Annotated in this window: 104 protein-coding genes and 1 tRNA gene; 49 read left to right on the top strand and 56 right to left on the bottom strand. The window is 45.2% G+C overall.

The window, feature by feature from the left end; genetic code table 11:
- Positions 1 to 188: 188 nt before the first annotated feature.
- Positions 189 to 626, bottom strand: coding sequence for a hypothetical protein (locus JGK14_RS03345; RefSeq protein WP_293200901.1), 438 nt, complete (start codon positions 624 to 626; stop codon positions 189 to 191).
- 69 nt (positions 627 to 695) lie between these two features.
- Here JGK14_RS03345 and JGK14_RS33960 point away from each other — a divergent pair, with 69 nt between their 5' ends.
- Positions 696 to 818, top strand: a complete 123-nt coding sequence (locus tag JGK14_RS33960) for a hypothetical protein (RefSeq protein WP_293196790.1) — start codon at positions 696 to 698, stop codon at positions 816 to 818.
- Between the two features lie 135 nt (positions 819 to 953).
- Positions 954 to 1,511, top strand: coding sequence for an adenylate kinase (locus tag JGK14_RS03340; protein ID WP_293189120.1), 558 nt, complete (start codon positions 954 to 956; stop codon positions 1,509 to 1,511).
- A gap of 30 nt (positions 1,512 to 1,541) precedes the next feature.
- On the opposite strand, the gene JGK14_RS03335 is transcribed toward JGK14_RS03340, so the two are convergent.
- From JGK14_RS03335 to JGK14_RS03320, 4 genes are all read right to left on the bottom strand, one after another.
- Positions 1,542 to 1,679 carry a DUF6887 family protein gene (locus JGK14_RS03335; protein ID WP_293206812.1) on the bottom strand — a complete coding sequence of 46 codons (138 nt, stop codon included), beginning with the start codon at positions 1,677 to 1,679 and terminating at the stop codon, positions 1,542 to 1,544.
- A 20-nt stretch (positions 1,680 to 1,699) separates the two neighbouring features.
- Positions 1,700 to 1,834: a hypothetical protein gene (locus JGK14_RS03330; protein ID WP_293189124.1), complete on the bottom strand. Its 135-nt coding sequence runs from the start codon at positions 1,832 to 1,834 to the stop codon at positions 1,700 to 1,702.
- A gap of 82 nt (positions 1,835 to 1,916) precedes the next feature.
- Complete coding sequence (locus JGK14_RS03325; protein ID WP_293189126.1) at positions 1,917 to 2,051, bottom strand: helix-turn-helix domain-containing protein; 135 nt, start codon at positions 2,049 to 2,051, stop codon at positions 1,917 to 1,919.
- Between the two features lie 36 nt (positions 2,052 to 2,087).
- Positions 2,088 to 2,348 (bottom strand): helix-turn-helix domain-containing protein, encoded by a 261-nt coding sequence (locus tag JGK14_RS03320; protein WP_293325797.1) that lies wholly within the window; start codon positions 2,346 to 2,348, stop codon positions 2,088 to 2,090.
- Between the two features lie 155 nt (positions 2,349 to 2,503).
- Between JGK14_RS03320 and JGK14_RS03315 the strand changes: the two genes are divergently transcribed.
- The 11 genes from JGK14_RS03315 (at position 2,504) to JGK14_RS03265 (ending at position 5,874) form a co-directional block, all read left to right on the top strand.
- A complete protein-coding gene (locus tag JGK14_RS03315) occupies positions 2,504 to 2,701 on the top strand; it encodes a hypothetical protein (RefSeq protein WP_293325794.1) in 198 nt (65 codons plus the stop codon).
- Between the two features lie 103 nt (positions 2,702 to 2,804).
- Positions 2,805 to 3,047 carry a hypothetical protein gene (locus JGK14_RS03310; RefSeq protein WP_293206815.1) on the top strand — a complete coding sequence of 81 codons (243 nt, stop codon included), beginning with the start codon at positions 2,805 to 2,807 and terminating at the stop codon, positions 3,045 to 3,047.
- The gene (locus tag JGK14_RS03305) at positions 3,044 to 3,295 is read left to right on the top strand and encodes a type II toxin-antitoxin system RelE family toxin (protein ID WP_293206817.1); all 252 of its coding nucleotides are present in this window, start codon (positions 3,044 to 3,046) and stop codon (positions 3,293 to 3,295) included. Before JGK14_RS03310 ends, JGK14_RS03305 begins: the two co-directional genes overlap by 4 nt.
- Positions 3,296 to 3,366: 71 nt before the next feature.
- Entirely contained in the window at positions 3,367 to 3,639 is a 273-nt protein-coding gene (locus JGK14_RS03300; protein WP_293325790.1) for a hypothetical protein, read from the top strand.
- A 31-nt stretch (positions 3,640 to 3,670) separates the two neighbouring features.
- The gene (locus JGK14_RS03295) at positions 3,671 to 3,925 is read left to right on the top strand and encodes a hypothetical protein (protein WP_293325785.1); all 255 of its coding nucleotides are present in this window, start codon (positions 3,671 to 3,673) and stop codon (positions 3,923 to 3,925) included.
- Between the two features lie 120 nt (positions 3,926 to 4,045).
- The gene (locus JGK14_RS03290; protein ID WP_293325782.1) at positions 4,046 to 4,270 is read left to right on the top strand and encodes a DUF433 domain-containing protein; all 225 of its coding nucleotides are present in this window, start codon (positions 4,046 to 4,048) and stop codon (positions 4,268 to 4,270) included.
- Between the two features lie 27 nt (positions 4,271 to 4,297).
- Positions 4,298 to 4,633, top strand: a complete 336-nt coding sequence (locus tag JGK14_RS03285; RefSeq protein ID WP_293189136.1) for a DUF5615 family PIN-like protein — start codon at positions 4,298 to 4,300, stop codon at positions 4,631 to 4,633.
- 111 nt (positions 4,634 to 4,744) lie between these two features.
- Positions 4,745 to 4,975 carry a hypothetical protein gene (locus JGK14_RS03280; protein WP_325314764.1) on the top strand — a complete coding sequence of 77 codons (231 nt, stop codon included), beginning with the start codon at positions 4,745 to 4,747 and terminating at the stop codon, positions 4,973 to 4,975.
- A complete protein-coding gene (locus JGK14_RS03275; protein WP_293189140.1) occupies positions 4,950 to 5,246 on the top strand; it encodes a type II toxin-antitoxin system RelE family toxin in 297 nt (98 codons plus the stop codon). Before JGK14_RS03280 ends, JGK14_RS03275 begins: the two co-directional genes overlap by 26 nt.
- A 117-nt stretch (positions 5,247 to 5,363) precedes the next feature.
- Positions 5,364 to 5,570, top strand: a complete 207-nt coding sequence (locus JGK14_RS03270) for a hypothetical protein (RefSeq protein WP_293176690.1) — start codon at positions 5,364 to 5,366, stop codon at positions 5,568 to 5,570.
- A gap of 79 nt (positions 5,571 to 5,649) precedes the next feature.
- A complete protein-coding gene (locus JGK14_RS03265) occupies positions 5,650 to 5,874 on the top strand; it encodes a hypothetical protein (RefSeq protein ID WP_325314763.1) in 225 nt (74 codons plus the stop codon).
- 105 nt (positions 5,875 to 5,979) lie between these two features.
- Here the strand turns inward: JGK14_RS03265 and JGK14_RS03260 are convergent, their stop codons facing one another.
- Positions 5,980 to 7,419 carry a WD40 repeat domain-containing protein gene (locus JGK14_RS03260; RefSeq protein WP_325314762.1) on the bottom strand — a complete coding sequence of 480 codons (1,440 nt, stop codon included), beginning with the start codon at positions 7,417 to 7,419 and terminating at the stop codon, positions 5,980 to 5,982.
- The gene (locus JGK14_RS03255) at positions 7,416 to 8,594 is read right to left on the bottom strand and encodes a hypothetical protein (RefSeq protein WP_325314761.1); all 1,179 of its coding nucleotides are present in this window, start codon (positions 8,592 to 8,594) and stop codon (positions 7,416 to 7,418) included. The genes JGK14_RS03260 and JGK14_RS03255 overlap by 4 nt, the downstream gene beginning before the upstream one ends.
- 208 nt (positions 8,595 to 8,802) lie before the next feature.
- Here JGK14_RS03255 and JGK14_RS03250 point away from each other — a divergent pair, with 208 nt between their 5' ends.
- Positions 8,803 to 10,164, top strand: coding sequence for an ATP-binding protein (locus JGK14_RS03250; RefSeq protein ID WP_325314760.1), 1,362 nt, complete (start codon positions 8,803 to 8,805; stop codon positions 10,162 to 10,164).
- 191 nt (positions 10,165 to 10,355) lie between these two features.
- Here the strand turns inward: JGK14_RS03250 and JGK14_RS03245 are convergent, their stop codons facing one another.
- The 6 genes from JGK14_RS03245 to JGK14_RS03220 form a co-directional block, all read right to left on the bottom strand.
- A complete protein-coding gene (locus tag JGK14_RS03245; protein ID WP_293176680.1) occupies positions 10,356 to 11,015 on the bottom strand; it encodes a Uma2 family endonuclease in 660 nt (219 codons plus the stop codon).
- Positions 11,016 to 11,083: 68 nt separating this feature from the next.
- Entirely contained in the window at positions 11,084 to 11,659 is a 576-nt protein-coding gene (locus JGK14_RS03240; RefSeq protein ID WP_293176678.1) for a Uma2 family endonuclease, read from the bottom strand.
- Between the two features lie 150 nt (positions 11,660 to 11,809).
- Positions 11,810 to 12,067: a BrnA antitoxin family protein gene (locus JGK14_RS03235; RefSeq protein WP_293196779.1), complete on the bottom strand. Its 258-nt coding sequence runs from the start codon at positions 12,065 to 12,067 to the stop codon at positions 11,810 to 11,812.
- 75 nt (positions 12,068 to 12,142) lie between these two features.
- On the bottom strand, positions 12,143 to 12,358 hold the full coding sequence (locus JGK14_RS03230) for a type II toxin-antitoxin system HicB family antitoxin (RefSeq protein WP_293206829.1): 216 nt from the start codon (positions 12,356 to 12,358) through the stop codon (positions 12,143 to 12,145).
- Positions 12,359 to 12,452: 94 nt separating this feature from the next.
- Positions 12,453 to 13,823, bottom strand: coding sequence for a DNA cytosine methyltransferase (locus JGK14_RS03225; RefSeq protein ID WP_325314759.1), 1,371 nt, complete (start codon positions 13,821 to 13,823; stop codon positions 12,453 to 12,455).
- Positions 13,824 to 13,892: 69 nt separating this feature from the next.
- Positions 13,893 to 17,888 carry a magnesium chelatase subunit H gene (locus tag JGK14_RS03220; protein ID WP_325314758.1) on the bottom strand — a complete coding sequence of 1,332 codons (3,996 nt, stop codon included), beginning with the start codon at positions 17,886 to 17,888 and terminating at the stop codon, positions 13,893 to 13,895.
- Positions 17,889 to 18,528: 640 nt separating this feature from the next.
- Here JGK14_RS03220 and JGK14_RS03215 point away from each other — a divergent pair.
- Positions 18,529 to 19,515 (top strand): calcium-binding protein, encoded by a 987-nt coding sequence (locus JGK14_RS03215; RefSeq protein WP_293218042.1) that lies wholly within the window; start codon positions 18,529 to 18,531, stop codon positions 19,513 to 19,515.
- 221 nt (positions 19,516 to 19,736) lie between these two features.
- Positions 19,737 to 20,780 carry a calcium-binding protein gene (locus JGK14_RS03210; RefSeq protein WP_293206851.1) on the top strand — a complete coding sequence of 348 codons (1,044 nt, stop codon included), beginning with the start codon at positions 19,737 to 19,739 and terminating at the stop codon, positions 20,778 to 20,780.
- Between the two features lie 81 nt (positions 20,781 to 20,861).
- Here JGK14_RS03210 and JGK14_RS03205 read toward each other — a convergent pair whose 3' ends face one another.
- Positions 20,862 to 21,521: a Uma2 family endonuclease gene (locus tag JGK14_RS03205; protein WP_293176658.1), complete on the bottom strand. Its 660-nt coding sequence runs from the start codon at positions 21,519 to 21,521 to the stop codon at positions 20,862 to 20,864.
- A 79-nt stretch (positions 21,522 to 21,600) separates the two neighbouring features.
- Positions 21,601 to 22,077 (bottom strand): ankyrin repeat domain-containing protein, encoded by a 477-nt coding sequence (locus tag JGK14_RS03200; protein WP_293206856.1) that lies wholly within the window; start codon positions 22,075 to 22,077, stop codon positions 21,601 to 21,603.
- Between the two features lie 36 nt (positions 22,078 to 22,113).
- Between JGK14_RS03200 and JGK14_RS03195 the strand changes: the two genes are divergently transcribed.
- Complete coding sequence (locus tag JGK14_RS03195; protein WP_325314757.1) at positions 22,114 to 23,379, top strand: lipid-A-disaccharide synthase; 1,266 nt, start codon at positions 22,114 to 22,116, stop codon at positions 23,377 to 23,379.
- Between the two features lie 240 nt (positions 23,380 to 23,619).
- Here JGK14_RS03195 and JGK14_RS03190 read toward each other — a convergent pair whose 3' ends face one another.
- From JGK14_RS03190 to JGK14_RS03180, 3 genes are all read right to left on the bottom strand, one after another.
- Entirely contained in the window at positions 23,620 to 23,754 is a 135-nt protein-coding gene (locus JGK14_RS03190; protein WP_293242042.1) for a YqaE/Pmp3 family membrane protein, read from the bottom strand.
- A gap of 252 nt (positions 23,755 to 24,006) precedes the next feature.
- Complete coding sequence (locus JGK14_RS03185) at positions 24,007 to 24,177, bottom strand: YqaE/Pmp3 family membrane protein (RefSeq protein WP_293205156.1); 171 nt, start codon at positions 24,175 to 24,177, stop codon at positions 24,007 to 24,009.
- A 39-nt stretch (positions 24,178 to 24,216) separates the two neighbouring features.
- Entirely contained in the window at positions 24,217 to 25,161 is a 945-nt protein-coding gene (locus JGK14_RS03180; protein ID WP_293176650.1) for a fused MFS/spermidine synthase, read from the bottom strand.
- A 710-nt stretch (positions 25,162 to 25,871) separates the two neighbouring features.
- Here JGK14_RS03180 and JGK14_RS03175 point away from each other — a divergent pair.
- The 4 genes from JGK14_RS03175 (at position 25,872) to JGK14_RS03160 (ending at position 32,595) form a co-directional block, all read left to right on the top strand.
- Positions 25,872 to 26,891 carry an ABC transporter substrate-binding protein gene (locus JGK14_RS03175; protein ID WP_293189179.1) on the top strand — a complete coding sequence of 340 codons (1,020 nt, stop codon included), beginning with the start codon at positions 25,872 to 25,874 and terminating at the stop codon, positions 26,889 to 26,891.
- A 120-nt stretch (positions 26,892 to 27,011) separates the two neighbouring features.
- The gene (locus JGK14_RS03170; protein ID WP_293205155.1) at positions 27,012 to 29,117 is read left to right on the top strand and encodes an ATP-binding protein; all 2,106 of its coding nucleotides are present in this window, start codon (positions 27,012 to 27,014) and stop codon (positions 29,115 to 29,117) included.
- Between the two features lie 575 nt (positions 29,118 to 29,692).
- Positions 29,693 to 32,278 carry a primosomal protein N' gene (gene priA / locus JGK14_RS03165; protein ID WP_325314756.1) on the top strand — a complete coding sequence of 862 codons (2,586 nt, stop codon included), beginning with the start codon at positions 29,693 to 29,695 and terminating at the stop codon, positions 32,276 to 32,278.
- Between the two features lie 185 nt (positions 32,279 to 32,463).
- On the top strand, positions 32,464 to 32,595 hold the full coding sequence (locus JGK14_RS03160) for a hypothetical protein (RefSeq protein ID WP_293176642.1): 132 nt from the start codon (positions 32,464 to 32,466) through the stop codon (positions 32,593 to 32,595).
- 173 nt (positions 32,596 to 32,768) lie between these two features.
- On the opposite strand, the gene JGK14_RS03155 is transcribed toward JGK14_RS03160, so the two are convergent.
- On the bottom strand, positions 32,769 to 33,263 hold the full coding sequence (locus JGK14_RS03155; RefSeq protein WP_293176640.1) for a hypothetical protein: 495 nt from the start codon (positions 33,261 to 33,263) through the stop codon (positions 32,769 to 32,771).
- Positions 33,264 to 33,462: 199 nt separating this feature from the next.
- On the opposite strand from JGK14_RS03155, the gene JGK14_RS03150 reads away from it, so the two are divergent.
- Positions 33,463 to 33,681 carry a hypothetical protein gene (locus tag JGK14_RS03150; protein ID WP_293176638.1) on the top strand — a complete coding sequence of 73 codons (219 nt, stop codon included), beginning with the start codon at positions 33,463 to 33,465 and terminating at the stop codon, positions 33,679 to 33,681.
- Between the two features lie 209 nt (positions 33,682 to 33,890).
- The gene (locus tag JGK14_RS03145; RefSeq protein ID WP_293274564.1) at positions 33,891 to 34,895 is read left to right on the top strand and encodes an MvdC/MvdD family ATP grasp protein; all 1,005 of its coding nucleotides are present in this window, start codon (positions 33,891 to 33,893) and stop codon (positions 34,893 to 34,895) included.
- A gap of 567 nt (positions 34,896 to 35,462) precedes the next feature.
- Here JGK14_RS03145 and gltD read toward each other — a convergent pair.
- The 4 genes from gltD to JGK14_RS03125 form a co-directional block, all read right to left on the bottom strand.
- Positions 35,463 to 36,947, bottom strand: a complete 1,485-nt coding sequence (gene gltD, locus JGK14_RS03140; RefSeq protein ID WP_293218022.1) for a glutamate synthase small subunit — start codon at positions 36,945 to 36,947, stop codon at positions 35,463 to 35,465.
- Between the two features lie 570 nt (positions 36,948 to 37,517).
- On the bottom strand, positions 37,518 to 37,919 hold the full coding sequence (locus JGK14_RS03135; protein ID WP_293197753.1) for a YidH family protein: 402 nt from the start codon (positions 37,917 to 37,919) through the stop codon (positions 37,518 to 37,520).
- Between the two features lie 178 nt (positions 37,920 to 38,097).
- Positions 38,098 to 38,520 carry a YidH family protein gene (locus tag JGK14_RS03130; RefSeq protein ID WP_293176630.1) on the bottom strand — a complete coding sequence of 141 codons (423 nt, stop codon included), beginning with the start codon at positions 38,518 to 38,520 and terminating at the stop codon, positions 38,098 to 38,100.
- A gap of 493 nt (positions 38,521 to 39,013) precedes the next feature.
- Entirely contained in the window at positions 39,014 to 40,219 is a 1,206-nt protein-coding gene (locus tag JGK14_RS03125) for an EAL domain-containing response regulator (protein ID WP_293176628.1), read from the bottom strand.
- A 424-nt stretch (positions 40,220 to 40,643) separates the two neighbouring features.
- Between JGK14_RS03125 and JGK14_RS03120 the strand changes: the two genes are divergently transcribed.
- Complete coding sequence (locus tag JGK14_RS03120; protein ID WP_325314755.1) at positions 40,644 to 41,165, top strand: heme-binding protein; 522 nt, start codon at positions 40,644 to 40,646, stop codon at positions 41,163 to 41,165.
- Between the two features lie 146 nt (positions 41,166 to 41,311).
- On the opposite strand, the gene JGK14_RS03115 is transcribed toward JGK14_RS03120, so the two are convergent.
- Complete coding sequence (locus tag JGK14_RS03115; protein WP_293197760.1) at positions 41,312 to 41,728, bottom strand: secondary thiamine-phosphate synthase enzyme YjbQ; 417 nt, start codon at positions 41,726 to 41,728, stop codon at positions 41,312 to 41,314.
- Between the two features lie 173 nt (positions 41,729 to 41,901).
- Positions 41,902 to 43,011, bottom strand: a complete 1,110-nt coding sequence (locus JGK14_RS03110; protein ID WP_293225153.1) for a glycosyl transferase — start codon at positions 43,009 to 43,011, stop codon at positions 41,902 to 41,904.
- A gap of 5 nt (positions 43,012 to 43,016) precedes the next feature.
- Between JGK14_RS03110 and JGK14_RS03105 the strand changes: the two genes are divergently transcribed.
- Positions 43,017 to 43,175, top strand: a complete 159-nt coding sequence (locus JGK14_RS03105; protein WP_293205150.1) for a hypothetical protein — start codon at positions 43,017 to 43,019, stop codon at positions 43,173 to 43,175.
- A gap of 114 nt (positions 43,176 to 43,289) precedes the next feature.
- On the opposite strand, the gene JGK14_RS03100 is transcribed toward JGK14_RS03105, so the two are convergent.
- The 8 genes from JGK14_RS03100 to JGK14_RS03065 form a co-directional block, all read right to left on the bottom strand.
- On the bottom strand, positions 43,290 to 44,387 hold the full coding sequence (locus tag JGK14_RS03100; protein WP_293176620.1) for a protein-glutamate methylesterase/protein-glutamine glutaminase: 1,098 nt from the start codon (positions 44,385 to 44,387) through the stop codon (positions 43,290 to 43,292).
- Positions 44,388 to 44,393: 6 nt separating this feature from the next.
- The gene (locus tag JGK14_RS03095; protein WP_325314754.1) at positions 44,394 to 45,407 is read right to left on the bottom strand and encodes a hypothetical protein; all 1,014 of its coding nucleotides are present in this window, start codon (positions 45,405 to 45,407) and stop codon (positions 44,394 to 44,396) included.
- Between the two features lie 157 nt (positions 45,408 to 45,564).
- Entirely contained in the window at positions 45,565 to 47,862 is a 2,298-nt protein-coding gene (locus JGK14_RS03090; protein WP_293176616.1) for a methyl-accepting chemotaxis protein, read from the bottom strand.
- A gap of 42 nt (positions 47,863 to 47,904) precedes the next feature.
- Entirely contained in the window at positions 47,905 to 48,045 is a 141-nt protein-coding gene (locus JGK14_RS03085) for a hypothetical protein (protein WP_325314753.1), read from the bottom strand.
- Positions 48,046 to 48,170: 125 nt separating this feature from the next.
- On the bottom strand, positions 48,171 to 48,770 hold the full coding sequence (locus JGK14_RS03080) for a chemotaxis protein CheX (protein ID WP_293145984.1): 600 nt from the start codon (positions 48,768 to 48,770) through the stop codon (positions 48,171 to 48,173).
- An 11-nt stretch (positions 48,771 to 48,781) separates the two neighbouring features.
- Entirely contained in the window at positions 48,782 to 49,144 is a 363-nt protein-coding gene (locus tag JGK14_RS03075) for a response regulator (RefSeq protein ID WP_293176612.1), read from the bottom strand.
- A 574-nt stretch (positions 49,145 to 49,718) separates the two neighbouring features.
- Complete coding sequence (locus JGK14_RS03070) at positions 49,719 to 50,807, bottom strand: adenylate/guanylate cyclase domain-containing protein (protein ID WP_293176610.1); 1,089 nt, start codon at positions 50,805 to 50,807, stop codon at positions 49,719 to 49,721.
- A gap of 572 nt (positions 50,808 to 51,379) precedes the next feature.
- Complete coding sequence (locus tag JGK14_RS03065; RefSeq protein WP_325314752.1) at positions 51,380 to 54,337, bottom strand: response regulator; 2,958 nt, start codon at positions 54,335 to 54,337, stop codon at positions 51,380 to 51,382.
- Positions 54,338 to 55,069: 732 nt separating this feature from the next.
- Here JGK14_RS03065 and JGK14_RS03060 point away from each other — a divergent pair.
- From JGK14_RS03060 to JGK14_RS03050, 3 genes are all read left to right on the top strand, one after another.
- Positions 55,070 to 57,424, top strand: coding sequence for a chemotaxis protein CheW (locus JGK14_RS03060; protein ID WP_325314751.1), 2,355 nt, complete (start codon positions 55,070 to 55,072; stop codon positions 57,422 to 57,424).
- Between the two features lie 15 nt (positions 57,425 to 57,439).
- Positions 57,440 to 57,874 carry a chemotaxis protein CheW gene (locus tag JGK14_RS03055; RefSeq protein WP_293145970.1) on the top strand — a complete coding sequence of 145 codons (435 nt, stop codon included), beginning with the start codon at positions 57,440 to 57,442 and terminating at the stop codon, positions 57,872 to 57,874.
- Positions 57,875 to 58,186: 312 nt separating this feature from the next.
- On the top strand, positions 58,187 to 59,014 hold the full coding sequence (locus tag JGK14_RS03050; RefSeq protein ID WP_293176604.1) for a CheR family methyltransferase: 828 nt from the start codon (positions 58,187 to 58,189) through the stop codon (positions 59,012 to 59,014).
- A 249-nt stretch (positions 59,015 to 59,263) separates the two neighbouring features.
- On the opposite strand, the gene JGK14_RS03045 is transcribed toward JGK14_RS03050, so the two are convergent.
- Positions 59,264 to 60,286: a hypothetical protein gene (locus JGK14_RS03045; RefSeq protein WP_293189199.1), complete on the bottom strand. Its 1,023-nt coding sequence runs from the start codon at positions 60,284 to 60,286 to the stop codon at positions 59,264 to 59,266.
- A 122-nt stretch (positions 60,287 to 60,408) separates the two neighbouring features.
- Here JGK14_RS03045 and JGK14_RS03040 point away from each other — a divergent pair, with 122 nt between their 5' ends.
- Positions 60,409 to 60,975 (top strand): hypothetical protein, encoded by a 567-nt coding sequence (locus JGK14_RS03040; protein ID WP_293176600.1) that lies wholly within the window; start codon positions 60,409 to 60,411, stop codon positions 60,973 to 60,975.
- A 356-nt stretch (positions 60,976 to 61,331) separates the two neighbouring features.
- Here JGK14_RS03040 and JGK14_RS03035 read toward each other — a convergent pair whose 3' ends face one another.
- Positions 61,332 to 61,613, bottom strand: coding sequence for a hypothetical protein (locus JGK14_RS03035; protein WP_325314750.1), 282 nt, complete (start codon positions 61,611 to 61,613; stop codon positions 61,332 to 61,334).
- 89 nt (positions 61,614 to 61,702) lie between these two features.
- On the opposite strand from JGK14_RS03035, the gene JGK14_RS03030 reads away from it, so the two are divergent.
- Entirely contained in the window at positions 61,703 to 64,174 is a 2,472-nt protein-coding gene (locus JGK14_RS03030) for an ATP-dependent Clp protease ATP-binding subunit (protein ID WP_293176598.1), read from the top strand.
- Positions 64,175 to 64,545: 371 nt separating this feature from the next.
- Here the strand turns inward: JGK14_RS03030 and JGK14_RS03025 are convergent, their stop codons facing one another.
- The 13 genes from JGK14_RS03025 to JGK14_RS02965 form a co-directional block, all read right to left on the bottom strand.
- The gene (locus JGK14_RS03025) at positions 64,546 to 64,944 is read right to left on the bottom strand and encodes a helix-turn-helix domain-containing protein (protein ID WP_325314749.1); all 399 of its coding nucleotides are present in this window, start codon (positions 64,942 to 64,944) and stop codon (positions 64,546 to 64,548) included.
- On the bottom strand, positions 64,928 to 65,227 hold the full coding sequence (locus JGK14_RS03020) for a type II toxin-antitoxin system HigB family toxin (protein ID WP_325314748.1): 300 nt from the start codon (positions 65,225 to 65,227) through the stop codon (positions 64,928 to 64,930). The genes JGK14_RS03025 and JGK14_RS03020 overlap by 17 nt, the downstream gene beginning before the upstream one ends.
- Positions 65,228 to 65,530: 303 nt before the next feature.
- On the bottom strand, positions 65,531 to 66,091 hold the full coding sequence (locus JGK14_RS03015; protein WP_325314747.1) for a Uma2 family endonuclease: 561 nt from the start codon (positions 66,089 to 66,091) through the stop codon (positions 65,531 to 65,533).
- A gap of 439 nt (positions 66,092 to 66,530) precedes the next feature.
- Complete coding sequence (locus tag JGK14_RS03010; protein WP_325314746.1) at positions 66,531 to 70,568, bottom strand: hypothetical protein; 4,038 nt, start codon at positions 70,566 to 70,568, stop codon at positions 66,531 to 66,533.
- Complete coding sequence (locus JGK14_RS03005; RefSeq protein WP_293176582.1) at positions 70,535 to 70,741, bottom strand: hypothetical protein; 207 nt, start codon at positions 70,739 to 70,741, stop codon at positions 70,535 to 70,537. The genes JGK14_RS03010 and JGK14_RS03005 overlap by 34 nt, the downstream gene beginning before the upstream one ends.
- A 22-nt stretch (positions 70,742 to 70,763) precedes the next feature.
- Positions 70,764 to 71,303: a peroxiredoxin family protein gene (locus JGK14_RS03000; protein WP_293176754.1), complete on the bottom strand. Its 540-nt coding sequence runs from the start codon at positions 71,301 to 71,303 to the stop codon at positions 70,764 to 70,766.
- A 131-nt stretch (positions 71,304 to 71,434) separates the two neighbouring features.
- Positions 71,435 to 72,034 carry a peroxiredoxin gene (locus JGK14_RS02995; protein WP_293176580.1) on the bottom strand — a complete coding sequence of 200 codons (600 nt, stop codon included), beginning with the start codon at positions 72,032 to 72,034 and terminating at the stop codon, positions 71,435 to 71,437.
- Positions 72,035 to 72,161: 127 nt separating this feature from the next.
- A tRNA-Met gene (locus tag JGK14_RS02990) sits at positions 72,162 to 72,234 on the bottom strand.
- A 138-nt stretch (positions 72,235 to 72,372) separates the two neighbouring features.
- Positions 72,373 to 74,796 (bottom strand): peptidoglycan DD-metalloendopeptidase family protein, encoded by a 2,424-nt coding sequence (locus JGK14_RS02985; RefSeq protein ID WP_325314745.1) that lies wholly within the window; start codon positions 74,794 to 74,796, stop codon positions 72,373 to 72,375.
- A 591-nt stretch (positions 74,797 to 75,387) separates the two neighbouring features.
- Positions 75,388 to 75,849, bottom strand: a complete 462-nt coding sequence (locus tag JGK14_RS02980; protein ID WP_293145927.1) for a tRNA (cytidine(34)-2'-O)-methyltransferase — start codon at positions 75,847 to 75,849, stop codon at positions 75,388 to 75,390.
- Positions 75,850 to 76,090: 241 nt separating this feature from the next.
- Complete coding sequence (gene gshA / locus JGK14_RS02975; protein WP_293176576.1) at positions 76,091 to 77,242, bottom strand: glutamate--cysteine ligase; 1,152 nt, start codon at positions 77,240 to 77,242, stop codon at positions 76,091 to 76,093.
- A gap of 61 nt (positions 77,243 to 77,303) precedes the next feature.
- On the bottom strand, positions 77,304 to 77,621 hold the full coding sequence (locus JGK14_RS02970; RefSeq protein WP_293176574.1) for a hypothetical protein: 318 nt from the start codon (positions 77,619 to 77,621) through the stop codon (positions 77,304 to 77,306).
- 370 nt (positions 77,622 to 77,991) lie between these two features.
- Positions 77,992 to 78,807, bottom strand: coding sequence for a cobyrinic acid a,c-diamide synthase (locus tag JGK14_RS02965; RefSeq protein WP_293176572.1), 816 nt, complete (start codon positions 78,805 to 78,807; stop codon positions 77,992 to 77,994).
- Positions 78,808 to 78,982: 175 nt separating this feature from the next.
- Here JGK14_RS02965 and JGK14_RS02960 point away from each other — a divergent pair, with 175 nt between their 5' ends.
- From JGK14_RS02960 to JGK14_RS02900, 13 genes are all read left to right on the top strand, one after another.
- Complete coding sequence (locus JGK14_RS02960) at positions 78,983 to 79,153, top strand: hypothetical protein (RefSeq protein WP_293202689.1); 171 nt, start codon at positions 78,983 to 78,985, stop codon at positions 79,151 to 79,153.
- Positions 79,125 to 79,439, top strand: a complete 315-nt coding sequence (locus JGK14_RS02955) for a Mo-dependent nitrogenase C-terminal domain-containing protein (protein ID WP_293176570.1) — start codon at positions 79,125 to 79,127, stop codon at positions 79,437 to 79,439. Before JGK14_RS02960 ends, JGK14_RS02955 begins: the two co-directional genes overlap by 29 nt.
- Positions 79,440 to 79,827: 388 nt before the next feature.
- Positions 79,828 to 80,691: an Npun_R2479 family HD domain-containing metalloprotein gene (locus tag JGK14_RS02950; protein WP_293198187.1), complete on the top strand. Its 864-nt coding sequence runs from the start codon at positions 79,828 to 79,830 to the stop codon at positions 80,689 to 80,691.
- A gap of 218 nt (positions 80,692 to 80,909) precedes the next feature.
- Positions 80,910 to 81,827 carry an Rpn family recombination-promoting nuclease/putative transposase gene (locus JGK14_RS02945; protein WP_293198185.1) on the top strand — a complete coding sequence of 306 codons (918 nt, stop codon included), beginning with the start codon at positions 80,910 to 80,912 and terminating at the stop codon, positions 81,825 to 81,827.
- 252 nt (positions 81,828 to 82,079) lie between these two features.
- Positions 82,080 to 84,005, top strand: a complete 1,926-nt coding sequence (locus JGK14_RS02940) for an alpha-amylase family glycosyl hydrolase (RefSeq protein WP_293242021.1) — start codon at positions 82,080 to 82,082, stop codon at positions 84,003 to 84,005.
- A 286-nt stretch (positions 84,006 to 84,291) separates the two neighbouring features.
- Complete coding sequence (locus JGK14_RS02935; protein WP_293205124.1) at positions 84,292 to 85,176, top strand: 3'(2'),5'-bisphosphate nucleotidase CysQ family protein; 885 nt, start codon at positions 84,292 to 84,294, stop codon at positions 85,174 to 85,176.
- A gap of 531 nt (positions 85,177 to 85,707) precedes the next feature.
- Positions 85,708 to 86,388, top strand: a complete 681-nt coding sequence (locus JGK14_RS02930) for a Crp/Fnr family transcriptional regulator (protein WP_293145897.1) — start codon at positions 85,708 to 85,710, stop codon at positions 86,386 to 86,388.
- On the top strand, positions 86,385 to 88,283 hold the full coding sequence (locus JGK14_RS02925) for a M61 family metallopeptidase (protein WP_293224178.1): 1,899 nt from the start codon (positions 86,385 to 86,387) through the stop codon (positions 88,281 to 88,283). The genes JGK14_RS02930 and JGK14_RS02925 overlap by 4 nt, the downstream gene beginning before the upstream one ends.
- 294 nt (positions 88,284 to 88,577) lie before the next feature.
- A complete protein-coding gene (locus JGK14_RS02920) occupies positions 88,578 to 89,054 on the top strand; it encodes a TerB family tellurite resistance protein (protein ID WP_293176558.1) in 477 nt (158 codons plus the stop codon).
- Between the two features lie 599 nt (positions 89,055 to 89,653).
- Positions 89,654 to 90,733: a glycosyltransferase family 4 protein gene (locus JGK14_RS02915; protein WP_293205117.1), complete on the top strand. Its 1,080-nt coding sequence runs from the start codon at positions 89,654 to 89,656 to the stop codon at positions 90,731 to 90,733.
- A gap of 43 nt (positions 90,734 to 90,776) precedes the next feature.
- A complete protein-coding gene (gene map / locus JGK14_RS02910) occupies positions 90,777 to 91,538 on the top strand; it encodes a type I methionyl aminopeptidase (protein WP_293176554.1) in 762 nt (253 codons plus the stop codon).
- Positions 91,539 to 91,903: 365 nt separating this feature from the next.
- Positions 91,904 to 92,824: a S66 peptidase family protein gene (locus tag JGK14_RS02905; RefSeq protein WP_442921421.1), complete on the top strand. Its 921-nt coding sequence runs from the start codon at positions 91,904 to 91,906 to the stop codon at positions 92,822 to 92,824.
- Between the two features lie 329 nt (positions 92,825 to 93,153).
- A complete protein-coding gene (locus JGK14_RS02900; RefSeq protein WP_293198180.1) occupies positions 93,154 to 93,954 on the top strand; it encodes a hypothetical protein in 801 nt (266 codons plus the stop codon).
- A 369-nt stretch (positions 93,955 to 94,323) separates the two neighbouring features.
- Here JGK14_RS02900 and JGK14_RS02895 read toward each other — a convergent pair whose 3' ends face one another.
- Together JGK14_RS02895 and JGK14_RS02890 are read right to left on the bottom strand one after the other, a co-directional pair.
- Entirely contained in the window at positions 94,324 to 94,527 is a 204-nt protein-coding gene (locus JGK14_RS02895) for a hypothetical protein (protein WP_293205115.1), read from the bottom strand.
- Positions 94,528 to 94,797: 270 nt separating this feature from the next.
- A complete protein-coding gene (locus tag JGK14_RS02890) occupies positions 94,798 to 95,106 on the bottom strand; it encodes a hypothetical protein (RefSeq protein WP_293185476.1) in 309 nt (102 codons plus the stop codon).
- Between the two features lie 51 nt (positions 95,107 to 95,157).
- Between JGK14_RS02890 and hemE the strand changes: the two genes are divergently transcribed.
- The 3 genes from hemE to JGK14_RS02875 all read left to right on the top strand — a co-directional run bounded on the left by hemE (position 95,158) and on the right by JGK14_RS02875 (position 99,644).
- Positions 95,158 to 96,222 (top strand): uroporphyrinogen decarboxylase, encoded by a 1,065-nt coding sequence (gene hemE / locus JGK14_RS02885; RefSeq protein WP_293185477.1) that lies wholly within the window; start codon positions 95,158 to 95,160, stop codon positions 96,220 to 96,222.
- A 476-nt stretch (positions 96,223 to 96,698) separates the two neighbouring features.
- Positions 96,699 to 97,661 carry an NAD-dependent epimerase/dehydratase family protein gene (locus tag JGK14_RS02880; protein ID WP_293185478.1) on the top strand — a complete coding sequence of 321 codons (963 nt, stop codon included), beginning with the start codon at positions 96,699 to 96,701 and terminating at the stop codon, positions 97,659 to 97,661.
- Positions 97,662 to 98,051: 390 nt separating this feature from the next.
- Entirely contained in the window at positions 98,052 to 99,644 is a 1,593-nt protein-coding gene (locus tag JGK14_RS02875) for a B12-binding domain-containing radical SAM protein (RefSeq protein ID WP_293189227.1), read from the top strand.
- Positions 99,645 to 99,742: 98 nt separating this feature from the next.
- Here JGK14_RS02875 and JGK14_RS02870 read toward each other — a convergent pair whose 3' ends face one another.
- The 4 genes from JGK14_RS02870 to JGK14_RS02855 all read right to left on the bottom strand — a co-directional run bounded on the left by JGK14_RS02870 (position 99,743) and on the right by JGK14_RS02855 (position 106,830).
- Positions 99,743 to 101,164 carry a DUF7017 domain-containing protein gene (locus tag JGK14_RS02870; RefSeq protein ID WP_293189229.1) on the bottom strand — a complete coding sequence of 474 codons (1,422 nt, stop codon included), beginning with the start codon at positions 101,162 to 101,164 and terminating at the stop codon, positions 99,743 to 99,745.
- A gap of 2 nt (positions 101,165 to 101,166) precedes the next feature.
- On the bottom strand, positions 101,167 to 102,915 hold the full coding sequence (locus tag JGK14_RS02865) for a hypothetical protein (protein ID WP_293189231.1): 1,749 nt from the start codon (positions 102,913 to 102,915) through the stop codon (positions 101,167 to 101,169).
- An 878-nt stretch (positions 102,916 to 103,793) separates the two neighbouring features.
- Positions 103,794 to 105,659 carry an ATP-dependent zinc metalloprotease FtsH4 gene (gene ftsH4, locus JGK14_RS02860; protein WP_325314744.1) on the bottom strand — a complete coding sequence of 622 codons (1,866 nt, stop codon included), beginning with the start codon at positions 105,657 to 105,659 and terminating at the stop codon, positions 103,794 to 103,796.
- A 325-nt stretch (positions 105,660 to 105,984) separates the two neighbouring features.
- Complete coding sequence (locus JGK14_RS02855) at positions 105,985 to 106,830, bottom strand: M48 family metalloprotease (protein WP_325314743.1); 846 nt, start codon at positions 106,828 to 106,830, stop codon at positions 105,985 to 105,987.
- Positions 106,831 to 106,946: 116 nt separating this feature from the next.
- On the opposite strand from JGK14_RS02855, the gene JGK14_RS02850 reads away from it, so the two are divergent.
- The 3 genes from JGK14_RS02850 (at position 106,947) to JGK14_RS02840 (ending at position 109,417) form a co-directional block, all read left to right on the top strand.
- Positions 106,947 to 108,311: a sensor histidine kinase gene (locus JGK14_RS02850; protein ID WP_293185496.1), complete on the top strand. Its 1,365-nt coding sequence runs from the start codon at positions 106,947 to 106,949 to the stop codon at positions 108,309 to 108,311.
- A gap of 171 nt (positions 108,312 to 108,482) precedes the next feature.
- Positions 108,483 to 109,064 (top strand): hypothetical protein, encoded by a 582-nt coding sequence (locus tag JGK14_RS02845; RefSeq protein ID WP_293189237.1) that lies wholly within the window; start codon positions 108,483 to 108,485, stop codon positions 109,062 to 109,064.
- A gap of 152 nt (positions 109,065 to 109,216) precedes the next feature.
- The gene (locus JGK14_RS02840; RefSeq protein ID WP_293185499.1) at positions 109,217 to 109,417 is read left to right on the top strand and encodes a hypothetical protein; all 201 of its coding nucleotides are present in this window, start codon (positions 109,217 to 109,219) and stop codon (positions 109,415 to 109,417) included.
- Positions 109,418 to 109,443: 26 nt separating this feature from the next.
- Here JGK14_RS02840 and JGK14_RS02835 read toward each other — a convergent pair whose 3' ends face one another.
- A complete protein-coding gene (locus JGK14_RS02835; RefSeq protein WP_325314742.1) occupies positions 109,444 to 110,640 on the bottom strand; it encodes a GNAT family N-acetyltransferase in 1,197 nt (398 codons plus the stop codon).
- A 117-nt stretch (positions 110,641 to 110,757) separates the two neighbouring features.
- The coding region (locus tag JGK14_RS02830; protein WP_293185501.1) for a RibD family protein at positions 110,758 to 111,195 on the bottom strand (438 nt) is incomplete at its 5' end.

Here is a 111,195-nt window from a genome sequence, read left to right as displayed (position 1 = left end):
GGATTATGGTAATTTATTTGCTTTCTATTATGCCATCAACTTAGTCAGACAGACAATTGTCTGAGTATTTATACTGATTGCAAAAGTGGGATGCTCCCCAACGTACCTGCTCAAAAATAAAATGCTAAGTCTTTAATTATAAGAGACGATTCCCTACGATCGCACCAGCAACTCCCCAAATCGAATACCTACTCTAGATACCAACCTCCCGGTTCAACCTCCAAATCCAGCATTGTTTTGAAATCAGCCAAATAGTTGAACATTTCCGAGTTCAAATAATTCTCTTCATTTTTGAGTCCGCCCTGCCACACCTTTTTATCGAAGGTTCCGACAACAAAATAGTCATTTCCGATCGCCTGCGGTGCGATTTTCTGCAAGCCTAATATCAATTCTGCCTCCAATTCATCTTGATGCGCCATAATTAACTCGCATTTAGAGCAGTAGCGACAGGTTTTTCCCTGTATGAGTGGGCCCAGGCCCTCAATCCAGATAAACAAAGCAAATTTCCGCAGATGTGTCAGTTTTTCACACTTCGGACATTTGCTCAACCGGATATCGCTATACGGGTTCAGCATGAAGGAATATCGAGGTTTTAATTTGCCAATGTAAGTTTTAGACTTAGCCATCGCAGTAATCCCTGGAAAAATCAATGATTTAATGTTAGCAGCAAGACATTCGATCGGAGATAAGATGCAATCTTTGTTGCTTTTTGTATAGGCCCGATTGTCGATCGCGTTGCTCCTGATAAATACGATTTACTAGGAGGGTGGATTGCATTGCTGGGCGTTTTGGTGATTATGTACGCACCTCGCCGCTAGCAGCCGGAACCCGGGGAATCATACCATTTTCAATTATTGTAGAATGCAGCGGTATCGAAAAGTCGATCGCGCTCTGGACTTGTTCGCAAAGTCGATCGGCTAAAATTAAACTTGAACTCGGGCGCAGGAGTAGCTATGCAAAAAGTAGCAGTATTTGGCAACACCGGAGGCGGTAAATCCACTCTCAGCAAGAGATTATCGGACATCACTGGATTGCCCCTTCACATCTTAGACAAGATTCAATATCGATCGGGCGGCGCTGAGGTTCCAAAGGAAGATTTTAAGCGCGCCCATCAAGAAATTTTGCAGACTGACAGATGGGTTATTGACGGGTTTGGTTGCATAGAAACCCTCTGGCTGCGACTTGATGAGGCGGATACCCTGGTTTTTATCGATCTACCGCTATACGTGCATTTCTGGTGGGTGACTAAAAGACTGATGTCGGGTTACTTTAAACCACCCGCAGGCTGGCCGGAAAACACCCCAATATTAAAGAGTTCGCTTACCAGTTACCGCGTGCTTTGGTTGTGCGACAAATATTTGAACCCAAAATATCGCGAATATATCGATCGGGCACGAAGTACCAAAAATGTTTATCACATCACATCGACTGAGCAGATTTCGCAATTTTTTGAATCAATTGAAAATGAGTTTAACTTTGAAAATGGTGCAGCAGCCTCACAAGCGGACTAAAATTCTATCATCGTCGATCGAACTTGGAAATTATTGGCGAACTTCCTCGATAGTTTGTGCTTTGAAAGTCACTACATAGGCATAGAAAGCTTTGCGATCGTCTCTGTAGGTGAGAATGTATCGCTTTAATTTGCGATCGCTAATTCCAGCATAATTGACGTTATTCATGGCTCAATATTCCCATCTATTTATAATATAGTATCAAGGGCGATCGCTCTGCGAAAATACTCCTCTTTCGTTCGATCGAAGGCAAATCGAGGGCGATCGTATCCTATTTTTCTCACCTCCTCACTCAGGCGGGCCAAAGCGATCGGGCAAGTCATCAAGAGTTAACCCACGCGATCGCAAAAAATTTGCCAAAGCTTTCATTTGGGCAATTGTGAATGTCGGCACGTTATCTCCGGCTTAAGAGCGACTCACAGTCCGTACCGATGTCCCAATTTGCCGAGCAAATTCTTCTTGGGACATTCCTAACTCATCTCTCAGTTTTTTAAGCAGTGATTCGCCAGCTTCTTCTTGAGGTTGTCTTCGCTTTGTCATAATACCGGGTACGATCGCCCTGAAAGCGATGGTTTTCTAATCTTCATTTTCCTTCACAGCGATCGGTCCGAAATCATCGGGAATTTCCAGGGCTGATTCAATTTGTAGCAATCGCATGATGGTTTTCCACTGCCGAGGCGTTGGTTTTGCTTCTGTTTCGCCGGAAATCCACCGCTGATAAGTTCGCAAGGGGATACCGCACTGCACCGCAAATTCCGCCTGAGAAAGCTGCGTCCGCTCAATTCTCAGCGTCTCTATTGGTGAATCACTATCTTGAGGCCTTCTGTCTTTTTTCATAAAGATTTGGCGCGTCATATTGACATACGATATTTGGCGCGTCATAATGGCGTTAAAGTAACTAAGAGAGGACAAACCACTAAAAGCTAGTTAGGGGTTAACTTGTCCTGCCTTTCTAGTGTCTCATTTTGCTCGCAATCTATGACAGAACAACGATGAACTACAAACAACAACTTTACCCGTGGGTGATTTACCGTCACTTGCCCAACCTGCAACGCCTGACTGTGGCGCGTTTTCGCCGCCGAAACGACGGCGAGGAACACTTGCGGATTATCAAAAGATTGCTGCCGCAAGTGGAGTTTGCGATCGCCTTTGAGGTGAATTCGCAGCAGCTAACAAATTGTGCAAGATAATATAAGAGCGATCGCACTTTGGGAATAAAAGGGCGATCGCATTTCCCAGAATTGTAAATTGAGATATAATAGAGAGCAAGCAAAAACTCTTACAACCAAGTCTATGTTTACTTATAGCAAGGTACTGAATCAAGTTAAAAGCCTCACGCTTGCAGACCAACTGCGGTTATTAGAAGACTTGAAAAAAATGATTCAGTTACGAGAAGAAGTTGCAGAAGATGATGAAGTGATTTCAGCAGAAGAAATAGCAGAGAGTGAAGCTGCTTGGCAAGATTATAAAGCTGGTCGCGATCGGGGGATATCCTCCCAAGAACTCAAACGGAAGCTATTTGGAGAAAAACATTGACTGACTACATTCTCCTGAAAGCAGCAGAACGCTATTTATCGCGAATGCAACCGGATGACCAAGTACGAATTGTCAAGGCTTTAGATACTTTAGTAAGTGACGATAGAGGGCTTGACATTAAGCAACTTAAAGGTCGTCCTGAATTAAGGCTGCGAGTGGGTAAATATCGGATACTTTTTGCAGAAGACAGCGAAAACCAAGTATATGTTGTGACTGCGATTAATTCTAGGGGGGATGTTTACAAATAAGGGCGATCGCATTTCCCTAGCTCCTAAATTGCTATAATAACAATCAGCCAAAAAATCTCAACATAAAGCCTATGTCTACTTATAGCGAGGTACTGAGTCAGGCTCAAAGTCTCACTCCTGACGAGCAACAGCAGCTTTTAGAAGTATTGTCAGCATTGATGCGCGATCGCCTAACAACCCATATTCAGGGTAGCAGTGAAAGATTGTCCAGGAAAAATTTAAAGAGATGGCGCGGTTTTTTGCCGTATCGTGTGGATGCTTTGGAATTCCAGTTGCAACTTAGAGCAGAATGGGATGAGCAAGAGAGGAAAGAAAAGGGGCGAGGCAGTCATCAAGAGCTATAATAATAAAAATAAAGAATAGTTGATATTAGCTATGCAGCGAATATTTCAGGCTATATTGAAGGGAAACCTTTTAGAATGGGCTAATGAGGTTCCAAAACAGGGCGATGAGCCTGTCAAAGTTTACGTTACTTTGCAAGAAGAGCGATCGACTTTAAGTGCTGAGCTTCGCCGTCAGAGAATAGTTGAAATATTGGAAAAAATTGCAGCAAGTAATGTCTTTGCTGATATTATCGATCCTGTGGAATGGCAGCGAGAATTGCGTCAAGATCGTCCACTTCCCTGGTAGGGATGAATAATATCGCACTTTTGGGAAAAAATGGCGATCGGCTCGCTGGTGAAAAGAGACAAGTTGCGATCGCCTACTTGATGACTTAAAATAGAAGAGACATAGAGCTGCGTGGTCAAAATGGACAGAATCTCCGTCAACCCTCAAATTCACTTCGGTAAGCCTTGCATAGTGGGTACGCGCATTACTGTACAGAGCGTTCTCGAATTACTAAATGAAGGGCTTTCTTTTGGAGAAATTATCCAAGATTACTATCCAGATTTGGAAATGGATGATATTCGGGCGTGCTTGCGGTATGCGATCGCACTGGTGGCGGCGGTCGATGTGCATTTGACATTAGCTTAAATTATGAAATTTCTGATAGACTAAGATGTGTACGCTGTCACCACAAAGTTTTTGATTGATGCAGGACATGATGTAATTGTGGTCGCTCAAATGGGTCTAGCGCAAGCAAGTGATGAAGAAATACTGAGAGTAGCCCAAACAGAAAATCGCATCCTGGTTACGCGAGACAGAGATTACGGAATTCTTGTTTTTGTGAGGGCGATCGGAACAGGTGTGATTTACCTTCGAGTCTTACCTAAAATGGTGAATGAAGTTCATAAGGAACTAGCAGGAGTTATAGAAAATTACTCTGAAGTAGAACTAAAAGGGTCATTTGTCGTTGTAGAACCTGATGGACATCGGTTCAGAAAACCTCTGAGATAGGGAGTTAATTAGTTTGGTCTTGGAATAAAAGGGCGATCTAACTTTGGTGAATTTCAGACTATCTGGTATAATTAAACAGGTAGCTCTAATAATTTTCAACAGCTATGAACTATGAAAACTCAAGAACTTCGCCAGAACCTTAAGCAATCGATAGATAGCTTATCTCCTGAACGGCTGCTCGTTGTGGCTGATTTTTTAGCTTATTTAGCAGAACGTGAAAGCAATGAAGCTACGGTGGAATTATTGAAAATTCCCGGTTTTATAGAAGCATTTAATAAAGCCCAAAAGGATGTAGCAGCAGGTAAGGTGACGACCGTTGAGCAACTCAAACGAAAATACTGATGAAAATCTGAATTTTTATTCAGTGGTTCTTAGCTTTGATGCTCAGGAGTTTTTTGAAGAAGCATCAGCTTCTTTACAACGCAAGCTAGATCGATGTTTTGAAATGTTGAAAACTGACCCTCGCAGTCATCCAAATATTAAGCAACTCAAAGGCGACTTAGCTGGATACTATCGCTATCGCGTTGGAGATTATCGGGTTGTTTATGACATTGATGAGGAGCAAAAGCGGGTGGTTGTGACTGTTATTGCTCATCGTCGTGAAGTGTATTAGGGCGCAATGCAGGGAAGATAAGGGCGATTTCCTACGGGATAGCTGCGATCGCGCGCAGTCCCCTCGATCCTAAATTGCTATAATGACAATCAGCCCAAAAATCTTAATGCAGAGTCTATGTCTACTTACAGCACGGTACTGAATCAGGTTCTCAAACTTGCACCAGATGAGCAAATGCGACTCATCTCTGAATTGTTTACACATATTCGTCAACGGGTGATTCTATCACCCAAGCGCAGTATTTTAGAATTATCAGGTTTGGGTAAGGAAATTTGGCATGGGATTGATGCTCAAGAATATGTCGATCGGGAACGAAATTCATGAAATGGATAGCTCAGTTACAGAGACAACTGTACTAAAGTTGCTATTATTTATCGATAATCCCACAGACTAGGAGATTAAGATGCAAGTCAAAGATATGACAGTTGAGCAACTGCGGGACTTGATTCGACATACCGTTGAACAGTGTTTAGAAGAATATTTGGGCGATGCTGATGCAGGTTTAGAAGTTAAGGAAGAAGTCAAGCTGAAATTGTTAGAGTCAATGAAGCGCAAGCAAGCAGGAGAAAGCAGCATCGAAGCTGGGGAAGTTTATCGAAAACTTGGCATGAAGGCGATCGCACTTTAGGAAGATAAGGGCGATTCCCTACGGGATAGCTGCGCTTCACTCACTTCTCTCGATACTAAATTGCTATTCTGATGTACTACTTTAATGATGAACTGAAAGTATAGCCTATTTTTGCTGCCACACTGCAATTGTACTATCCTTACTGCCACTAATCAGAGTACGCCCGTCGGGACTGAAAACTACTGAAGTAACTGCTGCGGAATGTACGCGCTCCTTAAAAATATCTTTCTTACTTTGGAAATCCCAAATTTGGATATTACCGCCGTAGTCTCCAGTTGCAAACAAATTCCCATCAGAGCTAAAAACTACTGATGTAATGTCATAATCGAATTCCAAAACATTAGAATTATCGCCTGTTTTTACATTCCAAAACTTGATTGTGTGGTCATCACTTCCACTAAGAAGCGTTTGACCGTCTGGACTAAAAGCTAGTGAATTAACAGGCAGTGAATGTCCTTGAATAAGTATAACTTGTTTGTGAGTTCGTAAATTCCAGAGTCTAACTTCTCCCTTGCTGTCCCCACTAGCAAGAAACCAATTATTCAAATCAACAGCCAGACATTTTACCTGCCCAGCATGGCTTGACAGTGTACCAATTTCTAGCCCTTCTGCTCTAGCATCTAACAACTTAATCCTACTATCAGCACTCCCAATAATAACTGTTTTACTATCGGGGGTAAAGGCTACTGATGTAACTCTATGAGCCAAACCTATTCCTAAGTTTCCTATATCTTTAGGTTCCTTTGTATCCAAGTGCCACACTTTGACTTTATTTTGATCTAGGCTCTCAATCATAGCAGTTGTAAGGAAATGCCCTGTGGGGTCGATCGCGATCGGAGTGGGATACCCTCCTGTCAGCCCCCTTAAATTTGACAAGGAATAGAGTTCTTGTTTGTCCTGCACACTCCAAACAACAATTTTGCGATCGCCATATCGGATAGCAATATTTTTTCCATCTGGAAAAATTGCAATAGAGTGAATTGCACCTTCAAAACGTTGTGGTTCTGGATACAGGCGCTCCCACTTAGTAGCTGCAACCTTATTACCTGCGACGTAAGGCTTAAGTTTGTTATATTTTAAACCCGTTTCTTCTCCTTTGCTCTGCAATGTAAAAGAGTCTGAAGCAACAGCAGAAACCGAATCCTCAGCCTCCCAAAACTTACTATAATCTCCTAAAACCCGCTTGTGAGCTTCTTCCAGATTGTTCGCAGTCGTCACAATATTTGGCACTATTCCTTTTAGAGCGATGCCTTCTATTAAATAAATTTCTCTACCAAAAAGGTCTTTGAGAACGCCGTTACCTGAAATGCCAGTATCTTCTGCTATTGCCTCTATTACTCGGAAAATCAAAGTTATATCTCCGACTTTAGAGTTATGAATTTCTCGGTAGAATGCTGTTCCTTTTTCCGTCAAGTCTCCTTCTGTTACTCTAGCAAGTAAACCAGCTATACCAGACTCACACATGAAATTTGGGGCGACCACTGTTCGGTAGTCAAGAGACTGATTACAACCAACCAAAAAACTCCAAGCTGTAGTATTTTTCATGGCAATTTTAAATCTGATTCGGGAAAGTTGCGAATAAGGTCATTTTGAACAGATAGGAAACAATTAAGAGCGTATTTGAATGCCGTTTCTTCATCCTCTACTTTTTTGAATAATTCTTCTCGTTCCTTGCTTAACTCTTCGGATCTTTTATCTGCTGCTTCTTGCTTTTGCTTGGCTGGTGCTTCCGCATATTCACTAGCAAATTCAACCATCTTTAGGACTACATCCTGCAAGGCTGTATATTTTCTAGGTAGGAATAAGTCCCCTAGGATAGGTAGGATGTCTTGCGCTGCTTTTAGCCCTCCGCCAACAACTTGACCCACTTGCTCCCACCATTTTAGATTTGCCTTAACTTCGATCGGACTGTTAAGTTCTTCTCTCATTTTGTCTATGGCCTCTTTGCAATCAGCTTGAATTAAATCGGGCAGGATGCAAGCTAAAGGAATTTCTACTTGAAAGGGTTGGGGCAATATGTTCAGATTTTTTTCCATACTGCCATCTGGTTTCATAGTAACAAAGTCTTTACCCACTGCACTCACAGGAATTAATCTAATTGGTTTTCCAGCCTTGTTATAATTAAAGACTAAATTTTTAAAATGTGGAATTTCTTTCAGCAAACAATCCCGTATCTGTTCGAGGGTGTATTTCTTTTCTACAATATCCCACTTGCTGATTATAAAATGGATCGGCTTGCCAGTTTTTTGCATGATGCTGAGAATTCTAGGTAGCTCGTTGACTGCCCACTTTTGGCCTAGTTTTTCATTTTGCATCAACGCACAAAGTCTTTGACCATCCAGCAAGCCAAGTAAAGCATCTGCTTTCTTGACTTGCTCATCAAATTTCGGATCATCTTCGTCTGTCTGGTCAGTTAACAAACCACCTGCATAATCTAAATAGGTGAACTTGCAAGCTGGATAGATAGGCAGATCCTTCGTTTGTACGCGACAAGTGAAAGTCCATTCTGATACTTCGCTGCGTCGTGTTCCAAGTGGCCACTTTTCTTCAAAAGCTATTTGTGTATAAATATCGTGTAATTGTTTGCTTTTTTCTACACTTTCAAGCTCCAGAAAAAAGCCTCCTTCCCCTTGGGTACATAACTGATTGTACATACTAGCTAAAAATACCGTTTTGCCTGAGCCACGTGGCCCTAGCATGAGGACTGTATAAGTATTCATACTTGACCAGTTAGAGGAATAATGAAGAATTATTAAGTATTTGTATATATTGTCTCGCAAAAGGTAACTCTTGTATATCGGTAATGTCGGGACTTTCCTCAGACAAGCAGATCGGAAATATCGGAATCTTGTCGGAAATGTCGGAATCTTGTCGGAAATGTCGGAAAGATCGGATATAATATGACAAATCGCAGCACACGACTTACCTATGGAAATCGCAGAAGTCTTAAAACTCGCCGACGAACTAATCTTCGCGAAGACGGGAGAACATATAGACTATCTGCAAAAAGCTATCCTTGAAGGGACATTCCAAGGTCGGACATACCCACAAATTGCTGAAGCCACTCATTCCAGTGAAGGTCATACTAGAGATATCGGTTCGGAATTATGGCAAATACTCTCAAAGGGATTCGGAGAAGAGATTACTAAAAGAAATTTTAGAGCAATTTTTAAAAAAGCAAATTTTAACAATTATCAATCAACTATCGGTAGCGATAATATAACAGTTAATAACGTCAATATTTGCCAAGAAAGGGCGAGAAGTCCAACAGAACCGCAAAACTCCCAACCAACTCCTAAACAACTCCACATAGACTTAGGCGACGCACCCGAAATATTCACCTTTTTCGATCGCACTTCTGAACTCTCCACCCTCGAAAACTGGATAACGCGCGATCGCACACGCCTCATCGCACTCCTCGGAATCAGCGGAATCGGCAAAACAACCCTCTCCCTAAGCCTAATCGACCAAATTAAAACCCAATTCGATTACGTCATCTATCGCAGCCTCCGCTTTTCCCCAACCCTCGATGCAACCCTCACCAACCTGCTGCAAATCTTTTCCCAACCATCCGAAATTCCCCAAAACATCGAAACCAAAATTTCCCAACTCCTCGATTACCTGCGAAAATATCGATGTCTGATTGTCCTCGATGACGTACAGATGCTTTTTAGCAGCGGACAACTAGCAGGACAATATAAAACTGGATATGAAGATTATCAGTTATTTTTTAAACTAATTGCCGAAGTATGTCATCAAAGTTGTTTGATATTGAATAGTTGGGAAAAACCCAGAGAAATTGCTAGATTATCAAAAGATAATCATCCCGTGCGATGTTTTGAATTGGGAAGTTTGGGAGTCGCAGCTAAAGAGATTTTGAACTCCCAAAAGTTATCCGATGAGGAAACATGGGAAACTTTGATTGATATTTATCAAGGCAATCCTCTGTGGTTGGAGTTGACTGCAACCCTGATTCGAGAGTTATTTGGGGGGAGAGTTGCGGAGTTTTTGCAGTGCGAAATGCCGATTTTAGATGAATCGCTGCAATTTCAATTATCTCAACCTTTTGGGCGTTTGACTCCGGCAGAGTTGGCAGTGATGATTCACCTGGCTAATCAACCTGAACCCGTTGGTGTGTCGCAATTTTTCAACAAAATACCATTTTCCCCGTCAGAAATAGTCAATGCAGTGCGATCTCTGGGAAATCGGTTTTTATTGGATGCAATAGAAGATGAAAAGATAACTTTGTTTAGTTTGAATCCCGTGATGAAACAGTATGTGCAAAGATGAAACGGCGGTTGAAACCGCGTCTACACAAACGAAGTCCGCCTCCGCGGACTGAAGAAAATAAGATAATTTCAACTGCCCGGTCTTCTTCAACCCGCGGAGGCGGGTTTTGTCTGTATAGACGCGGTTTCAACCGCCGGGTATTATGCCGTGTTCGTATCCGTGCTCGCGCCGGAGGTGGCACTACCGTTTCCCTAGGGTAGCTGATTCTGTAAGCGCGATCGTACCCACTCTCTAAACTCTCTAATTCTCGCATTCTCTCCCTTTTCTGAGTCTAAATTCATAAACTGTGCGAGTTCTTTGACAGGAAACGAGGCAAATGCCAAACTCGTTTCCGACTCGGCATAACCCGTATCAGTTAAAATGTTAATTATTAGTTTTCCTTTCTTCCAAATCCAAACTTCCGGCACTTTAAGTTCCGCATAAACCGCCATTTTATTAATAGATGAGCTAGTCAAATCCATTTCCACAACTAAGTCTGGCGGCGGGTCATTTTTGAGATCGATAGTTAACTTTCCCCGCATTAAAGCTTCATTTTGGATATAAAAACATTCATCAGCTTCGTTGCCAGCTTTTTTCGGTTCCGAACGCCAAGTAGATGATTTTAATCCGATAATTTCAATCCCAATTTCCTCAGAAAGTGCTACAATTAGCCGCCCGAGAGTCCAGCTATACCTCTCATGTTCTGGTAAAGGTACCATGAGTTCTAAAGTTCCCTGATAGTAAGTCATGCGCGGCGTTGAACGTTCCGCAAATATTTCTAACAAGTGTTCGTAGGTTTCCCAACTGATATCATGTAAAACGAGGTGAGAACCTGCAAGCTCTTCTTTACTGTACGTCAGGGTTTGAACCATTGCCAATACTCCACGAGAACTTTAACTCTATTTTACTCTATTGAACATTGGACAGGTGCGATCGCACTTTACCAAATCGACTCAAGATTCAGCACAAATCCGGGGAGAACATCTTCACCTGATACAGTGACTGGAGATTCTAACACTTCAACTTCTTGATTCGGACGATAAATTTCTACTTGTCGAGACTTGCGATTAATTAACCAACCTAAAACAGCACCATTATCTCGATACTCTTTCATCTTATCCTGAGTTTCTTTCAAACTATCACTGGGAGACATTAACTCGACGACGAAATCAGGACAAATTGGGGGGAATTTCTTTTGTTGTTCGGGAGTCAAAGCATCCCAGCGTTCTAATTTTACCCAAGAAGCGTCAGGCGCTCTATTTGCATTATTAGGAAGTTTAAAACCTGTTGAAGAGTCAAACACTTTACCCAGTTTTTTTTGCTGATTCCAAATCCAAATCTGTGCCGTTAATCCTGCATTGCTGCTTCCAGTTTCTCCTCCTGCTGGTGACATGATAATTAATTCTCCCTTAGCCGTGCGTTCCAATCTAATATTTTCATTCTCCTGACAGAGTTGAAAAAACTGCTCGTCTGTCAGCTTGATAATGGGGTTTAGGTTGAGGGTGAGGGTAGTCATAGCGGTATTTTATCGTGGCTAAACGACCTTTATTAAGGATTGTAGCATTATTGAGTGAGTTGTGAGGGCGATCGTGCTTCGTAAGTAATGCTTTTGCTAAATGGTAAACCACAGGAATTGATACAGCATGATCCAGAGGATAATCCACATTTATTCACTGCTTTTTACGTGATGTTCAACATAAGACCGCAGCACAGCATTCATTAAAGATTGATAACCTTTCCCTTGACTTTTAAACCAATCTAATACATCGCGATCGACTCTTAAAGAAATAGCTTGTTTTGTTAGCGGTTTTACCAGTTTAGCTGTTTCCCAAAAACTCGCATCTAACTCAGAAATATCAGAGGTATCGATCGCAGATTCTGGAATATTTTCTAATTCTTCAAGTCGTTTGGGCGAGATAGTCATATTCAAATGTCAGCATACTGTATATACAAAACGTATCTACTCATAGGATAGCATAAAGGGCGATCGCCTGTGATGCTATTTCAAGTACGCAAACATCGATCGACCTTTCGGTTGTGGAATAGGGCGACCCAGTGCGTTAGCCGTTTCTATCCACTCCTGCATAATAATCTCTAGATTCTGCACTGCTTCTTGATAATTTTCCCCATCAGCAGCACATCCCGGCAATTCAGGTACTTCTGCAATAAATGTCTGGTCTTCCTCACTCCAGTAGATGATGACTTCGTACTTCATTAGGGGATTTTACCTCACTCAAAAAGGTCGATCGGGTTTCTGTTAATTATTTCTCGTTGTTTTGTGCTAATAGCTGCCATATTTTAAGTCACAATTACAAAATAATTTCGAGTAATGCTTTGGCTAAATGGTAAACCACAGGAATTGATACAGCATTACCCAATTGATGTTTTGCTGTAGTTTCATTTTCAGAAATTTTGAACCATTCGGGAAATCCTTGCAATTTTGCGTAATCCTGTGCAGTTAGAGGTTGAAAGTTTTTCTTTTCATAAATTTCCCTAATAAATGTTTCTTTATATGCTACTGGTTCTTGACATTGAATCGAGATTGTTGCCACAAAGTCTCTAGTTCCAGTTGCGGTTAAAGTTGCGATCGCCTCTGCATGAGGTAAGAAAATTTTAGAAATGCCGTTAATCCCTGAAGATATTTTAGAATTCACAAAATCATAGCCTTTCTCATCTACACTCCGCAAAATTTCCTTGTCAACTAAGTTGTCAATTTCTGTTTGTTTCAACTCAGGAATTAGTCTTGCTAACACTTTGAATCCCAAAGGATTACCGTCCTTTTCTCCATAAATATTTTTTCTCCTATTTTTCATAATCGTTTGACAAATTAATTTTTCCCTGATAGTTGTTTCGATTAAATCCCAAGAATGGATGGTAGTATGTCCATCTCTAATATCAGTAAATAAGAAAAAGTCATTTAATTCATCTAGCTTTTGAAATCTGCCTCTGGAACCCGGTATTTTGCCATCAAATAAAACGGTTGGTGAAAATTTTTGCTTCCTAAAATTGCTACGCTGAATCCCCGGTATCACATCATAAAGCTTGATCGCGCGATCGATTGGTTTAGGAAATGTAAATCCCCAGCCTCTTTCTAGATCATTCCTAATGCCAACTATAAACATTCTATCTCTATCTTGCGGTAATCCAAAATCATAGGAATTTAGCACTTCGTATTTGACAATATAACCAGATGATGTTAAATTATTAATTATATATTTCAAGCTTTCTATATTTCTTGGTTCGGTCAAGCCTTTGACATTTTCAAATATAAAAGCTTTGGGACGATTAGCTTTTACTACTCTAAATACATCTGTCCATAACTTGCCTCTTGGGTCGTCCAAACCTTGCATTTTACCTGCAATCGACCAAGGTTGACAAGGAACACCACCGACTAATATATCTATCGGAAAAGGCAATTGATTTAGATTGGTAATATCCCCTAAATATACTTCATCTGAATTGGCATCTTTAATAAAATTATCTCGATAAACTTGAATGGCTTTTTTGTCAATTTCTGAATAGCCTAAGCATTTACAGCCTAATTCTTCGAGAGGAATTCTGAAGCCACCAATCCCAGCAAATAAGTCTACGAACGTTAATTGCGATCGGGCAGTTTTAAGAGAATTTGGATTGAATAGATCGAATAATTCAAGTTGTTGAGCATACATAGTTGGATTCATTTTGTTATGACTGAATTTAGGCATAATATTGTGGATTTGGGCAGGCCCGAAAGCCTGCCCCATACTATCCTATTCTACCCCCTCAATCCGGTCTTCCACCTCCTGATAAAGTTCACGCAACCTGTCCAAATTACTCTCCGAAGTCTCCCAATAACCCCGGCCATTCACCTCCAGCAAAGTGCTGACAATCTTGCGGAAAGAATGAGGATTCAGATTCAGCAAACGCTTCTGCATCTCCTCATCTTGGATAAACGTACCGTTCACATCCTCATACACCCAATTATCCACCGCGCCCGCAGTCGCACTCCATCCAGTCGTATTCACCAGACGCTTAGAAATCTCCCGCACGCCTTCATAACCGTGCGATAACATCCCTTCGTACCACTTCGGATTCAGCAGCTTAGTCCGCGAATCTAAACGCACGGTTTCTGATAGCGTCCGTACCTGCGCGTTCGCTGTGGTGGTATCAGCAACAAAGGATGTTGGTTTCTTGCCATCTGCGCGCAAACTGCCGATCAATTTAGTTGGATCGGAGTCGAAATAGTGCGATACGTCGGTTAGCGAAATCTCGGCAGAATCTAAGTTCTGGAAGGTGACTTCCGCAGTTTTTAAGGATGATTCAAAAATCTGCCTGTCTTGTTCCATTGTTCCTGGGTTGTCGGAAGAAAAGGCGAAGGATTTGCGAGTTAGGTACATTTCCTGCAACTCAGCTTCGCTTTCCCAGGTGCTGTTTTCTACGGCTAAGTTGACGTTAGATGAATAGGAACCAGAAGCATTGGAAAAGACGCGGGTTGCTGCTTGTCGCAGGTTGATTCCCATTTCTTCGGCTTGCTTCAAGGCGTGTTTGCGGACGAAGTTCATTTCTAAGGGTTCGTCGGCTTCCGCTGCCATTTTCACGGCTTTATCTAACAAATTCATTTGGTTGATGAACAAGTCGCGGAAGACGCCGGAACAGTTAATTACTACGTCGATTCGAGGCCGTCCCAACTCTTCTAAAGACAGCAATTCCAGTTTGTTTACCCGGCCTAAAGCGTCGGGTACTGGCTTCACTCCCACCATCCACATTACTTGGGCGAGGGATTCGCCGTAAGTCTTGATGTTGTCGGTTCCCCAGAGCACAACGGCGATGGTTTCGGGATAGTTGCCGTCGTTATCAGTGCGCTGTCTTTCTAATAGCCGATCGACTACAACCTTAGCAGACTTAATCGCCCCAGTCGTGGGGATTGACTGCGGGTCCAAAGCGTGCATATTCTTGCCAGTCGGCAAAACATCCGGGTTGCGAATCGGATCGCCGCCTGGGCCGGGGATAATGTATTCGCCCTCTAGCGCGCGCAACAGTGCGCCTAATTCGTTGTCGGCGCAAACTTGCTGCAAGCAGAATTCGAGATACTCAAACAGCGGTTTAATCAGGTCTACATCGACTTTTTTGTAACCCGCTGCGTGCAAGGATTCAATCCAAGGTGTTTTCTTGCCCATGTTGAAGAAATTCAACTTGGAAACCAGGGAAACTCGACCCTCAGCATCGGTTTGTTCTTTCACTAAAGCGGTGACGGCATCGCGACAGGCTAAGGTGATGTTTTGTAGCAATTCAACATCTGCTAAAATGCCTTTGTCGTTGTTCGTGTAGATGTCGTCAATATTCCGATCGCAACTTAGAGCAATAATCCGCGACAAACTGACTAATCCGTCTTCTTCGCGGTCTAAATTGGCAATGTTGACGAGAGTTGCGATCGCCTCTTCCGCAGTCGGTGGCTTCCCAACAACGTGCAAACCACAAGGTAACAACCGCGATTCAATCTCCATCAACTTGCGGTAAACCAAGCCAACTAAATTGTCCCGATCCTCCGCAGTCATGCCCGCAGCAACGCCTCTTTCCTGTTCCGGAGGTAAGGTGATATCCTTGTCCAAATTGACCAAACGGCATTTTTCGACGATCGCATCCACGATCGGCACACCCCGGCCCGTATCCTTCAAAGTTTGATAGGAAGCAATCAACTCGCTGAGTTCCTGCAAACCTTTGTACAAACCAGCATTTTCTGCCGGAGGAGTCAGATAGCTGATGGTTTCAGCATAACTGCGGCGCTTAGCAATTGTTGCCTCGCTGGGATTGTTGGCGGCGTAATAATAAAGGTTAGGAATCTTGCCGATCAAACTGTCGGGATAACAATCGATAGACATTCCCATCTGCTTACCAGGCATGAATTCTAGGGAACCGTGAGTGCCAAAGTGCAGCACCGCATCCGCACCCCAAATGCGCTCTAAATAAGTGTAGTAAGCAGCAAAACCGTGGTGCGGACTTGCAGAACGAGAGAATAACAACCGCATCGGATCGCCTTCATATCCAAAGGTAGGTTGCACTCCGATAAATACGTTGCCGAAATGTTTGCCGAAAATCAGCAAATTTTGTCCGTCGCTGTTCAAATGCCCAGGAGGCGGGCCCCAATTTTCTTGCAAACGTTCCGAATAAGGAGTGAATTCTTCGTATTCAGCTACGGACATCCGGTAAGCAATATTTAATTCCGGACTTTGGTATTGGGCTGTTGCGTCGTGGATGACTTCTTGCATCAGTTTTTCGGCGGAATCCGGCAGTTCTGGCAAGTCGTAACCGTTACCTTTTAGGGCTTTCAATACTTCGTAAATTGAGCCGAAAACGTCCAAGTAAGCGGCAGTTCCCACGTTGCCTTTGTCGGGCGGAAAACTGAAGACTGTGATCGCAACTTTTTTATCTAATTTTGGTTTGCGCCGCAGCATTGCCCATTTCATGGCGCGCTGGGAAATTGCCTCAATTCGATCTTGTAGCGCGATCGCCTTTCCAGTTGCGCCATCTCTACCCGACAAAATAATTGGTTCGATCGCACCATCCAACTCAGGAATCGCCACTTGCAAAGCAACTTGAATCGGGTGCAAGCCCAAATCGCTATTTTCCCACTCTTCCGTCGTTTGGAAAACCAGCGGCAAAGCCACCATATAAGGGCAGTTGAGCTTTTTCAAAGTCTCGATCGCCTTTGGGTGATCTTGTTTCGCCGGGCCGCCAACCAACGCAAAACCAGTCAGAGAAACTACCGCATCTACGATCGGCAGCGGTGCCACACCTTTGGGCCCAACTTCCAAGAAAAAGCTTTCAACCGGTTTCGAGAAGTCCAAACCGCCTGCAAAAATCGGTAACACCCGCGCCCCCATTGCCTCCAATTCCTGCACAATTGCTACGTAGTGTGCGTCATCTCCAGTAACTAAGTGAGTGCGCTGCAACACTAAACCAATGCAAAGTGCGAGGGGATCTTTGAGATCTGCGGAAATATCTTTGCGGGCATTATACCAGTTCAGATATCCTTTGACATCCTCAAACATGGACGGTGCTAAAGGATGCCAAATCCCCATGTCGGGGTAGACAACAGGTTCTTGAAAAGTTAACTGTTCCTGGCCTTTGAATACATATTTATGTGACAGCATCAGCAAGAAGTTTTCCAAGTTTTCTTGGGAACCGCCCAGCCAATACTGGAAACTCAGCATGAAGTTGCGGGCATCTTGGGCTTTGTCGATCGGCAAATATTTCAGCACTTTCGGCAAAGTTTGCAGCAGTTTCAGCATTCCGTCTTGGAAGGAACTACCGGATTTTTCCTTCCGTTTTTTCATGAATTCGCCGATCGCGCTTTTGCTTTGTCCCAACTGCGCCATCGAGAAACTGCCCATTTTATTGAGTCGCATCACCCCAGGCATCGACGGGAAGACGACGGCGACATCCAAGCTGTCGCGCAGCGGTTCCACAGCCGCTACCACTTTTTCGGCCAAATCTTCGATAAAAATTAGAGAAGCAATAAATACATTGGCATCAGCCACATCCCGCTTGAAGGCCTCGTAATTTTCCGGGCTGCGGAGTTCTTCGATCAGATAGCCGCTGATTTCTATTGCCAGATTCGGATTTTTGTTATTTATCGCTCGAACCGCTGCGGAGAGGGCGCTTTGATACTGCGGTTCTAGTACGACATAGACCACCTTCATGAGCGATCGCCCCTGCAAGTTTTCCGGCACGACGTGGCGAATGGTGGGCTTGACGTGAGTGAACATCCGGTTAGGCTCCTTTAAGATGCTGTTTTCGGCAATCGGGAATTTTTTTGTCCCCTAAGCATTTTTACCAGAAAACGCTTGCCATTAGGCGATTCGATCCTGCTAATTACACAATTCGACAAATTTATTGCAATTTTTAGTTACATTATTTTACAAATTCCTTGAGCAAATGCTCCAAATTATCTTTACAAAAATTTACTTGACATATCTTATAAAATATGTTTAAAGCAAGCTATCATAAAAAAATCCCCAAAAATCAACAAACCTTTGAGAAAAAAAATCCCGAAACAAGCTCGAACTTTTGTATAACAGATCATACTTGCGATAGAGCAGTTAATTGAGGGGGAAAAGGCATAATCTATGAAGATAGAATAAAAAATTCTAGTAATTTGTATGTCACAAAACTCAATATTTGCCTAGGAACTTAAAACCATTTTATAACTTCTGAATTCTATACAGTATATGCCAGGTTTATGAAGTGCAGTAGGGACAAGGCAATGCCGTGTCCCTACCGGAATTTCTCGATCCGAGGCGTACTTCATAAACCTGGAATCTGCTGTAAGTTCCCGATCCGCGATCGAGTCAATGAAAAGCTAATTGGTATTCACAATCAAGCTCATCAAAACCATAGGTATAAAACATGGCTAACTACGCAATTTTCGACGAAAAATACTACCTCGCCCAATATCCTTGGGTCAAACCGGCCATTGATGCCGGAGTAATCGCATCTGGCAAAGAACACTTTGAAAAATTTGGTAGAGCAGGTGGCTTAACTAAAGTATCGCGTTATTTTGACGAAGCTACTTACCTTGCAGGCAACCCAGATCTCGCACCCTTTGTCAAAACTGTCAACCCAAACGCGCCTTTTGCCACCGGCCTCGATCACTTTATTCAGTTCGGTTACGATGAAGGACAGCGCCGCACTAAAGTATCGCCTGAGTACAACGAAGATTTTTATTTGGCAAATAACTCAGAATTGCGATCGTTTATCGGGGCTAATGCACCTTTCAAATCAGGATACCAGCATTTCATTCAATTCGGGGCCAAAGAAGGCCGTTTTGGGACTTCGTTTTTTGAACCGGAATACTTAAGGAAAAATCCCGATATCGTGCCGTTTGTCAACTCTGGAAACTTGAAAACTGGTCGGGAACACTACTTCAATTTCGGGAAAAACGAGCCAAGCCGCGACGCAACTTTTGTTGGCAGCCGTAGCAACGACATTATCACAGGCGTTGGCGTGGGGAATACCGAACTTGTGGGAGTAGAAGTAGGTATCGATCGCAACGGAAACCGGCAGTATGAAAGCTTTGGAACTAATGAATTCGATGTCCTAATTGGCAGCCCGGGAGTTGATACATTCGTCCTCGGAGTTCCTGCATCAGCCGGGAATCCCTCCGCCGCAGCGCTGTATACAGGTAACGGTCAAGCTACGATTCGCAACTTCGACATAGAAAATGATTTGATCCAACTGCAAGGAAATTCTTTAAGCGGTTACAGCCTGACTCCTGTTGGTGGCAATTTGTCAATCCAGCGTTTTGGAGATGTACTCGGCGTGATTGAAGGAGGTGCAAACTTGAATTTGAGTTTCATCCAATCTAATGGTAACGGTACTTTCGCGATCGGTTAGTCATTGGTCATTAATCATTAGTCATTAGTCATTAGTCATTGGTCATTAGTTGATACTGATGATTGATGGCTTTTGAGTTTTCTTGCGATCGCCCTTTTGTGTCTACCAGCAAAAAAAATGCTGCTAGATAATACTTAACTTGACATAATGAGCTAGTAGAGTTAGTAATAGTGGGTTGATTTTAACAAACAAATCTGTAGACTAAAAATCAGGTAAATGGCATGACAAACTATGACATCTTCGACGAACAATACTACCTTTCACAGTATCCGTGGCTGAAACCAGCACTTGATGCAGGAATCATCAAATCTGGCAGAGAACACTTTGAAAAATTTGGTCAAGCTGGTGGCCTCACCGCAGTATCGCGTTACTTTGACGAACAAACCTATCTAGCTCAAAATCCAGATATTGTTCCCTCAATCCGCAACTCAAGCAATCCAAACGCGCCTTTTGCTTCTGGTTTAGACCACTTTATCCAGTTTGGTTACGAAGAAGGTCGCACGCGAGTATCGCCTGACTACGACGAAGCATTTTATGTAGCAAATAATCGAGATTTGTTACCGTTTATTCAAAATGGAACCTTTAAAAATGGTTACCAGCATTTCATTAAATTCGGAATCAAAGATGGTCTGTTTGCGACTTCTTTCTCTGAACCGGATTATTTCACTGGCGATATCAGGTCACTTGTCAATTCAGGAGTGTTTAAAACTGGCAGAGAACACTATCTGAAATTAGGACAATTTGATCCTAATCGTACTGCGACTTTTGTCGGAACTTCTGGTAATGATATTGTTACTGGTTTCGGGGCGGGGAATACCAGACTCATTGGAGTTGAAGTAGGTAGAAGTGTCCCTAATGTTCTCACAAGTGGGATCTTCACGGTTTATGAAAGTAAGGGCGACAATGAATTTGATACTCTGATTGGTGGTACAGGTCAGGATGAATTCCTATTGGGTACGACTACGCCAATGGGTATTAGATCTGCATTGGTCAACATTGAGGTTTTCTACAATGGGCCTGGTTTTGCTACAATTCAGAACTTTACACAAGGTCAGGACAGTATCCGGCTGGGAGGATATTTAGATTGGTACATTCTGTCTCCTATCAACAATAATCTAGATTTACAAATTCAAACAAAATTCTCAGATAGCTCATCTGGTGCGATAGTATTGGACACGATCGCCGTAATTAAAGGTGGCGGCAATTTGAACTTGAATCGATTGCCAGAATCATTAAATAGTTTTTCATACTTTTTATTAGGCTAAAAATCCAGAAGCGATTAATGAGTGGGTGTTGAATTTGATGGGTGGAATCGCCCATTGAAACAAAATGGCGATCGCGCTTTGCTATTCCGGCAACTCGCCAAAGCGATCGCGATATTGAGCCACCAATTCTTCAGCCGTCAAATACCTAGTACCTCGTTCGTCAAACCAGTACAAAACCTCCAACTGTCGTTCCCCATCGCTGTACCGACCTCGACCAATTCCTAAACCCACTTCCGGCATCCAAAAAGGTTCACCAATTTGCTGTTCGTACTCGCCATTTACCAAACGATAAACTTCAAACGGTTGCTGTTGGTCTCGCCGCCAGTAGTAGGGATTGTAAATCACGTAGTATAGCACGCCCAACCGCGCATAAATCTCAATTTTTTTATCGTATTCACCGCCGTAAGTTTGAGAAACAATCTCTAGGGCAAAAATCGGGGGAATATTATTTTCTTCCCACAGGACGTAACTGAGGCGCAAAGTATCGCCTTTGAATCTTTCGACACCCAGACTTAGAAAGCCGTCAGGAACGATTGGAACTAGATGACTTACTCCCGTCGTGTGATAAACTCCCATATCCACCGCAAAAAACCAGTCATTCCGCTCGCGCCAGTGAAATTTGAGCAAGAATAACAGTAAGTTGGGAAGAAAGTTTTGATTTTCGTTATCCACTGGAGTATCATCCGAAGAAGGGAGTTCGGCGCTAGTTGGCAAACGCATTTCTCGATCGAATAGTACCATGATATAAAAATGGCAAATTTATTAATTAATTATATCATCCAGAAACCGGGTTTATTTGATAAACCCGGTTGCTAAGTTGTTAATGGCGATCGCGCGCCAGCTTCAAAACCTCAACCACATCTTGGTGCTTTTCCGAAGATGCCCAGATTAACGCAGTCCAAGTATTATTATCCTTGGCTTTGAGATCGGAACCTCGATCGATCAAAACCTGCACAACATCAGCGCGCCCGCTACCCGCTGCACTCATCAAAGCCGTCAAACCAAAAGCAGTTTTAGCATTCACATCCGCCCCCGCATCCAGCAAAAGCTGTACAATCTCGGTATGTCCGGCAGCAGCGGCACTCATTAACGCCGTCCAACCGTCATTATCGTGAGTCTTAGCATCCGCACCTGCTGCGAGCAATTTTTTGACAATATCAGCATTGCCAACCTCAGCCGCAGCCGTCAAAGCCGTCGCGCCTTCGTCATCTTTGGCGTTGATATCTGCACGTTGTTCGATCGCACATTCCACAGCCGCCACATCACCCATCTTGACGGCATCCATTAAATCTGTCATAAATTCTCCCTTGTATCCTTTTAAATCTTAAATCCTATGACAGTCGATATTTTAATCCTCTCCAACGGGCCCGGAGAATTAGCAACATGGGTGCGTCCCGCCGTGCAAGCATTGCGCCAGCAATTGGCAAACAAGGGCACAGAAGCGCGAATCTCGGTGGTGCTGTCCCCCTGTCCGCACGCCACGGGAAAAGAAGCAGAAATCGCATTGAGCTACCCAGAAGTGGATAGAGTGCAAGCACCGGAGCATTTTTTTCGATTTTTATTATCGGGCAAAACTGCCCAAAATTGGGATTGGTATGAAACGGGAGTTGTTTTGTTTTTAGGCGGCGACCAATTTTTTACGGTTGTTATTGGCAAAAGGCTAAAATATCGCACTGTTACCTATGCGGAATGGGACGCGCGGTGGTATCGCTGGATTGATAGGTTTGCGGCGATGAAACCGGAAGTTTTGGCTAAAGTTCCGCAAAAATATGCTGATAAATTTACAGTTGTGGGAGATTTGATTGCGGAAGTAGGCGATCGCAAATCGGAGACAAAAGACGGCGTACAACCCCGACGGGAAATAGAGTTAATTGGATTGTTACCGGGTTCTAAGGCGGCAAAATTAGCTTTAGGTGTACCGTTGTGTTTGGCGATCGCGCAATCGATCCATCGAGTCCGCCCTGAAACGCGCTTTGTAATTCCGGTTGCTCCGAGCTTAGATGTGCAAACTCTAGCACGTTTTGCCGACGCCGAACACAATCCCTGCTTGCATTTATTTGCCAACGCTAGCGCGGAACTTCATTTAACAGAATCGCCGTTTTTGCAGACAGCAACTGGCTTGAAAATAGAACTTTGGACGCAAACTCCTGCCTACGATTTGCTATCACAATGCAGCCTGTGTTTGACTACTGTGGGGGCGAATACTGCGGAATTGGGTTCGTTAGCTGTACCGATGATTGTGTTGATTCCGACGCAGCAGTTGGATGCGATGAAGGCTTGGGATGGTTTGCCGGGATTGTTGGCAAATTTGCCGTTAGTCGGTTCTGTTTTTGCGACGGGGATTAATTGGCTGATTCTGCAATTGGGGAGGGGAAAGCTTTATGCTTGGCCGAATATCTGGGCGGGCGAGGAGATTGTGCCGGAGTTGATCGGGCGGCTGGAGGCGGATGTTGTGGCGGATCTGGCGATCGACTATTTGAGCCATCCTGATAAATTAGCACGGATTGGCGATCGACTCCGCAGCGTGCGCGGCGAGTCTGGGGCGGCGCGGAAAATCGCTGAATTGGTTTGTGAAGAAGTCGATTTGTGCGATCGTTAATTGTGGTAGGGGCCCTTTCACCAACAATATCTAACGCCAACCAACAATTTACATAAACCCGCCCCCACCCCACAGAAAATATCAACCTGCATTATCTTAGCAATTTTCCTGATTTTCCCAAATATCGTAGGGGTGGGTTAACCAACAATATCGAACACCAACCAACAATGTAAATANATCCCTGCGCTGCTGACAGATATTGTTTGTGAACCCGCCCTTACAGGTCTTTTTGATATCAACCTAGCCCCGATCGTGCTTGGCAATTACCCAAATAGCCTGAACAACGCCGGGAATAAATCCCAAAAATGTCAGAACCAGGTTGATCCAAAAATCACCTCCAATCCCGACAGTCAAAAATACGCCCAGCGGGGGAATAAAAGTCGATTTTTGCGATCGTTAATTGTTGTAGGGGCTCTTTCACCAACAATATCGAACACCAACCAACAACTTACATAAACCCACCCCCACCCCACAGATAATATCAACCTGCATTATCTTAGCAATTTTCCTGATTTTCCCAAATATCGTAGGGGTGGGTTAACCAACAATATCGAACACCAACCAATCCCTGCGCTGCTGACAGATATTGTTTGTGAACCCGCCCTTACAGGTCTTTTTGATATCAACCTAGCCCCGATCGTGCTTGGCAATTACCCAAATAGCGTGAACAACGCCGGGAATAAATCCCAAAAATGTCAGAACCAGGTTGATCCAAAAATCACCTCCAATTCCGACGGTCAAAAATACGCCCAGCGGGGGAATAAAAATTGCAGCGACTATGCGGATTAAACTGCCCATGTGAGTTACTCCAAACGACTTTTCTCTTTCAATTTAACTTCACTGACCGACAGACCCTTTCCCGAAAAATTTAGGCGGTGCTGCGATCGTGTAAACTTCGGTTTCCTCGGCGATTACTTTTCGTAAGTGACCGGGAACTTGCATCAGTCCCAACAGTGTAATCCCGTCTAACATCCGCAACCCACCAATTGTTTTGTCGGCGAGCAATTTGTCGGTAACTTCAGGTTCTGGCCGCGTGTTTATTTCTTGGCTGGAAGCTACCGCAAAACCCCAAGGAGCTCCGTAGGTAGAAATAAAGCTGGTGCAGGATTGAACGTTGGGGAAAACCGATTTCAGGGTGTTGACAATGCGGGCGTGCATTTTCATTTCTGCTGGAGAAACTGGGCCCGCTTGCACTACGAAATACCCGTTAGGTGACAGTATTTTGCGGACTTTCTCAAAATACTCCTTGGTAAACAACTGGAAAGATGGCCCTTCTTCAATGGGATCGGATAAGTCGGAAATCACAATATCCCAATCGTTATCTGTGTTGTCTAAATAGTCCAAAGCGTCGCCGATTACTACTTCGGAACGGGGGTCGTCAAAGGCGTTTTGGTGCATTTCTGGCAGGTGTTCGCGGCAAGCTTCTACTACTTCGCCGTCAATATCTACCATCACTACTTTTTCAACACTTTTCCAGCGCAACACTTCTCTAATTGTAGCTCCTTCGCCACCGCCGAGAACTAGCACTTTTTTGGGCGAACCGTGAGCAATCATGGCTGGGTGCACGAGGGGTTCGTGGTACAGAAACTCGTCGCCTGTACAAGATTGCCATTTGCCGTCCAAAACTAAGCCTTTACCGTAGGTGCCGGTTTGAACTACGTACATTTCCTGGTAGGCAGTTTTTTTGTAAGCGAGCACGCCGATGATGCCGTGAACGTAAATATCCCAAGGGGTAATGTACTCGCTCATCCAAAAGTCTGCACGGACTTCGCTACCTGACATTCAATACTCTCCCAATGTGAACTGCTGTGTCGATTTTCTCGCAAGTATTAATTCCTACCATAAAATGGCGCTGGTGTGTAAGTGCGATCGACACATGGGAGTTATAGCCTTTCCATCTCCCATATGAGGTACTCATGGGCATTGGGCAAACAGGGCATTGGGCAAACAGGGCATTGGGCAAACAGGGCATTGGGCAAACAGGGCATTGGGATACCTCAACTTGCATATCCACAATCTCACCGCGACGCACCTGACAAACTCTCTGCGGTGTAAATAATCATCAGTTTCAGTCTTTCCCAACACTTCTTCGATCGCAAAACTCGATCGCAATGCTATTCATACCATTTATAACAAATCGTGCTACAAAACAATTGTTGGGCTTGCTCTACCCGATGGGTAAGGTGCGTCGCTATCAGATTTGCAATTCAATGCCAGTAATTTATCGCAAGCGACACATCCTACGAATACTTTTATCGCAAAACTTTATAAAACTGGTGTTAATACTTGTACCCACGCAGGTTGGCTACAAAGTTGTTGGTCACAGGTTATTTGTTGCAGGGCAATTATTCACTTTCAAGTCGCTGCTAGAAGTTGGCGATCGGTGTTTATATTGAATATATTGGTCAATATTGGCGATCGCACCACCTGAACTTAAGTGCTGACCAACAAGTATAATTTACTAATCAATAAGCAGGAGCTTACCTAAGTATATGCTGAAAAATCTTCTGATGTTTGACCTCAAGTTTTGGAAAAAAGTGAGCCGGAAACTAAAAAGCTTTATGCTTGGCATTGCGACAGTCACCCTGTGTACAGTGATATTAGCTAGTTGCACTAAAGCAGAAGCCCCTTTGCGAGTCGGTGCCAATGTTTGGCCTGGCTATGAAACTCTGTACTTGGCTCGCAGTTTAGGGTACTATGACAATACTCCTATTCGATTAGTAGATTACCCTTCAGGTACAGAAGAGGTACGAGCCTATCGAAATGGAGAAATTGAAGCAGCGGGCATATCCATCGACCAAGCTTTGGTATTGGCAGCAACCAATCCCGACGTAAAGATTGTAGTTGTAATGGATTTTTCTAACGGTGGGGATGTGATTCTCGGCAAACCAGAGATTCCAAATTTGCAAGGCTTAAAAAACCGACCAGTAGGCGTCGAATCTACTGCACTAGGAGCATTCATAATTACCCGTGCCTTAGAACAAAAAGGTATGTCACCTAAAGATATCAAAATTGTTTCTTTAGGAGTATCGGAACATGAACGAGCTTTTAAAGATGGAAAGGTAGATGCTGTTGTTACCTTTGGATATGCTCGGACAAAGCTGCTAGCAGTAGGCGCAAAACAACTGTTTGATAGTTCGCAAATCCCCGGTGAAATTGTCGATGTTCTGATAGTACGCGACGATGTAATTAACAAGCAGCCCAAGGCTTTGCAGGCTTTAGTTGACGGTCGGTTTCGCGCCCTAGATTACTTGACAAAAAATCCCCAGGATGCTGCTAGTCGCATAGCTCCCCGTACAGGAGTGACTCCAGAACAATTCTTAGAATCTTTAAAAGGGCTGAGCAGTCCAAGCCTCCAAGAAAATCAAAAGTTACTAGGGAAAACAGATCCGTCATTGCTGAATGGCGTCAAGCGATTGTCTCAAGTGATGCTAGAAAACAAGTTGCTGCCAAAAGCTGTAAATCCTGCTCCTTTGTTGGACGACAAATTGGTCAAAAAAGTGAAATATTGATCGATTATAATTCTAGTTAGTCGGGAACAAATATGAGTTTTAAGTGACTATTGATTTGCATATTTTGGGTTGAAATTAGCAACAACAATCTAGGAACTCAAATTTATATCATTTCTAACTATGAAACAATTCCCTTTTTCTCTACGTTTATCAATTCCTTTAATCCTGTTGACTTTCGGCAGTTTGCTGGGTTTATTTTCTTTTGAACGAGAGGTACATCAGTCGTATCGGCGGCAAGAAGAAAAAGGAATTAACGATTTAAAGTTTTCTGCAAATCAAATCTCAGGAATGCTGGAATATTTGTACCGCAGAGGAGATGTTGAGCAAGTGGAAATCGCAATTAGCAAGTTGGGTAGCGAGCGAAATATCCGCTTAGCGTTGCTTTGTGATGAAAATAACCGAGTAATTTTGGCAACCCGTTACGAATTGCGGAATCACCCGATCGCCGAAATCTCGTTACCTAACTATTTGCCAGAAGAATTTTTCAAAGTTCGGGAAAAGATGTCAGGAGAAGTCAAGCTTGCTCAAAATAAAGAGAGTACCTGGGCAATTTATCCGGTTTTGTTGGGGGCCCAGCCGGGAGAAGTTCGCCCTTCGAGAGTCGGCATTCTTTTGGTAGAGTATGATATTTTGTTATTCAAGCAGCAATCTTATGCAGATACTTTGCAGCGATCGGCCGAAACGAGTATTGGGTTAGCTGTATTTTGCATAATTGTCTGGTTGTTTTTCGATCGAACCTTGACAGGGCGGGCTGCGAGGCTGGTAGCAGCGAGCAATAGCTTCAGCCAAGGAAAATTGGACGCGCGCGCGCAACTGGGAGGATCTGATGAACTTGCTCAGATTGCGGCCGCTTTTAACCAAATGGGCGATCGCATTCAGTCTGATACGGAGGTGCTCCAAGACAGTGAGAAACGTTTCAGAAGCTTGGTTTCCAATCTCCCGGGTGCGGTTTATCGATGGGTATTCGATGCCGACTGGACGATCGAGTTTATCAGTGATGCGATCGCAGATATTTCGGGCTACTCCGCCACCGATTTTATTGACAATCGAGTGCGAAGTTTTAACAGTATCATCCATGCTGAAGATGCAGCAATGGTACAGAAGATTATCGATAAAAGAATCTTGAAAAAACGGGATTATATCATCGAGTACCGCATTATTAGAGCGGATAAGACTGTGAGATGGGTGTCAGACAAAGGTCAAGGCATATTTAATGAAAACGGCGATCTTCTCTGGCTTGACGGAGTAATCTTTGACATCACCAAGCGCAAGCACGCTGAGGCAGAAATGCGTCAAATTTTAGAACTTAAGGATAAACTTGCGGCTACTGCTACTGCTCAATCTAAACAACTCAAACAAACTCTGCAAGATTTACAGAAAACCCAGGCTCAACTAATTCAAACAGAAAAAATGTCTTCCCTCGGTCAAATGATCGCTGGTGTAGCCCACGAGATTAATAACCCTGTTAATTTCATTCACGCCAATCTTTCTCACGTTAGTACCTACAGTCACAACCTATTAAGTTTAATCGATTTGTACCAGCAGGAATATCCGAATCCTAAGGCGGAAATTGCAGATTTGATTGAAGATAGCGATCTGGAGTTTGTCGGCGAGGATCTGCCGAAAATATTGTCTTCAATGAAAGTGGGTACTAATCGCATTCGTGAAATTGTACTAAGTTTGCGAAATTTCTCTCGCTTGGATGAATCAGACCTCAAACCAGTGAATATTCATCAAGGACTTGATAGCACGCTTTTGATTTTACAGAGTGCTGTCAAAGCCAAACCCAATTTTAAGGAGATTGAGATTGTCAAAGATTATGGAGATTTGCCACTCATTGAATGTTATGCGGGGCAGCTAAATCAAGTATTTATGAATATTTTGAGTAATTCTATATATGCTTTGCACAATCCCGAAAATCACGATTCCCAAAAACATCAAGCTCACTCTCAAGGTCAGATTATAATTAGTACATTTATTTCAAAAAACAATTTGGTAAAAATCAGTATTAAGGATAATGGGCCGGGAATAGATGACGCAGTGAAAACAAAAATTTTTGACCCTTTCTTTACGACAAAACCAGTGGGTACAGGTACAGGTTTGGGGCTATCAATTAGCTATCAAATTGTGGTGGACAAACACGGCGGGAGGTTGGAGTGCATATCGACAGTGGGAGAAGGGACTGAATTTGCGATCGAGATTCCGATCGCCAAATCCCGCAGTTAATCTAAGCTGTAGCCTTTCTCAGAAAGATGAGGTACTAATGGGCATGGGGCATAGGGCATAGGGCATAGGGCATAGGGCATAGGGCATAAGAGGGTGCATCTGGCGCAAGGCAAATATATCCGTAGGGGCGAAGCATGACCTCCGTCAATATGGGATTATAACTAATAACTTATATGCGGTCATGCTTCTTCAGGCTTCAAAAACCAGATGCACCCGCATAAGACTAGCGGGCATACCTCACTTTTTTGAGAAAGGCTATATTTTTAGTTGACTAATTTACAGATATCGGCTAATGAAACGGCGCCGCGAGCAAAGTGTGTCAATTTGAGCTGCGAATGTATTATCACTCTGCTGTCTGACTATTAGGATCTATATCCCCTCTAACCCCCTTAAAAAAGGGGAGTAGGGGGTGGGACAGGAGTATTCTCAAAGTCCCCCTTCTTAAGGGGGATTTAGGGGGATCTAGACTAAGTTAGAAGCGAGATTTTTCAGGGATTTTAGTCTTAATAAGCTAAACTGAGGGATAATAAAAACTCCCTATGACCGCGGCTCCTCCTAGTTTGATGTGAAACCCTATGTCTACTGTCACTTTTGGTTTATTAACCCCCTCCGCGGCAGAGGCCGGGGCATCCTACGGTAGCAGCCAACCGCCGCAACGCCCCACCACATCGGCACAGTGGATCGAGGTGTTGGTGGACTCTCCTTTCAGGGGCGCGGGGGACTCGCCGGGGGAGGAAAACAAGTTATTTACCTATCGCTTACCTGCGGAATTGAACGTGCAGCCGGGGGATATTTTGAGTGTACCCTTTGGCAGCCAACAGGTAGGGGCGATCGCAATTCGGTTCGTTTCTCAACTGCCGGCAGACTTAGATCCGGGGCGGGTGAAAGATGTCGAAGATGTTGTCAGTACGGGCTTTTTTCCGCCTACTTACTGGCAATTGCTCGAACGAGTATCTGCTTATTATTGTACAACATTAATTCAAGTAATTAGAGCTTCGCTGCCACCCGGTTTGTTAAGCCGTTCAGTGCGCCGGATTAGGTTAATTAAAGATGCTGTTTCTCCAAATGCCGAAACATTTTTGAATCCCGCCGCCAGTCAAATTTTGCAATTGCTGCAAGCTCAAAAAAAGGGCGATTACACTTGGCAATACCTTCAGCGCCAAGTCAAGGGAAGTTATCGGGGATTGAAAGATTTATTGCAACGCGGTTGGGTAGAAAGTTATTTAGAACCGCCCAATCCTCCGAAACCACAACTCAAACCGGCAGTGATATTAATCCCCAGCGCCTTTGTCACGGATTTAACTAAGCGCCAACAAGAAGTATTGGAAGTTTTGCGGCGCGGCGGCGGTGAAATGTGGATGAATGATTTGCTGAGAATTTGCAGCGCGGGTGCTTCGGTTGTCAAAAATTTGGAACAGAAAGGTAGCGTTGTCATCGATCAAAGGGAAGTTCTCAGGGGCGATCGCGGAATTGCTCAATTACCCGATGCACCGAAAAAGTTAACTCGTTTTCAAGCTGACGCTTTAGGGTTTATTAACAGTTTTTCGGGATTCCGTCAAGTGCTGTTGCACGGCGTTACCGGTTCTGGTAAGACTGAAGTGTATTTGCAGGCGATCGCCCCAATCCTCGCCAGTGGCAAATCCGCCCTCGTGCTCGTCCCGGAAATCGGGTTGACACCGCAACTGACAGACAGATTCCGCGCCCGTTTCGGCGAGCAAATTTGCGTGTACCACAGCGGGCTATCCGACGGCGAACGTTACGATACATGGCGTCAGATGCTCACAGGAACGCCACAAATTGTCATCGGCACGCGATCGGCCATTTTCGCACCATTACCGCACCTCGGCTTAATTATCCTCGACGAAGAACACGACAGCAGCTTCAAACAAGACCAACCAGCGCCCTGCTACCACGCCCGCACCGTCGCAAAATGGCGCGCCGAATTAGAAAATTGTCCGTTAATTTTAGGTTCCGCAACGCCAGCTTTAGAGACATTAGTAGGGACGCGCTGCGATGATTACTCCTTGCCAACTATCCATTATTTATCATTACCAACGCGCGTTTATTCCCGTCCGATGCCGCCCGTGGAAGTAGTCGATATGCGCCAAGAATTGCGGCAAGGGAACCGCTCAATTTTCAGCACTTCCCTGCAAAATGCCCTGGAACAATTGCAAGCAAGACAACAACAAGGTATCCTATTTATTCACCGCAGAGGACACAGCACGTTTGTGTCTTGTCGGAGTTGCGGCTATGTGATGGAATGCCCGAATTGCGATGTTTCTCTATCTTATCACCACATCGGCGAAGGCACAGCAGAAATCCTGCGCTGTCACTACTGCAACCACACGGAAAGACACCCTCAAAATTGTCCTGAATGCAGTTCTCCTTACTTCAAAAATTTTGGTAGCGGCACTCAGCGAGTGGAACAGGAATTAACGAGATTGTTTCCAGATTTGCGAACAATTCGGTTTGATAGCGATACGACTAGAAATAAGGGCGATCACCGTCGATTGTTAACTCAATTTGCGAATGGGGAAGCTGATATTTTGTTGGGTACGCAAATGCTGACGAAGGGTTTAGATTTAGCTGGAGTAACGTTGGTGGGAGTTGTGTCTGCTGATGGATTGCTGAATTTATCGGATTATCGCGCTAGCGAACGAGCTTTTCAAACATTAACTCAAGTTGCGGGTCGTGCGGGGAGAGGTGACGATCCGGGGCGGGTAATTATTCAAACTTATACTCCCGAACATCGAGTGGTTCAAGCTGTGAAGCGGCATGAATATACAAGTTTTGTGGAGACGGAATTAGCAGAAAGGGCGGCGCTGAATTATCCACCTTCGGGGCGGTTGATTTTGTTGCGGTTGAGTAGTGTGGATGCGGCAGAAGTTGCGGTGACTGCGGTACAATTGGCGTCTGTTTGTCAGGATTACATTCAGCGATTGTCTGCACCGGGCTGCGAGATGTTGGGGCCTGCACCGGCGGCGATTATGCGGGTAGCGAACCGCTATCGGTGGCAGATTTTGCTGAAGTTGCCTTTGGATGAGTCGCTGGATTTGTCGGATTTGATCGGGTTGCGCGATTCCCTTCGGGATAGCTTCGCTTCACGCGCGCCGCGTTCTGTTAGTCTAACTATTGATGTCGATCCGTTGAATTTTGGTTGATTGGGGATGGAAAAGCGAGAATCCCCAATAAGACGGCGGTTGAAACCGCGTCTACACAAACAATGTCCACCTCCGTGGACTGAAGAAAACAACGTAATTTAAACGGCCGGGTCTTCAACCCGCGGAGGCGGGTTTTGTCTGTATAGACGCGGTTTCAACCGCCCGGTCTTCTTTCAGAAAAAGACTTGGTTGATATTTTTTCTACTGAGTCTTTGGTGGCTGAGGTTTTGAATGGTAACAGGGAACTGACGGTGAGTCAAATTCAGAAATTAGCTGAGTTATTTCATTTATCGCCTGGGGCATTTAAGATGAATTAGAATCGTAGGGTGCGTCAGCTTCGACGATTGTCTAAATAATCGACAATCTCCAAACTGACGCACCTGATACCTATTTCGCCCGGTGCGTCGCCATGAGATTGTCGATATTGAGTTAGAGATTTTTAATTTCGACGCATCCTACAACTACTAAAATTGGTTTGTAGTGACTACTTCTATTCTGTTAAATCGACTTGTCGAATCTCTTCTAACGTCATATCCAAACATTGCGCGATTTGCTCATCGCTCAATCCTATTGCTTGGAAGCGAGCAATCGCCTCAATTTTCGCCCGCTGCTTTCCCCGCAAAAACTCAGGCGACTCTTCCTGTGATGTGCAGATATTTAAAGAGCCAATTACATGACCGCGAGCGACATGATTTCCACTAATGACGCCGCCTGTAACATTGCTAATCATCGACTTGCGAATCAGTGCCGATCGCAAATTTAATTTATTAACATCTTCTCCAAAAATATCAGAGAACAACTCCCATAGCTCGTACCCCACATCTTTAGCATAACCCTCAGTACAGTTCAGCCCTTGGGCAATATCGCCGTACTTTTGCCGCTTCAAAACGCCCTCAATCACACCAACTTGCATATCATCTAAATGCTTGCCAGTTTTCGCAAAGACAACTTCATCCGCAAAAGCCAGTGCTTCCTTAACGTTCACCCGCGCCTCCTCCCAATATCCGAGCGATCGAACTAAAACCGTCTAGATCCGACTATTTTCGCCTTGAATACAAAAACGATTAAAGCTTTATCAAAACTTTTTATATTATACGACTTTATCCGACCTTTTTCGACTATACAAATTAATTGGCAAACTGTAGCATTGTGAATATCAAATCATCGCTCAAAGAAACTAACTTATGACGGCTACCCAACTCGCTCTCGACAAAAAAGCAAATCCTTTGATGATGCACCTGAGCATCTCGCCCAAGTACAGCATTTCCCAAGAGCAATCTAGCTACGATCCCAGCACGCAGACTTCTAACATCACCTCCATGAGCGGCTCCTGGTGTACTCGCAATGCCTCTACTCCACATTGGTTGAATCCTAGTGACGCCGATCAGAAAGAGGACGACTAAAAATTATTGTAGCCAACAAACTTTTTCGATCGCCCTTTCTTTTCTTGAAAGACCTGTCTTAATTTTTGCATGATAGGTCTTTCACTGTCAACATTATTTCAATTGGTTTGGTTGTGATACCAACTACTCAAAATAATGCAATCGCATACAAGCTCGAAACCCATACATAATCCATCATTTCCAATCTAAAATCTAAAATATAAAATAGTATGACTGACCTTTTAATCGTGACTTCCGAGACAGACATTCATGCAGATGTCGTTATCAACGAATTGCAAAACTCAAATATTCGAGCAATTCGATTGAATTCAGAAAGTTTTATTAAAACAAGCAAATATGCTTACTCGTGGCAAGCTTCTGGCAATCCCAGTCAAAGTTTTTTGTCTTTTGAAGACTCCTTGAAAGAAGTTCAAGATATTGGCGTGATTTGGTGGCGCAAACCAGAAGACTATCAAGTGTTTCCAGAAGTTGATGATGATTGGGCAATCAAGTATTGTCAACAGGAAACAGAATCTTTAATTTATTCCCTGTCGGGACTATATCCCAAAGCCAGATGGGTCAATCACTACTATAAAATTAGATTGCCATCCCATCGAATCAACCAAATCCCAATTGCTCACAAACTAGGAATTACTATCCCTCCAACACTCGTCACCAATTCCTACGAAGCGGCTTGCAACTTTGTAACACAACAGGGAAAGTGCATTGTCAAACCGATGTGCTATTCTGGATTCTTACATGATGAAAAACAGTATTCGTGTTATACTCGCCCCATTGATGTAGAAACACTTGAAACATTTCGAGAGAGCATTCGATTAGCACCTGTTTTTATTCAAAAACGCATTCAAAAGAAAGCAGAATATCGCGTTACATTAATCGGCAAGCAAAGTTTTGTTTGCCGCATTGATGCCGAACATACCAACGATGCAGACGTGACCTTAGATTGGCGCGTCGCCGAACCGGATAAACTCGTTCACGTTCCCGACAAGCTACCAATTGATTACCTCAACAAACTCCATCAAATGCTTGACGAGTTTGGCTTAAATTTTGGTGCATTCGACATCATTCGCGACGATGATGATACGCTCTATTTTATCGAACTCAATCCCAATGGACAATGGTATTGGATCGAAATTCTCACTAAAATGCCAATGGTTCGCGCAATGGTTGAACTCATCGAAGATTTAGCGCTTCAATATCAACAGGATTGCTAAATTCTCTCAGGAATTACACATTCTATAGAGATTGCTTCGTTCCTAGCAATGACAAAGAATCAGCGCTGAGATTGCTTCGTTCCTCGCTGCGGACAAGGAATCAGTGCTGAGATTGCTTCGTTACAAGGAATCAGCGCTGGGATTGCTTCGTTCCTCGCTCCGGACAAGGAATCAACGAACTACAGCGACAATATTTGAGTAAACAAACTTAACTAAGAACATTGTAGCTAGGATTATCTAATACTAAATCCGGGCTTTTACCCCCTTGATGATGGTGGTGGTGCGTCGCTCGTTGAATCTTGGCAAATATCGAGAATTATTCGTGGCGACACACCCTACTTTCTACTAAAATAGGTTCGTAGTGAGGACTTTAGTCCGGAAGAAAAGAAAGGACTGAAGTCCTTACTACAAACCTATTTTGGTTCGTAGTGAGGACTTTAGTCCGGAAGAAAAGAAAGGACTGAAGTCCTTACTACAAACCTATTTTGGTTCGTAGTGAGGACTTTAGTCCGCAAGCAAAGAAAGGACTGAAGTCCTTACTACGAACCTATCGATCGCATCAATCAACTACGGCAAATCGGTTTCACCCATCAAATAAAGGTCGCACTCCCGGGCCACGCCGCGCCCTTCATTAATCGCCCAAACCACCAAACTTTGTCCCCGGCGACAGTCCCCAGCCGCAAAAACTCCCGGAATACTGGTTGTATACTTTTCGTGCTCGGCTTTCACATTGCTGCGGGCGTCGCGTTCCAATCCCAGCGCATCCAACAGCGGCTGTTCCGGGCCCAGGAAGCCCATCGCTAGCAACACAACCTGCGCCGGCAACACTTTTTCAGTACCGGGAATTTGCTTGGGAATAAACTGCCCTTTCTCGTTTTTCGCCCACTCCACCTCAACAGTGTGCACGGCTTTGACGTTGCCGTTTTCGTCGCCCTCGAACTTCGTGGCGGTGGTGAGATAGCCGCGCGGGTCATCGCCGAATTTGGCTGCGGCTTCTTCTTGGCCGTAATCCAAGCGGTAGACTTTCGGCCATTCGGGCCAGGGATTGTTGGCTGCCCGTTCCGAGGGCGGTTTGGGCAGGATTTCTAGCTGTACCAGGCTTTTGCAGCCGTGGCGGATGGAGGTGCCCACGCAGTCGGTGCCGGTGTCGCCACCGCCGATAATCACCACATCTTTGCCTTCGGCGGAGATGAAGTTATCGTTGGTGCTCTTGTCTAATACTGCTTTGGTGTTGGCTGTCAAAAAGTCCATCGCGAAGTGGATGCCTTTTAATTCCCGCCCTTCGATGCCTAAGTCGCGGGGTTTGGTGGCGCCGGTACAGATTACAACTGAGTCGTATTCTTTTAGCAGTTGTTCGGCTGGTAAGTCTTTCCCGACTTCGGTGTTGCAGACAAATGTTACGCCTTCGTCTTCGAGGACTTTGAGGCGGCGCATCACGACTTGTTCTTTGTCCAATTTCATGTTGGGGATGCCGTACATTAACAGGCCTCCCGGTCGATCGGCTCTTTCGTATACAGTTACCAAATGACCGGCTTTGTTCAATTGCGCCGCAGCCGACAAACCAGCGGGCCCGGAACCGATAACAGCGATTTTTTTGCCGGTGCGTTTAGCTGGTGGTTCGGCGGTAATCCAGCCTTCATCCCAGCCTTTATCGATAATCGACGCTTCGATATTTTTAATCGTGACAGGCGGGTTGTTGATGCCGAGCACGCAAGCGCCTTCGCAGGGTGCGGGACAGACTCTGCCGGTGAATTCGGGGAAGTTGTTGGTTTTGTGCAGTCTGTCTAGGGCATCTTTCCACAATCCCCGATATACTAAGTCGTTCCATTCGGGGATGAGGTTGTTAATCGGGCAGCCGCTTGCCATGCCGCTGATGATGCTGCCCGTGTGGCAAAATGGGATGCCGCAGTCCATGCAGCGCGCGCCTTGGCTGCGGAGTTTGTCTTCCTCCATCGGTAGGTGAAATTCGTCCCAGTTGTGGATTCGATCGACTGGTGAGAGTTCGGAGGGCAATTCGCGCAAGAATTCGATAAAGCCTGTTGGTTTTCCCATAGTGCTGTTTTTGTTAGAATTTACTATTCTGATAATTTGTCAAAGCTGAGGCCTGTAGGCTTCTGAAATAACTATTGTGATATAAATTGCGGGCGATCGCACCTCAGATAGATCAATTCGTACCTTACATCTTCTATATTGCCCTAGCTACACATCATCTCGCCCAAAAACGCTGTTTGTTCTTTAGTCTGCTTGGCCTAGACGAGAGTTTGACTCTGACGTGGTTTCAAGCGTCGAGTCCGATTTTTTGGATATATGGCACTATTCTCAACAACAGGCGTTTTGCCTGTTCCACAAAGAATTAATTTGATTGTGGGCTGTCCCGCCCGCTTTTCAATAACTTATTGAGAATAGTGCCATATCTCAAATATTGCTGATACTCCCACATCTGGCAACTTTTCAGCGCAGTCCCATCGTGCTGCTCTCTAAATACTATAATACCAGTAGTTTTTATAATAAAAGTGGTTCTTAAGGAGGACTAAAGTCCTCAGGAAGAAGGACTAAAGTCCTGACTACGAACCTTTTTTGTGACGGGTGATTTACTAGAGATGGTATCAATGCTTTGTGCAATCAATTGGGGATAACAAAACTGCGCGAACTTACGGCGGCTGCAAAAATAAAAAAAATTACTCCCATCCCCAATAACCCAACAGCTAAACTGAAGAGAAATATCAACCCATCTGACGGTTCGTAGGTATTCTCATCAATTTGGCGGCGCACAATAAAGTATTTTCTAGTTGAGATTAACACGGTTGCTAAACCCACCAGAGAGAAGACTAAACCCAACTTCCAACCCGTGCCGTGACGGTGCTGTATGGGGATTTGCACGACGCGAAACCGCACGATCAGGACGCCAAAACCCATGAGGGCGATCGCACTTCGCATCCACGAGAGAAAGGTTCGTTCGTTTGCAGAGCGATCGATCGCCTTTGACAGATTTTCCTGCTTGAGTTTTTCCTCGTCTACTGTCATCGGCTTGAAGGAAATATCTGGGGCGATCGAACTTTTAGATATAGCGGATCTAGCGAAAGATGAGGTACGTTGTTGGGCTTTAGCCCTCTTAGTCTAAGCGGTTATACGATCTGCCAGTTATACCTCATCTTTTTGAGAAAGGCTATATATTTTTAGATATATTTAGGAAACACTCGGATTATTCGGGACTCATGAAACTAGCTGCGGTACCGGGAACTGAGAAGATAAAATAAATTACTCCCATGCCCAAAAGTACGATCGCCAAACTAAACAGCAGTACCCACCTGTCCGTAGGTTCGTAAGTATCGTAATCGATATCGTGACGCACAGCAAAGTAGTGCTGAGTGGAAATTAACACTGTCAGCAAACCCACCACAGAAAACAGCAAACCCAACTTCCAGCCATTACCCGGAGTCGGCAAAAGAGGCGGGTGGAAGGCTCGCAGGCGGACGATGACGACGCCAAAACCCATCAGGGCGATCGCTGTTCGCATCCACGCTAAATAAGTGCGCTCGTTTGCTAAATGATCGCGCACCCGCGAGGGATTGTGTCGCTTGGTTTTTTGCGTATCTGCTTTTGGCGATTTAAATGGTAACAGCATAGATCGAACTCTTAATTTTGGCTGGAAACCTGGAGGAATATTTATTTTTTTAGCTTCTTTTCTGGTTGTATCGGAATGATTTAACCACAGAGAACACAGAGGGCACAGAGAAGGAAGATAGAGATGAATACAGAACGATGGAATCGGATTTGATATCAGGGGGAACTTGTATGCGCTAAAGCAGAGATTTTATGTTATCATTTTAAGTCAGTTTATCTCAGCTTAAACCATAAAATTTTATTAAAATTATCATAAATATTTATTACCCAAAACTCGTACATTATCTGTCTTGATAGAAAGAAAATTACAAAGGTTTTATTGATATTTATCGAGACAGAAAGAGTGGCAGTAGCCGATAAGTAAGCTGTACTGAATTTAAATTGTATATTGCGATGACCATCAAAAATTCTCTCCTCCTTTCTTTACCCTCCGAGCGAAGCAGTTATAGTCCTCTCCCTCTCGAACAGCATACACAATCTAGATGCAGTACAGCTTATTTCCCCTCTACTAGCAACTCCTCAAAATCGGCGGCCGGCACGGGAGGGCTGAACAAATATCCTTGCATAGCATCGCACTCGTAGCGCCAGAGAAAATCTCTTTCTGCTTCTGTTTCAACTCCTTCGGCAACTACTTCAAGACAGAGACTGTGCGCCATTTCAATAATCGCTTTCACAATCGCTGCATTTGTGCAACCATCGGTAATGTTGCTGATAAAACAGCGGTCAATTTTTAAAACATCGAAGGGATATTGTGTCAGATAGCTTAAGGAAGAATAGCCTGTGCCGAAATCGTCAATAGATATAGAAACTCCTAAATCTTTCAATTGTTGCAAAGTAGCGATCGCACTTTCGGCATCCTTCACCATCATACTTTCGGTGAGTTCTAATTCCAAACTGCTCGGTGCTAAACCAATTTCTGCTAAAATTTCGGCAACTCTGCTGCTGAGATTCGCCTGGTTAAATTGGCGCGGCGACAGATTTACCGCTACTTGCTGCAAGGAAAAACCAGCGTTTTGCCAAAGTTGCATTTGCCTGCAAGCTGTTTGCAAAACCCACTCGCCTAATTGTACGATGAAACCAGTTGCTTCAGCATCTGGAATAAATTCGGCGGGCGAAATCAGCCCTTTTTCTGGATGCAGCCAGCGCACTAAGGCTTCGGCGCTCATAATTTGACCCGTCTGAACATCGATCTGCGGCTGATAGTAAACTTGGAATTCTTCTCGATCGAGGGCGCCGCACAGATTTGTTTTTATCTGCTCTAATTTATCTGCGGCTTCTTGCAGCAATTCGTTGCTTTCCGATCGCAAATTACTCTGCTGTTTGGCCAAAGCTGCTTGTTTTTTCAAGCGGCTCGATACGGCGCCCACAAGTTCAGCTTTAGTAAAAGGCTTAGTCAGGTAATCATCAGCTCCCAATTCCATGCCTTGGCGCATTTCAGAGCGCTCGGCTTTACCAGTCAGAAACACAAAAGGTACTGTAGCAGTAACAGGATGCGATCGCAATGCCGCCAGCACCCCATAGCCGTCAAGTTGCGGCATCATTACATCGCAAAGAATCACGTCAGGAAGATTTGACACCGCCGCATTTAAGCCGATCGCTCCATTTTCTGCACCCGTCACGTCGAAACCTTCAGCTTTGAGGAGTTTGAGAATATTCTCGCGAATTACTCTATCGTCCTCAATCACTAGAATCTTGTTCATATGTCATTCCCTGAAAGCGATATAATTGACCCTGTAGTTGAACCCGATCGGTGTGAGAATAGCTGAGAACGCACAGCTCGATCGACTTCACAGCGGAATATTTTCCGACAAAAATAGCAGACGCCCCTGAAAAACCCTCATTTTCCAAGGACAACTTGATTAATGTTTCTCTGCTTACTTAGCGCCGTCCGTATTATTACGAGGTTAGTTAATAAATCTCTAAACTTAATTTTAGGCGATCGACAGTTAGCAGCACCCTGAATAACTGCTAAACTGATTGTGCCACTAGAGCGATCGTCTGCAAACAATCTCAACCTATTTATAACAGTTGCCAAAAACAATGCAACTGCCCGCAAGTTTAAAACCCTTGCGGAGTAAGTCTTTCCTCATTGTTTAGTGTAAAACCTCAAATCAAACATCAAAAATGGTATTACCAAGTGGATTTCCTGAACCCGCAAATATTGGCGTCATAGAAGTTAAGCAATATCCTCAGTACCGCGCTGTCACCTACACCCACGCGGGCGATTTGCGACAAGCGACAGGAATCGCATTCAATCCTTTGTTTCAACACATCAGCAACAACCAAATTGCGATGACAACGCCAGTAGAAGCGCGCTACACTGCAACTTCCGAGCAAATCGATGCAATTCCTGTTGCAGAAGTTTCATTCCTGTATCCCGCACCAAATATCGCCCCCAGCAGCGTTAACCCTGCTGTGGAAGTCACGGATACTTCACCGATGACAGTTGTCAGTATCGGCGTGCGCGGCGCCTACACTTGGGAAAGCTACGAAAATAACCTCTCCCAACTCAAAGATTGGCTTCAACAACATCCCGAATACGAAATAGCCGGGCCGCCGCGCCGCTTTTTTTACAATTCGCCCATGACGCCGGAAGCCACTAAAATCAGTGAAGTACAAATTCCTATCGAACGTTCTAATAAATAAAGTCAGCAGTCAGCAGTCGGTAGTTATTTGTTATTTGTTATTTGTTATTTGTAAGGGGATACCAATCACAAATGAGTAGCAACCAATTACCAATTACCAGTTACCGATGCCCCATGCCCCATGCCCCATGCCCCATGCCCATCCTGTCAACTGCCGCTGATGTGAACCACGAGTTCGCGAATGTGGCCCCGCTGGCGGTGTTCCCAGAGGTAAATTCCCTGCCAAGTTCCTAACAATAATCTACCGCGTGCGATCGGGATTTGTTCAGAAGTATGAGTCAGTACAGTGCGAATGTGCGCCGGCATATCGTCTGGGCCTTCCGCATCGTGAATGTAACTTGCGCCCTCCGGTACCAGTTTCGCCAAAAAATTAGCCAAATCCGTCAGTACATCCGGATCAGCATTTTCTTGAATCACCAAGCTAGCAGAAGTGTGGCGCAAAAACAAGCTACAAAGTCCTGTTTTAATACCTGAATTTGCTACCACATCTTCTATCTTAAGACTGATATTGTACAGAGACTTGCCTGTAGTTTTAATTTTGAGTATTTCTTGGTGATGAAGCATTCGATTTTAGATTTTAGATTTTAGATTTTTTGCATCAATCTTTAATTGATATGTCAACCGCAGATGTCAGGCAGATTAACACAGATAAACGCAGATAATTTCAAGATAGCAAAGCTTGGGAATGCAATTGTTCGTCTATTGTTGGTGTAGACGAGATTTCAATCGCCGTCATCCTAATCCTCATCTTTAAAATAGTCTACAACAGCTTGGGCGATCGCCTCCGTACCGTGCTTATCCAACTTATCCGACAAACGGGGCGGGTGCAGCGGCTTGTGCAAAAACCCCCAATCCCCCTCAAAAAACTCCGCCGCAGTCACAACTTGGTGTTCCGCATACTTTTCCAGCCACTCCAACAAGACAGCAGCTTCGGCAAAACCATCTCTCATGATAGAAACAACAGGTATTTCCAAGCGCAAAGCTTCCGAAAAAGTGCTGTATCCCGGTTTAGAAACCATGCGGCCGCAGACAGGCATCATATCGACCGGGCGCGGTAAAATTGGGAAAGATTGTGCAAACTGCTGATGTTTGACTCTAATCAAATTCGGCAAATCGGGAGCTCCCGCATCAAAAGTGATAAATTGCCAATCGCTAAATTGCTGTAAATTGTGATAAGGAATTGCCTCTAAACCCAGTCCGCCAAAAGTCAGCAACACAGTTTTTTCCGGCGGTGATTCAATTCCAAATACTTCCCGAATTTTATCATTACTGTAGCGAGGATTGCCGCCAGTCAAGCCGACATCTTCAATATTAGGAAAAGCTGGCATCGGTTCGTGTAAAGGAAGACGAAAAAGCCGATCGCACTTTCCGAAGCATTCACCAATCCAATCCGCCATTTCGTCAAATTCTCCGCCCCAATCTCGATAGATAAAGTCCCACCCAAAATTGCTCATCATCCAGCAAGGAACCCCAGCCGCTGCGGCCATTCGCGTTGCTAAAGGAGGAATATCTGCCAGCACCAAACCCACGCGATTTTGCTTAAGAAAATTCACTTCGCCTGCAATTAGTGAATTTTGCTTTTCCCGAATTTCCCGCAATTTTTCGAGAGTCGCCTCTTGATCCATATGCAAACTATCAGCCTGCACGACTCCGACATCAAAAGCGCGGGGACGGAGGATAAAATCGCCAGTAATATAAGATTCTAGCAGCCAGCGAGGTGCAGTTGTGGTGATAATTAGTAAGATATCTGGGTTTAATTCTTGGATTTTTGCAGCTACGGAGGAAACTCGGACGGCATGGCCGAATCCATGATTGGTGATGGCAATATATAATGTTGGTCGAGACATTGGTAATGGGTAATGGGGAATGGGGAATGGGGAATGGGGAATGGGGAATGGGGAATGGGGAATGGGGAATGGGGAATGGGGAATGGGGAATGGGGAATGGGGAATGGGGCATTGGCCCGCGCAGGGCATCGGGCATCGATCCGAAGAGAATTTGTAGCAACTAACTAATGACTAATAACGTTCGCGAGCGGGGACGCTCGCACTATGACTAATAACTAATAACTAATAACTAATGACTACTGCCAACTGCCAACTGCCAACTGCCAACTGCCAACTGACTACTGACTCATTACTCGATCGATAATTTCGCGTGCCATGTCTTGTAAGGATACCACTCGATCGGCAAAACCAGAATTAACCACACTTCCCGGCATCCCCCAGACAACGCTGCTAGCCTCATCTTGAACGATAATCTTACCCCCAGCCTCCCGGATATTCTGACAGCCCAGCAGCCCGTCTTGCCCCATTCCAGTCAACACCACACCCAAAACGCCAGCACCATAAATCTTAGCAGTCGATCGAAACAGCACATCAACCGCAGGGCGGCAAGAATTTTCTCGCGCCTCTTGATGCGTGCGAATACGCACCCCAAAACCCTGTTTTTCCAAAACCAGATGGTAATCACCGGGCGCTATCCAAGCAACTCCTGGCTCAACAATACTTCCCGTCACAGCTTCCTCCACTCTAATCTTGCACTTTTCGGTCAGGCGATCGGCTAAACGCTTCGTAAAAACCGGCGGCATATGCTGCACAATCACAATTGGTACAGGAAAATTAGCCGGCAAATCCTGCAAAATAGTTTCCAAAGCATTTGGCCCACCCGTCGAAACCCCAATCGCTACAATTTCGATTTTAGATTTAAAATTGACCGCTGAATTCGACGAAATCAAACCCGATATAATTGGCAATTCTGTGGTATTATTGTGACCTTTAGCTACTTGAATATTCCCCACTTTTGGCATCTTGCCACCATTGCAAAAAACCTTAATTTTCGGAATCAATTGCTCGCGGATGTGTTCTAGCGCCGCTTCCTTGCTCTTCATATTATGAGGCTTAGTCACGTAATCAGTAGCACCCAGCGCCAGAGCATTTAAAGTAGCAACAGCGCCCAACTCTGTGAGCGCGCTAAACATAATTACAGGAATATTTTTGTCAAGTTTTCGGATTGCCACTAGCGTCTCCAAACCATCCATTTCCGGCATTTCCACATCCAGCACAATCAAATCTGGATTCACCTGAGAAATCTTGGCTAAAGCAATTCTACCATTGGGTGCAGTCCCCACAACCTCCAGTGCTGCATCGCCGTCGAGTACGTTACTTAACAATCGGCGCACCACTACCGAATCATCAACAATTAAAACCTTGATCTGGGACATTTTCTATTAAACTCGAAATAACAGATCGAGCAGTAAGCGAGCTTGAAAAAACAGAATTAAATCGCCTTCTACGCCAAGATCGATAATTTTAAAATGAGACATAAATAGTAGAATTGTTGAGCGCATATTAAAATTCATAGCGCTAAATATTTCCTCCGCCGAACCTTCTATATAGTGGGGAACTACATAACCGAGATTGTATTTTAAGGTATTACTAAAAGTGCCGACAATACCGCTAATAGCTAAATTGCCAATTTCTCCCATGATGTCAGCCTTATCTTGCTTGAATTCCTCGCTGGTTACATCGCCGCCGCCGTTGAGAGCTAAAACAAGAGCATCAGCAGCCTCGCAGGAAAACAACATCTGAGCCGAACCTGATAAATTGCCGTTAAAATCAAGCTGCGCTACAGCTATTAGGTTTTTTCCCAAGGTTTCAATTAGGTTTTTTTGCAAAAATATCGGGGACAGCGCTTGAGATGAAGGCATTTCACATTCTACCTCACACGCAATCATTTCGCTCATCTGAGAAACTGCTGTGCCGATGGCTTTGTTGACAACATCCTGTAATTTTGTGTGTTTTCCGGTTTCGAGCTTGGCTAGGTTGAAATTCCGCAGTTGACTGTGAGAATTAATTGGATCGGCGTTATTTGGATAAGCCGCAGTTGCCACGGTGTGCCGCAATTCTAATTCATTGTTAGTTTTTTTGAGAGTTGCGAATATTCCTGCCAGCGACAAATACTGAATCATATTCCTTGCTAAGTCGTCGCTGAGAATTATCGTGGGTATTTGTAATAATTGCAAGAATTGGATAATTGCTAAATAATTGTGTTCTATGGCTGCAAAATTTAGGATGACAGCTTTGGGATGGTGGCACTCAGCAATATCTAAACAATTGTATAAATCTGTAGTTGCGGCAAATACATATTCGTCTGCTTTTAACGTTTCGCGCAATGTCTGATTTTCTGAATCCGAAAAGCCTCCAATCAGAATTAATGAAATTGGTTTTGAGTAGGTTTTCATTTTAGGGAATTGAGAATTGGGAATTGGGAATTGGGAATTGGGAATTGGGAATTGGGGATTGGGAATTAATTATTTAGGGAGCGCATTGCCCACCTTAACTCACCCATTACTCATTACTCATTACCCATTATCAATTCCCCATTATCTATTATCCAAATCAATACTTAAACTGATTGACAAGTCCTTGCAATTGAGCGGCCGTTTTCGATAATTCGATCGCAGAATTTTGAGTATTGCTAGCACTGGTGGCGGTACTTCCCGCTGCATCGGCGACGCTGGTAATATTGCGGGCAATTTCGGAGGAACCGATCGCAACTTGGTTGACATTGCGCGCAATTTCGGTAGTTGTAGCCGTTTGTTCCTCCACTGCACTGGCGATCGTCGTTTGGAAATCGCTGATTTGGTTGATAATAGAAGTAATTTGGCCGATCGCCTGTACGGAGCTTTTAGTATCAGCTTGAATAGCCTCCACCTTCTTGCTGATATCCTCAGTCGCCGCCGCCGTTTGTTTCGCCAACTCCTTCACCTCATTCGCCACCACCGCAAAACCCTTGCCCGCTTCTCCAGCCCGAGCCGCCTCGATTGTAGCATTCAGAGCCAGCAAATTAGTCTGTTGGGCGATCGAAGTAATCACCTTGACAACATTACCAATCTCTGCACTACTAACGCCGAGTTTAGTAATAGTTTGATTCGTAGTTTCCGCCATCCTCACCGCCGAATTAGCAACCGTCGCAGCTTCCGAAGCATTCTTAGCAATTTCCTTAATACTCACATTCATCTCCTCGATGCCGGTAGCCACCGATTGAGTATTGCTATTAACTAAATCCGCCGCCGCAGATACCATCCCTGCTTGAGCCGAAGTTTCTTCAGCCGCCGCCCCCATATTTTGACTTTCGCTAATCAATTCCTCCGAAGCACTGCTAACTGCGATCGCAACTTGAGAAATTTGCTGCACCTGAGCGTTCAAATTAGCCGCCATCAGATTAACATTATCCGTCAAATCTTTCCAAGTACCGCTGATATCAGGAACAGTCGCCTGCCCTCCCAACTGTCCTGCAACTACCTGTTTCGCCAGCCCCGTTACTTCATCTGCAAAAGTATTAAGCTGGTCAACCATAGTATTCAACGTATTTTTCAGTTCCAGAACTTCTCCTTGAACTTCCACAGTAATTTGCTTCGACAAATCTCCCTTAGCCACAGCAGTAGAAACTTCCGCAATACTCCGAACTTGCTCCGTAAGATTAGCCGCCATAATATTCACATTACCAGCCAAACTCAGCCAAGTACCCGACAAACCATCAACAGTTGCTTGACCTCCCAATTTGCCCTCAACGCCAACTTCTCTAGCAACTCGCGTAACTTCTAAAGCAAACTCATTAAGCTGAACAGTCATTTCATTAATCGTATTCTTCAGATCCAGAATTTCCCCTTCAGCTTCTACAGTAATTTTTTTAGACAAATCTCCCTGAGCTACCGCCGTAGTAACTTCCGCAATATTGCGTACTTGATTGGTAAGATTGCTCGCCATTAGATTAACATTTTGCGTTAAATCTTTCCAGACGCCAGCTACTCCGTGAACTTGTGCTTGACCCCCAAGTTTCCCCTCAGTTCCCACCTCTTTTGCTACCCGCGTCACCTCTTTGGCAAAATCGTTGAGACTGTCAACCATTTGATTTAGAGTATCTTTCAATTGCGAAATTTCCCCTGCGGCTTCAACGGTAATTTTTTCATTCAAATCGCCGACGCTAATTGCCGTTGCAACCTTAGTAATATTTCGTACTTGATGAGTCAGATTTGCCGCCATCAAGTTAACACTTGCCGTCAGTTCTTGCCAAATACCCGATAGCCCTTCTACCTCTGCTTGGGTTCCCAATTTGCCTTCGCTACCAACTTCGCGGGCGACGCGAGTTACTTCTAAAGCAAAACTATTTAATTGGTCTACCATTTTGTTGAGAGTAGTCCCAATACGGCGGAACAATCCTTTGATTGGTTTGCCTTCAAACTCTAAGCTAAATTTTTCGGACAAATCGCCTTTAGCTACAGCGTGCAGCACTCGCGCTATGTCTATTGTCGGCGCAACTAAGCTGTTTAGCGTTGCATTCACCGCGTCAATACTGCTAACCCAAGAACCTTTAAATTCTTTGATTTCTCTTGATTTTGGTACTTTGCCTTCTTCGGCAACTGCTTGGCTGACGCGCTCTATTTCGTCAGCAAATTTTTCATTGACACTCACCATTTCATTAAAGACTTTGGCAATTTCACCCAAGCCGTTGTCGGCGGGTAAACGAACGCTAAAGTCGCCATCTCTGACTGCTGCCAGAGCGATAATCAGTTGCTGTTGGTACTGGTTGCTGAAACTCTCTGCTGTTTCTGCAATTGTTGTCGCTACCAAATTGCTGGGTTCCGAGTCAATTTCGGAAGATTCTGAGGCTGTTGATTGATTTTGTGTATCCATGTTTTAGGTAGTTTTATACAATTTATCAGGGAGGGCGATTCCCTACGGGATAGCTTCGCACGCGCGTACTTTTACGTCACACATTCTCGGTACTGGCAGCTCGAAACCCGCTCTGTGCTTACCAGAAAGAATTGGTTGAAAGCCGTAACCCCGATCGGGAGAAATTAAAATCACACTATTCATTACTCCAATCCTCTTCCTTCTAGGTAGAGATCGCTCTCAAACTGTCAACTGTCAACTGTCAACTGTCAACTGTTGAAAGTCTGGGACACAAAACATCCGGTTTGCATGAGGAATATTTGCGGTATTTAAGATGCCGCGGCGATCGCCTTCAGCAGCATTTGAAACGAACCCACATCGAAAAACAGCAAAATGTCTCCTTGAATTTGCAGTTCTTCAATACTAAAGTGAGCTGGAGCCAACAGCACGCTCCCGGTATCGAGAGACTTTTCTTTTAACAGTAAATCCTCAATTTCTTCCTCTGCGTAATAGGGAACCTCATAGTCTAACGGTTGGTCTAGAACGTTGCCAATTGAACCCATGACACCGTTAATGATCATATTCCCCACCTCACTGAGGGTACTAATTTTGAGAGAATCAAGGTCAGGACTTCCCTTTTCTTCACCAGTGAGAACAGAAACTAAATTCACTGCACTTTCGGTAGGAAAAAGTAGCTGGGCGCTGCCGCTAAATGAGCCGTTAAAGCCTAGCTGCACCGTGGAAAGAGGCTCTATACCGAAGCGTTTTTTTAATTCGCTTCGCAGCTCATTGGCTGATACAAGGTCAATATCTGGAATCTGCAACTGGATGGGAAATTGAATCATTTCATTCAACATTCCAGCGGCACTTCCCACACCAATATTGATTAGCTCCTTCAAAGCATCTATTTCATCTGCTGTTAGCTCCACTCTGATATCTCCTATTTGCTATCCAGAGCTTTTTGGATTGCAGCCTGAATCTCGGGAGCTTTTGGGGGCTTTTTCAGCATCATAAATGCTCCCAATTCTTCGCACTTCTGCCTAGCGCTGTCTTGAATATCTGCTGAAAGTACGATGACTGGAATTTTAGAGCCTTTTTCGCCCAGGGCTTTTAGCAAGGCGAAACCGTCCATTTCTGGCATTAACAAATCTGTCATCATGCAGTCTGGCGACTTGGATGCAGCCATATCTAAGCCTTCTTGTCCGTTGGCTGCTTCTATCACTTGATGTCCGGCTTCTTCAACAGCTTTGCGAATCATCCGCCGAGAGAATGCTGCATCATCTACAATTAAAACTAAACCCATTTTGGCGCGCTCCTTAATAATTTGGAATTGGGAATTGGGAATTGGGAATTGGGAATTGGCTGAAAACCTTTGTATCTCTGGTTTATATCAGAGTCTAGATCTCCCTAAATCCCCCGATCGAAGCAGGGTAGTTTTATTGTCGGGAAAAGACATCTGAAACTACCGAAAACATCGCTCAAAGGTCGGATGGCCGATTAAACCCAACTGTCATATTAATCAAGGTACGTAGTTGGGCTTTAGCCCTCTTTAAACAGGGAGCATCTCAGTTTTGTGAAAAGCATTTTTTTTATTATAGTGCTGTCCCCGCTCGCGTATTCTACAAATCGCGAGTGGGGACAGCACTATAAATGCAAAACTGAGATGCTCCCTTTAAACATACCTGTATAGAGGGCCCAAGCCCAACTACGTACCTATTTCTATGATGACAATAAAACCGCCCTGCTTGTTAAGCGGGAGTAGGGGGCAAGCTAAGGGGGCATCTAGACCTAAGTATCAAACCGTTGATTGATACTACGTTTGAGGTATTTTTTGACCCTCATGTACGACTTCACATTAACCATTATTGATTACCAATTCATGCAGTACATCTGTTGAGATGTTCTGAACAATCTAAGAGGTAAGTTTTCATCTTACCTTTGCCTTTAACATCAATCATTCCTCTTTCTGCAAACAAATGTTTTGTTGACAACTGCTTGTAAGTGTCTTCTGTCACTTGAATGCAGCCGGGAAAACTATATTGTTCCATGCGGCTTGCCGTGTTTACCGTGTCGCCCCAAAGGTCGTAACTAAACTTTTTAGTTCCGATGACCCCTGCAACCACAGGCCCGGAGTGAATGCCAATTCGCAGGCTGTGAAATTCTTTTGTTTGTGTGTTTAGCCGCGTCATAGCTTGCTGCATGGCTAGGGCCATTTGCACGATCGCGTCAGCATGATCGTCCCGGAGGATGGGCAATCCAGATGCTACCATATAGCCGTCCCCAATAGTCTTAATTTTTTCTAAGCCGTATTCCTGAGTTAGCTGGTCAAATTCTGAGAAAATAGAATTGAGTTTGACAATTAATTCAATAGGAGGCATTTCTGAGGCAAGCTTGGTAAAGCCTACCATATCAGCAAATAAGACGCTGACATTGGGGAAGTGATCGGCAATTACTAAGTCTGGGGCTGATTCTTCTTGGAGCCGGAGTGCGATCGACTCTGGTAAAATATTCAGTAATAATTTTTGAGTTTTCTCTTGGCTTTCCATCAACTGCTGATACAGTTGAGACTGTTGAATCAAGCGCCGCACTCGCTGAATCAGCACTGGCCAGTGAATCGGCTTCGTCACATAATCTGTTGCTCCTACTTCAAAAGCTTGATTGACAGATTTTTTATCATCTAGTGCTGTAATCATCAGCACCGGGATTTTTTGCGTTTGGGGATTAGCCTGGAGTTGGGCGCAGCAAGTAAAACCGTCCATTACAGGCATCATCGCATCCAATAGGACAATATCTGGGAGAGTTTCTTGACAAATGTCCAAACATTCTTGTCCGTTTGATGCCTCAATTACCCGATAGCCTTCTTTTTCCATAATCCGGCGGGTAAATAGCTGCTGGGTTGCTTCGTCATCGACGATCAGAATTTGGGGCGTGGTTTGCGAGTTGATTCTAAAGTCAGCACTAATCATATTCTTGTGAAAATAGCATCAAGTTCTTAGTCAGCAGCAGATTTAATTTCTGCGTTGAAATGGATGAGTTCACTGTAGATCGATCGCACTCTGATGATTTTTAACAACTGTATAATCTCATACTCCATGGAATACTTAACTTTCGGCAACGGATAGGATAATCTGTCACTTTTTATACTGACATTTTGTTACAGTATCTGAAAAGTTAGCAATTGAGCCGTCACGTTGCTATTGAGATCGTGTTGAGAATTCTATCAGATTATGTCAGAACTTTTAAATTTTCGCAATTGGCTAAATGGCCTAAATGTTGAAGATTTTGCGGAAAACGGGCGATCGATCGTCCCGCGCCACCGACACACCATATCGGGTTGCTTTTGTCAATTATTTTTGCTTTTTACACTCACACTCCTGGAGACAAGTGGCACTTTAAAAAAGGTACGTTGTTGCGCTTGAGCGCTCTATCGCAATAACGTACCTAAAAAACCTTTAAGTATTGTGATACTTGCGTACACGATTGACTCATTGAGATGCTGCAAATAAATCCGTTGCCGAACTTCCTTCTTCGATAGCAATCAACTAGATGACAAAGCCGCTTTTACCCGCTGATATTCGGCTGCAATTTTGCACATCAGAACCTCGCTACCTGAGAGAGTTTTCTTCCGGGCCATCTCTTCGAGCTGCGCGCACAATTGAAACAAAGGCATGGCTCCGACTGTCGTACAAGCACCTCTAAGAGCGTGAGCCGAGGCTTTAATTGCGGGAGCATTCAATTGATTGACAGCATCGGCGAGTTCCTGCAATTTTGGCGGTGCAACTTCCAGAAATTTATCTACTAGCTCGATCCAAAATTCTTCAGCTTCTTCTCCCAGTAAATCCGTCAATTCTTCAAAAGTTTGACTGTCAAGAGGCGGCAATTCTATTTCGGTTTGTGCTGTTTCGGGTAGAAAATTTTGCGGTGTGGCTGGCGGTAAAATTTGGGAGTTTTCTGCCTCTAATCTAGGAACTGTCACAGCAGGTAAAGTCGGAAATTTAATGTTATTAGTACCCGCTACAATTTCCCCAGAATTAGGAGGAAAATTTGCAACTCCCGATTGACTTCCACCTTCAATTTGTGAAATCAAAACACCTGCGCGGGCGATTAAATGCTTTAACTCTTCCAACGCAGTTTCATCAACTGCGGGTGCAACATTTTTCATTTCGTTTCCAGGCTGAGCTTGGGAAGCAGAGTCTGTCGGCTGAGTCTGCCAATTTTTAAGCTCTGAATAGGATTTGGATCGCCCGGTTTGTCGATCGTACTGCGCGATCGCCTGAACGATCGCCTGGACTCGCACCGGCTTACTGATATAATCATTCATGCCAGCATCTAAACAAAGTTCGCGATCGCCCTGCATCGCATTAGCCGTCATTGCAATAATCCAAGGAGAAGTCGATTTTGGATTGGGAGATTGCTCGTCTGTTGCTGAAAATCCAGATTCTGGAGCTGGATTTTCTAATATTAAATTTCCCGAAAATCGCTGGCGGATCAGGCGAGTAGTTTCCAAACCGTCCATTTCTGGCATCTGCATATCCATAAACACAATATCGTATTCCGAACGCTCCAAAGCATCCAAAGCTGCTTGTCCGCTGCTGGCAAAATCTGCACTGTAACCTAACTTCTGCAACATCTGCCCTGCTACCATTTGATTGAGTTCTACATCGTCTACCAACAGCATTTTCAAAGGCAGTGTTTCGGCTAATTGTGAATTAAATTGAGGCTGCGAAAAACACGGTTGAATTGGGGTACATTCCCCGCCCAAGATGCGAAGCAAAACTTCATGGAGCTGTGCTTGCTTAATTGGTTTGTATACAAAAGCTGCGAATTCAACTCGCCCTTGAACTTCGCGGCGAGATGGCCTCCCCCCAGAACTCAAAATCATTAAAGGTAAATTTTTACCTTGAGGAAATTCTCGAATTTTTTCTGCTAAAGTAATGCCGTCCATTTCTGGCATATGAAAGTCTAGAATCGCTATGTCAAACATAGTTTCATATTGCAGCACTTTCAGCGCTTGCGCGCCAGATTTTGCTGCGCGGACAACCATTCCCCAAGACATAGCTTGCAGGGTAAGAATTTTGCGGTTTGTGGGATTATCGTCAACTAGCAGCAGTCGCAAACCTGCTAGTTGAGGCTGGGGTACATTCAGGTTTAATATTTCTTCATTAGCCGGTGCTGGCTGAGCTTTGATGCTAAAAGAAAATTTAGAACCTTTGCCGATTTCGCTTTCTACCCACATAGTGCCACCCATGATTTCGCTGAGGCGTTTGCTGATGGCTAAGCCCAAGCCAGTACCGCCATATTTGCGAGTTGTGGAACTGTCAACTTGACTGAAGGCTCTAAATAGTATGTTTTTGCGATCGGGCGAAATTCCGATGCCTGTATCCCTCACAGTAAATTTAATTTCGTAGTTACTACTTTCTGATGGTTCTAGATATTTAGAATCGGCAGCATCAGAGTCTGACAGAGAAGAATTTAAAGCTGGTTTATGCCTGAATTTTTCGCTGTCAAGCCCAATATTTATTTGAGAAATTGAGTTAGTTTGCGTAACTTCTACAGCATTGTCGGCAATGGGTTTTGCTGTTACTTTAACTACCACTTCACCTGCTTCGGTAAATTTGGTAGCATTGCCGAGCAAATTTATCAATATTTGGCGAAGTCTGGTGACATCTCCGTACAGGAAGGCGGGAACACTGGCATCCAATTCGCAAGCTAAGTCTAGCTGTTTTTCCGCAGCTTTCATCGCGACTAAATCTAAAGCTTCTTCGACACAGTTTCTGAGATTAAACGGTTCTTGTTCTAAATCCAGCTTGCCTGCTTCTATCTTAGAAAAGTCGAGAATGTCGTTAATAATTGCCAGCAAAGAATCGCCGCTGGTACGAATTGTATTCACAAAATTGCGCTGGTTTGGCGAAAGTTGCGTATCTAGCAACAGCTCAGTCATGCCAATGACTCCGTTCATCGGCGTGCGGATTTCGTGGCTCATCATTGCCAAAAATTCACTTTTGGCTCGGTTGGCAGCTTCGGCGTCAGTTGTGGCGCGCTTGAGTTCTTCTTCTATTACTAATCGGTGTTTAATTTCTTGCTGATAGGTTTGGATGCGCTGCGTTACTTCGGAAACATCTTGAACCGCGATTAAAGCATAAAAACCTTCTCCTTTGATGGCTGGTATGGGAGTGACGTTTGTGTTGTGAACTCTAGGTTTGCCGTTGGGTAAATTTGATGAAATTAGGGGCTGGTGGAGTTGGGGAGAAAATACGGTGGGCAAGCCATTGTTAAATACTTGTTTTAAGCGAGTTTGATATTTAGGTTCTTCGAGTTGGGGAAAGTGAGTTTTGAGGTTAGTTCCGATTATTTCTTTTTTGAGCAGCTTTGTCCACTGCTCTAGTGTGCGGTTCCAAAACAGCACGGTAAAATCGCGAGCGATCACGCACAATCCGATGGGAACGCGATCGAGGACGTTGAATCTTTGTTGCGCTTGTTCTATTTGTTCTAGCATTTTCTGTAGGTGGAAAAGTGACGAAATTTATGTATACTTCAGAAGTTATCAAAAAAAAGCTTGGGAGGCAACAATCCTGAAAAATTATATTCATTTATTCTGCCAGCTTCTATCCGATGGCTGGCTCAAGAAACCCGGTTTATACGATAAATAAGAGGTTTGGGGACAGGCCTTTAGGAAGAAACGGGGTTTGAGCGCGCTAAGAGTGTGTAAGTCGTGCATTTTCCTTGGCAGTTGCGGTAAACCCTGATACAGATTTTTTTGCCAGAGTTCAAAAACACGACTGCGGGACTGCGATGTTAATAATTTTTGCTAATTCGTATAGATATAGTATACTTGTGAGGTCAAGTTGGCAATGATTTAGCTACGATCGCACGATCGCGAATAAAGCTGACCCCGCCCAATAACGGGTACCGTGCCACGTACACTCACGAGGGTCGAACTCAAAATTTTAGACAATAGTTCAAGCTCCCAGATCCATCTAGAGGAGTCGATCTAAAATCTAAAATCTAAAATCCACTGACTGGGGCACACTACAGTTTTCAACTATTCGATAATTTATTTTAAGAGTGCATTTGGTTTTTGAAGAGGGCGAAGCATGACCGCATATAAGTTATTAGTTATAATCCCATATTGACTACGGTCATGCTTCGCCCCTACGGATATATTTGCCAAAACCAGATGCACCCTATTTTAATCCAGCGTCAAACCGATGAATAAGGAACTGGCTCGATGGAAATTGATGAAGATGTAAAGGAATTTCTGATTGAAGGCTACGAATACTTAAACCAAATTGAGGAGGATTTAGTAGCTTTAGAAAAAAATGATGCCGATAGAGAGGTGATGAATCGGATTTACCGCGGTTTGCACACGATTAAAGGCAATAGCGGTTTTTTGGGGGTGGAAAAACTGGAGTCTGTGGCGCACGCAGGAGAAAATTTGCTCAGCCTCTTGCGCGATCGCACTTTGACGATGACTCCCGATATTACTAGCGCTTTGCTGGAGACAATCGACGCGGTACGATCGCACATGGAAGCCCTGGAAAAGACGGGAGAAGAAAGCCCCATCGCCCACACGGCATTGCTCGATCGACTTTTGCAACTCCAAGAATCCGGCGGTACTGCATCTGAATTGTTGCCGAGTGCGATCGCCCAATCCAACTCAGTAACTCCAGAAGTTGCGATCGAGGAACCAGAAGAATCAGAGTTGACACGAGAGCATTTGTATGCAGATGCTTTATTGTCGATCGAGCAATTGCTAATTCCCTCTGCTACGAATACTACCAGCCAACAGGTAAATGCTGCGGATACCGAGGGTGACAAATTCAAAATTTCCGATACTGCAATCCGAGTAGATGTCGGCTTGCTGGACAAACTAATGAACTTAGTAGGCGAACTCGTTTTGTGCCGCAACCAAATCTTAGAATTTGCCAATACCCAAACAGCAAACACCCAAAATGACGATACATTAAAATCAGTATCCAGCCGCTTAAACTTAGTTACTTCCGAACTGCAAGAAGGAGTAATGAAGACCAGAATGCAGCCAATTCGCACTATCTGGAACAAATTCCCCCGCGTAGTGCGCGACACAGCATTCAGCTTGGGCAAACAAGTACAGTTAGAAATGGAAGGCGAAGAAACAGAATTAGACAAAACCTTAATCGAGGCGATCGCCAATCCGCTAACTCACTTAGTCCGTAACTGCCTCGATCACGGCATTGAAACATCAGAAGTGCGAGTCGCCAAAGGCAAGCCCGCCTTCGGTAAACTGCTACTGCGAGCCTATCACGAAAGCGGTCAGGTAAACATAGAAATCTCCGATGACGGCGGGGGAATCGATCCAGATCGGATTAAAAGTAAGGCAGTGCAAAAAGGAATGTTTTCTGCTGTTGACGCAGCGAAAATGAGCGATCGCGAAGCCCTAAATTTAATTTTCATGCCCAGTTTTTCAACCGCCGAAAAAATCACCAATATCTCCGGTAGGGGAGTGGGGATGGACGTTGTGCAGACACATATAGAAAAAATCAGCGGCACGATAGACGTTCAAAGTCAAGTCGGTAAAGGCACAACTTTTAAGTTAAAAATTCCTTTAACTCTGGCGATAATTCCGACATTAATTATTACTACCGGAGGATCTCGCTACGCAATTCCTCAAGTCAACTTGCTAGAACTGATGCGTTTGGAAGGAGAACAAATTAAAAAAATAGAAATGTTTCACGGAACGCCAGTCTATCGGTTGCGGGGGCGACTGCTGCCACTGATTTATTTGAATCGGGAATTACAGTTAGAAACAGGAATTGTAGAAAACGGCAAAAAATCGCAATTCGACACAGATGAGGCTTTAAATATTGTAGTAGTGCAAGCGACAGACAAACCTTTTGGGTTGGTGGTAGATGCCATCAACGACACGCAAGAAATTGTGGTTAAGCCTTTAGGAAAACAACTAAAATCTCTAGCTTGTTTTGCCGGAGCAACTATCATGGGCGACGGTAAAGTTGCTTTGATTTTGGACGTGCACGGGATTGCTCAGAAAACCCACATGACGGAGGCTCAGGAAAAGGCGATTTTAGCTGACGAAAACAGCCGCCGGGAATCTTCAGAACCTCCACAACAGTTGCTAGTATTTCAGGGCCCAGACTGTCGGCGGATGGCGATTCACCTATCGCGAGTTTGTCGCTTAGAAGAGTTTCCCCGCCATCTTTTGGAGCGAGTCGGGAAGCAGAATGTGGTGCAGTACCGCAACCAAATTATGCCGGTGATTTATTTGACGGCGGTGTTTGGTAGCGGCAGTGAGTCGGCTGATTGGGGGCCCAACGGTCTGGACGGGCGATCGCGCGCAGCAGATGATAAACTGCCGTTAGTCGTAGTGTCGATCGGCTCAGAACACCAAGTCGGTCTGGTAGTCGATCGCATCCTGGATATTGTAGAACAGGCGATCGACATTAAAGGTGCAGCTACTCAAGCAGGAATTTCATATTGTGCTGTGATTCAGGGTCAAGTTACTGAAATCCTCGATGTTGATGCAGTAATTAACAACAATTTATTCGGAGTCGAGCAGATGTTAGCAAGCGCCAGCTCGGGCTATTAAAGGAATAATTAAACAATGCCTGAAGAAACTCTACTTTGTACGTTTTTCGTTGACAGCTTATTTTTTGGCATAGAGGTTGAGAAAGTTCAAGAAATCATCCGCTATCAGGAGATGACGCGAGTGCCGCTAGCGCCCGCAGTAGTCGGTGGATTGATAAACTTGAGGGGACAAATTGTCACGGCGATTGATTTGCGGAGGCGGTTGGATTTGTGCGATCGGCCTGTGGAACAATTGCCTTTAAATGTGATAGTGAGAACTGGCGATGAAACAGTCAGTTGGTTAGTTGACGATATTGGAGATGTGCTAGAAGTATCTCAAGCTGATTTTGAAACTCCTCCAGATACTTTTACTAGCAAAATACGCCCGCTAATTCGAGGAGCGTACAAGCTACAAGGGCAGTTACTGCTATTTTTAGATGTTGATAAAGTTGTAGATTTTAGTAGTCAGTAGTCAGTAGTCATTAGTCAGTAGTCATTAGTCAGTAGTCAGTAGTCAGTAGTCATTAGTCATTAGTCATTAGTCATTAGTCATTAGTCATTAGTCATAGTGCTGTCCCCGCTCGCGAACGTCCAACGTCATTAGTGATGTTTTGCAAGATCTTAGTCATTAGTGCGAGCTTAAGTTCTCGCTAATAGTAGTCATTAGTCACGAATGCACAAATAACTGTTTTTCCCTCTTCCTTCTTCCTTCTTCCTTCTTCCTTCTTCCTTCTTCCTTCTTCCTTCTGTCAACTGTCAACTGTCAACTCTTCCTTCAATTACCATGCCGATAACTATTGCAGATTTTGATTATATCCGAAAACTTGTATACGATCGCACAGGTGTATTCCTATCCGAAGAGAAAATGTACCTAGTTGAATCGCGTTTAGGGATGGTAGCTAAAGAAGCCGGAGCAAACTCCATCAGCGGATTAGTCGCAGAGTTAAAACAAATCAAACAACAGCGTTTTAACCAACTTCACGAATCGACAGTCGAAGCAATGATGACCAACGAGACATTTTTTTTCCGAGATATCAACCCCTTCGAGATATTAAAAACATCAGTATTTCCCGAATTGTTAAAACAGATCCAGGGCGATCGCACTTTGAATATTTGGTGTGCTGCTTGTTCCAGCGGCCAAGAACCCTACAGTATTGCGATGCTGCTGCGCGAATACTTTCCGCAGTTAGCGAGAAATCAAGTACAGATACTTGGTAGCGACATTTCTACAGCCATGCTGAAGCGAGCAAATTCTGGATGCTACGCGCAGCACGAAGTAGTGCGCGGTTTACCAACAGCATTGTTACACAAATACTTCCAGCAGTGTGGCAAGGAATGGCAGATTAAAGAACACCTCCGCAAGGCGATCGAATTTCGCCAGATTAACTTGACAGAACCCTTTGGATCGATGCCTCAAATGGACATTATTTTTCTGCGAAACGTCTTAATATATTTTGATGTTCAGACAAAGCAATCGATTTTAGCGAGAGTGCGGCGGGTGTTGCGCCCCAAGGGCTACTTATTCCTAGGGGGAGGAGAAACAACTGTAAATCTTGACCCGGCTTTTGAGTTGGTGCAATTTGAAAAAGGTATATGTTATCGATTGAGATGATGTGCGGTCGATCGACTATCATAAAATTGGTTCGTAGTAAGGACTTTAGTCCTCTCTTGATTAATAGACAAGATTGCAAAAGTCTTTTTAATCAAAATTTAGGACGGGCTAGAAGCCCATCCCACAAAAAAATGTGGGATGGGCTTCTAGCCCGTCCTAATTATTTTTACAATTCAAGTCTAATCTTTAGGAATTAAGAAGGACTAAAGTCCTCACTACGAACCTATAATTAGGTCCGTAGTGAGGACTTCAGTCCTCTCTTTTGGCCGCACCCTCAGACCAAACAGGCAATTGATTAATCTTTTCCAGCGTGATATCTACATATTTTTTACCGTTCCCCGCCACATTTTCTCCAAAATATCCATCATCGCCGTCGTGCTTGTGAGGGCCGCTGAAAGCTTCTGCATAGCGGCCTTGCGAACGCGCTTGATTGAAAGGTGAAGTCGCGTACCAGTACCAGCGAGTCGGAAAAACGATGCCGCCAATATCCTCAATTGCATCGCGAGTGCCGCGAAAATGAAAAATGCGATCGGCTTCTGCAAAACCATTTTCTCCCGAAAACACGCCCCCAACCGAAACAACTGTAATTTCTGCATTCAGCCATTCTTTAAGATAGCGAGTAGCACCTAAAGCAACTTGTGCGCCCCCGCTAGTGCCAATTAAAATAACTTGCAAAGGTTTTTGAGGATTAGCTGAAATGGGAGATTGAGCATTCATGCGATCGATAATTACATTAGCAATTCCCTGATTGTATGCAAAACCGTAGCGATAATCTAGAGAAATTGCAAACCTCCAGAGATTGCGAATTTTGATAAATATATCGCCCGCAATTGGCCCGCTTTTTGCGTGTTCTGCAAACCGCCAAAAAGGAGCTAGCAACCGCTGTCCTCCTAAACTTTTGTTAGAAGCTGAATAAGGAAAAATATCCCCCACTGCTACGCACTGCGGGTGACTTTTAACTAAACGCTTGAGAAAAAACTCTTCTCCCGGCGTTAATTCGTTCCCCGAAAAATCGCCAACTCCCGGTAAAAAGATGATATAACAATTGATCGGCGAAGACTTGCGCGCTTCTAGATTGCCGTTGTTTGAGGGCAATATCCCCGGCGGACTTTTCTTGATACCCAAGGTTTCGGCACTTTGACCCAGCCACCAGATCACAGTTCCGATCGGCGAAAGAATGCCCCAAATTATCAGGATTACACCTGCGATGGTCAACAAATTTAAACTTCCCCCGCGCAGCCACGCAAGTATCTGCAAAATCAATCTTAGCATTTAATAAAATCTGGTAGAATGCCTGTTAATTACCTAATTACGTAGAAATAGTTCGGTGAGTCTGCTGTATTAGAGCTTATTTTATCCAACTTGTCAACTATCTAGAGGAGCAGGGATTAAAGGTGAAGGGAGAAGATTCAATTACAGGTTTGCGGGCAACGCTTTGGAACGCACTTTCTTTGAACGGCAATTTTTATGAAAAAACTCCCTACACTGGCAGAACTAAGCGGATAGCTTTAACAATTGTAATTTTAGCAGCGGTGTCTCGGGTCTTGGGAAATGCCGTTATTTTGTTAATCAATCGAACTGAGCTATCTGTGTTATTTTTAGCACTTTGGATAGATGGTTTGGCAGTCGTGGGTGGTTATTTTTTTTGGAGTTTCACTATCTCGAAAATTGGGGACTGGCTGAAACCGGGTCACGTAACTTATGGGGAGTTGCTGGTGCCGATCGGATTTGCCTACGCCCCCCAAGTGCTAAATTTCTTAACGTTAATTCCGTTGCTGGGAGAAGGCATAGAGCGGATATTAGCTGTGTGGAGTTTGCTGGCTGTAATTGTGGCGGTTCGCCAAGGTTTGGATATTCAAACTCGCTGGGCGGCGTTAATTTGTCTGGTGGGTTGGCCGTTGATTCAAATTGCGATCGGCTTTGTGAAAGTTATTGAACAGTTGCTTGCACAATGGCTTTAAACAGTTGACAGTTGACAGTTGACAGTTGACAGTTGACAGTTGACAGTTGACAGTTGACAGTTGACAGTTGACAGTTCGAGAGCGAACTCTATCCTTAAGTCCGAGGATGGGAGTAATGAATAGTCTGATTTTAATTTCTGTCTCAAAGGGTTCCGGCTTTCAACCAATTATTTCCGGTAAAATGAGGAAAATATTATAAGTTAAAAGGCAAAATCACCGCAAAAAATGCTGAGTCTCAAGCCCTCTTAATTTATTGGGCAAGCAGGCGACTAATAGCAATTAAAAAACGCTGTCGATTTGGTCGCAGGCGATCGCACGCCCGCAGCAGTCCCTTGACCGGTTAAAATAAAATTGCTTTAGGGTGCAATACTTTGGCTCAAAGCACGTGATTTGAAACAAAAGCATTCCCCGATCGCCCCCCGAGGCACTTTCGCTTGCTTTCTTTGAGAAAATGCTTGACACAGTGGCAGCCGCCAAGTAAAGTAAGATCCAACATTATTAGGCTTAATTTGCATTGCCACTTGTAGCTCGTATTGTACAGCGTACTCCGAGACGGCAACCACACCCCTGCTATTCGGCTCTCCCCACTGTCCGCCCCTAATTACTAGCGATACATTGTTAAAGAAGGAAATACACAAAAATTTACATATATAATTTGTGTAGTATTTCAAATCGCTCCTCACCAGCAGCGATACAGCCCTCGCCAAGACAGTAGGAAGGAAAAAATATGTTTGAACGCTTTACAGAACAAGCCATTAAAGCAATAATGCTAGCTCAAGAGGAAGCACGGCGCCTCGGTCACAATTTTGTAGGCACCGAGCAAATTCTTCTGGGACTTGTCGGCGAAGGCACTGGCATCGCTGCAAAAGTATTACTGGATATGGGCCTCAACTTGAAAGAGGCGCGCAATGAAATCGAAAATATCATCGGTAGAGGTTCCGGGTTTCTCCCGCCAGAAATTCCGTTTACACCCCGCGTCAAGCGCATTTTTGAGACGGCGCTGAATGAAGCGCGGCAGTTAGGCCACAATTACATCGGCACCGAGCACATTCTGCTTGGGTTGATTCAAGACGATGAAGGTGTGGCGGCGAAGGTGCTGCAAAACCTGGGAATCGATCGCCAGAGAGTTCGCACGCAAGTCATTCGTGCTGTGGGAGAAGTCGCGGCAATCCCCGGAGGCCGAGGAGATAGCGGTGGCGATCGCAAAATCCCAACTTTAGAAGAATTCGGCACTAACTTAACTAAGCTAGCAGCAGCCGGCAAACTCGATCCAGTCGTGGGCCGCGAAAATGAAATCGAGCGCGTGATCCAAGTGTTGGGGCGCCGCACGAAGAACAATCCAGTGTTAGTAGGCGAACCCGGAGTCGGCAAAACAGCCCTCGCCGAAGGCCTCGCCCAGCGGATTGTTAACAGAAACGTCCCGGAAATTTTAGAAGACAAACAAGTAATCAGCCTCGATATGGGTTCGCTGATTGCTGGTACAAAATTCCGAGGCGAATTTGAGGAACGGCTGACGAAAATCATGGCAGAAATTCGCGCTGCCGGCAATATCATTCTGGTAATCGATGAGATTCATACCTTAGTTGGTGCAGGCGCGATTCAAGGTAGCATGGATGCTTCCAATATGCTCAAACCAGCCCTCGCCCGAGGTGAATTGCAGTGTGTCGGCGCGACTACCTTGGATGAATACCGCAAGCACATCGAGCGCGATGCAGCCCTAGAACGCCGTTTCCAACCGATTAAAGTCGGCGAACCGAGTGTGGCTGAAACAATAGAAATATTGTACGGTTTGCGATCGGCCTACGAACAGCACCACAGACTGACAATTTCCGATGCAGCTTTAGAAGCAGCGGCTACACTGTCAGACAGGTACATTAACGATCGATTTTTGCCAGACAAGGCGATCGACTTAATTGACGAAGCAGGTTCCCGCGTGCACGTGCTGAACTCGCAAACCCCGCCCGAAGTTAAAGAACTCAAAAAACAACTTCCGGCCGTCAGTAAAGAAAAAGATGCTGCTGTGCGCGAACAAGACTTCGACAAAGCAGGCAAATTGCGCGATCGCGAATTAGAAATCGAAGCTGAAATCGCCGAAGCTACAATCAACAAAAGCCAAGTCAGAATCTCTCCCATCGTCACCGAAGAAGACATCGCCCACATCGTGGCAAATTGGACGGGAGTACCTGTTAGCAAGCTGACAGAATCGGAATCGGAATTGCTGCTGCATATGGAAGACACCTTGCACCAGCGTTTGATCGGTCAAGAAGAAGCTGTCAGCGCAGTTTCTCGGGCGATCCGCCGCGCGCGGGTTGGCTTGAAAAATCCCAATCGCCCGATCGCCAGCTTCATCTTTTCCGGCCCCACAGGCGTCGGCAAAACCGAACTGACAAAAGCCTTAGCAACATATTTCTTCGGTTCCGAAGACGCGATGATTCGGTTAGATATGTCCGAGTTTATGGAACGCCACACCGTTTCTAAACTCATCGGTTCCCCTCCCGGTTACGTTGGCTACGACGAAGGCGGCCAACTAACAGAAGCAGTCCGGCGCCGTCCTTACACAGTAGTCTTGTTCGACGAAATCGAAAAAGCTCACCCGGATGTCTTCAACATGATGCTGCAAATCTTGGAAGACGGCCGTTTGACCGATGCTAAAGGTCGCACGGTAGACTTCAAGAATACGCTGCTGATCATGACATCAAACATCGGTTCGCGAGTCATTGAAAAAGGCGGCGGCGGTTTGGGTTTCGAGTTTGCCGAAAGTGCCGCAGACGGTCAGTACAACAGGGTTCGCAGCTTGGTAAACGAAGAATTGAAACAGTTCTTCCGTCCCGAATTTATCAACCGCTTGGATGAGATTATCGTCTTCCGACAGTTGAACAAGGCAGAAATCAAGCAGATTGCTGACATCTTGTTGCAGGAAATTTTCAGTCGCTTAACCGAACAGGGTATTACTTTGTCGGTGACAGACAAGTTCAAGGATTTGTTAGTTAAAGAAGGCTACAATCCCAGCTACGGTGCTCGACCTTTGCGCCGCGCCATCATGCGGTTGTTGGAGGATGTACTGGCTGAGGAAATGCTGTCTGGGAAGTTGAAAGACGGTCAAAGTGCGATCGTAGATGTGGATGAAAACGGTCAGGTTAAGGTATTACCAGGTGGCGAATCTGAACCGAGATTGCCGGAATTCGCCTTAAGCCATTAAGTGCGATGACACGCAGATAAATAACGTCTGATTAAAAACCCGGTTTCTTGGAGGAACCGGGTTTTTAATTATTAAAAAATACCAGTTTGTAGGGTGCGTCGCCATCAACAATTCTCAAAAAAAGTGACAATCTAATAGCGACGCACCTGATTTTTGTCAATAGTTCAATAAACAAATCCAACATTTCATTGCCAATAAAAAAGCTTGCTAAAAAAATATTGGGCGGAGTGAAACGGAGGGTTGCTTCTTGATTTATTGAACCTCCCAGGTGCGTCGCTATTAAATTAGCCGTCTTTCTTAAAGATGCTGGATAGCGACACACCCTACGGAAGACTGCTGCATGAGTGTTGAAAATTGGCATTTACATCATATCAAATGAACAAACTAGGCGACACTTTAAAATAATCGCCGAGTGCCTTAGCTTGTGCTTTGCTAATTGCTCGCTTGCCATTGACAACCTCAGACACTACGCCACTCGATCCAATGATGCCAACTAAGCCAGCTTGACGGGTGCCGCTGGCTTCCATGATGTGCTGCAAAATCTCGTGAGGTTCGGATTTGTCGATCGGATAGTTTTGGGCCTCGTAAACTTCAATTAGCGTTACCAATAACTTGTGTAAAGCTTTTTCTTCGGGAGTGCGGTTTTTGGCGAACGTCAGCCCCTCTGCGACTGCTAGGAGGCGATCGTATTCTTCGTCGGTTTCGATCGCCCGTGGAGCGACTTCTGCCAGCAAATTGCTATAATTAGCTCGATCAAAAGTAAGGGTCATTTTTCCATTTGTTTTTATCGTATTCAGCGTGGGTTAAGAAATATTTGTAATAAACCGTTTGGCTCTCGTAGTCTATGCCGACAATCAGGCGATATTCGTTACCTTTGATATTAAAGACAGTGAAATTTCCCACTGCTTCGGCATCCCGGTAAATCTTGCGAACATCCTCCAAGTTCTGCCATTCTACTTTCTTGACAGTCGCATACCAGCTATCAATTTGTTTTTTGACATCGGGATACATGGCAGCATCGTCACGGAGAGTGCGAATTGAAATTAGGTGCATGGATTTTTAATATCTTTTGTTGAACTTTTAACATCGATTTGCTTCCATTTGTTTTGCGTATGTCTTTATTCTCTCATTTCGAGAGGTGGATGTCAAGAGCCGATCGCCCGCAATCTTACAAATTCTCAAGAAAGGAGGCAATTCAGGGTTTTTGCAGAAGTCCTGCATATGACGACAACTCCAACAGGGATTTCGATGCCCATCGGATGCAGTCAGAGGAAAAACAACTCAAAAGCTTAGCTGATTCTTGTTCATTTAGACTCTCAAGTCGCGCCACAAAAAAAATAGTATGAGTCCAGCTTTTTATCCCAACACCGCATCCACAGCAATTTCTATATCTGGAAAAGCTAGAATAGATAAAATCTGACCCCGCTGGAATCTTTGAATATTTTGGTATCCCGATGGAGAAGGTTCGCGATAAACTACGACACATTGCTCGTTAATATCTACCAGCCAAACTTCTGCAATACCCGCTTCAGCATAAAGAGGAATTTTGATATTTCTGTCAGTTTCAGCGGTTGTATCCGCTACTTCCACAATTAGTAAAATATCCTCCGACTGAGGATGTCCCAATTCATAAAAATCATCGCGCCGCCGCAGTAAGGAAATATCCGGTTCAGGTTCAGAGCGATCGTCCAATTCTACCGGATCTTGGACTCCAATGGTTACTCTTGATAATAAGCGGATATAGAATAACTCTGTCAGGCGCTTGACATGGGATGTGTGCCTTCTACCGACGGCGGCCATTTGAACAATTTCTCCTCGAATCAATTCAACTCGATCATCTTTTGTCAAGATGCCAGATTCAATCATCTGATGATATTCTTTTACTGTGAACAGGCGCTTGATTAACTGAGTTGTCATCACTTATTTGGCGCTCCTTTTAGTTGCCCTTTTTCTGTTGCATCGCCTTTGCTGCTTTCACAATCTCAAATCGCGGCGCAAAAAAAAGGAATTTTTACCTATTGATTTTGGTTGATTTTTGCGCTATATTTTAGATAATCGGAGTGGTGACTTAAATTTTAAAATTGCCACCACTCCCATTATAATATGATACCTTTTTAAGCGGGGGATGTCAAGCCTTTGACCCCAAAAAAAAGGGCGTTTTTTTTACATTTTATCGCAAAAAAATAGAGTTTTGGTAAGCCCGCTCTTCCGGCGCAACAGGATTTGATTAGACGAGCAATTGCATTAATCTTTGATTGATAGAGCAACCGCAGATGTCATGGAGATCGACGCAGATTAACGCAGATACTTTGAAGAAGAGGGAGAGAATGAAACGAAGAGGTCTATTGCGGAAAATTCAATCCCACGATTGCAATTGTACAACCCAATGCTGGACAAAAGCTGAAATGCGATCGCGCCGCGTCTCAAAAGTAGCAGCAATCCAGATAAACACAATCCCGAAAGCCAAGCCGATCGCCCATTTAATCAGCGGATAGTCAAAAATCAGCACCACCAACTGATAGAAAACATTGATTAAGAAAATTCCTGTTCCCACAAACAAAAACGCCCGCACTCGCAGCCCCAAACCCGCAGCAATCGCCACCAAGCTAAAAAATCCTGCAACTAAACCGTGGTTGTGTTGAGTCAAAAGAGGTATCCCGCAAATCATCGCCGTGGCTAGCATTCGCAGATTGTGGCGCAGGGTTTTTTGGGCTGGTAGTTGCAAAGCGCGATCGTACTGAGCAACATAAAGGAAAGAAAGCCCTAAAGGAGTAAAATACCATTCGGGTTGAGTCAATCCGATTTGTCCAAACCAGCGCAGTAATACCCAGTCAACTATCGCCACACTAACGTAGGTAAAACGGACTTCGCGCTTTTCCCAAGCTAGGAAAACATAGAAGGCGGCAGCTATCAGAAAGCTAATCGGATAAAACTTAGCGGGAGATTCCACAATAGTGATGATTGGAATCAGAGAAGCGATTATCTTCCAGGGATTTTTTGACCAACCCCAGTTATCCCAAGGTAAGATGTAAATGAAATAGGCAAATAGAGAAGCAAAGGCAACTTTCCACGGCCCCAGTGGCCCGGAAATGTACTTGACTAAAGGTGTATTGATCCAGTAAAGCCGGATGCCAAAGGCTTCTAGCCAGCCTAAGTAAATCCAAATTTCTGCCCATTGGCGATCGAGATTATTTCGCCCTTGCAAGAAAGCGTATTGCACTAAGAGAGTACCAGTGACTAATCCTAAATTTAGCCCGGATTTAATATAGTTGCCAGAAGCTGAAATCAGGAGTATACTGCTTAAAACCCAGTGCAGGTGAGCGAATATTTTTAATTCGGCATTGGTTAAATGTAAATAGCTGCTCAGCCAAGGAGATAAAATGCGATAGATGTATGTTAAAGTTGTGCCGAGAGTTGCGAGTACAATTAAGCCGTCGCCAAAAGCTCCTCCTCGTGTTTGGGAAAGTTGATATAGTAGGGATTCGTAGGCGGAAGCTGACACGCCAAGTAATCCCAAATAAACCAAAGGTTTAAATTCTTGCTGCCGCCTACCAATGCCGATCGCAATTAAAGACGCACCTAACGAGATTAAACCTGTACTATTGGTAAAGGTGTCCGATCGCAAAATCAAGCCCAATACCCCGTAAAGTAGAGGTATCACGTGAATGCTGGGTAAAATTTGGCGATAATCGGGGTTGCGCCGCCGCCACCAATCGCCCAACAATTGCGTAGATAAGCCCAAGGCAATATTCGCGACTGCCAAATTAATCATATTGCGTCCAATAAAGCTCAAACCGACTGCTGTCAGCAACTCCAAACTCCAAGCCAAGGCATAAATTGCCAGCGGGGAAAGTTTGCCCAAACTTCGGAAAACAATTGCAGCCACAGTTACCAAAGTAGCAGCCAAAACTTGAGTAGAGGCTGGTAAACTCAAGGTACTGCGTGAATCGTAGAGTTGAAAGGAATAAAGAGTGATGTTTGTCAACAGCAAGCTGGTGACTAAGATTGCCCAACCATCCAAAGCTCGATCGTAAATTTCAGCTAAGGTCGAAGGTTCAGGCAACGTGCTAAAATAACGAACTATCGTGCTGCGAAGCAACCAGAGACACAAAAGTGCGATCGCCCCAGCAATTCCCCAAGCCCAACCAGACAAAAATCCTAATTGATAAATTACCGCAGCTACGAAACTCAAGCCAAATCCGACTTGTATTGCAGCCGCTGGTTGTTCAATTAAATAGTAAGTATTGACGAACATCAACAGCGCAGCAAAACCCAAACCCATTAACCTGTATACCGGAAAGTCAAGAATCAGAAATTGTGCGATTATTAGCGCGATCGAACTCAAGGTACTTGCAAGTTGTTTGTGCGAAGTTTCACTATATTTAGCAACAGCAGTCAAAGCCAAAGGAGTCGCCAGCCACATCAAACCCCACTGAGAGTGCATATTACTGTACAGCAAGATAAAGCTCAATCCTGCCAACACCAATCCCAGATACCAGGAACTTTGGAATAACGCAGGATGCCAGCGAAAGAATGCAGAACTTTCTCTGGTATTTGCAGATTTCATCCAGACAAAAAATCCCCATTCAGCCACCATCAATATCAATAACATTCCTGCCCAAACATAGTCTCTCTGGTTTGGCAAAAACAAGTCAATTGCCGAAGTGAAGCCGCACAAACCAGTAATGTGAGTCAGCGAAACCCAAAATGCCGGATTTCCCTTGGTATCAACAGGAGAAACAGGCATCCCCACGAGTGGGGACTTCTGTGGAATTAGGTATTTCCAAGCGATCCAACCTAAAGTTACAGTAGAAATTAATAAATTGATCGATCGCCAAAACGGATTGACTACACTAATAATAGTTAAAACACTGCCCAAACCGAGAGCAAGATTTTCGCCAAAATGGGCAAGTGGAAACTTTCGCGATCGGTAGAGCCACTGCGCCGCACTTACGGTTAAAATTAAATAAGGCAACAGCAAAACACCCCAAAAAGCCCAAGGAGTTTGCCCAGAGTTGGTAAGCTGAGTTAAAAATGCAACAAATTGTGTTTTAATTCCTAAAGGAACCACTCGCCAAACCAGCCAAATGCTTTGAAGTCCCACGGCGAAAAGCATTAGCAAATCCAACTTTTGCCAAAACCGCACTAAGCGGTTATAAAAAAACCAAACAGCCAAGGCGCTAATGGCGATCGCCTGTAGAGGAATTTCGCGAAAACAAACCAGCCACCCCAAACCCAACAAACCCCCTCCGGCTAATTGCCAGTTAAAAAAGTTGCCGGGATTTGGCTCGTTAGATATATTGTTTCTAGTAGTTCCAGATGCAAGGGATTGCGGCCAATCTAGCCACGCTAACAGTACGCCACAAATTCCCAAAGCTAAACCCATTTCATGGATGTTGACATCCTTGACAAATATCGCCCGACCCAGTAAAATTCCCAAAGAATAAGCTACTAAAGCGGCTTTTCTGTAAGTCAGAAAATCTCTGCTGGAACTGAAAGCAGCGGCGGAAGTTTCAGTGTTTCCCCCGCGTGTGATAGATTGTACCCGTTGTTGCTGAACTTGATAAACTGTAGCAGCAGTAGTTCCCACCGTACCCAAGTAAACCGCAGCTAGGGCAAAGCCTGGAAATCCCCAACCCCAGTGCAAATAACTCAATCCCAAGTGATTTAGGGCGATCGAGGTAGTTACATTTTTCCCCCACAAACTTTGATACTGATCTTTAATAATTCCGCGCGTTATCCAAGTCAAAATAAATGCGGCGACGATGGCAACTGCCCAATCCCAAGGATATTTCCACAATCCAAAGGTGTCCATCGCCCAAAAATTTATCGGCACTAGCAACAGGGTAACTTCTTGCAAAGTTTGAGCAGTCAAGTGTAAATTAGGCTGTTTTTTTGCCCAACTGCCGATCGCCCAAAAAGTTAAAGTATAAGCTAACAAAACTCCATATTGTCCGGCAGCCGGAAATTTTTCCCACTGACTGGCAGCCAAGACTCCTGAGGAGACAACTACCATGAACACTCCTAAAAACAACAGCCACACGACGCTAATTTCGGCGATGAGGGACTGCAAAATTTGAGAGGCAAAAGTTGGGGTTTGAGGAGTTTCTGCGCGCTCGACAACGTTTTTTGTGGTTCTGGGTAATGCTTTTTGTGTTGCTAGAGCAGGTACTTTGGGTTCGGAAATAGGAGAACTCTGGCGATCGTCAATTTCAGAAAGGGCTACAGCGGGCTCGGGTATCGGGCAGACTAAATACTGTCGGCACAACTGCTCAACCTCAGCGGGCGAAATCAAACCCAGCCGCAGCCACGCATCTAAACCTGTCAACAACTCAGGATGCGACGCTAAGACGCTGAATTCTATTTTGCTCGATCGACCTTTAGGAGACGACATCGGCTTAAACTGCTACTAGCTACATTCCAGCTATAGCCTAGATTTCTGCCGATCGAACATCCGAGTATTCCGCCCTGAAAATTGGCACAATAAGTATCGATCGCAAAACCCAAAAATAACCGCGTACATCTGCGTGTATCTGCGGTTAAAAACTCCAAATTAGGAGACAGCATTGGAGCCAGAATTGCCGTGTTCTTACTTATTGATAGATTTCAGCAAAGTTTCCACACTAGCATTGTGGTCTATGAACGAAAACAAATGTTTAAATAGGAGTTTGCCCTCTGCATCCAAAACAAACTGAGCCGGCAAAGGAGCACCCAAAGCCTGACCGGTTTTATAGGCCCGAAACACTCTTACGCTTGGATCGGACAGCAGAGGCATTTTCAAGCCTAAATCTCTGACAACTATTTGGCTTTGCCTGTCGTCGGTGCTGGTTACCATCAATAATTCTATATTGCGATCGGCAAACTGTTCCCACTTTTCATTCAAAGCTTTAATGTGAGGAAAACAGAAAGGGCAATATTGCTTTTCAGTAAAAATCCGCGTAAAAGCCAGAACTACCGGCTTATCGCCCCGATAATTCGACAGCCGCACTAATTTGCCATTATTAATATCCGGCAATTCAAAATCTGGTGTCCTCTGTCCCAGCTTCAGAACATTAGTCGCGGGAACAGGCAATAAATTTTGGAAAAACCGCTGATTTAACAAGCCGCTAAAATCAGTAGAAGTCAGCATATTTGCTAATTTGGGAATGGGGAATTGAGCATTGGGCAATGGGCGAAGCGAAGCGGAGGGATTGGGCATTGCACCGAAAGTTTCGAGGGCGGGCACTCACAGGCGCCGCCCTACAACTCAAAACGATCGAGTTAGACAGCAGCAAAGAATACTTTCGACTTAACTGGATCGGGTGTCATGGTTTTGTCACCGGGCTGCCAGCCAGCGGGACAAACTTCATCGGGGTGAGACTGAACGTGTTGGATAGCTTGCAGAGTGCGGAGAGTTTCGTCTACGTTGCGGCCGAAGGCAAGGTTGTTGATAGTAGAGTGTTGGATGATGCCTTCTTTGTCGATGATGAACAGACCTCTGAGGGCAATACCTGCTTCTGGGTCGAGGACGTTGTAGTCGGAACTGATGGTTTTTTTGAGGTCAGCAACTAAAGGATAGTTGAGGTCGCCGACACCGCCGGATTTGCGGTCTGATTGTATCCAAGCAAGGTGAGAGAATTCGCTGTCAACGGAGACGCCGAGGATTTCGGTATCGATTTTTTTGAAGTCCTCATGGCGATCGCTAAATGCTGTAATCTCTGTGGGGCACACAAAGGTGAAGTCCAAGGGGTAGAAGAACAGGACTACATACTTTTTGCCTTTATAGTCTGACAGTTTAACTGTCTTGAATTCCTGATCCACTACGGCTGTTGCTGCGAAATCGGGTGCAGCTTGACCAACCCGGAGGCATTCACTTGTCATAGATTTTGTTTCCTTTTTTACGAACTGTTACAAATATATCATACTCATAACGACTACAAGTATGTTCTCGGCAAGTCTAAAAAATCACGCTCTCAAAATAGAGAGCGTGATTTTTTCTATTAAATCATGGCTCAGGCGGGATTTGAACCTGCGACCTTGGGCTTATGAGTCCCCTGCGCTAACCACTGCGCCACTGAGCCAAACTTACTTCACGATTTACCATCGTAGCACGGTAGGTGGAAGTATGTCTGTATTCCCAACAACCGAATTTCTAATACCTTCCGATCTAAGTTATGAGTTTTGGTAATGATTCAAAACCCATAACTTGAGACCAGTCGTTATCGAGAAGCACTGGACGTATCGTTAGGCAGAAAAGCCATTGGATTGACAGCACCCTGTCCGGCGGGATGGATTTCAAAGTGCAAGTGCGGCCCGGTACTGAAGCCGGTGCTGCCCATTTCTGCAATCTGTTCGCCGCGATCGACCTGCTGACCCTTTTTAACCAAAATTCGGTTGTTGTGGGCGTAGATCGTTTCTGATCCGTCTGGATGGGTAATTTCCACCAGATAGCCGTACCCTCCGTCATTCCAATCTGCATAGGTAACCACCCCGCTGTCGGCGGCCACAATTGGCGTGCCGATCGGCCCTGCAATATCAATTCCCTTGTGCATCCGTCCCCAGCGCCAGCCGTAGCCAGAAGTGAGAACGCCCTTAGCCGGCCAAATCAATCCGTTAGCCGACTGCTGTTTGCCGCCGCCGTTAGGCAGATAAGTATCAGCGCCCGAAAGTGGAGGCAGTTCTGGAGAAACCATGCGTCCCAAAGACGGGTTGCTCAGGGGGTCATAACCCTCGGAACCCAAAGGAGCAGTTGCTACCACCGGCCGTTCTTGAGTAGAGGTAGGCGTTAGGTTGATCGGTTGCAGTTCGGCTGCACGAGCGGGATCGAAACGCTCTTGCTGCTGTTTCTGAACTTCCTGGGACCACCCTCTCGACGGCGGTCTGCCGATTTCATTCTGCACCGCTCCAGCGTATTCGGGGGTGTAGAGGTCGGGATTGACGCTTGGCAGTTCTTCAGACGGGTTGGAGGCGAGTTTCGCTTCTGGGCCCTCAGTTGGAGCCAGGGAAACCGCATTTGCCCCGATCGAATTGCGCTCGGCGCGATATTCCTCTCGCAGTCTGACAACTTCTGCTCTCAAGCGTTCGGAATAAGGGTTGAGAGCGGTAGCGGTGGGTAGATCCTCCGCATTCGACTCAAGTACAGCGCTCGTGGGAGCGGGATTTAAACCCTGGGCGCTAACATTTTGCAAGCCGAAAGGCTGCGGGTATGCAGCAGCGAGGTTGGTAGCAGTTGCACTTGCTGGCTGCGGCAGCGCGCTGGTGTCAACGGCACCTGTAAATGTTGGTTCGCCTTGAAGTTCCAGCTTTCTGGTGTCGCTAATGGTTTGAGAAACTTGAGTTAGCGGAATGCTGTTAATTTTGGGAACCATCGGCGCTGAAATATTGTTCAGACCTTCCAAGTTCGCCAAGGGAGAGACAACGGCCACTTTTGGGGCGGGTGCTGCAACGCCAGCACTGGTTATTTCCGAGGTAGACGAACTGGGGTTCAAAGATGCGGGAACCGAAGTCGCCGACCAGACAGATGTAGAGTTAGAGGCAGAATCTGATGCTGCCGCCTGCACCGCTGGATTATTTGACCGAACGTTGGGAATTTTCAGCCGTTGATTGACATTCAGCAAGTTGGGATTGCCCAGCTTGTTGACGGCGATCAGCTCTTTGGGCGATACCCGGTAATTAGAGGCGATCGCATCTAACGTATCTCCCGGGCGCACGTTGTAGAGCCCCTGGGCTGGCCCTGCGCTACTGCCTGCTGGGGACACTACCACAGCGGAGGGCAAACTAGGTGTTGCGAGAGACTGTTCAATGAACTCCAACGATCGATCGGGCGATGCTGCTTGACCCACCGAGGCATTGGGAATTACAGGTGTGGCCCTGAGGTCAGGAATTGCTGGCGAGGTGGCATATTCCGGGGATGCCAGCGTCGGTACAGCAGGTGTAGATGAATTTGGTCCCACCTCAGAGTCCAACAGGGGCCGACCTGATGCTGTAGTGCGGTTTTCCTGTTTTTTCAAACTGTCGATCGCCCCGTCTGCGTTCGGGCTGTCGATCGAGCTTTGCGTCGGTACAGTCGTCGCCATATCTGGCGCTTCCGTTGACTGACCGTACTGGGCTGCACTATCCAACGACTCGGAGCCAGTTAGATTTAATTTTTGTTCTGGATTGACTGTGGCAGTATTGCCAGGGTTCTCTTGTGGCGAGGCTTCTAGAGCCTCCGGAATTTTGAGTTCTTGGCCGACTTGGAGTGCGGTATCGGGTTTGATGCCGTTGGCAGTTGCTAGTGCCTTCGGTTCAATTTCATAGTCCCGAGACAGATCCCAAAGGGTTTGTCCCTGCTGAACCTTAACCCCTGCCTGTTCGGCTGAGGAGCCGTCAACTTGTCCGGTGGTAGCGGGCCCGTTGGTCGATACAGGCTTTAATTCAACGGTCGATTCTGCTGTCGGTGTGAGTTCAGACGCGCGAGCGCTGTCTCCGTTTCTCGGCAGCAGGATGCCAGAAGCACCTACCGATATTGCCAGCCCGATCGTGGCGAGAGAGCGAAAGGAGCCTGTGCTGAGCGTTGTCTGCTTGGACGGTTCCGCAGAACCGTCTCTGTCGATTTCACTAGCCTGAACAGGCTTATTTTTTTGGGGATATGTTCGTTTCAAAAAAACGACCTCCTACTGAGAAGCGCTAACTGTCCTTGGAAACACTCAAGGGATTGCATGACGCTGAATTTAAATCAACAACCAAAAATATTCTGATTGTTGAAAGCGATCGTGCTTAGGCAAGATTACCTTGCTTTTTTAATTTAGACAAGCTCGAACCGTAATAATTTTTTAAATTCTCGGTCAAACCCGCTGCAATTACACCCCACAAGCCTTACACCGCAATAGTTGGAACGAATACATAAAATATCCGTTCCCGCACAGGCTAAGACTCTCACCTATTGTCCGACTCTATGCTAATTTCCGGACAACCTACAACCGTATATTCACTAGATATCAATAGCCTTCAGGCACAATCAGGCGATCCCTGGCGCCTTAAATCGCTGAAATCCTCTGTTTTTGTGGCTACATCCTCGCAGCGACTAATTTGGTATTACTGATAACAATCTGTTTTTGGATGAATAAAATATATTAATCTCCGCTATCTAGATTTTCACCGCTTTGATACAAATTTCTTATATTTAAAGCGAAAGTTGGTTGTACCCGACAGCTATTAAATATCTATATATGTATGTATCTGTCGATCGCGATTTATCCGAGTTCGCCCAACTGTCGTTTAGCCTCAAATAAACCTACAGCGGCGCTGACAGAGAGATTCAAACTCCTGACTCCAGGCTGGCTCATGGGAATAAAAACTGTGGCATCGCAGGCATCCAAGACCAATTTAGGAATGCCGACAGTTTCTGAGCCAAACATCAACCAGTCGCTGGGCTGAAATTGGAATTGGGTATAACTGCATCGTCCACCAGTGCTGAATCCGATCGTTCGCCCTCCTCGCTCCTGCTGAAATATCTCAAAAGCAGCTAAGTCTTCGTGACAGTGGAGATTGACATAGGGCCAATAATCTAAGCCGGCCCTTTTCAGGTAGCGATCGCTAATTTCAAACCCCAGCGGGCCGACTAAATGTAATGTCGTGCCTGTGGCAGCGCAAGTGCGGGCGATATTGCCAGTATTCGGGGGAATTTGCGGGTGAATCAAGACAAGTTGGGGCATGAAGCTTTAAACAGTTGACAGTTGACAGTTGACCTGGGACAGTTGACAGCCCCCATCGCCCCAAGGATAGCAATGGTTTCAGCGATTAAACACGTCTTGGCAGTTGCTATCAAAGCAAAAAATACAGCTATTGGCACATTTAGAAATCTACCCAAAGGTAGATACTATTCATAGCTTTTATTTATAACAGGTGCCGGCTGCCATTGATTAAATATTCTGATTTGTTTTGCACTGCTACTGTTCAAGCGACTAACTGGCCGCACAAATTGTCTTCCAGCTCCCATTCCTGGTGAGCCATGCCATCAATCCCTTGCAGAATAATCGTGCGCGCATCCAAACCGCCCTCATACAGTTTCAACCACTGTTGGGCGGTGTTGCCTTCCCGGAGAATCTTTTTGAGCGGCGAGAGAAAGCAACTAAAGCCACGTTTTTTGGCGATCGGCCAGACTTCCTGGTAAATTTCCTCAATCCAATCTCGCGCCAAAATCTTTCTGCCGTCTTGCCAGTGAGTGAGTTCGGCATCCAAACTTTGCCGGGATGCAGCAATTTCGTTGGCGTCGGTGAGGGCAACTAAGTCTTGATTGCGGGTGGCGGCCGGTAAGGTACTGAGTGCTAAGGGGTCTAAGCCGGGGTCTTCCATCATCTGCCAAATACGAGCTTCTAGCAAGGCAGTGATGGCCAACAAAGCCAGAGGATTGACTTCAAGATCGCAAATTCTCAGTTCGAGGCGGTTGAGACAGTAGGGGCGACGATCGCCATTTGGCCGCACAGCAGACCACAAATGGCGGACGTTTTGCATACTGCCGAGTTCTAGCTGTTCTTCAGTCCACTGGATGTAATGCTTGTGACTTTCAAACAGGGGGACGATCGCGGGAGTTTTGGGAAACAAACCCCACCGGGTAGAATGATAGCCCGTGACTTCGCCGTCGAGGAACGGGGAAGAAGCGCTCAATGCCAAGTATAGCGGTGCTTCGACGCGGGCGAGGCGGATGGCGCGCATCAGCATTTCTGGTTCGGAGATGCCGATGTTGATGTGAATGCTGGCAGTGACGACTTTGGTGCCGTAGGTTTGCTCGATGTAGGTGTGATAGGGGTTGTTGGGATCCGATCGGTAAAATCGATCGCTCCCACCGAGAGATAGCGTACTTCCCGGGAGCAAGGTATAGTCGCCCAACTGTTTGAGATACTCGCGCAGCCGGACTCGCGGCTTGACTAGGGCGCACAGCAGGCGATCGTAGCTGCACAGCGGGGCCGTCGTGTACTCCACATTGCGACTATCAGGCTCCCGCACAAATCCCTCTAGATCGGCGACTATGCGATCGGAGAGACCGACAACCTCACCTTCGGGCGTGCCGGTATACATTTCTACTTCAAAGCCTTTTGATAGCAGCACGTTTGTTCCTCAGCTAAGTTGAGTGCTAATTTCTAGTATCCCAAAAATTGAGCTGTTCGTACTATCTGCCACAAGGCAGAGTTAAAATTTTTGGAGGCTGGGACTGAAACCGGGTATTTGGGCGCCAGCTTTGTTTGAGCGTTTGTGTGTTAGTTGCGGCACCCAAAGCGGCAAATGCTGGCACCGCCAAGAGTTTCCGAGGCGGTTTTCGGGTGTCAAAGGCTGTTTGTGCGATCGCCTTTGTGTTTGATGCGGCATTCGGGGCGCGATCGTACTTATCGTAAACAGAACCCACCCTTACCACAGACAGAAGTGAGAAAGCACTGCATTCTTCCCTCTTCGCTGTTCCTTCTTCCCTCTTCTTTCTGTCACAGGTCAACTATCAACTGTCAACTATTTCAAGATAACTTTATTCATCCGAGACTCAAGCAAAATCCGCTTAACCTCAATCCGGTAGTCGTATTTTTTGCACTGTGAGTAGGCGCGAGAGCGACAGGAATTTTAGGAATATTTCTGGCTATTCCGTTAGCGGGAGTGATAGTTAGCTGGTTTGAAATTGAACAAACGCAAGCGTAAGGCCAATTGATAAAGCCGTCCCATTTTAGAGAAAGTCAGGCTGAACAACCGGTTTTAAACTGCAAACTAGAAGTCCGATGCTCCAAAAACTATCCTGGGCGCAACGCGAAACTAAAAGTAAAGAGAAAAAGCAACCTAGGGTTTACGCGGAGCATACACTTTACTGCGTAGAGTCAATTCATAAATTGCAAGTCAGTAGGAAATCTTGCTTCTTCTGGTTGGGGATCGTAAATGTAATCGCAGTCAAAGCGCATAGCTTGAGAGTGGCGGCTGATCGAAAATCCGCAGTGAGTCACCATTTCTGTAGTAAAAGTAGCCATGACTAACTCGATAAGTTTTGTGTAAGAAATGTTAGGCTGTTGAACGTAATAAGCGCGTCTAGCAAAAAAGATTCTCTCATCTTTCGGTACAATTATGGCATTAATTTTGTGTGCGTGTTGAATTGGCTTGATATAGCTTTCAATAAACTGCGACTGATTTTTTTGAAGTCTGGCTAATCTTTCGTGTTGCAACCAACTCATTTGAAACACAATTTTAATAAATTCAAAACCCAAAATGTAGTTAAAAACATTATTCCGTTCTTCTGTACTCAATACGAAACGCAGTGCAGATTCTAAATATTGGTCTGTTTCCCGGAGCGCTTGTTGAGATGAGTGGATATAAAATTGTTTGATGTAGCTTCTTAAATCAGATTCGTTTAATTCTTTTTTGACTCGGAATCTGATTAAATACTCTTTAACTCGGTGTAGAGTATCTACATCTTCAAACATTTTTGAGACTAAGCCGTCGGCTGTGTACTCATCTAAAAATTTGGCTTGAAAATCGGGAGTAGATGCACACAATATGTAGGAGAGGGACAAAACGTAGCGTCGCTGGTTCCAAGGCAAGCTTTCTGCCCACTCCTTAACTTCTACAGGGAGTTTTTCCAGCACGGTATCTGTGTGGGGACGTTGAGAAAGGTCGGCATATTTATATTTTTGTTTAATCATTGCCTGAAACCTTGTATTAGTTAATTGACCGGGTAATATATGGCAGGTAAGTACAGTAAAGTAGAGGCCGGCAGTTACCACTTATGTAATTTTTTTATATACCTCTAAGGATACAGGATTTAGCGGGTAAAGGCGGTGATCTGTCTCACATTTTTGCGGACTTACTATCACAACTATGAACTTTATATATCACATTTTTGGGCCGCGAGTGTCACAGGAAATAATTATTCACGTCACTGGGATAACGGTGGGTTTGGTTGATGATGTAATCAGGGTGATTTATAACTTTTTGTTAATCCGGATTACTGAGGAAAATCATGAACTCGACTACAAGTATTTTACCTAAAAATCAGTGCCGATACTTAAGTTTTGGCCAGATCCTCGTTCAACCAGTGCGACACTGGTTTGATAGCATTGCAGTGGGCGATCGGCAAATAGCTAAGTGGTTGTGCCAAGTTATACCCGCACGGTGTCCTTTTGAGAGAAATATCCAGTTATTCGGACACCATTTTTTCCACATACCCCCGATGTGCAAGCTAAATCCTGTATATGAAGAATTAGTGGGGTTGCGTTTTCGCTCGCTGTCGTTTTTGGCTGATGTATCCGGGGAAGATGTAACGCCGTACTGCTGATTGAGGGGTTTCATACCTCGATCGCCGATCGATCGACCGTAGTGCATCTAGATTGTCTATGATAGTCGATGGAGAGGGGGAGAGACCTATAACAGCTTCGCTCTTCGGGTAAACAGGGGGAGAGCATTTGAGGCGTTTTAATTAGGCATTGAAATATACAATTTAAATGCTGTAGAGCTTATCAATTATTTATGGGTGCAGCACTATGCCAATTGTTCGATCGCCAATTTAGACCACAATCGTTAATATCAGTGGATGCTTTGGATGCTTTTAAATTACAGCGGGCTTCCATCATTACGGTCAAGTCAACAATAATATCAAACCGTAGCAGCGAAAACAACAGATATAACAATAATTTAACAAATTACTTTGCCTAATGGAAGTGAATATGTTTAACGCAACAGAACTGCTAATTAACGATTTTGTAAATCGGCTAATTGAAGGCTACCGGCACACCTACGGTGGCTTCAAATCTGACTATGGCGAAATTATTGCTTGGGTAGCCGATATGGCTTTGGAAAATATTGCTAATAGCGATGCTCTTTACCACAATGTGGAACACACTATTTTAGTGACATTGGTGGGACAAGAGATTCTGCGCGGGAAGCACATCCGCGAGGGCGGTGTTTCCTGCGAACATTGGCTGCATTTCCACATTGCTTTGCTGTGTCACGATATCGGGTATGTCAAGGGTGTTTGTCGGCAAGATAGAACAGATTTAGGAGTGTATGCGACGGGAATAGGTGACACGAATTTAACGCTACCGAGAGGGGCGACTGATGCGAGTTTGACCCCTTATCATGTCGATCGGGGAAAGATGTTTGTTGAGGAACGCTTTGGGGGTCACAGACTGATTGATGCCAACCTGGTTAAGCAGAATATTGAGTTAACTCGTTTCCCGGTTCCTCGGGATGAAGACTATCAAGATACTGTGAATTATCCGGGTTTGGTGCGGGCGGCGGATTTAATTGGTCAGTTGAGCGATCCGCGATATTTGCAAAAGGTGACTGCGCTGTTTTATGAATTTGAGGAGACTGGTCAAAATCAGGTGTTGAAGTATTGCAATCCGGCGGATTTGCGGGAGGGGTATCCTAAGTTTTATTGGAATGTGGTTTATCGGTATGTCAAGGATGCGATCGGCTATTTAGAATTGACGCAACAGGGGAAACAAATTGTTGCTAATCTGAACGCAAATGTGTTTCGGGTGGAGCATTCTGAGGCGGGAGTTGAGGAGGTGGCTTCTGTTAGTTAGGCTTGGAGTTGACTTGGGGCGGGCGCTCTGGTTGCTGATCCGAGCGAAAGGGCGATCGTCCTATTTAATGTTAAGCTTGTGAACTGTGCTCGATTGGGCGATCGCCATATAGTAAAATATAGCTATACCCACAGCCGCCAGCAAATTTTAAAATATTTTGATTGTCATTGCTCGATAGATTGACTCGTTCAATTCTTAAGAAATAGAGAAAAATCACCATGAGATTCATTAACCCCAAAACCGATTTCGCCTTCAAAAAAATATTCGGTGGCAAGGAAAGCAAACCAATATTGATCAGCTTTCTCAATGCCCTAATTTACAAAGGCCATCCCACCATCACCGATTTAGAAATTATCGATCCGTATTTACCATCAAGAGTCTCATATCTTAAAGAGTCTTACCTGGATGTCAAAGCAAAGCTTGCATTAGGTCAAACTGTAATTATCGAAATGCAAGTTTTAAATGTGGCATCTTTTGCGAAGCGGGTGATTTATAATGCTGCAAAAACTTACTCTACTCAACTGATTCGCGGTGAAGGTTACTTTAAGTTAAAACCTGTAATTGCTTTGACCATTACAGATTTTGAAATGTTTGAAAACGACCGAGAAGTAATTTCTCACTTTGTGTTCAAGGAGAAAAAGCGTTTATTTGAGTATCCAGATCCAGGAATGGAAATGATATTTATTGAATTGCCGAAATTCAACAAACAATTGGATCAGTTGGAAACTTTGACTGACAAGTGGGTTTATTTTATGAAAAATGCCCCCAGTTTGGAAGTAGTACCGTCAACAATGGAAAATGTCTCGGAAATACAACAAGCTTTTGCGATTGCTAATGAAACTAACTTGAATCCTGAAGAGTTGAAAGATTTAGAAGATCGCGAGAGGTATATTATGGATCAGCAGGGAATCTTGCGAAAGGGAATTCAAGAAGGCAGAGAAGAAGGACTCGCACAAGGGCAAGAAGAAGGCAGAGAAGAAGGCAGAGAAGAAGGCAGAGAAGAAGGACTCGCGCTAGGAATGAGAGAAAAGGCTCTGGAAATTGCTAGGCAACTTCTCAATGTGCTTGACAATCAAACTATTAGTCAAACTACTGGTTTGAGTGTAGAAGATATCGAAAATTTGCGGGAGGAATAGGAAGGAAGGACTGAAGTCCTCACTACAAACTACATCAAATTGGTTTGTAGTGAGGACTTCAGTCCTCATCCAACGAGAGAGGACTGAAGTCCTGACTATGAACCTATAGACGACTCTGCCATCTGTCTAGAGGAAGATTTTATTAAACGAGTAAATTACGTATTATGCTGTAAAAGTCAGGCAGAGGGAAAAGCTATCTCCGACTCTCACTCCCAATAGCTGACCAATCTTACAGTATAAAAAATAAATCTCATGACACCAGTCACTCCCAATCAAACTTCATCTCAATACGAAACTACCCAATCTGAAGAAAAAATTGACTCTCTGGTAGAAGAAGTTAAGCCAGAAACCGAACTCGATTTAGAATTCCTGTACACCAGAGATATTGAATTCCGCCAAGAAACAATTTATTTCATTGTAGTCGATCGCTTCCACGACGGCGACCCCGCAAATAACGAAGGCCCAAACCCAGAACTTTACGATCCAGAAGGCAAAGATTGGGGCAAATATTGGGGCGGCGACTTGCAGGGAGTTATCGACAAACTCGACTACTTAAAAGATATGGGTGTTACAGCAGTTTGGCTGACTCCGCTTTTTGAGCAAGTAGAAGCATTATTTGTCGAACAAGCTGCGATTCATGGCTATTGGACAAAAGATTTTAAGCGACTAAATCCCCGGTTTATTGCCAAAGGTGATAATCCTTCTGTCAACCAAACACAAGAAACCAAAGATACCGTATTTGACAAGTTAGTATACGAGTTGCACCAGCGAAAAATGAAACTTGTACTCGATATTGTCTGCAATCACAGCAACCCAGATTTTAGTGGAAAAAAAGGGGAGCTTTACGATGATGGTGTCAAAATAGCTGACTTTAACGATGACAAAGATAACTGGTATCACCATTATGGAGAAGTCCAAAATTGGGAAGATGAATGGCAAGTTCAAAACTGCGAACTGTCTGGCTTGGCTACTTTCAATGAAAACAATATTGCCTATCGCAGTTACATTAAGTCAGCAATTAAACAGTGGCTAGATAGAGGTGTTGATGCTTTGCGGGTTGATACAGTTAAGCATATGCCGATCTGGTTTTGGCAAGAGTTTACTGCGGATATTTTGACACATAGACCTGATGTTTTCATCTTTGGGGAATGGATTTACAGCGATCCTAGAAATGACCTTTCTGTGGAATTTGTCAATGAGTCGGGGATGACTATTTTAGATTTTGGGCTGTGCGTGGCAATTCGAGAAGTATTGGGACAGGGTGCGGAAGCCGGATTTCAGTTAATTCAGGATGTGCTGAATTTGGATCACCGCTATTACGGGGCGACGGAGTTGATTACTTTTATTGACAACCACGATATGCCGCGGTTTCAGTCGTTGAATGCCGATCGACAAATGCTCCGGTTGGCGATAAATTTAATCATGACAAGTCGTGGCATTCCGTGCCTTTATTACGGTACTGAACAGTACCTGCACGATGATACAGAAGGGGGAAATGACCCTTACAACCGCCCGATGATGGAAAAGTGGGATACTGATTCGCCGATTTACCGCGATGTGCGGTTGCTGTCTGGGTTGCGGCGGCTGAATCCTGCTATTTCGATGGGGAGTCAGTGGCAAAAATATCTAACTGCTGATGTTTATTGTTACGTCCGCCGCTATCGCGATTCTGTGGTGTTTGTGGCGATGAATCGGGGCGATTCTGTGACTGTTGAAGCGGTTGATACGGAGTTGCCGGATGGAGAGCATACGGAGGTTTTATCGCGCCGCAAGTTTGAAGTTAAAGACGGGATGCTGTATAATTTGGAGTTGGGCGATCGCGAAGTAATGATTTTTAGCCGCGTGGGAGAGCGAGTTAAGGGGAAAACTATTGTGCGGGCTCAGCTTAACAGTGTTAAAAGTCAGCCTGGGGAAAGAATTGTGGTGGTTGGAGATTGTCCTGAATTGGGGAATTGGGATATTAGTAAGGCTTACCCGCTGGAGTATATCAATACTAATACTTGGTTTGGGGAAATTCCTTTTAATGAAAGTGCGGGGAAGTTGATTTCTTATAAGTATGCGCTGCTGCGGGAAGGAAGGTCGCCGCTGCGAGAAAATTTGGTTTGTCGGCGCTGGGTTTTGGCTTCGGAAGGGACTGTGAAATGGCGCGATAAGTGGGTTTCGGGACGGGAGTCTTGACAGTTGACAGTTGACAGTTGACAGTTGACAGTTGACAGTTTGGAAATTTTAACAATATCAATGCAACCGGAAACGATAGATTATTGATTGTTGACTGTTGGGAAATTTGAATAATACCCATGCAACCGGAAACGATATGAGTAGGGTGCGCCGAAGAGCATCTGATCGCCATAAGTAGTGCGTCAAATTAATTTTTGCGCCTAGGGCTGACACCCGGGCGCCAATCTTGTAAGAGTCAAAAATAGTCACAGGGGTCGATCGCTCGATTCCAATGACTTAAGCTTTTATGCTGAAGTTAGCTGAAGCATTTATGTTTAACCTGATGTATATTTCTCCAGAGCAAGACCAAAAAATTCGCTACATCATCCGAGAGTGCGGTCAAGAAGCCCACAAGCTTGCAGCGGAACCTTTTGAAGTTTCCGAGAAAGGCCCAGATGACTACGTGACGAGTATCGATCGCTACTTAGACGGAAAACTATCAGCAGCATTTAGCGCTTTGTTTCCTGAAGATGGCAGGATCACGGAGGAAAACACGTCCTCCAGAGCAGCTTACCAGGCAAATTACCAGCGCCTCTGGTGCATCGATCCCCTGGACGGGACGGAGGGATTTATTCAGGGAAAACAGCACTATGCTGTGATGGTGGGGCTGTTGTTGGAGGGGGAACCGGTGGCCGGCTGGATCTACGCCCCGGCTTTTGACCAAATGTATTTTGGCGGCAAAGATTGGGGATTGTTCCAAACTGTAGGAACCTCTTCGCCGCAGCCGATCGGCCTTTGCAAACCCCCCGCTCCGACACCGTTCAATTGTAAAATTATTCTCGGCGACAGAGACCAGAAAAACTATGCCGGGGCGATCGCCCAAAGCATCCCAGGAGTAGAATTTTACTCGCTGGGAAGCTTTGGCTTAAAAGTTATGGAAATCATACAAGGTCGAGCCGGTTTGTACCTGTATTTCAACGGTAGAGTTAAAGTGTGGGATACCGCCGGCCCTCTGGCCCTAGCAAAGGCAGCCGGATTGGTCTGTTGCGACTTGCAAGGTCAACCGCTGAGGTGGACGGCAGACGCCATAGAGCCGGAGTCTCTGGCCCACACGCAGTCGATCGCGATCGGCTGGCCGGATTATATAGAAGCTCTGTTGGGGAAAGTTCAACAGGCAGTGGGACGCCTGTAAACCCGTTTAAGATTGAAAAATCTGCCCATAATTTTAGGTGAAGCGGGCCCCTGTACCCTGATTGGAGAATTGGGTTTTAAACCCCATAGTTCTAGGACAGCTTTGCATTAAAATTGAAATGTCTACAGGCTCAAGACACGTTGAAACAGCTACGGTGAGAGCGCACCTAGACAGCTAGAGGGGCAATGGTTGACTCCAACCCTGAAGGCATACAAGCATTTGACTTGTGAGGAAAACAAAAAGTCAACCTAGGGCATTGGGAGACTTAAAACGAACGTGGAGACTGAGTGAGACTTGCTTCTTGCAAGCATTAGTCTGTGAAGCGTTAAGGAATCCTCTCTCATTCAGGAAGAGGAGGTATGTCAAAGGAGCTATGAGACGAAGTAAGTTTCGCCTGTGTCTGAGATTTGCGTCTCGTTCGCTTTGTGTCAATCTTATGTAGCAGCAACAGATTGTTTGTTTTCTCAAACAGCGATCGTTCCCTAGCTATTGGGTGTCGCCTAATCTAATTTCCCACCTCCGCGAGTTTGCATGAAGACAGAAGCTTTCAGTGAGCTGTTCCCTCTATTTAAGGGTGCTAACCCAGAAACCTTGGGAGGGCTGCTATCCAATGCCGTTAAGCATGAGTATCCCCCAGGCCGAGCTGTGGTGATGGAGGATTCTTGGGGTAACGCAATTTATTTTGTTGTGTCGGGCTGGGTCAAAGTCCGCCGCCTGTCAAACGATCGAGCTGTATCAATGGCTATTTTAGGACGGGGAGCTTTCTTCGGCGAAATGGCCATTCTTGATGAATCTCCCCGATCGAATGACGTACTTGCTCTATCGCCCGTGCGGCTGATCAGTGTCACGGCTCAGCGATTTATCCAAACCCTGTTTAAAGATCCGCAATTGCATCACCGGATGCTGCAACTGATGGTGCGGCGCCTGCGCCAAACCAATCTCCGCTCTCAACTCCAGAACCGCCAGCCAGCGGTTAAACTAGCAAATACTTTAGTTGAGCTGGGAGAAAACTACGGTCAGAAAACTGCTGAGGGCAGAGATATCTTCAATATCCCTTATGAAGATTTAGCTGACGTGACAGGTATCGCCCTAGATGAAACCAGCAAAATTATGGAAAAACTAGATAGTAAAGGCTGGATCAAAATCGATCCAGAGCACCAAACTATCCATTTGATCAACCTCAAGCACTTGATGAATTTGGCAAGTCAATGACCGATGTCACTTATGAGGATACCTCGTCCGCTGCCGATCGCGCGATCGGACAACTAACAGCACCGACCATTCACTATTCGGTGGCGATGCCCAATCCTGAATCCCACCTGTTTGAAGTGACTTTGCGCGTGCAGGGTTGGTCGGAGCCGGTGCTGGATTTAAAAATGCCTGTCTGGACTCCCGGTTCTTACTTGGTTCGAGAGTACGCCCGCCACCTGCAAGATTTTCGATCGCTAGGAGGCGATCGAGCTTTACTTTGGCGCAAGATTAGCAAAAATCACTGGCAAATCGAGACAAATTCAGTGTCAGATGTCACGGTTTGCTACCGGATTTTTGCCAACGAACTGACAGTACGAACCAATCATTTAGACTCGACTCACGGTTATTTTAATCCAGCGGCTCTGTGCTTTTTCTTGCCCGGTTTTGAGCGCAACTGCTATACGGTGACAGTGGTGCCACCGCAGCCGGAATGGCGCACAGTTACTACTTTGCCGCCTGTTTCTGGGGAAGATTTTACTTTCGCTGCTGCGGATTTTGACACCCTTGTCGATAGTCCTTTTGAGATTGGCTGTCACGAGTCCTACGATTTTGAAGTGATGGGAAAACCCCATCAGCTTGTAGTTTGGGGACAAGGCAATTTAGAACCAGAACGGGCAATTCAAGATATCAAGAAAGTCATTGAGGTAGAAGCAGAAATGTTCGGCGGTTTGCCTTACGACCGCTATGTGTTTTTGTTGCATTTGTCTGGCTCTGGTTTTGGCGGATTGGAACACAAGGATAGTTGCACTCTTAACTATTCGCGTTTTGGTTTTCGGAACAAGGACAAGTACGAACGGTTCATTCAATTGGTGGCTCACGAGTTTTTTCACCTCTGGAATGTCAAGCGCATTCGACCGAAAGCTCTCGAAATATTTGACTACGAACAAGAGAATTATACTCCTTCTTTATGGTTCTCTGAAGGCACGACCAGTTATTACGATTTGCTAATTCCTTTTCGAGCGGGTCTCTATGGCGTGAAAGGTTATTTCCAAAATCTTGCCAAAGAAATCACTCGCTTGCAGACGACTCCGGGGCGGAACGTGCAGCCTGCGAGCGAGTCGAGTTGGGATGCTTGGATTAAACTTTATCGGAGGGATGCTAATAGCGATAATTCGCAGATTTCCTATTATTTGAAAGGGGAATTAGTTTCGTTTCTGCTGGATTTGTTGATTCGAGCTAAACACGGCAACGCGCGATCGCTCGACGATGTGATGCGTTTGATGTGGCAGCAGTTTGGCGGTTGTTCTCCTGAAAATGAAGATTTTGACCAGAAGTCGGGAACAGAGGCAAAGCCTGCGTATCTGACATCAAATGGTAAGTTAAATGCTCGCTCGCGGACGGCAGAAATAGGCTTTACTCCCGAAGAGTTGCAAAGTGCGATCGAGTCTGTAGCCGGCATGGATTTGAGTGACTTTTTTGCGCGCTATGTAGACGGCACAGAAGAGTTGCCTTATAACGAATATCTGGAACCTTTCGGGCTACAAATTTGGGTAGATGAAAGCGAGCAAACGCCTCGGATTGGTTGGACGTTGGGAGCGGAAAACGGGCGGCAAATGGTTAAATTTGTCGAAGCAGGATCTCCGGCACAATTGGCCGGAATTGACGCTGGAGACGAGTTGCTGGCGATCGCAGGTTTTCGAGTAAATGCCGAACAAGTGGCAGAGAGGCTGAAAGACTATCAGCCGGGGGACACCGTAGAAGTGACAGTTTTTCATCAAGACGAACTGCGGACTTGTTCTGTTACTCTCGCCCAGCCGCGCCCCGGCCGTTATTCGATCGTACCAGTCGATCGGCCAAGCACTATTCAGAAACAAAACTTTACTGGATGGCTGGGTGTTCCTCTGTCGAATTTGTGACATCATTGTTAGTAGTTAGTAGTTAGTTGTTATTTGTTACTTGTTACTTGTTGGTTGTTATTTGTTAGTTTTAATAACCAATAAGATTGTGTCCGGTTAATTACCTATCATAAATTTTGTACTGACAGCGCTCGTCCTCACTGCAAAACTATAGGCCAATCGGGAAGGACTCAAATCCTGACTAAAAAAGACTTTTATGATGGTTGTCTCACCGGATATGACATAAAAAATCAGCAATAACCAGTAACAAATAACTCATAACAAATAACCCATTAGCAATCACCAATTTTAATTATGCAAACCCCACCTCCTCCATCAATTACGCCTCGCCAGATGAACCTGCTGCGAATCGTTTCCTCTATGGCCTGGGCTGATGGCGAACTCGCAACAGAAGAAGTTAATTTAATGCTCGATCGCTTTTGCCGTTTGTTTGCCGCAGATGACGACGCACAACAAATGCAACAGGAACTGCGGGATTACATCATGCAAAATATTCCCCTTGATGAGTTGATTCACCAACTAGAAACTCAAGAGGAAAAAGAATTAGTCTTGCAACTCGGCTATGAAGTGATTGCATCTAGTTCTCGCACTCCCGACGAACCAAACATTAACTCTGACGAAGCCGCAGCTTATCAAAAATTAGTGCAGTTGCTGAATCTTCCAGAAGATGCTGTCAAGCGTATTGAAGCAGAAGCATCATCGGCGACACATACTTCGGAGGGAATTATAGAGAAGATAGCTCACAAATTAGAACAGTTCATCAAACGCTAGTTTGTGACTGGCGCGCGGCTGATTCCTGGTTGATTCCTGTATTTCTAGTTACTAAACCTGAAATTTTTAAGAGCAACCGGGAATAATTCGCCATAGGTAAGTCTTTTTTACTTAATACTTTTGGACTGGGTAATATAGCCCTTCTCAGATAGGTGAGGTACGTTGTTGGGCTTCAGCCCTCTTCGTTTGGGCTTCAGCCCTCTTCGTTTAAGCGGTTATATAAGCAGTCAGTCATACCTCATCTTTCTGATAAATGCTATACAATTTTTTCCAAATAATGTAACCTAACAATTGTTGTGCAAGAGTGTTAGGCAAAGTTGTTGATTCTCCCGGATGTGTAAGATCAAATCCGGCTGTACCAGAATGATTAAACCGCAGAGCGCGCAGAGGACACAGAGGGAGAAAATAGAGAGAGGTACTCATGGGTATAGGGCATAGGGCATAGGGCATAGGGCATAGGGCATAGGGCATACCTCACTTTTTTTGAGAAAGGCCATATCATCTTCGGGTAAAGATCGATCTTATGATTGTTGAGAATATTCTCAAGTAAGTGACTAATAACTAATAACTAATAACTAATAACTAATAACTAATAACTAATGACTAATAACTCTTTAAAATTATTGTTCCTATCAACTTCTGTCGGTCAACTCGGTTCGGGGTTGGGCGGCGGAGTAGAACTTACAGTCTTCAACATTGCTAAAGAATTGCAGCGCCGAGGTCATAAAATAACAGTTGTAGCACCCACAGGTTCAGTTTTAGAGTCAATTCCAATCATCGAAATCGCGGGGGATTTGCAAGTAACTGCCCAAACACAAGATTACCACGATCCGATTGTGATGCCTGCCGATTCTGTGCTGGCGAATATGTGGGAATATGCTCGCCAAGTTCAGGATGATTGGGATCTGATTGTTAACTTTGCCTACGATTGGCTGCCGTTTTATTTGACGCCATTTTTTAACACTCCGATCGCACATTTTATCAGTATGGGCTCCATGTCGCGATCGTTCGATCGCATCGCCGGACAAATCGCCGTCAAATTTCCCGGTACGCTGGGAGTTTGCACCCTTACCCAAGCCCAAACCTTTGCCTTTGCTAGCGAGTGCGAGTTGGTGGGAAACGGCGGCATCGATTTATCGCTGTACGAATTTTGCAGCCAACCGGAACCAAAATTAGCTTGGCTAGGCCGCATCGCCCCGGAAAAAGGCTTAGAAGATGCTGTGGCGGCTGCAAAAATTACAGGCATTCCCCTAAAAATTATGGGCAAAATGCAAGATGAGGATTATTGGCACAAAATTTGTACAGATTACCCGGATGCTCCGGTAGAATATTTAGGGTTTCTGACAACAACCAAAATGCAAGAACAAGTCCGCCAGTGCCGAGCATTGTTGATGACGCCGCGCTGGGTGGAAGCTTTCGGAAATGTGGCGATCGAGGCTTTAGCGTGCGGTGTGCCTGTGATTGCTTACGAGCGCGGGGGGCCGGCGGAAATTGTGCGAGATGGGCTGACGGGCTTTTTAGTGGAACCTGATAGTGTAAATGGGCTGGTAAGTGCGATCGACCGTTTAGACAAAATTGACCGCAGTGCTTGCCGGCGACAAGCAGAGGTAGAATACAATTTAGGAGCCGCGGGCGATCTTTTTGAACGCTGGTTCAAGTCTATTGTAAAATTGAGTTAAATAAACTCTTAATTGACCACAACAAAAGACCACAAAAATAACTATGGCAACTGAACGTTTAGTGCTTTTATCGAGCAGAGAAATCGAAAAAATGCGTCAAGCTGGCAGCTTAGCAGCTCAGCTTCTTCTGCATCTCGAACCAATGATTAAACCGGGTGTCAGCACTCTGGCAATTAACGACGAAGCGGAACGCTGGACTTTAGCCCACGGTGCAAAAAGTGCTCCGTTAGGTTATAAAGGATTTCCGAAATCTCTGTGTGCTAGTGTCAATGAAGTTGTCTGTCACGGCATCCCGAATGCAAAACAAATTCTCAGAAAAGGTGACATTATTAACATTGATGTAACGCCTTTAGTTGATGGCTATCACGGCGATACTTCTAAAACTTTTTTTGTTGGGGAACCTTCACCTGTAGCTAAAAGGTTAGTTGAAGTAACTGAGGAATGTCTCAGAAGAGGAATTGCGGAAGTTAAGCCTGGTGCTCGTACCGGTGATATCGGTGCGGCGATTCAAGAATATGCTGAAGCGCAGGGTTTTTCGGTGGTGCGAAATTTTGCGGGACACGGCGTGCATCGCGTTTTTCACACGGAACCGGAAATTTTGCATTACGGTAAGCGGGGGACGGGAAAGAAGCTCAGACAAGGTATGGTTTTTACGATCGAGCCGATGATTAATGAGGGTACTTGGGATGTGGAAATTTTGGCGGATGGTTGGACTGCTATCACTAAGGATAAAAAGCTTTCGGCTCAGTTTGAACACACTCTGGCTGTGACTGATTCTGGGGTGGAAATTCTGACTTTGCCGTAGGTATGAAAGGTGGAATTCCGCCGCATGGAATTCGGAATTAGGTACGTAGTTGCGCTTCAGCGCTCTTAGTATTATATACGGAAAGAGCAATCCTAAATCATTTTCAAGCTCGGGAAATTATCAAATCCTTGCTATAAAATGAGTTTAGCAAGACGAGAGGTAGTCGTACCTTGAAACTTAGATAGGATTACTATATTTACGAAAAGAGCGCTGAAGCGCAACTACGTACCTTTGAGCGCTGAAGCGCAAGCAACTACGTACCTTTGAGCGCTGAAGCGCAACTACGTACCTTTGAGCGCTGAAGCGCAACTACGTACCTTTGAGCGCTGAAGCGCAACTACGTACCTTAATAGATAATTATTAATATGAAATGGCTGCAACCGGGAGATTTGCTGCGGGCGATCGCACCTAGCGGCGCGCTGCGAGAATTGACTAATTTTGAACGCGGTTTGGAAATTTGGAAATCCCGCGGCTATCGAGTTGAATTAACACCGGGTTTTGCCGATCGCGCTGGCTACTTGGCCGGTTCCGACGAAAACCGCGCCCGACAGCTCGCAGATGCCCTCAGTGACCCGGATTGTCGCGGTATTCTGTGTGTTCGAGGCGGTTTCGGTAGCACTCGACTTTTGGAAAAAGGTAAGGTGGGCGATCGCACGAATTCCGGGTTTCCGACTCCCGATTCCCATGCGCCGAAATGGTTGATCGGCTTTTCCGATATTACGGCTTTGCTGTGGAATGACGACAAATTGGGGATTTGGGGCGTTCATGGGCCGCTGCTGACGACTTTGGGCGCGGAACCGGATTGGTCTGTCGATCGACTTTTTGACTGCGTAGAAGGCCGTCCGTTACAATCTTTGCAAGGTAAGGGATGGGCTGGTGGAAAGGCTTCTGGGCGGTTGTTTCCGGCGAATCTGACGGTGGCTACTCATTTGCTCTCCACCCCTTATCAACCGGATTTGACTGGTGCTATTCTCGCATTTGAGGATGTTTCGGAGGCTCCTTACAGGGTCGATCGGATGTTGACTCAGTGGCGGATGGCGGGGGCTTTTGCGGGGGTGCGGGGGATTGCTTTGGGACGGTTTAGTCGCTGCGAGGTTGGCCCGGATAGTCCTAGTTTTACTATAGAAGAGGTTTTGCGCGATCGGCTCTTTGACTTGAATATTCCCATTGTCTCGGATTTACCGTTTGGCCATGAAGGGGTTAACGCTGCTTTACCGATGGGAATTGAGGCGAGTCTCGATGCTGAATCGGGATTGCTGATTTGTGGAGATACATCGCAACTTTAGATGCGGCATCAACGTCTGTAAGTTGGTAGGGTGCGTCAGGGAGAAATTATTAGTCTGTGATTAAAACACTCAGCCCTGACGCACCGTACAGTTGGTAGTCAGTTGGTAGAGTGCGTCAGGGAGAAATTATTAGTTGGTAGGGTGCGTCAGGGGAAAAATAATTAGTCTGTGATTAAAACACTCAGCCCTGACGCACCCTACGATAATTCCTAAATAGTCCAGTTGGGTGAGGTTAACACGGTTGGCATAAATTAGATTTAAAATAGAGTGTGTATGCAAATGTCGGCGCCAACAAGGCAAAAAGATTTTAAAACTTTTGAGAGGTTGATATGAAAGCACACAACTTGTTAAACAGTATTGCTGCCGCAGTCCTAGTTACCGGATTGGCACTTACGGCGATTCCGTCAAGTGCGGTTGCCGAATCGATACAAAATAACGATCGCATAGATGGAGTAATCCGCCGCACTTCCCCGATTTACCGTTTCCGAAATATGTGGACGCCCGGAACTCCGACGGAAGAATTGCGCGGTCAAGAATATACTTTCACTGCGCGGGAAGGCGATAACATTCAAGTGTTTTTAGATACGGATAGAAGTCGCGGTTTTACTCCCGTTATGGTACTATTTTACGGGAACAACAAGCAAGTCGCTTTTACCCAAGACCGTTCTTTTAATTATGTGATTCCCCGCAGTGGCGATTACAAGCTTTTGGTGTTAGCGAAAGATGCTGCGAGGGGCGGTAGCTACACGGTGGAAGTTGCGGGAATTGATGGCGGCGACAGACGTGCTAGTAATAATAGATGGGATGACAGAAGCGATAGGGGCCGTAACAGCAGCAGCTACGATGGAGAACGGATTTTGCGTGATGATTTTGGCTTAAATCCGATCGACTGTCGCCTCAGACGTACTATGGTAAGAGTAAGATTTGACGATACCGGGAGAGACGGGACTTATTGCGCTGTACCGACTAGGGCTGTTCCGGCGGGCGATTATTATTACAATTCGCGGACTAGGGATTTAGATTCGGCGAGGGCGGATGATGGTAGATTCGATCGCTCTAATGATAATAGCAGGTTCGATCGTCCCGAGCAATGTCGCGTATCTGTAGGCGGAGTCTGTGTGACTAGGTAAGCCCGAAAAAATCATCTTTTCCGAGGAATTGTAGGGGCGGGTTCACCCTGATTTGTAACTCAAATCAACAATATCTATAAACCCGCCCCAACCCAACTAGGTAAGCCCGAAAAAATCATCTTTTCCGAGGAATTGTAGGGGCGGGTTCACCCTGATTTGTAACTCAAATCGACAATATCTATAAACCCGCCCTAACTTGGAGTGATGGGTGGGGGCGGGTTTTTGAGTCCGTCGATTTCATTGTAGATTTGGGTGAACCCGCCCCTACAAATCTTGGTATTTTAGATGTAATTTTGTATTCCTGAATCAGTTGCTGGTTACCAGCTAAAATTTGTGAGGCAATTAATTCAGTTCCAAAAATAATGGATACTATTGATATTTAAGGCTTCCGTTTTCATTGTATTCAAGTTCATGATACTTGCCACCTAAACCTAAATCATGTAAGCACCTCTGGTAGTTTTTGGGGCCCATATCAAAAGCATTAGTCTGATTCAATCTTGCCCATTCAGCTACTTTTAGCTGGCTAGTTACCCCTGAAGCATCAACTACAGTTTTGACAATCCAATCAAACATCTTTATTTACTCTTTAAGTTCGTATAATTTAATTATATTCCTATTGATTTTTTTGGGTCAAGTTTCCATTCAATTATTTTCCCCAGCGAGTGGGGAGATTTGCAAGGGTTCCCAAAATTATCCGTCAAAACTCCTTCAACCCCGCAGAAAAACTCGCTGAAACCCTTGCCCAGCAATGCTGCGAGGGTTAGAACGAAACAGCGTATTTTCAGCCATTTTCCCGACCCCTCGCAAACTACCACAGTTCGATCGCAAATCAAGCTCTACCAATTAATGAATTAATTCAGTCCAGAAAACAGAAGCGCTGAAAAAATAGATGCGGAGATTGCTTTCATAAGAGATCGCTTCGCTAACGTTCCTCGCAATGACAGATAGTGCCTCGCAATGATAGATAGTAGGGAATTTACCCATCAAACCCAAAGAAACCGGGTTTTTTTGCGAATCTGCCGACTGCGACGAAGAATTATCGCCAAAAACCCGGTTTCTGAGCCCCGCGTCAGTCCGAATACACATACAGACATCAGACAATAGCTGCTGCGGGCCGATCGCCGAATTTTCGATCGAAAAGGACGATCGCACAGTGGTAAGCTACCAAAGACATTAAAAGATCTAAATTCGAGAAAAGTTAAGATGTCATCATTAAATGAAGTTCCCTTGCTGTTGCGGGCAGCCCGCGGCGAAACCCTAGACCGCCCGCCCGTGTGGATGATGCGCCAAGCCGGTCGCTACATGAAAGCCTATCGAGATTTGCGAGAAAAGTATCCCTCCTTTCGCGAACGTTCCGAAATACCCGAAGTTGCGATCGAAGTTTCCCTTCAGCCGTGGCGCGCGTTTCAACCCGACGGCGTAATTTTGTTTTCCGATATTGTCACCCCAATGCCCGGTTTGGGCATCGACATGGACATCGCCGAAGGTAAAGGCCCGATTATCCACGCACCCATCCGCACTCAGCAGCAAATCGACAACCTGCAACCGCTGAACCCGGAAGAAAGTTTGCCTTTTATCAAAACTATCCTCAAATCCCTGCGCGCGGAAGTCGGCAACAAATCCACCGTGCTCGGTTTTGTCGGCGCGCCCTGGACTTTAGCAGCCTACGCCGTTGAGGGCAAAGGTTCTAAGGATTATGCGATTATCAAAAACATGGCATTTTCCGATCCAACTTTACTGCATCAGTTGCTGTCGAAATTTGCAGATGCGATCGCAGTTTACGTGCGCTATCAAATCGACTGCGGCGCCCAAGTAGTGCAAATGTTCGACTCCTGGGCCGGCCAACTGTCCCCGCAGGATTACGACACCTTCGCTCTACCATACCAAAAACAGGTATTCGAGCAAGTCAAAAAAACCCATCCCGACACACCGCTAATCCTATTAGTCACAGGTAGCGGCGGCCTTCTCGAACGCATGGCTACATCCGGCGCAGATATCGTCAGCGTCGATTGGACGGTTGATATGGCCGACGCGCGCAAGCGTTTGGGCCCCAACATGAACGTTCAGGGAAATCTCGATCCCGGCGTATTGTTTGGTTCTCAACCGTTTATTCGCGATCGAATTCTTGATACAATTCGCAAAGCGGGCGATCGGGGACACATCCTCAATTTAGGACACGGCGTATTGCCGGGAACTCCCGAAGATAACGTGCGTTTCTTCTTTGAAACCGCGAAACAAGCCGACAAATTGCTCGCAGTTACTGCTTGAATTTGACAGGAATTAAAAACCCCAAAAACCTCATTCTCCAAAATCCGTAGGGGCGGGTTCACCAACAACCTTAAAAGTTGCAAACAGGTGAAATAAACCCGCCCCCACTACTTAAATTTGACAGGAATTCAAACCCCAAAAACCCGTAGGGGCGGGTTCACCAACAACCTTAAAAGTTACAAACAAGTGAAATAAACCCGCCCCCACCCACCGAAAATCCCCTTTAACTCCTGGTAATAGAATCCGGAGATACCCCCTAACCCCCCTTAAGAAGGGGGGAACAAGAGCATTCAAAGTCTCGCTAAAAAACGAAGTAACAAGAGCATTCAAAGTCCACCTTCTTAAGGGGGATTTAGGGGGATCAAACCTCAACTGTCACCCAAATCTATGGCCGACTAAAGCCTCAAATTCAAACCAATAACTCCCCCTCTCCCCCTCTCCCTCTCTCCCCACCTCCCCCCCTTCCCCTTCTGCAAATGACAAAAAAAATTTTCATAACGGGTGCAAGTGGCTGTATCGGTCACTACATGGCCGAAACCTTGATTCAACAGACAAACCACGAACTCTACCTATTAGTTCGCAACCCCGACAAGCTAAAATTTGACTGGAAAGCGCGATCGGGCATCAATATCATACAAGGCGACATGAAAGATATCGATCGCCATTCCGAACTGCTGCAAACAATAGACGTAGCAATTTTAGCAGCCACAGCTTGGGGAGGAACCCAAGAAGTTTTTGATGTCAACGTCACCAAAACTCTGCGCCTCATTCAACTACTTTCGCCCCAGACTTGCGAACAAGTAATATACTTTTCAACCGCCAGTATTCTCGGTAGAGATAACAACTTGCTCAAAGAAGCCGGAGAACTAGGAACAGATTATGTTCGTTCCAAATACGATTGCATGACGCAATTATCTACGTTAACAAATGTGCCTCCAATTACCGCACTTTACCCAACCTTAGTATTAGGAGGAGACGCAGAAAAACCAGTTTCTCACCTATCATCCGGTTTGCCGCTTGTCGCCAAATGGATTGGTTTGATTCGCTGGCTGAAAGCAGATGGCAGTTTTCACTTCATCCACGGTGCAGACATTGCCACAGTAGTTAATTACTTAGTCGAACATCCGTCCGATTCCGAGGAACCGCGACATTTTGTACTCGGAAATCCGGCGATTACCGCGAACGAAGTTGTCGAACAAGCTTGCAAGTATTTGCATACAAAAATATTTTTTCGGATTACTCTGTCACCTTGGCTTGCCGATTTTTTTATTTGGTTGTTCCGAATTCAGATGGCTGCTTGGGATAGATTTTGTATCAGCTACCGCCATTTTACCTATCAAAATCTGGTCAATCCCGAAAGCATTGGATTGCCGAGTTACTGCGGCACAGTTGCTGATATGTTAAGAACTAGCGGAATTCCAGATAAAAATACAAAGTAGTCCGTACACTCCGCACCAATAATCGGACAGGCTAGAAGCCCATCCCACAATCTTTCTTGTGGGATGGGCTTCTAGCCCGTCCCTAATTCTTTATCCTATTCAACTCTACTATTTCAAATTCTTTTTTGCCTGATTCGGGCACTTTTGAAGCGATTATCGTCAATCAATGGTGAGATACGATAAGATATCAACATTTGCCAACTATAACAGGGAACTGCAAGCTAAAAATTGCGCCCATTATCTTTGTGTTAGGGGGTGTCGCCCCTTTCTAGATAGTCGATCGCGGGCAAGATCGTAATTTTAGCCTTAACATTAAATATTGAGAGTCGATCGAACTCTCAAACGCCAGCCAGATCGCAAGTCTTTTAGTGATGTGAGGTTTAACATACTATGCGAGTGCTTCTAGTTTACCCCCTGTTCCCGAAAACATTCTGGTCTTATGAGAAAATCCTAGAATTAGTCGATCGCAAAGTGCTGCTTCCACCGCTGGGTTTGGTCACAGTAGCAGCCATTCTACCCCAAGAATGGGAATTCAAGTTAGTCGATCGTAACATCCGACAAATCACCGAAGCAGAATGGGAATGGGCAGAGCTCGTTATTCTGTCAGCGATGATTGTCCAAAAAGAAGACTTGCTAGACATCATCCGCGAAGCCAAGCGGCGCGGTAAATCCGTAGCTTGTGGCGGCCCCTACCCAACTTCCGTACCCGAAGAGCCCCAAGCAGCCGGCATCGATTACCTGATTCTCGACGAAGGCGAAATCACCCTACCGATGTTCGTCGAAGCCATCGCGCGCGGTGAAAAAAGTGGAATTTATCGATCGGACGGCGTAAAACCCGATGTTACCACAACCCCTGTTCCCCGCTTCGACCTGCTGGAATTAGACAGCTACGACTCAATGTCGATTCAATTTTCCCGAGGCTGTCCCTTCCAGTGCGAATTCTGCGACATCATCGTCCTCTACGGGCGCAAACCCCGCACCAAAGAACCCCAACAATTAATAGCAGAACTAGACTGTCTCTACAACCTAGGTTGGCGGCGCGGCGTCTTCATGGTAGACGACAACTTTATCGGCAACAAACGCAGTGTCAAACTATTGCTAAAAGACTTAGAAGTCTGGCAAATAGAACACAAATTCCCCTTCAACTTCAACACAGAAGCATCCATCGACTTAGCCCAAGACCAAGAATTGATGGACATGATGGTGAAATGTCATTTCAACGCCGTATTCCTAGGAATTGAAACCCCCGACGAAGAAAGCTTGCAAATGACCAAAAAATTCCAAAATACTCGCAACTCCCTGATAGAATCAGTAGAATTAATTGCCAAATCAGGTTTGCGAGTAATGGCCGGATTCATCATCGGATTCGACGGCGAAAAACCGGGCGCAGGCCAACGCATCGTCAACTTCGCCGAAGCAGCAGCAATTCCCAGTACAACCTTTGGAATGCTGCAAGCTTTACCGCACACTGCATTATCGCACCGACTAGCAAAAGAAGGCAGATTGCGCGACAAATCCGGCAACTTGAATCAGACTACATTGATGAACTTCATTCCGACGCGGCCGCTAGAAGACATCGCGAGAGAATATGTTCAAGCATTTTCTGACGTGTACGATGCTGAGAAATATTTAGACCGCACCTACCGCCACTTCTTGATGTTAGGTGCACCTACAGCAAATATACCATCAAGAATCCCCAGTTGGATCGACTTGCGAGCACTGCTAACCGTAGTTTGGCGCCAAGGAGTCAAGCGTTCAACTCGCTGGAAGTTCTGGCATCATTTGTTCAGCATTCTCAAACGCAATCCTGCCGTTTGGGATCACTATTTAACAGTGTGCGCCCACAACGAGCATTTCCTGGAATACCGCCAAATTGTGCGGGATGAAATCGAGGCTCAATTAGCCGAGTTTTTGGCTAATGAGTCTCAGACAGTGTATCAACAACCTGTTGCTACTGAGGAAAAGGAAGTGCAAGTGGTTTAGGGTTGAAGAATTCAACCGAATAGCCAGATATCCGACTTATTTAATTAAGAAGTCGGATATCTAAAAGAAGAGCATTTTACGGCGAAACTGTAGTCTAACTAATTAAGTAGCGCGATCGCAGTCAAACCCCATTGATTTTTCTTTTTATCAAACCTTTTGACAACAGCAAGATTAACTGTTTGATCATTTTGCAACTGAGAAGCTAATTCATGAGGAACATGAACATCCTCTACAAACCCAAAACCCTTTTGATGCAAGCGAAACCGACCTGTTTTACAAGACATACTATCAAATAGTTTGCCCGATTCGCGTTTCTCAACAGCAACCACCGTTAGCCGATCGCCATTCTCATCAACAGTCACTATCACCGGCGCGCCCATTAGTAGATTTAAATTCTTCAGCATTCCTCGTTCTGGACTAACAACTTCTTCAGATACACTATCAGAATGCAATCCAAACTTGAGCATCATCTTGCCAGTTTTTGCTGTAAACGAGCCGAGGTAGTTAGCATTCAATTGCGGGCAATTTTGCCAAATCACCTTTTCGGCATCAGCAGCTATATTTTCTAACACTTCCTCTGCGTTAGATATATTTCCAGCACCAGCATACCAACTAGCAGTCAAGAGATTACGGAGCGATTGGGGGATTTTCCATTTGTTACTGTTACGAACATTAAAAGCTCGATCGGCAGCCCATTTAGCCACTTTCCATTGTCCTTTATTTGCTGCGAGTCGGCTGAGATCCTCAAAAACGCCAACACCAAAATTTTCATCCCTGCAAGTCAAACACGCTTTTGCACAAAGTGCCAATGCTAGTGTAGGATCAGAGGTTTCCACGACTTTAGCTAATGCGTGCCACGCCCAGTAATCGCTACGCTTCTGCTTCACAAAGGAAACCAGAAGTTTTTGAGCTTCTGTCGATCGCCCCAAACGATTTAGCAATAAAGCCTTGCGATAATTTAGCCATTCCGGTTTTTGAACTTTGGCGCGATCAAGTGCAACATCGATCAATGTAATGGCAAAATTTTGTAATTCTGTTGCATCAAGATAATCTTGAACAGTCAATTCACAAGCAATCTTTCCTACTTCTCTTGCTGTTTTCTCAACCAGCGAATCAAAAACTTTACCATCATTAGCAGTAGAAACCTGAAAGTCTTCCGCTTGAAAACTATCAACACCAGCCCATTTTAGGAACTTTGGTAAAAACTTGATTTGCTTTGGAAATCGTAGAATTTGGGATAGCAAACGACTAAATAGCAAATCCGGTCGATTCAGCTTGAGTTTGTAATATTCTCCCAATATTTCCTTGATCTGGCTGACAGACGACTCTGTATCTATGGATTCAGATTGATTAGCTGTATCTACCAGTTTTTTTACTTTGTCGTAGAGAACCCAACCAACACTGCTAGCCAGAAATTTGTCGTTTGGATGCTGTTTTAGCAGTTCGTACCCTCTGGAATAAGCTTCATCTATCTGTCCAGCTTTTCTCAAATTTTTGATTTCTTCTGTTAAATTCGACATTTTTATAACTCCAGTGCGAGGTGAACTAATTCTACAACTTGTACATTTGTGTATCCGATCGGGAAAACTTGCGTCACAAAACCATCTCCATCGTAGAAAACTTGCATTTTGAGAGCGCCCATGTCTGATTTGAGATAGTAAATTTCGTGATAATCATGGTGTTCAATTCCCTGAATTACTATTTTGTGTGGGTCGAGTTTGGCTTTAATTAGATCGTGAACTGTTTGCTGAAATTCATTTCCTAATCGCAGTTTTGATGTGATAGCATCCACAACGACAGTGGCAAATTCCATCGGCTCAGATTTCACAGTTTCAATTCGCGTCACCTGAAATTTGCCATTATAATGCAAGCGAAGAGAACACATTTCTGTATCGTCTTCTGAGCTAAAACCATAAACTTCCTGATAACTATTATGCTTGTATGAAATTACCTGAATTCTATGAAATGTAAGACTTTCCGCGATATGCAAGTAAAGATTTTTTAAAGGTTTTTCCAGGATAGGGAAAGCCGAAATATTTGCATTACCTGATTCTGAATCAGGGTCAAATGCAATGATATCCTTGAAAACAACAGAATCTAGCTTGCCTTGACTGCCGTTCCAAGTTGCTTTAAAAAATGGTGTAATCGAGGGAAAATTCAGGATAAAAAGTCGATTTTGAACTACAGAAAACAAGGTATAAACCAATCGAAAATAAGTGGCATTTGTTTGTCCCTGGCCAGTCTCCATATTCGCGATCGCAGTTTTAAACTTCTGCCCCTGGGCGCGATGCAGAGTCAGCGCGTAACCAAACCTCAGACGCGCTGCGTTTAAGTACGGATCGTTGCGTAGAAACTTTGCTTCGCTAGAATTGTCCGATTCGTCTGATTCTCTTACCTGTTTCTGCTGTTGTCTAAATTTGCTAATTGCTGAAACCCGCAGAGCTACAAGTGTGTCCTTGTCAAATTCTGGTTTGTCCGCATATAAATAATCGCTCAAGCAGAGGAACTCGACCTCTTTACCGTTCTCAAGTAGCCGCACTCTAATCCGCAAAAAATTTATCTGAATTGGCTGTTCGCGTCCTTTCAGCGGTTGGATTAAGGGTGTATTGGGATTAACTTCTATGACTTCAGCAAAAGAGTTATTTGATATATAAGTTTGCTCTAGCTTTTGTTCATCTACTTCGACAGGACTATTGTGGATATGTACAATATCACCTGCAACGATCTCTTTACCTCGACCAAAAAACTCTTGTCTAACCTGATGATTAATGCGGTTAACCAATTCGTTGGTGAAAACTATAAACTTGGTAAATCGGGAATCTTCCAGGAATACAGCTTTCGATATCTCCTGTTGGCGATCGCGATCGACTATTTGGATGCAATTCGAGTCATCGGCGATCGCTCTGAGCTGATTAAATCTGCTAAAATGTATGCTTTGAGCGATTTTTTGACAATTTTTGACAAACAAATTTTGCTGTTGGTCTGGAAGTATAAACTCAAGATTGATGCGATCGATCTCACCGTCTATCGCAGCCTGCAATCGCTCGTAACACAGTGCAGATTCATCTGTTTTGCCTCTCGTTAGCTGAAACGGATCGCCCAGAAAAATCACCTGTCTTTGAGTCTTTTCAATTTCCGTATATTCCAAAAAATCCGTGAGAAGTTTCCCACTACCGTAACGAAAAACATCAGTTTCAAACTGTGAATCGGATATCAGGTGGGCCTCACCGACGATGTAAACCTGTTGCTCTGTATCCTGATTTTTGTTCAATCCATAGATCAGCTGCTCCTTCTCTACTTTATAGTTTTTTGTGAAGATATGCGAGTAAATACTCTTTGACTCTACTGGATAAAGAGACGCAATTTTACTATTAGGAGCAAGAACAGAGTAATTTCGGCTTAAGGATATAGATGTATCGACCATAGCTTTTTGTAGAAGATGCAGGCCAGTTCCAATCATGCCAGTAACGATTAAAATCTTCTTTGAGGAACCTAAAAATTCCTCAACGCGAGCGAATACAGATTCTAGAGACTCAGGTAACTCAAGTTTAGCCATAGCTCAATGACGATTAACTTTACTAGCCGAATATTCTCACAGGTTGAGTAGCACTAGCAATAGTTTTCAGGAAAAAGCTGTTTTTCTCAGTAATTCAGTAACCATCTCAATTTTTTTGTAGCCTATGTTACATGGAACTATCGGATTATTTGTGGCGGGCAAAAGTGCGGAGGTTCCCGCAATCCTAAGAGCTGTAAACCTTAGCTGCGAGACAAATCCGGCGTTCCGACTCGCATCGGAACGGCAGGTTGATCGGCATAGGAGTTACCTCGGAGCGCGCGGTGTCCGTTGATACTGGTTGGTCGGGCAAACGGCTGAACTCACCCGCATACTAAAAAACGCAGATGATTTAGAATCATCTGCGTTCATATGCGGTTTAATTAAACAGGAATTACGCACTGCGAATAAAGAAACCGGGTTTTTTACCGAATCTGTCGCTTACAGCGCGTCTTCTCGCAAAAACCCGGTTTCTGGGATTCCACTCCGAATAAAGAAACCGGGTTTTTTCCGAATTTGTCGGCTACAGCCAATTATTCTGGTAAAAACCCGGTTTCTGGACCCTCATGGGCAAGTCCGACTCAACCCTGTGAAACTCAAGCCGCAACCTGATCTAAAGGCCGCACTTCAGCGAGTAATTTGTGCAAAGCCTCACCTTCCACCACTTCAGTTTCCAACAGTTGCTGCGTGATTGTTTCCAACAATTCCCGATTAGTTTTCAGAATATCCAAAGCTTGCTGATGTGCAGTTTCGACAATTTCTTTGACTTCTTGATCGATCGCCTCAGCAGTCTGAGCACTCACCGCACGGCGGGCATTTCCCATGCCATCGCCTAGGAATGATTGTTGAGCGCGATCGTAAGCCAGAGGCCCCAAAACCTTACTCATACCGTAAGTTGTTACCATCCGTTCCGCTAAATCAGTCGCCCTTTGCAAGTCGTTTGAGGCGCCAGTAGTAATGCTACCAAACACGACTTCCTCAGCCGATCGCCCGCCAAGCAGTGTAGCAATCTGACCGCGCAACTCCGACTCATCCAACAAGAAACGGTCTTCAGTCGGTAATTGCAACGTGTAACCCAATGCAGCCATACCGCGCGGGACGATCGAGATTTTCGCCACTTCGCCACCGCCAGTCATCAGAGCACCCACCATCGCGTGCCCGACTTCGTGGTAAGCCACAATCTTTTTCTCTTTTTCGTTGAGCACCCGGCTTTTCTTTTCCAAGCCAGCTACAACGCGCTCAAACGCCTCATAGAAGTCTTCCTGCGCGACAGTGAGGCGCTTGTTACGAGCAGCTAGCAAGGCAGCTTCATTGACCAAATTTGCCAAGTCTGCGCCCGAAAAACCGGGGGTACGAGTGGCGACTGCCTTCAAGTCAATATCCGGGCCCAACTTCACTTTTTGAGAGTGAATGTTCAAAATTGCTTCGCGGCCGGATAAGTCCGGGCGATCGACTAAAACTTGGCGATCGAAACGGCCGGGGCGCAACAAAGCAGCATCCAAACTTTCCGGGCGGTTCGTTGCAGCGAGTACAATTACCGTAGTATTGCCCGCTGCAAAACCATCCATTTCAGTTAATAGTTGATTGAGAGTTTGTTCGCGTTCGTCATTCCCGCCAAACGCCGCGTTAGTGCTGCGAGATTTGCCGATCGCATCCAATTCATCAATGAAAATAATACAAGGAGCCTGTTTCTTAGCCTGCTCGAATAAATCTCGGACTCTTGCAGAACCGACGCCTACAAACAGTTCCACAAACTCCGAACCGGAGATGCTGAAAAAAGGCACGCCAGCTTCACCAGCCACTGCTTTTGCTAACAGCGTTTTGCCAGTTCCCGGCGGCCCGACTAACAGCACGCCCTTCGGAATTCGCGCGCCAATTGCCGTGAATCTGTCGGGAGTTTTCAGGAACTCAACAACTTCGACTAATTCAGTTTTAGCTTCCTCTACTCCAGCCACATCAGCAAAAGTAATTTTCGCAGATTCGCCTTCTACGTAGACCTTAGCCTTGCTTTTGCCGATCGACAGCGCACCCTGTGGCCCACCACCGCCCCGGTTCATGAAAAATTGAAATATTGCTACAAAAATCAGTGGCGGAACGACCCAGCTTAAAACACTGCCGATCCAGCCATTTTTAGAAGGCGGAGTTGCCGCAAATTCAACGCCTTTTTCTTGCAAAAGTTTAGGCAGTTCCAGGTCAAAAATTGGCGTAGTTGACAAAACTTGTCCTGGTTTGTCGCCTTCGCCTTTGAGTTGGTAACGAATTTCATTTTGACCTACCGAAGCTCTGACTACATCTTGTTCTTGGACTTGATGGACGAACAAACTGTAAGGCACTTGGGGAATTTGTGGCCCTAACAAATTGGGCAAAAAGATGTTTGCCAGTAAAAACAAGCTTGATAGCAATAACACGATATTGCTGATTTGGCGAAAACGAGGGGGTTGGGGCTGGTCTTTAATTGCCATTGATAAGTGTCATCCTTTTAGTTAATTTTGTTTTATTCATATATTTTGCCATCAAAAGTGCGCGGAGTGCTAAGCGGATTTCCTCACTTGATTAGTCGGTTAACCGGGCTGCACTGATTGGGCATGAAAAACGAACCGCGAAGACGCGAAGAACACGAAGGAAGAGCAGAAAGTTATAGTTATAAATTATTGGTTGATAGTTAATGAATGGTTTTTACTTCAGAATCCCTTTAAGATTCTCTCGCTCTTTTCTTGCTTCGCGCCCTACCCTACGGGAACGGCTTCGCCGAACGTGTCTTCGCGGTTCGATATATTAGAATTCTGGCTAACCGCCCGAGACATTCTTAGCAAACTCTTCGCGTCCAGAAACTAAATTAGCTGGAACGCCGTTAGGGAAACTTTGCGCGATTAAAGCTTGCAACTTTTCAACTCGATTCTCAGGATTCGGGTGAGAGCTCAAAAACTCCGGCGGCGCTTCGCCATTCCTAGCAGAACCGAGAATTTGCATCACCTCAACAATACCTCTAGGATCGTAACCCGCTTCTGTCATAAACTGAAAACCGAGCCGATCGCTCTCAAGTTCATCTGCTCTACCGTACCGCAAACCGACAACTTGATTGACAGCTTGAGCAATTAATGCTGCTTGTTGTCCGCCACCGCGATCGTCAGTAGTCGCCACCCCAACCGCCGTTACCAAAGACCTGCCCAACTGCTGTTTTGCAAGGTGTTCCGCAGCGTGTCGCCCCACAACGTGACCGCTTTCGTGCCCCAGTACAGCCGCCAACTGAGCCTCTGAATTCAGCAGCCGCATCAGTCCGGCGGTAATGAAAACTTGTCCCCCGGGGAGAGCAAAAGCATTGACAGTTTTGGAGTCTCGCAGCAGGTGGAATTCAAACGGATAACCGGCTTTTTTCGCCTCTGAACCGTTGACAACTCGTTCTCCTACTCGATCGACATATTGTTGAATTGTCTGGCTAGGATAAAGCCCGCCGTACTTGGCCGCCATCTGCGATCGCGATTGCAATCCCAAAGATATCTCTTGCTTCGGAGAAAGCTGTACCCGTTGTTTCTCTCCAGTTACGGGATTTTGTACGTTGCTTGTAAAATAGGTGATTGCCCCAAAAAATGCCATTAACAGCCCGATCGCAGCCCGGAATAAAAATTTGTTCATAGTCGTTCACCTATAAAGTTTAGCTAGTAGGATACCAGACTCACAAGTACCCCCACATCCATCTGAAGTATCAAATTCCCAATTCCCAATTCCCAATTCCCAATTCCCAATTTCCCATGTTTCAAACCACCCGTCGCCGCCTTGCAATTTGGTACACTGCTGTTACTGCTGTATTATTACTTGTATTCGCAACAGGTTTTTATTTCTATGTTCGTAATACTTTGATCGATCGCATTGACGACACTCTCAATCACGTTGTAGAAATAGTAGAGCGAACTCTCGCGATCGAACCGGTAACTTCCCCGAGTAAGGGTGCTAAAACTAAGTTGCAAGTTAATATTCAAACGAGTTTTCGAGATAGCAGCGACGCAGTAGAAGACGACCACATCGATTTAGAATGGTTCAGTCCTACGGGCGAGTTGCTGTGGTCTACTTTGTCGGAACCGCTGAATGTTCCGATTCGCGCTAACCGCACGGGCGAAACGGTTTGGATAATTAATAATAAGTTGCAGCCGGATCAAAACTATTCTCTCAGACAAGTTACGCAGCGTGTGGAAATCGGCCGCCAAGTTTTGGGATATTTGCGAGTCAGCCATCCTTGGTTTGAAGTGACAAAACCGATCCGACAATTAATTTTTGATTTGATTTTGGGCGCGAGTTTAACTTTAATTTGTGTGGCGGCTATTGGCTGGTTGCTGTCGGGATTGGCGATCGCACCTGTGAGAGAATCTTACAGTCGTCTTAAACAGTTTACCGCCGATGCTTCCCACGAACTCAGAAATCCGATCGCCACTATTCAAACAAATGTCCAAGTAGCCTTGGCAGAACCGGACATCGAACCGCAGCAACACCAACAGCTACAGGTTATCGAACGCCTGACGCGCCGTTTGGGGCGGTTGGTTGACGATTTGCTATTTTTGGCCAGACAAGACAGCGGAATCGTGCAGCAGCAGTGGGTTGATGTTCCTCTCGATGCTTTGTTGATGGAGGTAATTGAAGAACAAATGGCGATCGCCCTTACCCAAAAAATCTCTCTCTGTTTGGAAATAATCGATTCGCCCGACACTGAAAATAACTTTACAGTTTTAGGCGACTGGGATCAACTAGCGCGACTGTTTACCAATCTTGTCAGCAACGCCGTGCAGTACACGCCATCGGGTGGGGAAATTGAAGTAGAATTGCAGTTGGCAGCTAAAAACAAAAGAAATTCGTCGGCGATCAATTCTGCACTGCAAATCAAAGTCACAGACACCGGCATGGGGATTGCCCCGGAAGCGCTACCGCATTTGTTCGATCGATTTTACCGCGCCGATCCCGCCCGCACCCACCGCAGCGCCGCCGGTTCTGGTTTAGGATTAGCCATAGCCAAAGCCATTGTCGAAAACCACCGCGGCCAAATCCGGATTGACAGCCAAGTCGATCGGGGAACCGCTGTTACCGTCACCATCCCCGCCCACAAATCAGCAGAAATCCGCCTCTAAACCTCTCTTCCTCTGTGCCCTCTGCGCCCTCTGCGGTTGATCCAAAAAATCTATCCCTCAAACCCTGATTCTTTCTACCTTGCGCCCAAACCCAGCTATTAAAATTCAATTCGGGCATAGATTAACATAAACTTTGTTGGAAATCTCGATCGAACTCGTGAGGAGTTATTTATGTTTCGCCACAATCTACCGTTCAAAAAAATCAGCTTGCTAGCAGCCACCTGCGGCGGTTTACTCGTCAGTCTCGCAACACTTGGACAAGCCGGCGGCCCCCCGCCCCAACCAGGAAAACCCGTATCCCAACCCGCAGCCACTCCCGCACCTGGAAAGCCTGTCAGCGAACCGAGTCCCGCTGCGAGTCCCAGCCCCGCTGCGAGTCCCAAGCCCAGCGGGATGCCCGCCACACCCCAAGATGCCCCCGCCCGATTCCCGATGCCAAGTGCGCGAGTTACGCCGATGGAGGGCATGGTAGTAATTAAACTCGTGAATACCACCAATGCCGTCATCAATTATCAAGTCATTGGTGTTACTCCACCGCGCACTCTGGGCGAACAATCGGAAATTTTACTGAAAAACATCAAAGTACCAATCACCTTCACTTACCAGCGCCCAGACGGCGGATTGCTGTTGGTGCGCCCGCAAGCAACCGCTACGCCGGGAATGTTGCAAGTCAGCTTTGGCGCAACAACAGACTTGGGCGTTGATACAAAATCGATGGAAATTCAGGAAGATGGCAAGGTAATTTTGAATTAAGTTGACTGGTTGACGGTTGACGGTTGACGGCAAAAGAGGAGACGGCATTGCCGTTTCCCTACCTTGAAATAATCATTAATATTCCATAACAGATGTAACCATCGCCCGATTAATTGTAGGGAAACGGCACTGCCGTATCCTGATTTCAGGTAATGGTAAAATCAACCGAATTGGATGATAAAGTTGCCCTCAGTGCGATCGAATATAACCATCAATCGCACGGCAGAAGAGGAGACGGCGATGCCGTTTCCCTACCCCAAAATAATCCATCAAACTCAATGACATCTGTAATCATCGCCCGATTGATTGTAGGGAAACGGCACTGCCGTGTCCTGATTTTTGCCGTGTCCTAATTTCTACCTAATTTCTGCCGTATCTTTCAATCAGCTAGTGACAAAGGAGGTAACTTAGTAAAAGGTAAATCCTCATTAACTGCATCAATTTCTTCCTGTTCTCTTTCATTAATTTGACCGATATAAGACTTAAGAATTTGCGCCAGACGGTTGTTATAAAATCGGTGCAAACTATAATTGGGCGTAGCTGGAAAGCCGCGCCGTTTTTTGTGCCTGCCGCCCGCGCCCGGATCGAAGGTTTGGATGCCCCGATCGATCGCCCATTCGATCGGTGTATAGTAACAAGCATCGAAGTGTAGGCAGTCAATTTCTTGCAAACTGCCCCAATAGCGTCCGTACATTCGATCGCCCTTATACAGACAAAAAGACATTCCCATCGGCTGTCTCTCATCTTCCTGATCATAGGCGGCGACAAACAAAACCCGATCGCGATAATTGTCATGCAACTGTTCAAAAAACCGCTTAGTCAAATACTTGCTTCCCCACCAGCCAAACTTGTCGCAAGTATTCTCATAAAAAGCATACATTTGCCCAAACATCGCTTGGGGAATTTCATCACCAGTCAAAGTTTTTACTAACAAACCGGCTGTTTCCACAGCCTTGCGTTCGCGCTTGATATTGCGGCGCTGGTTGGCATTAAATGCGCCTAGATAGCTGTCAAAATTTTGATAGCTTTGATTTTGCCAAATATAACTGTGGTGCAGCCAAGCGCTAAAACCATGCCGTTCCATGCGATCGCGCCAGACAGGATCGACATACAGGAAATTGCAACCGGAGATATTGTGGCGATCGCAAAAATGGTCGATCGCACTTACCATTATGCCAGTTAACTCATCTTCATCTTCCCCCGGCGCAATCAAAAAACGATACCCTTCCGCCGGAGTAAACGGCGTCATTCCCATCAATTTCGGATAGTATTCAATACCCAAACGTTGAGCTAAATCGGCCCATTGATTATCGAATACAAATTCGCCGTAACTGTGACTTTTGACATAAAGCGGCGCACAAGCAATCAACTCTTTGTCTCGCCAGACAGTCAAGTGATGCGGTAGCCAACCGTTTTTACCTGTCGCGCTACCGGAAGTTTCGAGATTATTCAGCCAATCCCATTCGAGAAAAGGCGTTTTTAGCGGCATCGCCAAGGCATCCCACGATGATTGCGGGATGTCTGCTAGTTTGCTAATCCAGGCTACAGAATATTGAGGTTTCGGCTGTTTCAGCATAGGGAGATTTGAACGTAGAGCGATCGAACTTTATTTAACTTAATACAATTTCCCCTGCTTGTGTAATTACTCGCCACAGGCAAGATGCCTGTGCCACAAATGTTGTGGGGTGGGCTTCTAGCCCGCCCCAACTCTATAATGCAAAAACACCTCACCTCCCACCTGTTTAACCGTCAAAAGCTCTAATTTCGGCGCTAAATCGGCTAAAAAACCCTTTCCCTCGACAGGTGTCGGTGCATCCACGCCACCCAAAATTAGCGGGCATACCGTCAGCCAGAGCTCGTCTATCAAGCCCGCAGCGAGCACAGACGCGACGAGTTTTCCGCCTCCCAAAATTGCCAAACGTTTGATACCGAGGGTTTCTAGCTGTTGAAACGCATCAATCCAATCGATTTCTCCCTCGATGGTGTTGGTTGTTAAAGTGCGATCGAACTTACCGATTGCACCATTTTCAAGAACAGGCAAGATGCCTGTTCCACAAGACAATTCATCTATTGTGGAACGGGCTTCTAGCCCGTGCTCAGCAACAGGCAAGATGCCTGTTCCACAAGACAA

Origin of the sequence: Microcoleus sp. PH2017_28_MFU_U_A (genome assembly GCF_020738035.1) — a bacterium.
GTDB lineage: Bacteria > Cyanobacteriota > Cyanobacteriia > Cyanobacteriales > Microcoleaceae > Microcoleus.
The sequence above is the reverse complement of the archived record's forward strand: the minus strand, read 5'-3'. Positions and strand labels throughout refer to the sequence as shown.

What these genes read in the sequence shown, in the direction of transcription:
- JGK14_RS03345 (WP_293200901.1), bottom strand. Translation starts at nt 626, where the DNA reads ATGGCTAAGTCTAAAACTTACATTGGCAAATTAAAACCTCGATATTCC.
- JGK14_RS03340 (WP_293189120.1), top strand. Translation starts at nt 954, where the DNA reads ATGCAAAAAGTAGCAGTATTTGGCAACACCGGAGGCGGTAAATCCACT.
- JGK14_RS03335 (WP_293206812.1), bottom strand. Translation starts at nt 1,679, where the DNA reads ATGAATAACGTCAATTATGCTGGAATTAGCGATCGCAAATTAAAGCGA.
- JGK14_RS03330 (WP_293189124.1), bottom strand. Translation starts at nt 1,834, where the DNA reads ATGACTTGCCCGATCGCTTTGGCCCGCCTGAGTGAGGAGGTGAGAAAA.
- JGK14_RS03325 (WP_293189126.1), bottom strand. Translation starts at nt 2,051, where the DNA reads ATGACAAAGCGAAGACAACCTCAAGAAGAAGCTGGCGAATCACTGCTT.
- JGK14_RS03320 (WP_293325797.1), bottom strand. Translation starts at nt 2,348, where the DNA reads ATGAAAAAAGACAGAAGGCCTCAAGATAGTGATTCACCAATAGAGACG.
- JGK14_RS03315 (WP_293325794.1), top strand. Translation starts at nt 2,504, where the DNA reads ATGAACTACAAACAACAACTTTACCCGTGGGTGATTTACCGTCACTTG.
- JGK14_RS03310 (WP_293206815.1), top strand. Translation starts at nt 2,805, where the DNA reads ATGTTTACTTATAGCAAGGTACTGAATCAAGTTAAAAGCCTCACGCTT.
- JGK14_RS03300 (WP_293325790.1), top strand. Translation starts at nt 3,367, where the DNA reads ATGTCTACTTATAGCGAGGTACTGAGTCAGGCTCAAAGTCTCACTCCT.
- JGK14_RS03295 (WP_293325785.1), top strand. Translation starts at nt 3,671, where the DNA reads ATGCAGCGAATATTTCAGGCTATATTGAAGGGAAACCTTTTAGAATGG.
- JGK14_RS03290 (WP_293325782.1), top strand. Translation starts at nt 4,046, where the DNA reads ATGGACAGAATCTCCGTCAACCCTCAAATTCACTTCGGTAAGCCTTGC.
- JGK14_RS03280 (WP_325314764.1), top strand. Translation starts at nt 4,745, where the DNA reads ATGAAAACTCAAGAACTTCGCCAGAACCTTAAGCAATCGATAGATAGC.
- JGK14_RS03270 (WP_293176690.1), top strand. Translation starts at nt 5,364, where the DNA reads ATGTCTACTTACAGCACGGTACTGAATCAGGTTCTCAAACTTGCACCA.
- JGK14_RS03265 (WP_325314763.1), top strand. Translation starts at nt 5,650, where the DNA reads ATGCAAGTCAAAGATATGACAGTTGAGCAACTGCGGGACTTGATTCGA.
- JGK14_RS03260 (WP_325314762.1), bottom strand. Translation starts at nt 7,419, where the DNA reads ATGAAAAATACTACAGCTTGGAGTTTTTTGGTTGGTTGTAATCAGTCT.
- JGK14_RS03255 (WP_325314761.1), bottom strand. Translation starts at nt 8,594, where the DNA reads ATGAATACTTATACAGTCCTCATGCTAGGGCCACGTGGCTCAGGCAAA.
- JGK14_RS03250 (WP_325314760.1), top strand. Translation starts at nt 8,803, where the DNA reads ATGGAAATCGCAGAAGTCTTAAAACTCGCCGACGAACTAATCTTCGCG.
- JGK14_RS03245 (WP_293176680.1), bottom strand. Translation starts at nt 11,015, where the DNA reads ATGGTTCAAACCCTGACGTACAGTAAAGAAGAGCTTGCAGGTTCTCAC.
- JGK14_RS03240 (WP_293176678.1), bottom strand. Translation starts at nt 11,659, where the DNA reads ATGACTACCCTCACCCTCAACCTAAACCCCATTATCAAGCTGACAGAC.
- JGK14_RS03235 (WP_293196779.1), bottom strand. Translation starts at nt 12,067, where the DNA reads ATGACTATCTCGCCCAAACGACTTGAAGAATTAGAAAATATTCCAGAA.
- JGK14_RS03230 (WP_293206829.1), bottom strand. Translation starts at nt 12,358, where the DNA reads ATGAAGTACGAAGTCATCATCTACTGGAGTGAGGAAGACCAGACATTT.
- JGK14_RS03225 (WP_325314759.1), bottom strand. Translation starts at nt 13,823, where the DNA reads ATGAATCCAACTATGTATGCTCAACAACTTGAATTATTCGATCTATTC.
- JGK14_RS03220 (WP_325314758.1), bottom strand. Translation starts at nt 17,888, where the DNA reads ATGTTCACTCACGTCAAGCCCACCATTCGCCACGTCGTGCCGGAAAAC.
- JGK14_RS03215 (WP_293218042.1), top strand. Translation starts at nt 18,529, where the DNA reads ATGGCTAACTACGCAATTTTCGACGAAAAATACTACCTCGCCCAATAT.
- JGK14_RS03210 (WP_293206851.1), top strand. Translation starts at nt 19,737, where the DNA reads ATGACAAACTATGACATCTTCGACGAACAATACTACCTTTCACAGTAT.
- JGK14_RS03205 (WP_293176658.1), bottom strand. Translation starts at nt 21,521, where the DNA reads ATGGTACTATTCGATCGAGAAATGCGTTTGCCAACTAGCGCCGAACTC.
- JGK14_RS03200 (WP_293206856.1), bottom strand. Translation starts at nt 22,077, where the DNA reads ATGACAGATTTAATGGATGCCGTCAAGATGGGTGATGTGGCGGCTGTG.
- JGK14_RS03195 (WP_325314757.1), top strand. Translation starts at nt 22,114, where the DNA reads ATGACAGTCGATATTTTAATCCTCTCCAACGGGCCCGGAGAATTAGCA.
- JGK14_RS03185 (WP_293205156.1), bottom strand. Translation starts at nt 24,177, where the DNA reads ATGGGCAGTTTAATCCGCATAGTCGCTGCAATTTTTATTCCCCCGCTG.
- JGK14_RS03180 (WP_293176650.1), bottom strand. Translation starts at nt 25,161, where the DNA reads ATGTCAGGTAGCGAAGTCCGTGCAGACTTTTGGATGAGCGAGTACATT.
- JGK14_RS03175 (WP_293189179.1), top strand. Translation starts at nt 25,872, where the DNA reads ATGCTGAAAAATCTTCTGATGTTTGACCTCAAGTTTTGGAAAAAAGTG.
- JGK14_RS03170 (WP_293205155.1), top strand. Translation starts at nt 27,012, where the DNA reads ATGAAACAATTCCCTTTTTCTCTACGTTTATCAATTCCTTTAATCCTG.
- priA (WP_325314756.1), top strand. Translation starts at nt 29,693, where the DNA reads ATGTCTACTGTCACTTTTGGTTTATTAACCCCCTCCGCGGCAGAGGCC.
- JGK14_RS03150 (WP_293176638.1), top strand. Translation starts at nt 33,463, where the DNA reads ATGACGGCTACCCAACTCGCTCTCGACAAAAAAGCAAATCCTTTGATG.
- JGK14_RS03145 (WP_293274564.1), top strand. Translation starts at nt 33,891, where the DNA reads ATGACTGACCTTTTAATCGTGACTTCCGAGACAGACATTCATGCAGAT.
- gltD (WP_293218022.1), bottom strand. Translation starts at nt 36,947, where the DNA reads ATGGGAAAACCAACAGGCTTTATCGAATTCTTGCGCGAATTGCCCTCC.
- JGK14_RS03135 (WP_293197753.1), bottom strand. Translation starts at nt 37,919, where the DNA reads ATGACAGTAGACGAGGAAAAACTCAAGCAGGAAAATCTGTCAAAGGCG.
- JGK14_RS03130 (WP_293176630.1), bottom strand. Translation starts at nt 38,520, where the DNA reads ATGCTGTTACCATTTAAATCGCCAAAAGCAGATACGCAAAAAACCAAG.
- JGK14_RS03125 (WP_293176628.1), bottom strand. Translation starts at nt 40,219, where the DNA reads ATGAACAAGATTCTAGTGATTGAGGACGATAGAGTAATTCGCGAGAAT.
- JGK14_RS03120 (WP_325314755.1), top strand. Translation starts at nt 40,644, where the DNA reads ATGGTATTACCAAGTGGATTTCCTGAACCCGCAAATATTGGCGTCATA.
- JGK14_RS03115 (WP_293197760.1), bottom strand. Translation starts at nt 41,728, where the DNA reads ATGCTTCATCACCAAGAAATACTCAAAATTAAAACTACAGGCAAGTCT.
- JGK14_RS03110 (WP_293225153.1), bottom strand. Translation starts at nt 43,011, where the DNA reads ATGTCTCGACCAACATTATATATTGCCATCACCAATCATGGATTCGGC.
- JGK14_RS03105 (WP_293205150.1), top strand. Translation starts at nt 43,017, where the DNA reads ATGGGTAATGGGGAATGGGGAATGGGGAATGGGGAATGGGGAATGGGG.
- JGK14_RS03100 (WP_293176620.1), bottom strand. Translation starts at nt 44,387, where the DNA reads ATGTCCCAGATCAAGGTTTTAATTGTTGATGATTCGGTAGTGGTGCGC.
- JGK14_RS03095 (WP_325314754.1), bottom strand. Translation starts at nt 45,407, where the DNA reads ATGAAAACCTACTCAAAACCAATTTCATTAATTCTGATTGGAGGCTTT.
- JGK14_RS03090 (WP_293176616.1), bottom strand. Translation starts at nt 47,862, where the DNA reads ATGGATACACAAAATCAATCAACAGCCTCAGAATCTTCCGAAATTGAC.
- JGK14_RS03085 (WP_325314753.1), bottom strand. Translation starts at nt 48,045, where the DNA reads ATGAATAGTGTGATTTTAATTTCTCCCGATCGGGGTTACGGCTTTCAA.
- JGK14_RS03075 (WP_293176612.1), bottom strand. Translation starts at nt 49,144, where the DNA reads ATGGGTTTAGTTTTAATTGTAGATGATGCAGCATTCTCTCGGCGGATG.
- JGK14_RS03070 (WP_293176610.1), bottom strand. Translation starts at nt 50,807, where the DNA reads ATGATTAGTGCTGACTTTAGAATCAACTCGCAAACCACGCCCCAAATT.
- JGK14_RS03065 (WP_325314752.1), bottom strand. Translation starts at nt 54,337, where the DNA reads ATGCTAGAACAAATAGAACAAGCGCAACAAAGATTCAACGTCCTCGAT.
- JGK14_RS03060 (WP_325314751.1), top strand. Translation starts at nt 55,070, where the DNA reads ATGGAAATTGATGAAGATGTAAAGGAATTTCTGATTGAAGGCTACGAA.
- JGK14_RS03055 (WP_293145970.1), top strand. Translation starts at nt 57,440, where the DNA reads ATGCCTGAAGAAACTCTACTTTGTACGTTTTTCGTTGACAGCTTATTT.
- JGK14_RS03050 (WP_293176604.1), top strand. Translation starts at nt 58,187, where the DNA reads ATGCCGATAACTATTGCAGATTTTGATTATATCCGAAAACTTGTATAC.
- JGK14_RS03045 (WP_293189199.1), bottom strand. Translation starts at nt 60,286, where the DNA reads ATGCTAAGATTGATTTTGCAGATACTTGCGTGGCTGCGCGGGGGAAGT.
- JGK14_RS03030 (WP_293176598.1), top strand. Translation starts at nt 61,703, where the DNA reads ATGTTTGAACGCTTTACAGAACAAGCCATTAAAGCAATAATGCTAGCT.
- JGK14_RS03025 (WP_325314749.1), bottom strand. Translation starts at nt 64,944, where the DNA reads ATGACCCTTACTTTTGATCGAGCTAATTATAGCAATTTGCTGGCAGAA.
- JGK14_RS03020 (WP_325314748.1), bottom strand. Translation starts at nt 65,227, where the DNA reads ATGCACCTAATTTCAATTCGCACTCTCCGTGACGATGCTGCCATGTAT.
- JGK14_RS03015 (WP_325314747.1), bottom strand. Translation starts at nt 66,091, where the DNA reads ATGACAACTCAGTTAATCAAGCGCCTGTTCACAGTAAAAGAATATCAT.
- JGK14_RS03010 (WP_325314746.1), bottom strand. Translation starts at nt 70,568, where the DNA reads ATGTCGTCTCCTAAAGGTCGATCGAGCAAAATAGAATTCAGCGTCTTA.
- JGK14_RS03005 (WP_293176582.1), bottom strand. Translation starts at nt 70,741, where the DNA reads ATGCTGTCTCCTAATTTGGAGTTTTTAACCGCAGATACACGCAGATGT.
- JGK14_RS03000 (WP_293176754.1), bottom strand. Translation starts at nt 71,303, where the DNA reads ATGCTGACTTCTACTGATTTTAGCGGCTTGTTAAATCAGCGGTTTTTC.
- JGK14_RS02995 (WP_293176580.1), bottom strand. Translation starts at nt 72,034, where the DNA reads ATGACAAGTGAATGCCTCCGGGTTGGTCAAGCTGCACCCGATTTCGCA.
- JGK14_RS02980 (WP_293145927.1), bottom strand. Translation starts at nt 75,849, where the DNA reads ATGCCCCAACTTGTCTTGATTCACCCGCAAATTCCCCCGAATACTGGC.
- JGK14_RS02965 (WP_293176572.1), bottom strand. Translation starts at nt 78,807, where the DNA reads ATGATTAAACAAAAATATAAATATGCCGACCTTTCTCAACGTCCCCAC.
- JGK14_RS02960 (WP_293202689.1), top strand. Translation starts at nt 78,983, where the DNA reads ATGAACTTTATATATCACATTTTTGGGCCGCGAGTGTCACAGGAAATA.
- JGK14_RS02955 (WP_293176570.1), top strand. Translation starts at nt 79,125, where the DNA reads ATGAACTCGACTACAAGTATTTTACCTAAAAATCAGTGCCGATACTTA.
- JGK14_RS02950 (WP_293198187.1), top strand. Translation starts at nt 79,828, where the DNA reads ATGTTTAACGCAACAGAACTGCTAATTAACGATTTTGTAAATCGGCTA.
- JGK14_RS02945 (WP_293198185.1), top strand. Translation starts at nt 80,910, where the DNA reads ATGAGATTCATTAACCCCAAAACCGATTTCGCCTTCAAAAAAATATTC.
- JGK14_RS02940 (WP_293242021.1), top strand. Translation starts at nt 82,080, where the DNA reads ATGACACCAGTCACTCCCAATCAAACTTCATCTCAATACGAAACTACC.
- JGK14_RS02935 (WP_293205124.1), top strand. Translation starts at nt 84,292, where the DNA reads ATGCTGAAGTTAGCTGAAGCATTTATGTTTAACCTGATGTATATTTCT.
- JGK14_RS02930 (WP_293145897.1), top strand. Translation starts at nt 85,708, where the DNA reads ATGAAGACAGAAGCTTTCAGTGAGCTGTTCCCTCTATTTAAGGGTGCT.
- JGK14_RS02925 (WP_293224178.1), top strand. Translation starts at nt 86,385, where the DNA reads ATGACCGATGTCACTTATGAGGATACCTCGTCCGCTGCCGATCGCGCG.
- JGK14_RS02920 (WP_293176558.1), top strand. Translation starts at nt 88,578, where the DNA reads ATGCAAACCCCACCTCCTCCATCAATTACGCCTCGCCAGATGAACCTG.
- JGK14_RS02915 (WP_293205117.1), top strand. Translation starts at nt 89,654, where the DNA reads ATGACTAATAACTCTTTAAAATTATTGTTCCTATCAACTTCTGTCGGT.
- map (WP_293176554.1), top strand. Translation starts at nt 90,777, where the DNA reads ATGGCAACTGAACGTTTAGTGCTTTTATCGAGCAGAGAAATCGAAAAA.
- JGK14_RS02905 (WP_442921421.1), top strand. Translation starts at nt 91,904, where the DNA reads ATGAAATGGCTGCAACCGGGAGATTTGCTGCGGGCGATCGCACCTAGC.
- JGK14_RS02900 (WP_293198180.1), top strand. Translation starts at nt 93,154, where the DNA reads ATGAAAGCACACAACTTGTTAAACAGTATTGCTGCCGCAGTCCTAGTT.
- JGK14_RS02895 (WP_293205115.1), bottom strand. Translation starts at nt 94,527, where the DNA reads ATGTTTGATTGGATTGTCAAAACTGTAGTTGATGCTTCAGGGGTAACT.
- hemE (WP_293185477.1), top strand. Translation starts at nt 95,158, where the DNA reads ATGTCATCATTAAATGAAGTTCCCTTGCTGTTGCGGGCAGCCCGCGGC.
- JGK14_RS02880 (WP_293185478.1), top strand. Translation starts at nt 96,699, where the DNA reads ATGACAAAAAAAATTTTCATAACGGGTGCAAGTGGCTGTATCGGTCAC.
- JGK14_RS02875 (WP_293189227.1), top strand. Translation starts at nt 98,052, where the DNA reads ATGCGAGTGCTTCTAGTTTACCCCCTGTTCCCGAAAACATTCTGGTCT.
- JGK14_RS02870 (WP_293189229.1), bottom strand. Translation starts at nt 101,164, where the DNA reads ATGTCGAATTTAACAGAAGAAATCAAAAATTTGAGAAAAGCTGGACAG.
- ftsH4 (WP_325314744.1), bottom strand. Translation starts at nt 105,659, where the DNA reads ATGGCAATTAAAGACCAGCCCCAACCCCCTCGTTTTCGCCAAATCAGC.
- JGK14_RS02855 (WP_325314743.1), bottom strand. Translation starts at nt 106,830, where the DNA reads ATGAACAAATTTTTATTCCGGGCTGCGATCGGGCTGTTAATGGCATTT.
- JGK14_RS02850 (WP_293185496.1), top strand. Translation starts at nt 106,947, where the DNA reads ATGTTTCAAACCACCCGTCGCCGCCTTGCAATTTGGTACACTGCTGTT.
- JGK14_RS02845 (WP_293189237.1), top strand. Translation starts at nt 108,483, where the DNA reads ATGTTTCGCCACAATCTACCGTTCAAAAAAATCAGCTTGCTAGCAGCC.
- JGK14_RS02840 (WP_293185499.1), top strand. Translation starts at nt 109,217, where the DNA reads ATGGTAAAATCAACCGAATTGGATGATAAAGTTGCCCTCAGTGCGATC.
- JGK14_RS02835 (WP_325314742.1), bottom strand. Translation starts at nt 110,640, where the DNA reads ATGCTGAAACAGCCGAAACCTCAATATTCTGTAGCCTGGATTAGCAAA.